General features: G+C 60.7%; 102 protein-coding genes, 5 tRNA genes and 4 pseudogenes. 47 read left to right on the top strand and 64 right to left on the bottom strand.

Annotation, left to right across the window (positions count from 1 at the left end; translation table 11 throughout):
- Window positions 1-355: 355 nt before the first annotated feature.
- Window positions 356-466 (top strand): annotated as a pseudogene (locus LU684_RS30605) (GGDEF domain-containing protein); the annotation flags it as partial.
- Between the two features lie 70 nt (window positions 467-536).
- On the opposite strand, the pseudogene LU684_RS16700 reads toward LU684_RS30605, so the two are convergent.
- The 10 genes and pseudogenes from LU684_RS16700 to thrS all read right to left on the bottom strand — a co-directional run.
- Window positions 537-716 (bottom strand): annotated as a pseudogene (locus LU684_RS16700) (DUF2514 family protein); the annotation flags it as partial.
- 361 nt (window positions 717-1,077) lie between these two features.
- Window positions 1,078-1,154, bottom strand: a tRNA-Pro gene (locus LU684_RS16695).
- A 116-nt stretch (window positions 1,155-1,270) separates the two neighbouring features.
- Entirely contained in the window at window positions 1,271-1,627 is a 357-nt protein-coding gene (locus tag LU684_RS16690; RefSeq protein ID WP_003250681.1) for a MerR family transcriptional regulator, read from the bottom strand.
- Entirely contained in the window at window positions 1,608-1,910 is a 303-nt protein-coding gene (gene ihfA / locus LU684_RS16685; RefSeq protein WP_003250679.1) for an integration host factor subunit alpha, read from the bottom strand. Before ihfA ends, LU684_RS16690 begins: the two co-directional genes overlap by 20 nt.
- Window positions 1,911-1,914: 4 nt before the next feature.
- Window positions 1,915-4,308 (bottom strand): phenylalanine--tRNA ligase subunit beta, encoded by a 2,394-nt coding sequence (gene pheT / locus LU684_RS16680; protein ID WP_232894831.1) that lies wholly within the window; start codon window positions 4,306-4,308, stop codon window positions 1,915-1,917.
- A gap of 31 nt (window positions 4,309-4,339) precedes the next feature.
- Complete coding sequence (gene pheS, locus LU684_RS16675) at window positions 4,340-5,356, bottom strand: phenylalanine--tRNA ligase subunit alpha (protein WP_016487883.1); 1,017 nt, start codon at window positions 5,354-5,356, stop codon at window positions 4,340-4,342.
- Window positions 5,357-5,465: 109 nt separating this feature from the next.
- Window positions 5,466-5,822, bottom strand: coding sequence for a 50S ribosomal protein L20 (gene rplT / locus LU684_RS16670; RefSeq protein WP_009394046.1), 357 nt, complete (start codon window positions 5,820-5,822; stop codon window positions 5,466-5,468).
- A 27-nt stretch (window positions 5,823-5,849) separates the two neighbouring features.
- On the bottom strand, window positions 5,850-6,044 hold the full coding sequence (rpmI, locus tag LU684_RS16665) for a 50S ribosomal protein L35 (RefSeq protein ID WP_003250667.1): 195 nt from the start codon (window positions 6,042-6,044) through the stop codon (window positions 5,850-5,852).
- Between the two features lie 60 nt (window positions 6,045-6,104).
- Complete coding sequence (gene infC / locus LU684_RS16660) at window positions 6,105-6,656, bottom strand: translation initiation factor IF-3 (RefSeq protein ID WP_016487884.1); 552 nt, start codon at window positions 6,654-6,656, stop codon at window positions 6,105-6,107.
- On the bottom strand, window positions 6,656-8,578 hold the full coding sequence (gene thrS, locus LU684_RS16655; RefSeq protein ID WP_016487885.1) for a threonine--tRNA ligase: 1,923 nt from the start codon (window positions 8,576-8,578) through the stop codon (window positions 6,656-6,658). The genes infC and thrS overlap by 1 nt, the downstream gene beginning before the upstream one ends.
- A gap of 337 nt (window positions 8,579-8,915) precedes the next feature.
- On the opposite strand from thrS, the gene LU684_RS16650 reads away from it, so the two are divergent.
- On the top strand, window positions 8,916-9,221 hold the full coding sequence (locus LU684_RS16650) for a hypothetical protein (protein ID WP_016487886.1): 306 nt from the start codon (window positions 8,916-8,918) through the stop codon (window positions 9,219-9,221).
- A 163-nt stretch (window positions 9,222-9,384) separates the two neighbouring features.
- On the top strand, window positions 9,385-9,597 hold the full coding sequence (locus tag LU684_RS16645; protein WP_012273095.1) for a cold-shock protein: 213 nt from the start codon (window positions 9,385-9,387) through the stop codon (window positions 9,595-9,597).
- A 188-nt stretch (window positions 9,598-9,785) separates the two neighbouring features.
- Here the strand turns inward: LU684_RS16645 and LU684_RS16640 are convergent, their stop codons facing one another.
- A complete protein-coding gene (locus LU684_RS16640; protein WP_016487887.1) occupies window positions 9,786-10,106 on the bottom strand; it encodes an I78 family peptidase inhibitor in 321 nt (106 codons plus the stop codon).
- 274 nt (window positions 10,107-10,380) lie between these two features.
- Between LU684_RS16640 and LU684_RS16635 the strand changes: the two genes are divergently transcribed.
- The gene (locus tag LU684_RS16635; protein ID WP_016487888.1) at window positions 10,381-10,593 is read left to right on the top strand and encodes a hypothetical protein; all 213 of its coding nucleotides are present in this window, start codon (window positions 10,381-10,383) and stop codon (window positions 10,591-10,593) included.
- On the opposite strand, the gene LU684_RS16630 is transcribed toward LU684_RS16635, so the two are convergent.
- The 7 genes from LU684_RS16630 to LU684_RS16600 form a co-directional block, all read right to left on the bottom strand.
- Window positions 10,565-11,566: a nucleoside hydrolase gene (locus LU684_RS16630; protein WP_016487889.1), complete on the bottom strand. Its 1,002-nt coding sequence runs from the start codon at window positions 11,564-11,566 to the stop codon at window positions 10,565-10,567. The two genes, LU684_RS16635 and LU684_RS16630, sit on opposite strands and share 29 nt — an antisense overlap.
- A 181-nt stretch (window positions 11,567-11,747) precedes the next feature.
- Window positions 11,748-12,146: a D-ribose pyranase gene (rbsD, locus tag LU684_RS16625; RefSeq protein WP_016487890.1), complete on the bottom strand. Its 399-nt coding sequence runs from the start codon at window positions 12,144-12,146 to the stop codon at window positions 11,748-11,750.
- Window positions 12,143-13,051 (bottom strand): ribokinase, encoded by a 909-nt coding sequence (gene rbsK, locus LU684_RS16620; RefSeq protein ID WP_095115555.1) that lies wholly within the window; start codon window positions 13,049-13,051, stop codon window positions 12,143-12,145. The genes rbsD and rbsK overlap by 4 nt, the downstream gene beginning before the upstream one ends.
- 15 nt (window positions 13,052-13,066) lie before the next feature.
- Window positions 13,067-14,089 carry a LacI family DNA-binding transcriptional regulator gene (locus LU684_RS16615; protein ID WP_016487892.1) on the bottom strand — a complete coding sequence of 341 codons (1,023 nt, stop codon included), beginning with the start codon at window positions 14,087-14,089 and terminating at the stop codon, window positions 13,067-13,069.
- Between the two features lie 4 nt (window positions 14,090-14,093).
- Window positions 14,094-15,089 carry an ABC transporter permease gene (locus LU684_RS16610; RefSeq protein WP_060517224.1) on the bottom strand — a complete coding sequence of 332 codons (996 nt, stop codon included), beginning with the start codon at window positions 15,087-15,089 and terminating at the stop codon, window positions 14,094-14,096.
- Window positions 15,086-16,639, bottom strand: a complete 1,554-nt coding sequence (locus LU684_RS16605) for a sugar ABC transporter ATP-binding protein (protein WP_016487894.1) — start codon at window positions 16,637-16,639, stop codon at window positions 15,086-15,088. The genes LU684_RS16610 and LU684_RS16605 overlap by 4 nt, the downstream gene beginning before the upstream one ends.
- A 20-nt stretch (window positions 16,640-16,659) precedes the next feature.
- Window positions 16,660-17,619, bottom strand: a complete 960-nt coding sequence (locus LU684_RS16600; RefSeq protein WP_197889422.1) for a sugar ABC transporter substrate-binding protein — start codon at window positions 17,617-17,619, stop codon at window positions 16,660-16,662.
- A gap of 398 nt (window positions 17,620-18,017) precedes the next feature.
- On the opposite strand from LU684_RS16600, the gene LU684_RS16595 reads away from it, so the two are divergent.
- On the top strand, window positions 18,018-19,106 hold the full coding sequence (locus LU684_RS16595) for an asparaginase (RefSeq protein ID WP_096426979.1): 1,089 nt from the start codon (window positions 18,018-18,020) through the stop codon (window positions 19,104-19,106).
- A gap of 150 nt (window positions 19,107-19,256) precedes the next feature.
- On the opposite strand, the gene LU684_RS16590 is transcribed toward LU684_RS16595, so the two are convergent.
- The gene (locus LU684_RS16590) at window positions 19,257-21,302 is read right to left on the bottom strand and encodes a TonB-dependent receptor family protein (protein ID WP_232894830.1); all 2,046 of its coding nucleotides are present in this window, start codon (window positions 21,300-21,302) and stop codon (window positions 19,257-19,259) included.
- A gap of 202 nt (window positions 21,303-21,504) precedes the next feature.
- Between LU684_RS16590 and LU684_RS16585 the strand changes: the two genes are divergently transcribed.
- Both LU684_RS16585 and LU684_RS16580 read left to right on the top strand, forming a co-directional pair.
- The gene (locus LU684_RS16585) at window positions 21,505-21,747 is read left to right on the top strand and encodes a DUF1654 domain-containing protein (protein ID WP_016487898.1); all 243 of its coding nucleotides are present in this window, start codon (window positions 21,505-21,507) and stop codon (window positions 21,745-21,747) included.
- 6 nt (window positions 21,748-21,753) lie between these two features.
- Complete coding sequence (locus tag LU684_RS16580; protein WP_016487899.1) at window positions 21,754-22,446, top strand: endonuclease; 693 nt, start codon at window positions 21,754-21,756, stop codon at window positions 22,444-22,446.
- A 3-nt stretch (window positions 22,447-22,449) separates the two neighbouring features.
- On the opposite strand, the gene LU684_RS16575 is transcribed toward LU684_RS16580, so the two are convergent.
- Window positions 22,450-22,875 (bottom strand): GTP diphosphokinase, encoded by a 426-nt coding sequence (locus tag LU684_RS16575; RefSeq protein WP_016487900.1) that lies wholly within the window; start codon window positions 22,873-22,875, stop codon window positions 22,450-22,452.
- Between the two features lie 191 nt (window positions 22,876-23,066).
- Entirely contained in the window at window positions 23,067-23,636 is a 570-nt protein-coding gene (locus tag LU684_RS16570; RefSeq protein ID WP_016487901.1) for an SPOR domain-containing protein, read from the bottom strand.
- A 330-nt stretch (window positions 23,637-23,966) separates the two neighbouring features.
- Between LU684_RS16570 and LU684_RS16565 the strand changes: the two genes are divergently transcribed.
- From LU684_RS16565 to LU684_RS16545, 5 genes are read left to right on the top strand one after another with little or no spacing between them, the layout of a single operon-like run.
- A complete protein-coding gene (locus tag LU684_RS16565; protein WP_016487902.1) occupies window positions 23,967-24,482 on the top strand; it encodes a TRAP transporter small permease in 516 nt (171 codons plus the stop codon).
- Window positions 24,482-25,765, top strand: coding sequence for a TRAP transporter large permease subunit (locus LU684_RS16560; protein WP_016487903.1), 1,284 nt, complete (start codon window positions 24,482-24,484; stop codon window positions 25,763-25,765). Before LU684_RS16565 ends, LU684_RS16560 begins: the two co-directional genes overlap by 1 nt.
- Window positions 25,766-25,794: 29 nt before the next feature.
- Window positions 25,795-26,790 (top strand): TRAP transporter substrate-binding protein, encoded by a 996-nt coding sequence (locus LU684_RS16555; protein ID WP_016487904.1) that lies wholly within the window; start codon window positions 25,795-25,797, stop codon window positions 26,788-26,790.
- Between the two features lie 51 nt (window positions 26,791-26,841).
- Window positions 26,842-27,645, top strand: coding sequence for a carbon-nitrogen hydrolase family protein (locus LU684_RS16550; RefSeq protein ID WP_016487905.1), 804 nt, complete (start codon window positions 26,842-26,844; stop codon window positions 27,643-27,645).
- 18 nt (window positions 27,646-27,663) lie between these two features.
- Window positions 27,664-28,464: an HpcH/HpaI aldolase family protein gene (locus LU684_RS16545; protein ID WP_023048475.1), complete on the top strand. Its 801-nt coding sequence runs from the start codon at window positions 27,664-27,666 to the stop codon at window positions 28,462-28,464.
- Between the two features lie 82 nt (window positions 28,465-28,546).
- On the opposite strand, the gene LU684_RS16540 is transcribed toward LU684_RS16545, so the two are convergent.
- The gene (locus tag LU684_RS16540) at window positions 28,547-29,446 is read right to left on the bottom strand and encodes a LysR family transcriptional regulator (RefSeq protein ID WP_016487907.1); all 900 of its coding nucleotides are present in this window, start codon (window positions 29,444-29,446) and stop codon (window positions 28,547-28,549) included.
- A gap of 112 nt (window positions 29,447-29,558) precedes the next feature.
- On the opposite strand from LU684_RS16540, the gene LU684_RS16535 reads away from it, so the two are divergent.
- Genes LU684_RS16535 through LU684_RS16520 form a run of 4 tightly spaced genes read left to right on the top strand, consistent with a single transcriptional unit; the run spans window position 29,559 to window position 33,234 of the window.
- Entirely contained in the window at window positions 29,559-30,230 is a 672-nt protein-coding gene (locus LU684_RS16535) for an RraA family protein (RefSeq protein ID WP_060517217.1), read from the top strand.
- Between the two features lie 49 nt (window positions 30,231-30,279).
- Window positions 30,280-31,329 carry a TRAP transporter substrate-binding protein gene (locus LU684_RS16530; RefSeq protein ID WP_082421998.1) on the top strand — a complete coding sequence of 350 codons (1,050 nt, stop codon included), beginning with the start codon at window positions 30,280-30,282 and terminating at the stop codon, window positions 31,327-31,329.
- A gap of 25 nt (window positions 31,330-31,354) precedes the next feature.
- Window positions 31,355-31,960 (top strand): TRAP transporter small permease subunit, encoded by a 606-nt coding sequence (locus LU684_RS16525; RefSeq protein ID WP_016487910.1) that lies wholly within the window; start codon window positions 31,355-31,357, stop codon window positions 31,958-31,960.
- On the top strand, window positions 31,954-33,234 hold the full coding sequence (locus tag LU684_RS16520; protein ID WP_016487911.1) for a TRAP transporter large permease: 1,281 nt from the start codon (window positions 31,954-31,956) through the stop codon (window positions 33,232-33,234). Before LU684_RS16525 ends, LU684_RS16520 begins: the two co-directional genes overlap by 7 nt.
- A gap of 49 nt (window positions 33,235-33,283) precedes the next feature.
- On the opposite strand, the gene LU684_RS16515 is transcribed toward LU684_RS16520, so the two are convergent.
- Together LU684_RS16515 and LU684_RS16510 are read right to left on the bottom strand one after the other, a co-directional pair.
- Window positions 33,284-33,360, bottom strand: a tRNA-Val gene (locus tag LU684_RS16515).
- 171 nt (window positions 33,361-33,531) lie between these two features.
- Window positions 33,532-33,608, bottom strand: a tRNA-Val gene (locus LU684_RS16510).
- Window positions 33,609-33,810: 202 nt separating this feature from the next.
- Here LU684_RS16510 and LU684_RS16505 point away from each other — a divergent pair.
- Window positions 33,811-35,094, top strand: a complete 1,284-nt coding sequence (locus tag LU684_RS16505; RefSeq protein ID WP_232894829.1) for an NAD(P)/FAD-dependent oxidoreductase — start codon at window positions 33,811-33,813, stop codon at window positions 35,092-35,094.
- 94 nt (window positions 35,095-35,188) lie between these two features.
- Here the strand turns inward: LU684_RS16505 and LU684_RS16500 are convergent, their stop codons facing one another.
- Complete coding sequence (locus LU684_RS16500; protein ID WP_060517213.1) at window positions 35,189-35,866, bottom strand: peptidase C39 family protein; 678 nt, start codon at window positions 35,864-35,866, stop codon at window positions 35,189-35,191.
- 222 nt (window positions 35,867-36,088) lie between these two features.
- Here LU684_RS16500 and LU684_RS16495 point away from each other — a divergent pair, with 222 nt between their 5' ends.
- Window positions 36,089-36,265 carry a hypothetical protein gene (locus LU684_RS16495; protein WP_016487917.1) on the top strand — a complete coding sequence of 59 codons (177 nt, stop codon included), beginning with the start codon at window positions 36,089-36,091 and terminating at the stop codon, window positions 36,263-36,265.
- Window positions 36,266-36,313: 48 nt separating this feature from the next.
- Here the strand turns inward: LU684_RS16495 and LU684_RS16490 are convergent, their stop codons facing one another.
- Both LU684_RS16490 and LU684_RS16485 read right to left on the bottom strand, forming a co-directional pair.
- A complete protein-coding gene (locus LU684_RS16490; RefSeq protein ID WP_016487918.1) occupies window positions 36,314-37,066 on the bottom strand; it encodes a TerC family protein in 753 nt (250 codons plus the stop codon).
- Between the two features lie 29 nt (window positions 37,067-37,095).
- Window positions 37,096-37,335 (bottom strand): hypothetical protein, encoded by a 240-nt coding sequence (locus tag LU684_RS16485; protein WP_024717747.1) that lies wholly within the window; start codon window positions 37,333-37,335, stop codon window positions 37,096-37,098.
- 131 nt (window positions 37,336-37,466) lie between these two features.
- Between LU684_RS16485 and nhaR the strand changes: the two genes are divergently transcribed.
- The 3 genes from nhaR (at window position 37,467) to LU684_RS16470 (ending at window position 40,488) form a co-directional block, all read left to right on the top strand.
- Complete coding sequence (gene nhaR / locus LU684_RS16480) at window positions 37,467-38,360, top strand: transcriptional activator NhaR (protein WP_060517211.1); 894 nt, start codon at window positions 37,467-37,469, stop codon at window positions 38,358-38,360.
- Between the two features lie 139 nt (window positions 38,361-38,499).
- Window positions 38,500-39,711: a serine/threonine transporter SstT gene (gene sstT / locus LU684_RS16475; protein ID WP_031312121.1), complete on the top strand. Its 1,212-nt coding sequence runs from the start codon at window positions 38,500-38,502 to the stop codon at window positions 39,709-39,711.
- 129 nt (window positions 39,712-39,840) lie between these two features.
- Complete coding sequence (locus tag LU684_RS16470; RefSeq protein WP_016487922.1) at window positions 39,841-40,488, top strand: YceH family protein; 648 nt, start codon at window positions 39,841-39,843, stop codon at window positions 40,486-40,488.
- Window positions 40,489-40,492: 4 nt separating this feature from the next.
- Here the strand turns inward: LU684_RS16470 and LU684_RS16465 are convergent, their stop codons facing one another.
- The 8 genes from LU684_RS16465 to LU684_RS16430 all read right to left on the bottom strand — a co-directional run bounded on the left by LU684_RS16465 (window position 40,493) and on the right by LU684_RS16430 (window position 47,951).
- Window positions 40,493-40,681, bottom strand: coding sequence for a hypothetical protein (locus LU684_RS16465; RefSeq protein WP_016487923.1), 189 nt, complete (start codon window positions 40,679-40,681; stop codon window positions 40,493-40,495).
- 155 nt (window positions 40,682-40,836) lie between these two features.
- Window positions 40,837-42,399 carry an alkyl hydroperoxide reductase subunit F gene (ahpF, locus tag LU684_RS16460; RefSeq protein WP_060517207.1) on the bottom strand — a complete coding sequence of 521 codons (1,563 nt, stop codon included), beginning with the start codon at window positions 42,397-42,399 and terminating at the stop codon, window positions 40,837-40,839.
- Window positions 42,400-42,525: 126 nt separating this feature from the next.
- Window positions 42,526-43,089, bottom strand: a complete 564-nt coding sequence (gene ahpC, locus LU684_RS16455; protein WP_004375926.1) for an alkyl hydroperoxide reductase subunit C — start codon at window positions 43,087-43,089, stop codon at window positions 42,526-42,528.
- Window positions 43,090-43,355: 266 nt separating this feature from the next.
- Window positions 43,356-44,711, bottom strand: coding sequence for a glutathione-disulfide reductase (gene gorA / locus LU684_RS16450; RefSeq protein ID WP_016487925.1), 1,356 nt, complete (start codon window positions 44,709-44,711; stop codon window positions 43,356-43,358).
- A gap of 99 nt (window positions 44,712-44,810) precedes the next feature.
- Entirely contained in the window at window positions 44,811-45,650 is an 840-nt protein-coding gene (galU, locus tag LU684_RS16445; RefSeq protein WP_016487927.1) for a UTP--glucose-1-phosphate uridylyltransferase GalU, read from the bottom strand.
- Window positions 45,651-45,949: 299 nt separating this feature from the next.
- Window positions 45,950-46,867, bottom strand: coding sequence for a c-type cytochrome (locus LU684_RS16440; RefSeq protein ID WP_016487928.1), 918 nt, complete (start codon window positions 46,865-46,867; stop codon window positions 45,950-45,952).
- Complete coding sequence (locus tag LU684_RS16435; protein WP_096426432.1) at window positions 46,864-47,514, bottom strand: c-type cytochrome; 651 nt, start codon at window positions 47,512-47,514, stop codon at window positions 46,864-46,866. Before LU684_RS16435 ends, LU684_RS16440 begins: the two co-directional genes overlap by 4 nt.
- 77 nt (window positions 47,515-47,591) lie before the next feature.
- A complete protein-coding gene (locus LU684_RS16430) occupies window positions 47,592-47,951 on the bottom strand; it encodes a hypothetical protein (protein WP_016487930.1) in 360 nt (119 codons plus the stop codon).
- Window positions 47,952-48,111: 160 nt separating this feature from the next.
- On the opposite strand from LU684_RS16430, the gene LU684_RS16425 reads away from it, so the two are divergent.
- The 8 genes from LU684_RS16425 (at window position 48,112) to csrA (ending at window position 53,942) form a co-directional block, all read left to right on the top strand.
- Window positions 48,112-48,414, top strand: a complete 303-nt coding sequence (locus LU684_RS16425; protein ID WP_016487931.1) for a DUF1883 domain-containing protein — start codon at window positions 48,112-48,114, stop codon at window positions 48,412-48,414.
- Between the two features lie 7 nt (window positions 48,415-48,421).
- Window positions 48,422-48,592 carry a hypothetical protein gene (locus LU684_RS16420; protein WP_095115567.1) on the top strand — a complete coding sequence of 57 codons (171 nt, stop codon included), beginning with the start codon at window positions 48,422-48,424 and terminating at the stop codon, window positions 48,590-48,592.
- A 23-nt stretch (window positions 48,593-48,615) separates the two neighbouring features.
- Complete coding sequence (locus tag LU684_RS16415; protein WP_016487933.1) at window positions 48,616-49,692, top strand: NAD(P)H-dependent flavin oxidoreductase; 1,077 nt, start codon at window positions 48,616-48,618, stop codon at window positions 49,690-49,692.
- A gap of 187 nt (window positions 49,693-49,879) precedes the next feature.
- A complete protein-coding gene (gene modA / locus LU684_RS16410) occupies window positions 49,880-50,638 on the top strand; it encodes a molybdate ABC transporter substrate-binding protein (protein ID WP_060517203.1) in 759 nt (252 codons plus the stop codon).
- Window positions 50,638-51,318: a molybdate ABC transporter permease subunit gene (gene modB, locus LU684_RS16405; RefSeq protein WP_016487935.1), complete on the top strand. Its 681-nt coding sequence runs from the start codon at window positions 50,638-50,640 to the stop codon at window positions 51,316-51,318. Before modA ends, modB begins: the two co-directional genes overlap by 1 nt.
- Window position 51,319: 1 nt before the next feature.
- On the top strand, window positions 51,320-52,411 hold the full coding sequence (gene modC, locus LU684_RS16400) for a molybdenum ABC transporter ATP-binding protein (protein WP_016487936.1): 1,092 nt from the start codon (window positions 51,320-51,322) through the stop codon (window positions 52,409-52,411).
- Window positions 52,412-52,468: 57 nt separating this feature from the next.
- Complete coding sequence (locus LU684_RS16395) at window positions 52,469-53,491, top strand: DNA topoisomerase IB (protein WP_095115569.1); 1,023 nt, start codon at window positions 52,469-52,471, stop codon at window positions 53,489-53,491.
- A gap of 253 nt (window positions 53,492-53,744) precedes the next feature.
- Entirely contained in the window at window positions 53,745-53,942 is a 198-nt protein-coding gene (gene csrA / locus LU684_RS16390) for a carbon storage regulator CsrA (RefSeq protein ID WP_012051904.1), read from the top strand.
- A 36-nt stretch (window positions 53,943-53,978) separates the two neighbouring features.
- Here csrA and LU684_RS16385 read toward each other — a convergent pair whose 3' ends face one another.
- The 4 genes from LU684_RS16385 to LU684_RS16370 form a co-directional block, all read right to left on the bottom strand.
- Window positions 53,979-54,332: a response regulator gene (locus LU684_RS16385; protein WP_016487938.1), complete on the bottom strand. Its 354-nt coding sequence runs from the start codon at window positions 54,330-54,332 to the stop codon at window positions 53,979-53,981.
- Window positions 54,333-54,344: 12 nt separating this feature from the next.
- Complete coding sequence (locus LU684_RS16380; RefSeq protein ID WP_016487939.1) at window positions 54,345-55,790, bottom strand: ATPase domain-containing protein; 1,446 nt, start codon at window positions 55,788-55,790, stop codon at window positions 54,345-54,347.
- Window positions 55,791-55,795: 5 nt separating this feature from the next.
- Window positions 55,796-56,956: a two-component system sensor histidine kinase NtrB gene (locus tag LU684_RS16375; protein ID WP_016487940.1), complete on the bottom strand. Its 1,161-nt coding sequence runs from the start codon at window positions 56,954-56,956 to the stop codon at window positions 55,796-55,798.
- 70 nt (window positions 56,957-57,026) lie between these two features.
- Window positions 57,027-57,302, bottom strand: a complete 276-nt coding sequence (locus LU684_RS16370; RefSeq protein ID WP_016487941.1) for a hypothetical protein — start codon at window positions 57,300-57,302, stop codon at window positions 57,027-57,029.
- A 198-nt stretch (window positions 57,303-57,500) separates the two neighbouring features.
- Here LU684_RS16370 and LU684_RS16365 point away from each other — a divergent pair.
- A tRNA-Leu gene (locus LU684_RS16365) sits at window positions 57,501-57,585 on the top strand.
- Window positions 57,586-57,689: 104 nt separating this feature from the next.
- Window positions 57,690-58,103 carry a DoxX family protein gene (locus tag LU684_RS16360; protein WP_232894828.1) on the top strand — a complete coding sequence of 138 codons (414 nt, stop codon included), beginning with the start codon at window positions 57,690-57,692 and terminating at the stop codon, window positions 58,101-58,103.
- 1 nt (window position 58,104) lies between these two features.
- Here LU684_RS16360 and LU684_RS16355 read toward each other — a convergent pair whose 3' ends face one another.
- Entirely contained in the window at window positions 58,105-58,302 is a 198-nt protein-coding gene (locus LU684_RS16355) for a hypothetical protein (protein WP_016487943.1), read from the bottom strand.
- 422 nt (window positions 58,303-58,724) lie between these two features.
- Here LU684_RS16355 and adhP point away from each other — a divergent pair, with 422 nt between their 5' ends.
- From adhP to LU684_RS16340, 3 genes are all read left to right on the top strand, one after another.
- Window positions 58,725-59,735: an alcohol dehydrogenase AdhP gene (gene adhP, locus LU684_RS16350; protein ID WP_016487944.1), complete on the top strand. Its 1,011-nt coding sequence runs from the start codon at window positions 58,725-58,727 to the stop codon at window positions 59,733-59,735.
- Between the two features lie 77 nt (window positions 59,736-59,812).
- Window positions 59,813-60,019 (top strand): DUF6434 domain-containing protein, encoded by a 207-nt coding sequence (locus LU684_RS16345; RefSeq protein WP_016487945.1) that lies wholly within the window; start codon window positions 59,813-59,815, stop codon window positions 60,017-60,019.
- Between the two features lie 532 nt (window positions 60,020-60,551).
- Complete coding sequence (locus tag LU684_RS16340) at window positions 60,552-60,806, top strand: hypothetical protein (RefSeq protein ID WP_232894827.1); 255 nt, start codon at window positions 60,552-60,554, stop codon at window positions 60,804-60,806.
- Window positions 60,807-60,912: 106 nt separating this feature from the next.
- On the opposite strand, the pseudogene LU684_RS16335 reads toward LU684_RS16340, so the two are convergent.
- From LU684_RS16335 to LU684_RS16320, 4 genes and pseudogenes are all read right to left on the bottom strand, one after another.
- Window positions 60,913-61,878 (bottom strand): annotated as a pseudogene (locus LU684_RS16335) (Y-family DNA polymerase); the annotation flags it as partial.
- Window positions 61,879-62,307: 429 nt separating this feature from the next.
- Entirely contained in the window at window positions 62,308-63,741 is a 1,434-nt protein-coding gene (locus LU684_RS16330) for a multidrug efflux transporter outer membrane subunit TOprJ1 (protein ID WP_003152694.1), read from the bottom strand.
- 4 nt (window positions 63,742-63,745) lie between these two features.
- Window positions 63,746-66,880 (bottom strand): multidrug efflux RND transporter permease subunit TMexD3, encoded by a 3,135-nt coding sequence (locus LU684_RS16325; protein ID WP_034065037.1) that lies wholly within the window; start codon window positions 66,878-66,880, stop codon window positions 63,746-63,748.
- Between the two features lie 15 nt (window positions 66,881-66,895).
- Entirely contained in the window at window positions 66,896-68,059 is a 1,164-nt protein-coding gene (locus LU684_RS16320; protein WP_034039546.1) for a multidrug efflux RND transporter periplasmic adaptor subunit TMexC3, read from the bottom strand.
- Between the two features lie 179 nt (window positions 68,060-68,238).
- Between LU684_RS16320 and LU684_RS16315 the strand changes: the two genes are divergently transcribed.
- On the top strand, window positions 68,239-68,796 hold the full coding sequence (locus tag LU684_RS16315) for a TetR/AcrR family transcriptional regulator (protein WP_003152690.1): 558 nt from the start codon (window positions 68,239-68,241) through the stop codon (window positions 68,794-68,796).
- Between the two features lie 439 nt (window positions 68,797-69,235).
- On the top strand, window positions 69,236-71,926 hold the full coding sequence (locus tag LU684_RS16310; RefSeq protein ID WP_232894826.1) for an AAA family ATPase: 2,691 nt from the start codon (window positions 69,236-69,238) through the stop codon (window positions 71,924-71,926).
- Window positions 71,927-71,993: 67 nt separating this feature from the next.
- Here LU684_RS16310 and LU684_RS16305 read toward each other — a convergent pair whose 3' ends face one another.
- The 6 genes and pseudogenes from LU684_RS16305 to LU684_RS16280 form a co-directional block, all read right to left on the bottom strand.
- Entirely contained in the window at window positions 71,994-72,458 is a 465-nt protein-coding gene (locus LU684_RS16305; RefSeq protein ID WP_023443007.1) for a hypothetical protein, read from the bottom strand.
- Window positions 72,439-74,478 carry a hypothetical protein gene (locus LU684_RS16300; protein ID WP_155684878.1) on the bottom strand — a complete coding sequence of 680 codons (2,040 nt, stop codon included), beginning with the start codon at window positions 74,476-74,478 and terminating at the stop codon, window positions 72,439-72,441. Before LU684_RS16300 ends, LU684_RS16305 begins: the two co-directional genes overlap by 20 nt.
- Window positions 74,475-76,205: a site-specific integrase gene (locus tag LU684_RS16295; protein ID WP_034039553.1), complete on the bottom strand. Its 1,731-nt coding sequence runs from the start codon at window positions 76,203-76,205 to the stop codon at window positions 74,475-74,477. Before LU684_RS16295 ends, LU684_RS16300 begins: the two co-directional genes overlap by 4 nt.
- Window positions 76,198-77,487 (bottom strand): site-specific integrase, encoded by a 1,290-nt coding sequence (locus LU684_RS16290; RefSeq protein WP_034039555.1) that lies wholly within the window; start codon window positions 77,485-77,487, stop codon window positions 76,198-76,200. The genes LU684_RS16295 and LU684_RS16290 overlap by 8 nt, the downstream gene beginning before the upstream one ends.
- 76 nt (window positions 77,488-77,563) lie before the next feature.
- A pseudogene (locus tag LU684_RS16285) lies at window positions 77,564-77,881 on the bottom strand (Y-family DNA polymerase); the annotation flags it as partial.
- Window positions 77,871-78,299: a LexA family protein gene (locus tag LU684_RS16280; RefSeq protein ID WP_016487949.1), complete on the bottom strand. Its 429-nt coding sequence runs from the start codon at window positions 78,297-78,299 to the stop codon at window positions 77,871-77,873. The pseudogene LU684_RS16285 and the gene LU684_RS16280, both read right to left, overlap by 11 nt.
- Window positions 78,300-78,401: 102 nt before the next feature.
- On the opposite strand from LU684_RS16280, the gene LU684_RS16275 reads away from it, so the two are divergent.
- The 3 genes from LU684_RS16275 to LU684_RS16265 all read left to right on the top strand — a co-directional run bounded on the left by LU684_RS16275 (window position 78,402) and on the right by LU684_RS16265 (window position 79,997).
- On the top strand, window positions 78,402-79,121 hold the full coding sequence (locus LU684_RS16275; protein WP_191086757.1) for an SOS response-associated peptidase: 720 nt from the start codon (window positions 78,402-78,404) through the stop codon (window positions 79,119-79,121).
- Window positions 79,122-79,149: 28 nt separating this feature from the next.
- Window positions 79,150-79,470: a hypothetical protein gene (locus LU684_RS16270; protein ID WP_016487951.1), complete on the top strand. Its 321-nt coding sequence runs from the start codon at window positions 79,150-79,152 to the stop codon at window positions 79,468-79,470.
- Window positions 79,471-79,634: 164 nt separating this feature from the next.
- Window positions 79,635-79,997 (top strand): YceK/YidQ family lipoprotein, encoded by a 363-nt coding sequence (locus LU684_RS16265; RefSeq protein ID WP_016487952.1) that lies wholly within the window; start codon window positions 79,635-79,637, stop codon window positions 79,995-79,997.
- A 138-nt stretch (window positions 79,998-80,135) separates the two neighbouring features.
- On the opposite strand, the gene LU684_RS16260 is transcribed toward LU684_RS16265, so the two are convergent.
- The 3 genes from LU684_RS16260 to LU684_RS16250 form a co-directional block, all read right to left on the bottom strand.
- On the bottom strand, window positions 80,136-80,375 hold the full coding sequence (locus LU684_RS16260) for a hypothetical protein (RefSeq protein WP_016487953.1): 240 nt from the start codon (window positions 80,373-80,375) through the stop codon (window positions 80,136-80,138).
- Between the two features lie 86 nt (window positions 80,376-80,461).
- The gene (locus tag LU684_RS16255) at window positions 80,462-80,791 is read right to left on the bottom strand and encodes a hypothetical protein (RefSeq protein WP_232894825.1); all 330 of its coding nucleotides are present in this window, start codon (window positions 80,789-80,791) and stop codon (window positions 80,462-80,464) included.
- A 92-nt stretch (window positions 80,792-80,883) separates the two neighbouring features.
- A complete protein-coding gene (locus tag LU684_RS16250) occupies window positions 80,884-81,192 on the bottom strand; it encodes a hypothetical protein (RefSeq protein WP_016487955.1) in 309 nt (102 codons plus the stop codon).
- A 326-nt stretch (window positions 81,193-81,518) separates the two neighbouring features.
- Here LU684_RS16250 and LU684_RS16245 point away from each other — a divergent pair, with 326 nt between their 5' ends.
- Entirely contained in the window at window positions 81,519-81,671 is a 153-nt protein-coding gene (locus LU684_RS16245; RefSeq protein WP_232894824.1) for a hypothetical protein, read from the top strand.
- A 48-nt stretch (window positions 81,672-81,719) separates the two neighbouring features.
- Here the strand turns inward: LU684_RS16245 and LU684_RS16240 are convergent.
- The 8 genes from LU684_RS16240 to LU684_RS16205 all read right to left on the bottom strand — a co-directional run bounded on the left by LU684_RS16240 (window position 81,720) and on the right by LU684_RS16205 (window position 89,204).
- Window positions 81,720-81,793, bottom strand: a tRNA-Cys gene (locus LU684_RS16240).
- A 154-nt stretch (window positions 81,794-81,947) separates the two neighbouring features.
- On the bottom strand, window positions 81,948-82,967 hold the full coding sequence (gene sohB / locus LU684_RS16235; protein ID WP_016487957.1) for a protease SohB: 1,020 nt from the start codon (window positions 82,965-82,967) through the stop codon (window positions 81,948-81,950).
- A gap of 645 nt (window positions 82,968-83,612) precedes the next feature.
- Complete coding sequence (locus LU684_RS16230) at window positions 83,613-84,086, bottom strand: Rha family transcriptional regulator (RefSeq protein ID WP_232894823.1); 474 nt, start codon at window positions 84,084-84,086, stop codon at window positions 83,613-83,615.
- A gap of 237 nt (window positions 84,087-84,323) precedes the next feature.
- Window positions 84,324-85,325: a hypothetical protein gene (locus LU684_RS16225; RefSeq protein ID WP_060482673.1), complete on the bottom strand. Its 1,002-nt coding sequence runs from the start codon at window positions 85,323-85,325 to the stop codon at window positions 84,324-84,326.
- A gap of 55 nt (window positions 85,326-85,380) precedes the next feature.
- A complete protein-coding gene (locus LU684_RS16220; protein WP_054903696.1) occupies window positions 85,381-85,782 on the bottom strand; it encodes a DUF6971 family protein in 402 nt (133 codons plus the stop codon).
- 765 nt (window positions 85,783-86,547) lie between these two features.
- Window positions 86,548-87,183, bottom strand: a complete 636-nt coding sequence (locus LU684_RS16215; protein WP_054903457.1) for a hypothetical protein — start codon at window positions 87,181-87,183, stop codon at window positions 86,548-86,550.
- Window positions 87,184-87,280: 97 nt separating this feature from the next.
- Entirely contained in the window at window positions 87,281-87,718 is a 438-nt protein-coding gene (locus LU684_RS16210; RefSeq protein ID WP_135192339.1) for a hypothetical protein, read from the bottom strand.
- Between the two features lie 205 nt (window positions 87,719-87,923).
- Entirely contained in the window at window positions 87,924-89,204 is a 1,281-nt protein-coding gene (locus LU684_RS16205; RefSeq protein WP_054903458.1) for a tyrosine-type recombinase/integrase, read from the bottom strand.
- 436 nt (window positions 89,205-89,640) lie between these two features.
- On the opposite strand from LU684_RS16205, the gene LU684_RS16200 reads away from it, so the two are divergent.
- The 4 genes from LU684_RS16200 (at window position 89,641) to LU684_RS16185 (ending at window position 92,814) form a co-directional block, all read left to right on the top strand.
- Window positions 89,641-90,351 (top strand): histidine phosphatase family protein, encoded by a 711-nt coding sequence (locus tag LU684_RS16200; RefSeq protein ID WP_232894822.1) that lies wholly within the window; start codon window positions 89,641-89,643, stop codon window positions 90,349-90,351.
- A 56-nt stretch (window positions 90,352-90,407) separates the two neighbouring features.
- Complete coding sequence (locus LU684_RS16195; RefSeq protein ID WP_016487959.1) at window positions 90,408-90,725, top strand: SCP2 sterol-binding domain-containing protein; 318 nt, start codon at window positions 90,408-90,410, stop codon at window positions 90,723-90,725.
- Between the two features lie 217 nt (window positions 90,726-90,942).
- On the top strand, window positions 90,943-92,010 hold the full coding sequence (locus LU684_RS16190; protein ID WP_016487960.1) for a phosphotransferase family protein: 1,068 nt from the start codon (window positions 90,943-90,945) through the stop codon (window positions 92,008-92,010).
- A 36-nt stretch (window positions 92,011-92,046) separates the two neighbouring features.
- Complete coding sequence (locus LU684_RS16185) at window positions 92,047-92,814, top strand: SDR family oxidoreductase (protein ID WP_016487961.1); 768 nt, start codon at window positions 92,047-92,049, stop codon at window positions 92,812-92,814.
- Here the strand turns inward: LU684_RS16185 and LU684_RS16180 are convergent, their stop codons facing one another.
- Window positions 92,815-93,636 (bottom strand): class I SAM-dependent methyltransferase, encoded by an 822-nt coding sequence (locus LU684_RS16180; RefSeq protein WP_232894821.1) that lies wholly within the window; start codon window positions 93,634-93,636, stop codon window positions 92,815-92,817. It abuts the gene before it with no gap.
- A gap of 167 nt (window positions 93,637-93,803) precedes the next feature.
- Window positions 93,804-94,154, bottom strand: coding sequence for a hypothetical protein (locus LU684_RS16175; protein WP_016487963.1), 351 nt, complete (start codon window positions 94,152-94,154; stop codon window positions 93,804-93,806).
- A gap of 116 nt (window positions 94,155-94,270) precedes the next feature.
- Here LU684_RS16175 and LU684_RS16170 point away from each other — a divergent pair, with 116 nt between their 5' ends.
- On the top strand, window positions 94,271-94,561 hold the full coding sequence (locus LU684_RS16170) for an RcnB family protein (RefSeq protein ID WP_016487964.1): 291 nt from the start codon (window positions 94,271-94,273) through the stop codon (window positions 94,559-94,561).
- 1 nt (window position 94,562) lies between these two features.
- On the opposite strand, the gene LU684_RS16165 is transcribed toward LU684_RS16170, so the two are convergent.
- Window positions 94,563-95,723, bottom strand: a complete 1,161-nt coding sequence (locus LU684_RS16165) for a GGDEF domain-containing protein (RefSeq protein WP_016487965.1) — start codon at window positions 95,721-95,723, stop codon at window positions 94,563-94,565.
- A 224-nt stretch (window positions 95,724-95,947) separates the two neighbouring features.
- On the opposite strand from LU684_RS16165, the gene LU684_RS16160 reads away from it, so the two are divergent.
- Both LU684_RS16160 and LU684_RS16155 read left to right on the top strand, forming a co-directional pair.
- Window positions 95,948-96,133, top strand: a complete 186-nt coding sequence (locus LU684_RS16160; RefSeq protein ID WP_016487966.1) for a hypothetical protein — start codon at window positions 95,948-95,950, stop codon at window positions 96,131-96,133.
- 73 nt (window positions 96,134-96,206) lie between these two features.
- A complete protein-coding gene (locus tag LU684_RS16155) occupies window positions 96,207-96,599 on the top strand; it encodes a glycine zipper domain-containing protein (protein ID WP_095115581.1) in 393 nt (130 codons plus the stop codon).
- Window positions 96,600-96,669: the final 70 nt, after the last annotated feature.

Genomic DNA, 96,669 nt, shown 5'->3' with positions numbered 1-96,669 from the left:
TTCGATGGTCAAGTGGGTGTAGTGAGTAGTCATGCAGCACCTTACCTCGGGTGTTGCACTTGGTCACTGAGACCGCCCTGCCAGGGGCGACAACCTCAACCGTTTGTTCAAGCCACCTGTAGGTCTGAGAAGTTTGTCGAGGTCTTGAGCGACCGATTGAGCCGCGCCGATCAACGCCAGGTATTACCCACTGGAAGATCCGGGATAGAGCCAACCTGTTTGCTATGCTTTCTACTTAGGCTGGCCTGAAGGCGCCGAGCGTGTGCGGCATTGGCCAAGATGCTTGAGAATTTTCTATCCGCTTTTGTGAAAAAACGAACCAAGGAGTGGAGTAACAGAAATGCCATCTTGTCCCCTACCCTCTGGTGAGCAGATTGATGATGCAATAAAGCTCGCTCACGGCGGTCTCTATGCGGCCAAACATGGGGGGCGTGACCAAGTTGTCTATGTGCCAGCGTTATCCTGAGGAAGTTAAGACTCGGTAACATGGAGCGATGATCCCCTATACGAGATCGCCTCATCTGGACAGGCGCTCGCTAAACGAACGTTCGATGGTCGAAAGGCGCAGTCGTTCGCGTCATGCAACTTGGGGCATGGGCTCGTGCCTCCTCCTGCGCTGTTACGCGCCGTTGTTCTTCCTGTCGGGCGTATCGATCACCAAGTACTTCAGCAAGGCATTCGCCACTTTCTCTCTCCGCAGAAGCCTCGGTAGCTTCCGCCCGTTCTACCGATTATCCACCCTGCTAGGGCCGTGCTCGTCGGGGCTATTCTTTTCCGAAAAGGAAGGCGTGAGCGACCGGAGCTTGGGATAAGACAGTATTGAGGTAGCGCCCTGAGCTTCGGCATTGAGCGGCGCTGGAACTCAGCGGGTCCCGGCGAGCCACGAGATTCACTGATGCCGCTTGGGTGAGGGAGCATTGATAGAGGCGGCAACCAAAGTTTCAGCGACGGACTCGCGTGGACCGACGCTGACAATTTTGAAGAGGAGGCAGGCGTAAAACCCTGAGAGGTCACGCAAAAATCACGCATATGAAAAAGGCCATCCCTTTCGGAAATGGCCTAAGTCATTGAAATATATGGTCGGGACGGAGTGATTCGAACACTCGACCCCTTGCACCCCATGCAAGTGCGCTACCGGGCTGCGCTACGCCCCGACTGGGCTTTGAAGCATGTCCTCAATGTTGCTGAGGACGTTGAAGAATGTACCCTAACCCTCTGATAAATGAAAGCTTTTTCTCAAAAAAATTTCCACTCATCAGAAAAGCCCAGCTCACTTCTTCAAAACCACCAACACATCCTCCAACTCAACAATCATCTGCCGAATCAGCTGCTTGTACTGGCTGGATTCATCCTTAGCCTCATCACTGGAGAGCCGTAACCGGGCCCCGCCAATGGTGAACCCCTGGTCATAAAGCAGCGCACGAATCTGTCGGATCATCAGCACATCCTGCCGCTGGTAATACCGCCGGTTCCCCCGCCGCTTCACAGGGTTAAGCTGGTCGAACTCCTGCTCCCAATACCGCAGCACGTGTGGCTTTACAGCACACAGCTCGCTGACTTCACCAATGGTGAAGTAGCGTTTGCCCGGTATGGGGGGCAGTTCGTCGTTATGGCTTGGTTCCAGCATAGGCCTCAACCCGGGCCTTCAACTTCTGCCCTGGACGAAAGGTGACGACGCGCCGTGCAGTGATCGGGATCTCTTCCCCTGTTTTAGGGTTGCGGCCCGGCCGCTGGCGTTTGTCGCGAAGGTCGAAGTTGCCGAAACCGGACAGCTTCACCTGCTCGTTCTCTTCAAGTGCGTGCCGAATTTCTTCGAAAAACAGCTCGACCAGCTCCTTGGCCTCACGCTTGTTAAGCCCCAGCTCCTCGTACAGCCTTTCGGCCATCTCAGCTTTCGTCAGAGCACCCATGCCGTTATTTCCTTAACGTGGTGTTCAACCTTTGTTCGAGCGAGGTGAGGATGTTTTGCAGGGTAGTGTTCACCTCATCGTCGTTAAGAGTGCGCGATGGATGCTGCCAGGTCAAGCCAACGGCAAGGCTTTTTCTATCAGGATCAATGCCTTTACCTTGGTAGACATCAAACAGCCTGAGGTCTGTGAGCCATTCGCCTGCATTGTCACGAATTAATTCAAGCACCGCGCTAGAAGCTACATCACGTCCTGCAATCAAAGCCAGGTCGCGACGGGTTTCCGGGAACTTGGACAGCTCGCTGAATTTCGGCAGGCGGCCTTCGACCACGTCGCCCAGCACCAGCTCGAACAGGAACACCGGGCGATCCAGGCCCAGGGCTTTGGCCAGCTCTGGGTGGATGGCGCCAAGGTAGCCGACCAGTTTGCCATCGCGCTCGATGGCGGCGGTCTGGCCTGGGTGCAGGGCTGGGTGTTTGCCGGCGCTGAAGGTGAAGTCGCTCAGGGCGCCGGAGTAGCCCAGCAGGGCTTCGACGTCGGCTTTTACGTCGAAGAAGTCGACGCCGTCGCGGCCGTTGGCCCAGCCTTCTGGCAGGCGGCTGCCGGTGATTACGCCGGCAATCATTGGCTGCTGTTGCAGGTCACCCAGTTGGCCGACGAAGCGCAGGCCGCTTTCGAACAGGCGCACGCGGTCTTGCTGGCGGTTCAGGTTGTGCTGCAGTGCCTTGACCAGGCCCGGCCACAGCGAGGCGCGCATGGCGGCCATGTCGCTGGAAATGGGGTTGGCCAGCAACAGCGGCTCTACGCCCGGGCTGAACAGTTCGAACAGTTTCGGGTCGATGAAGCTGTAGGTGATGGCTTCCTGGTAGCCGCGGGCAACCAGCAGGCGGCGCAGGGTTGGCAGGTCACCGCGGGTTTCCGGCTTGCCTTTTGGCGCCAGGCGGGCTTGCGGGTAGCGAACCGGCAAGTTGTTGTAGCCGTACAGGCGGGCCAGCTCTTCGATCAGGTCCACTTCCAGGCTGATGTCGAAGCGGTGGCTTGGGACGTTGACTGTCCACTGCGCTACACCTTCAGAGCTGCCACTCTTGGTCGTGGTCAGTTCCAGGGCGTTGAGCAGTTGCTCGACCTGGGCTGGGTCCATTTCCATGCCGAGCATCTGGGTGATGCGTTCGGCGCGCAGGGTAACCGGGGCCACTTGCGGCAGGTGCTGTTCGCTGACAGCTTCAACGACCGGGCCGGCTTCGCCGCCAACGATGTCCAGCAGCAGCTGGGTGGCGCGCTCGATAGCTTCGCGGGCCAGCTGCGAGTCGACGCCGCGCTCGTAGCGGTGCGAGGCATCGGTGTGCAGGCCGTAGGAACGGGCTTTACCGGCAACGGAAATCGGCTCGAAGAAGGCGCTTTCCAGGAACAGGTCGCGGGTTTTTTCGGTGTTCACACCGCTGTGCTCGCCACCCATGACGCCGGCGATGGCCAGGGCGCGGGTGTGGTCGGCGATTACCAGGGTGTCTGCGCGCAGGGCAACTTCCTGGCCGTCGAGCAGGACGAGTTTTTCGCCCTCTTCGGCCATGCGTACGCGGATGCCGCCGTTGATTTCTGCCAGGTCGAAGGCGTGCATCGGCTGGCCGAGTTCGAGCATCACGTAGTTGGTGATGTCGACGGCGGCGTCGATGCTGCGCACATCGCTGCGGCGCAGGCGTTCGACCATCCACAGTGGGGTCGGCTTGCTCAGGTCGACGTTACGGATAACGCGGCCCAGGTAGCGTGGGCAGGCAGCCGGGGCGCTGACCTCGACCGGGCGCACTTCGTCGTGGGCAGGCGCTACGGCAGGCACCACCGGGCGGGTGACCGGGGTGTCGTACAACGCGCTGACGTCGCGGGCCAGGCCGGCGATGGACAGGCAGTCACCGCGGTTGGGCGTCAGGCCGATCTCGATGCTGGCGTCGTCCAAGCTCAGGTAGGTGCGAATGTTTTCGCCAACCGGGGCATCAGCCGCCAACTCCAGCAGGCCGTCGTTCTCTTCGCTGATTTCCAGCTCGGCCGCCGAGCACAGCATGCCGAAGGACTCGACGCCGCGCAGCTTGGCCTTCTTGATCTTGAAGTCGCCAGACAGCTCGGCGCCGATCATGGCGAACGGCACCTTGATGCCTGGGCGGGCGTTAGGGGCGCCGCACACGACCTGGAAAGTTTCCTGGCCGTTGCTCACCTGGCACACGCGCAGCTTGTCGGCGTCCGGGTGTTGTTCGGTGGCGAGGATTTCGCCCACGACAATGCCGCTGAACTGGCCGGCAGCGGGGGTAACGCTGTCGACTTCGAGGCCGGCCATGGACAGGCGGGCGACCAGTTCGTCACGGGAGACTTGCGGGTTTACCCAACCGCGCAGCCACTGTTCACTGAATTTCATGCTGTTCTCCTAGAATGTGCGTCGATTGGGCCTAGCGGAATTGGGCAAGGAACCGCAGGTCGTTGTCGAAGAACAGACGCAAATCGTTGACGCCATAGCGCAGCATGGCCAGGCGCTCGGCGCCCATGCCGAAGGCGAAGCCCTGGAACTCTTCAGGGTCGATGCCGGACATGCGCAGCACGCTCGGGTGCACCATGCCGCAGCCCATCACTTCCAGCCAGCCGGTTTGCTTGCACACGCGGCAGCCGTTGCCGGAACACATCACGCACTGGATGTCGACTTCGGCGGACGGCTCGGTGAAGGGGAAGAACGACGGGCGGAAACGCACCGCCAGTTCTTTTTCGAAGAACACCCGCAGGAATTCTTCGATAGTGCCCTTGAGGTCGGCGAAGTTGATATCGCGATCGATCAGCAGGCCTTCGACCTGGTGGAACATCGGCGAGTGGGTGATATCCGAGTCACAGCGGTATACGCGGCCCGGGCACACAATGCGGATGGGCGGCTGGGTCGACTCCATGGTCCGCACCTGCACCGGCGAGGTGTGGGTGCGCAGCAGCATGTTGGCATTGAAGTAGAAGGTATCGTGCATCGCCCGCGCCGGGTGGTGGCCAGGGATGTTGAGCGCTTCGAAGTTGTGGTAGTCGTCTTCGACCTCTGGGCCTTCGGCAATGCCGTAGCCGATGTGGGTGAAGAACTGCTCGATGCGCTCGAGTGTACGGGTGATCGGGTGCAGGCCACCGGTGGCCTGGCCGCGGCCTGGCAGGGTGACGTCAATGCATTCGGCAGCCAGGCGAGCGCTGAGCTCGGCTTCTTCAAAGGCAGCCTTGCGGGCATTGAGCACAACGGTGACGCGCTCTTTGGCGTCGTTGATCAGCGCGCCGACTTTCGGCCGCTCTTCGGCTGGCAGGTTGCCCAGGGTCTTCATCACCTGGGTCAGTTCGCCCTTCTTGCCGAGATAATTAACCCGGATCTGTTCCAGGGCATTGATGTCTTCAGCGCGCTCCACGGCCTCTAGGGCTTGGGAGACCAGCGCATCCAGGTTTTCCATGTACAGACTCCAGATACGAAAATAGGGGAAGAGCTTTGAAGGCTCTTCCCCTATCGATGACGTTCAATGCCCGACGGCGCTAGCGCCGCCGGGTGATTGTCGCGGGTACTTAAGCCAGAACGGCTTTAGCTTTCTCGACAATCGCAGCAAACGCCGCTTTTTCGTTCACTGCCAGATCGGCCAGAACCTTACGGTCGATTTCGATCGAAGCCTTTTTCAGGCCAGCAATCAGACGGCTGTAGGACAGACCGTTATTGCGGGCACCGGCGTTGATACGAGCGATCCACAGTGCGCGGAACTGACGCTTCTTCTGGCGACGGTCGCGGTAGGCGTATTGGCCTGCCTTGATGACCGCTTGCTTGGCTACGCGGAATACGCGCGAGCGTGCACCGTAGTAACCTTTAGCCAGTTTCAGAATTTTCTTGTGACGCTTACGAGCGATGACGCCACGCTTAACACGAGCCATGAGTAACTTCCTCTATCTTAACCAGAATTAACGAACGCGCAGCATGCGCTCGACTTTTGCCACGTCAGACGGGTGCAGCAAGCTGGCACCGCGCAGTTGACGCTTACGCTTGGTCGACATTTTGGTCAGGATGTGGCTCTTGAAAGCGTGCTTGTGCTTGAAGCCCGAAGCTGTCTTCAGGAAGCGCTTCGCAGCACCGCTTTTGGTTTTCATTTTTGGCATGTTGGAACTCCGCATTCGATAAAATTACACATAATCATCAGGCCTGCCGTGCCCGGGAGATTACTTCTTTTTCTTGGGGGCGATGACCATCATAAGCTGGCGTCCTTCCATCTTCGGATGCTGCTCAACGGTGCCGTATTCAAGCAGGTCATTTTCAACCCGCTTCAACAGCTCCATGCCCAGCTCCTGGTGGGCCATCTCACGACCACGGAATCTCAGAGAGATCTTGGCCTTGTCCCCATCGGTAAGGAAACGTACCAGGTTGCGTAGTTTTACCTGGTAATCCCCATCCTCCGTCCCTGGACGAAACTTGATTTCTTTGATCTGGATCTGCTTCTGGTTTTTCTTGGCTTCGTTGGCCTGCTTCTTCTTCTCGAAGAGGTGCTTGCCGTAGTCCATGACCTTGCAGACGGGCGGTACCGCGTCTGCAGAGATTTCTACCAGGTCCAGCTTCGCTTCATCAGCGATACGCAGCGCTTCATCAATCGAGACGATGCCAACCTGCTCGCCGTCTGCGCCAATTAACCGAACCTCGCGGGCCGAGATATTCTCGTTGATCGGGGCCTTCGGTACAGCACGCTTATCGTTTCTCATTTCACGCTTAATAGTCATTACTCCGATTCTTGGCGACCACGCCGGGAAACCGCTTGTGTCAGAAGCTCAGCGAATTGGGCGACGGGCATGGAGCCCAGGTCTGCGCCTTCGCGAGTACGCACTGCAACGGTCTGCGTTTCGACTTCGCGATCCCCTATAACCAAAAGGTACGGGACCTTGAGCAAAGTATGCTCGCGGATTTTAAAGCCGATCTTCTCATTTCTCAAGTCCGACTTGGCACGGAAACCGCTACCGTTCAGAGATTTCTCAACCTCGAGGGCGAAATCGGCCTGTTTGTCGGTGATATTCATGATCACCGCCTGGGTCGGTGCCAGCCACGCCGGGAACACACCCGCGTAGTGCTCGATCAGCATGCCGATAAAGCGCTCGAACGAACCGAGGATGGCGCGGTGCAGCATGACCGGGCGAACACGGCTGTTATCTTCGGCGATATAGCTGGCATCCAGACGCTCTGGCAGGTTCGGGTCGTACTGCAGGGTACCACACTGCCAGTTACGGCCGAGGCAGTCGCGCAGGGTAAACTCGATTTTCGGGCCATAGAAAGCGCCCTCGCCTGGCTGGTATTCCCACTCCAGGCCCGATTCGTTCAGGGCGTCGGCCAGTGCCGATTCGGCACGGTCCCACAGCTCTTCGGAACCGACACGCTTGGCCGGACGCGTGGACAACTTCATGGCGATATCGCTGAAGCCGAAGTCTTTGTACACGTCCAGGGTCAGCTTGATGAAGTCGGCGGCTTCTTTCTTCACCTGGTCTTCGGTGCAGAAGATGTGCGCGTCGTCCTGCACGAAGCCACGCACGCGCATGATGCCGTGCAGGGCGCCGGACGGCTCGTTACGGTGGCAGGCACCAAACTCGGCCAGGCGCAGCGGCAGGTCGCGGTAGCTTTTCAGGCCCTGGTTGAACACCTGCACGTGGCACGGGCAGTTCATCGGTTTTACCGCGTAGTCACGGCTTTCCGACGACGTGGTGAACATGTTCTCGGCGTAGTTGGACCAATGCCCGGAACGCTCCCAGAGAATACGGTCAACAACCTGCGGGGTCTTGATTTCCAGGTAGCCGTTGGCGCGCTGAACCTGGCGCATGTACTGCTCAAGCACCTGGTATACAGTCCAGCCGTTGGCATGCCAGAACACCATGCCCGGGGCTTCTTCCTGCAGGTGGAACAGGTCGAGCTGCTTGCCGATCTTGCGATGGTCGCGTTTTTCGGCTTCTTCGATGCGCTGAACGTAGGCAGCCAGCTGCTTTTTGTCGGCCCAGGCGGTGCCGTACACGCGCTGCAGCTGCTCGTTCTTGGCATCACCGCGCCAGTAGGCTCCGGACAGCTTGGTCAGCTTGAATGCCTTGAGGAAGCGGGTGTTCGGCACGTGCGGGCCACGGCACATGTCGACATATTCTTCGTGATAATACAGGCCCATGGCCTGCTCATCCGGCATGTCCTCGACCAGGCGCAGCTTGTAGTCTTCGCCACGGGCCTTGAACACATCGATGACTTCGGCGCGCGGGGTCACTTTCTTGACCACGTCGTAGTCTTTCTCGATCAGCTCCATCATGCGCTTTTCGATGGCAGCCATGTCTTCAGGGGTGAAGGGGCGCTCGTAGGCGATGTCGTAATAGAAGCCTTCATCGATAACCGGGCCGATGACCATCTTGGCGGTCGGGTAGAGCTGCTTCACGGCGTGGCCGACCAAGTGGGCGCACGAGTGACGGATGATCTCCAGTCCCTCTTCATCTTTAGGGGTGATGATCTGCAGGGTGGCGTCGTGGCTGATCAGGTCGCACGCGTCGACCAGTTTGCCATCGACCTTGCCGGCGACCGTGGCCTTGGCCAGGCCGGCACCGATGGATGCGGCTACGTCGGCGACGGATACGGCGTGGTCAAACGAACGTTGACTGCCATCGGGAAGAGTAATAATGGGCATGGCGCCTCCTCTCCTAGTGGTGACCCCTACCAAAGGTCACGTGGGTTGGGATGAGCCAGTACAAGATCCGGCCTGCCTTCCTTCATAAGGAAGCCTGCCTCACAGTGGCAGAAGCCTTTCGGCTTGCAAGGGACGAACCAGAGTGACTGGAAAGAAAAAAGATAGCTGCAGCCGGCACAGCGCGACTACAAGCCGGGCATGCTAGCACGCGGGTTGCGCCCCAGGCAGAAATATTTGGAAATTGCACCGCAGCGGTGAACTATCGCGGAAAAATACGGCTCAGACTTTAGGAAGCAACCTACTCTTGATGAGACCTTGACCCAAGGAGTAACTGGTTATGCGAGTTCCGTCTCTTCTGGCCCTGGCGGCCGCCGGCGCCCTGCTGCTGCCCGTGGCAGCAAACGCTGGCAACTTCCCCGCCGGGAAGGAGGCCGCCTACACCGCCCAGTGCACGCAAGTGGCCGGCAGCCAGGGCGTTGACGCTGCCACCGCGAAAAAACACTGCGACTGCGGCGCACGAGCCATCAAAAAGAATTTCACCGACGCCGAGATTGCCGACCTTGACAGCAAGGATGGCGTTGACGCCAAGCTGATGCAGAAGGCCCAGACTGTGGTGCAACAGGCCTGCGCACCGAAGCGCTGAACCCTTAAAGCCGGTGACCGCCGGTAACTATTTTGCGTTAGATCAACATCTGGTGAAGGTAAAAGGCGCTAGTTCTGCAGAATTAGACTATGATGTCCTCTGTGCCAGACAGCTCAGGCGTCTAGGCACTTCGAAAAATTTCAAGTTTCTGGAGATTCATCCCATGTCCAATCGCCAAACCGGCACCGTCAAATGGTTCAATGATGAGAAAGGCTTCGGCTTCATCACCCCACAAGGCGGCGGCGACGACCTGTTCGTTCACTTCAAAGCCATCGAATCCGACGGCTTCAAGAGCCTGAAAGAAGGTCAGACTGTTTCCTTCGTCGCCGAGCGCGGTCAGAAGGGCATGCAGGCTGCTCAGGTTCGTCCGGAGTAATTCGGAAGCTGTGAAAAAACCCGCCCTTGTGGCGGGTTTTTTTATGGGCGCTGACCAGGCGGCACACGCTGCTCTTTGCTTCAGGCGGTGAAGCTAAAAACCTGGGGCCGCTTTGCGGCCCTTTCCGGCCGGTCCGGCGCCCCGGCAAGGCCGCTCCTACAGGGACCGCATGGGCCTTTGGAGCTGCATCAACCGCAGTTGACGCGGGTTACCTTGCCCTGCTCGTCCACGTTCAGGTTCAGGCGTTCGGAGCGGTACTCCAGGGTTACCACGTCGTGCGGCTTGAGAATGCGTGCCATCTGCGAGCCACTGGCCTTGCGTGCCTGCTCCAGCAGCTCGGCGCTGGCAGGCTTGCCAATGGCAAAATCGGCGCCACTGGCATCGCAGCGGCCGTCATTGGCTACAGGCGAAGCTGGCACAGCACCACCATCGGCGTTGCCACCAGTGCTGCAACCAGCCAGGACAGCAGCCACCGCCAGGGTTGCCAGGTAAGCACGGGTACGGAACATGAAGCCTCCTAAATAGGTCCGGGAACTGTCTGTTCCGACAGCTCCGCTGGGTATTCGTTGCAAAACCGGTCAAGTCTGCCTGAACTCTGGCAGCGAGGCGAAAAGCAATCGTGACCGGATTTTGCACAACCCACTGCGTTTGCCATATGCTTAGCGCGCACAGTCACTGGCGCAAAGCCATGATTTACTGCAAGAAGTGGAGCGCATCCCGCCTCCATCGAACACCAGGGTCAGGTGTTCACCCCTTCGTCCCGGGCCCCAGCGAGAGCTTTTCATGAGTACCCACAGCATCGATGCCGACATCAAGGTCAAATGGGCGGAGGGCCAGAGCGCGTACAGCCCTGGCACACCGGAAGAATTGCTGTTGATCGCCATCGACCTGTTGGTACGCGACAACGGTGCCGAGGCGGCCCGCAGCTTCATCGACCAGGTGTTCGAGCGCTACGCGCCGCACGCGGCTATTCCAATCGCGCCAGACGGGCGCTGAGCAGGTCAAACAGCCCCTGAGCATCGCCCTGCTCCACCCACAACACATTCGCCGGCTGCTTGAGCACGCCGTACCAGTCGGCAACCGTCTGGCCGAAAGTCGGGCCTTCGCGGCTGTCGATGCTCATGTGGATACGCCGGCCACTGAACAGCTCGGGCTTTAGCAGGTAGGCAATGACACTGGCGTCGTGCACCGGGCCGCCGGGCATGCCGTACAGGTCCATGTCGTGGGTGATGTAGGCATTCAGGATATCCACCACGCGCTTGCTGGCCTGGTTGTTCACGGTTGCCAGTTGTTTCAGGCGTGCGTCGCTGGTCAGCAGCTTGTGAGTGACGTCCAGCGGCAGGTAGGTGAGCTGCACACCGCTGGCCAGCACCACTTCGGCGGCATGCGGGTCGGCATAGAGGTTGAATTCCGCCACAGGGGTGATGTTGCCTCCGTTGAAATGGGCACCGCCCATGACCACCACCTCCTTGATGGCCTTGACGATGTCCGGGCGCTGGATCAGCGCCAAGGCCAGGTTGGTCTGCGGGCCGAGCATGGCCACGGTGATGCTGTGCGGTTTGGCTGTGCCGAGGGTGTCGATCAGGTATTGCACGGCATTGCCTTGGGCCAGAGGCGCTTTGGGCTCGTGCACCTGTACCCCGGTAAGGCCTTCTTCACCATGAACATCGGCGGCGTATATCGGCGCGCGCACCAGTGGGCGGCCGGCGCCGGCGTACACGGGGATGTCTTCGCGACCCGCCCATTCGCGGGCCAGGCGGGCGTTTCGCGAGGTTTTATCCAGGCGCACGTTGCCTGCCACGGTGGTGATGGCGCGGATATTGAGCTCGTCGGGCGAGGCCATGGCCAGAAACAGCGCGACCACGTCGTCGGCGCCAGGGTCGGTATCGATGATCAGGTCGATGGGGGCGGCCTGAAGGGTGGTGGCTGTGGCCATGAAGGCGAGTCCTTGTAGCAGGGGTTTGAGCATGGGGCACTCCTTGTTGCCAGAACACAGGACACAAACACACCGCAGCCCCCTGTAGGAGCGGCCTTGTGCCGCGATGGGGCGCGAAGCGGCCCCGGAAAGTTTTGCTGCGAAGCTGAAAATCTGGGGCCGCTTCGCGCCCCATCGCGGCACAAGGCCGCTCCTACAAAAAGCGCGGTGGCTGTCAGAAAGTGACGCCGGAGATGAGGGCGATGTTGCTGTAGGGCTGGCACTCACCGGTACGCACCACTGCACGGGCACTGCGCGACAACACCTTGAAATCCTCATGGCTCAGCCATTCGCGCTTGCCCAGCTTGCCCTTCAGCCGCTCGATTTCGATCAGCGCTGGCGGCACCACTTTCTGCATTTCTTCAGCCAGCACATGCCGCTCTACCTGCAGCTCGCTCAACACCGCCCGCAACACGCTGGCGAAATCCGGCAGACCGGGCGTGATGGCCAGGTCGATCAGTTCCACGCCTGGTGGCACCGGCAGCCCGGCATCGCCGATCACCAGGATATCGCCATGCCCCATGCCGGCAATGACCCGCGACAGGGCAACGTTCAGCAAGGGGGTTTTCTTCATGGTGTCAGCTCCGCCAGGTAAGGGATCGACGGCTGGGCGCCAGCACGGGTAACCGACAAGGCTGCGGCACGCTGGCCAAAGGCAATGGCTTCGCCCTCCTCCAGCCCCCGCACCAGCCCGGCAGCAAAGCCACCGATGAAAGTATCACCAGCAGCGGTGGTGTCCAGCGGCTGCACCACCGGCGCCGGGTAGTGCTGATGACCTTGGGCAGTCACCAGCAAGGCCCCTTGCGCGCCCAGGGTGATGATCACTTTACCCGCCCCCAGTTGCAGCAAGCGCTCGCCAGCACGCCGCGCACTGTCCTGGTCCGTAACAGCCACGCCGGTCAGGGCTTCGGCCTCGCTTTCGTTAGGTGTGAGGTAATCGATGCAGGCAAACCAGCCCGCCGGCAAGGGCCCGGTGGCCGGCGCCGGGTTCAGGATCACCTGCTTGCCCAGTTCACGGGCCCTGGCCAGGGTCCAGGCCACGGTGTCGGCCGGCACTTCCAGTTGGCAGATGACCACCTCGGCTGCCTGCAGCAGCGCATCGAAGCGCTGTACCGAGTGCGGCGTCAGCAGGCCGTTGCCGCCAGGAATGATGACAATGCAGTTCTGGCTGGCAGCATCCACGGTAATCAGTGCCACACCGCTGGATACCCCTGGGCACGTGCTGACGCCCTGGCAGTCGATGCCCTCGACATAAAGGGCCCGATGCAGTTGCCGGCCATAGTCATCGTCACCCACATTGCCGATCATTGCCACGCTACCGCCCAGCCGTGCCACCGCCACGGCCTGGTTGGCGCCCTTGCCGCCCGGCACGGTGAAAAAGCTATCGCCGGGGAGTGTTTCGCCGGCCCGGGGCAGGCGCTGGGCGCGAGCCACCAGGTCCATATTGAGGCTGCCGACCACCACAACCTTGGCATTCATGACATTTCCTTAGCGTTAGCGGTAATCGTTGAACAGGTCCGGGCGCGGCCCGGTGGACTCACGCAGTACGATGCGCGGCGCAACGATGCGTTGCTCCGCCGCACCTTGGCGCGGTGTGCCGATACGCGACAGCAGCAAAGAGGCGGCGCTCTCGCCCAGCTCGCGAATCGACTGGCCTACCGTGGTCAGCGGCGGGTACACATAGCGGCTGAGCTCGATGTCGTCGAAACCGATCACCGACAGCTCGCCCGGCACGCTGATATTGCGTTCGGCTGCCGCACGCAGCACGCCAAACCCGATCATGTCATTGCCGGCAAAAATCGCCGTGGGCCGTTTGCCCTCCAGTACCTGCGCCGCTGCCGCATGCCCACCCGGGCTGGTGAAGTCGCAGTGCAGCACACGGCTGCCCAGTACCGGCACGCCGGCTTCGGCCATGGCACGGCGGAAGCCGTTCAGGCGCAGCTGGGTAACCCCGGTTTCGGCGGGGCCGCCAATATAGGCGACGTCGCGGTGGCCAAGCTCTAGCAGATGCTGGGTAGCCAGGTAGGCGCCGTGCTCGTGGTCGATGCGCACCAGGTCGGCATCCACGCCTTCCAGCTCACGGTCGACGATCACCATGGGCGTGCGCACGCAGGCCAGGCTTTGCAGCAGGTCGCTGTCCTGGCCCACCGAGGCCACCACCAGGCCATCGATGCGCTTTTCCAGCAGCACGCGCAGGTAACTGCGCTGCTTCTGTGGGTTATCGTCGGAGTTGCACAAAATCACACAGTAGCCGTTGCGTTCGCAGGCATCTTCAATGCCCCGTGCCAGCTCGGCGAAGTACGGGTTGACGCTGTTGGGCACCAGCAGGCCGATGGTGGCTGTGCTGCGCGCCTTGAGTGAACGCGCCACCGCGCTGGGCACGTAGTCCAGCTCGATAATGGCGGCTTCAACCTTCTGCCGCACGTGTTCGCTGACCGGCCGGGTCTTGTTCAATACATGGGACACGGTGGTGTAGGAAATGCCCGCCAATGCCGCGACGTCTTTGATGGTTGCCATATAGTCAGTTCCGCCGGCCTGCACGCCGGCTGCGGTAAGTGTCGAGTACCACGGCGATGACGATGACCGCCCCGGTAATGATGCGTTTGGTCGGCTCGCTGGCGCCAATCTGCGCCAGCCCGGCGGCCAGCACGGAAATGATCAGTACGCCAAAGAAGGTGCTGATGACCGAGCCGCGCCCGCCCATCAGGCTGGTACCGCCAATCACCACGGCGGCGATCACCTGCAGCTCCAGGCCGGAGCCGGCGTTGGGGTCGGCTGCTTCCAGGCGCGATATCTGGAACAGCGCGGCCAGGCCTGCCAGCAGCCCCATCAGGGCGAATACCAGCACTTTGTACGGGCGTGGGTCGATGCCTGCCAGGCGTACGGCTTCTTCGTTGGTCCCAATGCCGATCAGGTAACGGCCGAACACCGTGCGGGTCAGCACCAGGTGGGCCAGCACAATCACCAGCAAGGCGATGATGAACGCTGGCGAAATACCAAAGGCAACCGGGTTGGAGAACCAGGCATAGGCATCGCCGATGTAGGCGGTGCGCGAGTCGGTGAACTGGTAGGCCAGGCCGCGGGCCATTTCCAGCACCCCGAGCGAGACGATGAACGACGGGATGCGCCAGGCCACGGTAACGCCGCCGGTGATGCTGCCGGCCAACGCGGCCACGGCCATGCCCAGCAGCGCCGAGGGCAGCACGCCCCAGCCCCAGCCGAGGATTGCCACACTCACTGCAGAAGCCGCCAACGCCAGCACCGAGCCCACCGACAGGTCAATGCCACCGATGATCAGCACGAAGGTCATGCCCACGGCCAGCACCATCAGGTCGGGGATCTGGTTGGCCAGGGTACTGAAGGTGTTATACGACCAGAAGTGGCTGCTAAGAAACGAAAACAGCACAATCATGGCCAGCAAGGCGGCGGCCAGGCCCAGGTAGGTGCCCAGGCCAAAGTACGTGCCACTGCGGCGCACAGGGGCGGCGCCTTGGCTATCGAGCGGGGTGGTTTTCATGCGTCCATCCTGGGGGCTGCACCGTGCAGCATTCCGTCACGTTTCTGATAGCCGGCAAAGGCGGCCGCAAGCAGCTGATCCTGGCTCCAATGGTCACGTTCGAAGGTGTCGATCAGGCGGCCGGCGGACAGCACCGCGATGCGGTCGCAGATCAACATCAGCTCGCGCAGGTCGCTGGACACCACCACCAGGGCCTTACCCTGGCGCGCCAGCTCGGCCAACAGGCCATAGATATCGAATTTGGCACCCACATCGATGCCACGGGTGGGCTCGTCGAACAGCAGCACCTGGCAGTCGCGTTCCAGCCAGCGGCCAATCACCACTTTCTGCTGATTGCCGCCAGACAGCTCGCCCACCACTTGTTGCGCGCCGGCACTGCGAATGCGCATGGCCTGGATCTGGCGTTCGGCCAAAGCCTGTTCCGCCTCGCCGTCGAGCACGCCGGCCCGCGATACCGCACCCAGGTTGCCCAAGGCGATGTTGGCGCTGATCGACTGCGTCAGCAGCAGGCCCTCGCCTTTGCGGTCTTCGGTGATCAGCGCGATACCAGCGCGCACCGCGGCTTTGGGCGAGTCGATACTTACCGGCTGCGGCGGCAGGCCCAGCGCGATGCTGCCGCTGTCGGCGCGATCGGCACCGTAGATCAGGCGCAACAGCTCGGTACGGCCGGCGCCGATCAGGCCGGATATGCCGAAGATCTCCCCTGCCCTCACCTCGAATGACACTTCGCGCACCTTGTCCGCACGGCTGAGCTTGTCGACCTTGAGCAGCGGCGCACCGATCTGCCGGCGGCCCAGGTCGATATGCTCGCCCAGCTCGCGGCCGACCATCAGGTTGACCAGCTCGGTGCTGCTGTAGCGTTGGATCGGCTCGTCGCACACCAGCTTGCCATCGCGCAGCACAACGATGCGTTGGGCCACGCGCTGCAACTCTTCGAGGCGATGCGAGATATACACGATGGCCACGCCCCGCGCGCGCAGGCGCTCGATCTGGGTGAACAGCAACTCCACCTCGCGCGCGGTGAGCATGGCGGTAGGTTCATCGAAGATCAGCACATGGCAGTCACCGATCAGGTTGCGGGCAATTTCGACCATCTGCTGATGGCCTATGCCCAGTTCGCCGACCGGGGTGTCCGGGTTGATGGCGTCAAGCCCGACCTGGGCCATGGCGGCCGTGGCCAGCTGGCGCAGGCGCTTTTGGCTGATCCAGCCAAAGCGGCTGGGCAGGTTGTCGAGAAACAGGTTTTCCGCCACGGTCAGCGTGGGCAGCAGGTTCAACTCCTGCATGACCATACGCACGCCAAGGCGCTCGGCCTCGCTGCGGCTGCCGGGCGCGTATGCCTGGCCGCGGTAGGTCATGTGCCCGGTGGTGGGCGCCTCCAGGCCGCTGATGAGCTTGGAAAGCGTACTCTTGCCCGCGCCGTTCTCGCCAGTCAGGGCCAGTACTTCGCCAGCCCGCAGGTTCAGGCTGACTTCGCCCAGCACCGGCTGGGCGTACGTCTTGCCCAGGCCGTTGGCGGCGAGCACCACTTCATTGGCCGATGCAGGCATGGCCGTGTCTCCTGGCAGCATCAGGGCTTCTTGGTGATGAGTTGGACCGGGGTCTGGATGACGTTGTCGGCATCCACATCCGGTTTCTCGCCCTTGACCATTTTCAGCGCAGCCTGGATGCCGTACACCGCCTGCTGGCTGGCGGCCTGGTCGAGGGTGGCCAGCACGCGACCATCGGCAAGCATCGGCTTGATGGCGTTGATGTTGTCGTAGCCCACCACTTGCACCTGGCCGGCCTTGCCGGCGGCGCGCACGGCCGATACGGCGCCCAGGGCCATACTGTCGTTGCCGGCCAGCAATGCTTTCAGGTCGGGGTATTCGTTAAGCATGGAGGCGGCGACGGCATTGCCTTTGTCGATTTCCCAATTGCCGCTTTGTACCGAGACGATTTTCATCTTTGCGGCGTCCATGGCGTCCTTGAAACCGGCGGTGCGCTGCTGGGCGTTGGTGGTGGTCGGGACCCCTTCGATGATGCCCACCTGGTCGCCTGCCTTGAGCTTCTGGCTGGCCAGGTAGTCGCCGACCAGGCGCGCGCCTTTGCGGTTGTCGGGGCCCACGAACGGCACGCTGATGCCTTTGCTCTTGAGCAGATCAGGGTCCAGGCGGTTGTCGATGTTGATCACCACCACACCCTGGTCCATGGCCTTCTTCACCGCCGACACCAGCGCCTTGGAATCAGCCGGGGCAATCACCAGCGCCTTGGCGCCGGCATTGACCATTTGTTCGACAATGCGAATCTGCTCGCCGGTGTCGGTCTCGTTCTTGATGCCGTTGGCAATCAGCTCAAATTCGTCGGCGTGACTTTTTTGGTAGTCCTTGGCGCCGTCTTCCATGGTGCGGAAAAATTCGTTGGCCAGTGACTTCATCACCAGAGCGACTTTGGGTTTGTCTTCGGCGTGAGCGGCAGACAGGGGCAGTGCGAGGGAAAGGGAGGAAACGACAGCGAGGGCCAGCAGACGACCGGGGAACGGCAGTTTCATGGACGATGACTCCGAATCTTGTTTTTTTATCGGATCGCAAACGTTTGCGTTGGCTAACTATGGAAACAAGACCGGCGTTTGTCAAATCCGTTTGGCTGTCGGAGGCAGATGCTGCTGGAGCCGATTATGCAGTTTTTTCCGGAAAACCGAACAGCCTTTCCTATGCTTGTTCGGAATTACGAATGGAACATTGTCTCTTGCAGGAACGTCCTTGTGTCGCGAAAGGGTCGCGTAGCGGCTCCGTTTTAGGTGCAACACCCCACATTGTCGGGGCTGCTACGCAGCCCGTCGCGACGCAAGGCCGCTCCTACAAGGGGCGCACGATGGCTTGGTACGAAATATGCCTTCCGCTCTGTGCGAAATAACAACAATCTCATTAGGAAGAGAGAACAATAATGATGAACGCCGCACTCAAAACCTTCGCCCCCAGCGCACTCGCCCTGCTGCTGATCCTGCCAGCCACCGCCTCTGCCAAAGAAGCCGAAACCCAGCAGAAACTGGCCAACGTCGTCATCCTCGCCACGGGCGGCACCATTGCCGGCGCCGGCGCCAGCGCGGCCAACAGCGCCACCTACCAGGCTGCCAAGCTGGGCATCGACAAGCTGATTGCCGGCGTGCCGGAACTGGCCGACATCGCCAACGTACGCGGCGAGCAGGTGATGCAGATCGCCTCTGAAAGCATCACCAACGAGGACTTGCTCAAGCTTGGCAAGCGGGTTGCCGAACTGGCCGAGAGCAAGGACGTCGACGGTATCGTCATTACCCACGGCACCGACACCCTCGAAGAAACCGCCTACTTCCTCAACCTGGTGGAAAAGACCGACAAGCCAATCGTGGTGGTCGGCTCGATGCGCCCGGGCACCGCCATGTCTGCCGACGGCATGCTCAACCTGTACAACGCCGTGGCCGTGGCCGGCGACAAGCAGTCGCGCGGCAAGGGCGTGCTGGTGACCATGAACGACGAGATCCAGTCTGGGCGTGACGTGAGCAAGTCGGTCAACATCAAGACCGAAGCCTTCAAGAGCGCCTGGGGCCCAATGGGCATGGTGGTAGAAGGCAAGTCCTACTGGTTCCGCCTGCCAGCCAAGCGCCACACGGTCAATTCCGAGTTCGACATCAAGCAGATCAGCAGCCTGCCACAGGTGGACATTGCCTATGGCTATGGCAACGTGACCGACACCGCTTACAAGGCACTGGCGCAGAACGGTGCCAAGGCGCTGATCCACGCCGGTACCGGCAACGGTTCGGTGTCGTCGCGGGTGGTGCCGGCGTTGCAGGAGCTGCGCAAGAACGGCGTGCAGATCATCCGTTCGTCGCACGTCAACCAGGGTGGCTTTGTGCTGCGCAATGCCGAACAGCCGGATGACAAGAACGACTGGGTGGTGGCCCACGACCTGAACCCGCAGAAGGCTCGTATTCTGGCGATGGTCGCCATGACCAAGACCCAGGACAGCAAAGAGCTGCAGCGGATCTTCTGGGAATACTGAGTACCTCGCGCCCCACTGTGGGAGCGGCCTTGCGTCGGGCAAGCCTGCTCCCACAAACCCCCTGCTAAGGCACCGAGTTAGCGTTTATTCCATGAGATCGGGTTCACCCCGCCATTCACCGCACTGCATGCTTCGTCAGGATGTTGCCAGCTACCTGAACCGGTACTCCAACCCCGCCCCCGCATACCACGACCGCCCGGGCGCTGCTTCGTAGTAACGCCCGTTGCCGTCGCCGACAATGACCGAGCCTACATACTGCCGGTCAAACAGGTTGTCCAGCCGCACCAGCTGGTGGAACGTCCAAGGCCCCACATGTTGCTCGAACCGGGTCCGCCAGTTGAATACCGCATACGCAGGTGCGGCCTTGGCGTTGTTGCTGTCGTCCACATACACCTTACTGCGGTACTGCCCTTCAACCCCCATGCTGAGGGACGACACTGGCTTCCAGACCAGCTCGCCATACAGGTTGTCCAGCGGCACACCTGGCAGGCGGTTGCCACTTTGGATGGTCTGGCTGATGTCGTCGGCATAGCGGGCATCAGTGCGGGTATACACCAAGGTGGTCTGCCACTGCTGACTCAAGTCACTTTGCAGGCTCGCCTCAAAGCCGCGTCGTACAGTACGCCCCGCATTGCGATAGCTGGTTCGACCATCCGTAGCGCTGGCGACGACGATTTCGTCATCGGTATGAATCTCGTACACCGCTGCATTCAGGCGCGTGCGCTCGCCAAGCCGGTACTTCACACCCAATTCGTACTGCATGCTGGTGGCGGGCTTGAGGCCGAAGTTGAAGCTTTCGAGCACACCCGGCGCATAGGCCATTTCGGCCTGCGTGGGGGTTTCGAAGCCTTTGCCGACGCTCACGTAACCGCGCAGATCAGGCGTGAACGCGTACATCACCGACAGCGATGGCGTGGCCTGCTGATACTTCTTCGAGCCGCTGGAGTCACCGTTGGCCAAGTAGTGGTCGTCGACACGCATTTCCATGGTGCTGTAGCGCAGCCCCAGCTCACTGGTCCAGTTGCCGATTTCCCAATGCGCCTGAAGGTAAGGGTCCAGGCTGGTAGCGGTGTCTTTCTCGTCGCGGCGCAACTCACCTTTAAGGCCCAGTTGGTCACCGCTGAAATTCTGATAACCGCGTCGGTCGTCCTTGCTCTGGTCGTAATCGGCGCCGACCGTGAAGGTTAGGTTGCCGGGCACATTCGCAACCGGCTGTATCCAGCGCAGGGTGCCGCCGTGGAACTCGCGGTCGAAGTCAACGACCCCGCCGCCACGCTGGCTGTTGGAGGCCACCGATTTGGGGATGGACAAATACTGCACCACGCTGCGTCGCCCCGCGTACAGGTTGAACTGCAGCGTGGCATCGCCAAAGTAGCGTTCGTAGTTCATGCCCAGTTGCTGGTGGTCGATGCTTTTGCGGGTGTTGTAGGTTTCGGCCACTGCTGCCGTGGAACGTGGGTCATGCTTGTAGGCATCCCAGGTCTGCCCCAGCGGGTCCTGCGTGTTGTTCTGCTCCAGGCTGCTGTAGATCAGCGCCATGCGCGAGTCGTCGTCGGGCTTGAAGTTGACCTTGGCGAAGGTCTGGTCACGGCGCGCGGCACTGTGGTCGCGATAGCCATCGGTATCCAGGCGCGAGGCATCCAGCACGAACCCTGCCGTGTCGTTCCCGCCCTCTGCCGACAGGTGATTCTTGTTGAAGCCGTCGCTGCCGAAGGTGGTTTCGGCACCCACGCGCGCAGGCCCCTGCCCGTCCCGGGTAAACATCTGGATCACACCACCGGCGTTGCTGCCATACAGTGTCGCTGCCGGGCCGCGCAGCACTTCAATACGGTCGGCCACATCCAGGTTCAGCGTGGCGGCCTGCCCTTGCCCGTCGGGCGTGCTGGCCGGTATGCCGTCGCTTAGCAGCTTGATGCCACGCACGCCGAAGGCCGAGCGTGCACCGTAGCCCCGCGACGAAATCTGCAGGTCTTGCGCATAGTTCTGACGGTTCTGCACCACCAGCCCAGGGACTTTGCTCAGCACTTCTGACAGGTTGACGCCAAGTTGGCCATCGGTGCCGTGGGACAGGTCAACGGTATCCACCGAAAACGGCAGGTCGAATGTGCTGGTGGGGGCATAGGCACCGGTGACCACCAGCGGTGCCATGACGACGACATCGGGTGAACTGGCCTTGGCACTGCCATTAACGCTCATCCCACCTGCAAACAGCAGGACCAGACTTGTAGATGAAGGAAAACGAGAAAGAAATCGATACATGCGCAGCTTCCGGAAATTGCCGGTATTACACCAGACCGGCAGCGCCAGCGCGAACGGTGGTTTTTTTCCTGACAAGCTGTTGCGAATTTACTTACGCTGAAATACTGTATGCACATACAGCAAAAATAAGGAATTTCCTGTGTCCAGCACCGCCTCCGCCACTCCGAGCAGCTATGAACAGCTGGGTGTACGCATCCAGAAGATCATCAACAGCCCCACCGCCCAGCGCAGCCGTGCGGCGCTGATCTTCCGCCTGGAACAGGAAAGCCCGGAGGACTGGGAAAGCTTGCTGGAGGAGATCGCAGAAAACGACAACGTGACCCTCGCCCACCGCGACGATGGCGGTGTGCAGATTTTCTGGACTGTGCCGAAGGAAGACTGACCGCGCATGAGAGTTTCGCTTTTCGCGGCAGCCTGCCTGTTACTGACCACGCCGCTTGTTCAAGCCGATGCCCCACGCACCTTCCAGGAGGCCAAGAAGGTCGCCTGGAAGCTCTATGCCCCGCAGTCGACCGAGTTTTATTGCGGGTGCAAATACAAGGGCAACAAGGTCGACCTGGCGTCCTGCGGCTATGCCCCACGCAAGAATGCCCAGCGCGCGTCGCGCATCGAGTGGGAACACATCGTGCCTGCCTGGCAAATTGGCCATCAGCGCCAATGCTGGCAGAGCGGCGGTCGCAAGCAGTGCGCGCAGCATGACGAAGTGTACAAACGCGCCGAAGCCGACCTGCACAACCTGGTGCCCAGCATCGGTGAGGTCAACGGCGACCGCAGCAACTTCAGTTTCGGCTGGTTGCCGGAACAACGCGGCCAGTACGGTAGCTGCCTGACCCAGGTCGACTTCAAGGCCAGGAAGGTGATGCCGCGCCCGTCGATTCGCGGCATGATCGCCCGCACCTACTTCTACATGAGCAAGCAGTACAACCTGCGCCTGTCCAAACAGGACCGCCAGTTGTTCGAGGCCTGGAACAAGACCTACCCGCCGCAGGTTTGGGAGCAGCAACGCAACCAACAGGTCGCCTGCGTGATGGGGCGGGGAAACGAGTTTGTCGGGCCAGTCAACCTCAAGGCGTGCGGTTGAGCCTCAGGCCAGTGCCTGGAGATAGGCGCTGGCTTCCCGGTAACGGGCCAGCCGCGCCAGGTCGGCGGGGCCAGGGCAAGGAATGCGTGAAAGGTCACTGTTATCGGCCAGGTCGGCCAGCTTGACGGTTCGCGCCAACGGGTCATCGCCCAGGCGTACCACGAAATCCTGGTACGGCTCGCCCTCACGGCGACTGAGTGCCAGCAAGGCGGCAAGGATTTTCAGGGTAAAACCCTCGCGGGCCAGGTCGGACACGGTCAGCGGGGTGTCCTCGATCACATCGTGAAGGACTGCGACAATACGTTGCTCGGGTGTGGACACCCGCATCATCACGCGTAGCGGGTGGAGAATATACGCCACCCCGCCCTTGTCGTATTGCCCTTCATGCGCCCTGGCGGCCACGGCAATGGCCCGCTCCAGTGTAGACATGAGGCCCCTCCCCCGTTCGGCATCTTCCACCCAAGCATAGCCAAACTTGTGTGAACAATGTCTAACACACGCCTCACAAAGCTGCACACACCCAGTTGGCGGGGCCTTATGACGGCAACAGTTGTGGGAGCGGGCATGCCCGCTCCCACAACTGCCGCGAAGGCTCCGGGCTCCCACCCACTGCTGCAGTTCTAGCGGGTTGCGCCATGCTGGATGACCACCGAATCGGTGCCCAGCTTGGCCATCACTTCGTCCTTGCGCGCTTGAGCTTCTTCACGGGTTGGGAACGGCCCCATCAGCACCACCGGCTTGCCGTTGCGGTATTCCACCGAAGACGGGATACCCTTCTCGATGAGCCGCGCGGTCATGTCGCTCAGCGCGCCCATGTTGGCACCCTGGATCACTTCCACGTCCCAGCCCTCGGGTGCCGGCTGGCCAGCCAGTGCATCGGCACGGCGCTGCAGATCGGCGCCGCCGCACACCTCGCGGATGCGCAGGTTGTTGCCGGTGTCGTCGACGATGATGTCGTACTGGCCGTCACGCTTGATCGCCACATAGCTGCGGTAGGCTTCGTACTGCCCGGCATCGTCCTTGCCGCGAACCTGGCCGCAGATGGTGCCCTGTGTGTCGATCCGCACGTTGCCGAACTTGGCGGTTTTGGGGTTATGCAGGTGTTCGGCCACCTGCTTGTGCACGCCTTCGACCTCGTTTTCACAGCCCGCCAGGGCAAGCACTGCCATTACCACAGCCAGTTTGCGCACGCGTGTACCTCCAGATTCGAAGGGGCGGATTCTAGCACGAGGGCCATGCGCAAGAACCGCGACCATACGTTACACCTTGCAACCAAGTCATAGGACAACAACCCGCTGCGTCTGCGCTGATCGCCATTTCTTATCCCGCTGATAAAAAACTTGAGGCAGCGCAAGCCGGGCGTTTCGTAGAAGAATCGGGGCAGTCATACGACGACGTATGTCGAATAATAATAAAGGTGAACCCATGTCCCGCTCATACATACAGGTGGATGCTCGCGTCCGCATGATCGCACCGGGCGCTTTTGGCGCTTCCTGGGCAGCTCTGCCTCAGGAGGCGCCATGAAAACCCTGGTCGATGGTTACTTCATCATCCTCAAGACGCTGGTGGTAGGTTGTCTGGTCGGCATCACCTGCCTGATCTTCACCAACGTCGTGCTGCGCTATGGCTTCAACTCAGGGTTGTTCTTCAGCGAAGAGATTTCCCGCCTGGCGTTTGTATGGCTGGTGTTTGCTGGCGCGCAGCTGATGCTGCACGAACACGGCCACATCGGCGTCGACATCGTCACCCGCCGCGTCTCGCCTGGCGTGGCCCGCTGGCTGCTGGCACTGACACAACTGCTGATGCTGTATGTGACCTGGCTGTTTCTCGACGGCAGCTGGAAGCAGACCCTGATCAACCTGCATGTCGGTGCTCCCTCCACGGGTATTTCCATGGCGCTGTTCTACGGCGCGGGCCTGGTCTTCTGCATCCTCAGCGCGCTGCTGATCTGCACCCAGCTGGTCAGGAACCTGACGGGCACCCTCCCGGCGCCCGCCCAGACCGAAACTTCGCTCAAAGATGGAGCAGTCGAATAATGGCCCTGTCTGTTTTCGTCGGCGTGCTGATGGCCGCCATCCTGATCGGCGCCCCCATCGCCTATGCCCTGATCCTTTGCGGCGTGGCGTTGATGTGGCTGCTGGGCCTGTTCGATGGCCAGATCATCGCGCAGAACATCATCAACTCGGCCGGCAGCTTCCCGCTGCTGGCAATTCCGCTGTTCATCATCGCTGGCGAGGTAATGAACAGCGGCGGCTTGTCCAAGCGCATCATCAAGCTGGCCATCACCCTGGTCGGCCATCTGCGCGGCGGGCTTGGCTACGTCACCATTTTTGCCGGCGTGCTGCTGTCGAGCCTGTCCGGTTCGGCCTTGGCCGACGCCGCCTCGCTGACCGCCCTGTTGCTGCCGATGATGGTCATCGCCGGCTACAACCGTAACCGCTCCGGGGGCCTGATCGCATCGGTGTCGGTGCTGGGTTCAATCATTCCACCCAGCATCGGTTTCGTTGTGCTTGGCGTGGCTTCGGGGCTGTCGATCACCAAGCTGTTCCTCGCCGGCATCGCCCCGGGGCTGATGATCGCCGCCGCACTGGTGGTGGCCTGGTGGCTGATGTCGCGGCGTAACAACGATGTGCAACTGAGCCCCAAGGCCAGCGGCAAGGAGCGCCTCAAGGCCCTGGTGGACAGCTTCTGGGCGCTGATGCTGCCGGTGATCATCGTCGTCGGCCTGCGTTTTGGCGTGGTCACCCCGACCGAGGCCGGTGCGGTGGCCAGTGTCTATGCCCTGCTGGTGTCGTCGCTGATCTACCGCGAGCTCAGCCTCAAGTCGCTCAACCAACTGCTGCTGCGCGCCGGCAAGACCACCGCTGCCGTGATGTTCCTGGTAGCTGCCGCTTCGATCCCGGCCTGGATGATTACCATCGCCGACATCCCCGGGCAAATCATCGACCTGATCCAGCCAGTGATGGACAACCCGCGGCTGCTGATCGTAGTGCTGATGCTGCTGATCCTGGTGATTTCCATGGTCATGGACCTCACCCCCACCATTTTGCTGCTCGCACCAATCCTGGTACCGGTGGTGACCGCTGCGAACATCGACCCAATCTATTTCGGCGTGCTGTTCATGATCAACTGCTCGATCGGCCTGATCACCCCGCCGGTGGGCACGGTGCTCAACGTGGTCTGCGGCATCGGTCGCATGCGTTACGAGGCACTGCTCAAAGGCACGTTCCCCTTCCTGATCGCGGAAATCATCGTGCTGTTCCTGCTGGTCATCTTCCCCGAACTGGTCACCGTTCCCGCCCAGTGGTTCGGGCATTGATCCCCCCTATAACAATAAAGGTACTGTCCATGAAGAAACTCGCCCTCATCGCCGCCCTGTTGCTGTCCAGCAGCTTGAGCATGGCCGCCGACTACAACGCCCGCGTCATCAAGTTCGCCGCCACCAGCCCCAAAGGCACGCCACCGGCCATCGGCATGGAACTGTTCGCCAAGAAGGTTCAGGAGCGCAGCGAAGGCAAGATCAAGGTGCGCACCTTCCCCAACGGTGTCCTGGGCGGCGACGTACAGGTGCTGTCTTCCTTGCAGGGTGGCGTGGTGGAAATGATGACCTGGAACGCCGGGCTGATGCTTAACCACATCACCGACTTCGGCATCCTCGACTTCCCGTTCCTGTACACCGACACCGCCAAGGTCGATGCCATGCTCGACGGCGAGGTAGGCAAGATGCTCACCGACCAGTTGCCAGCGAAAAATCTGGTAGGCCTGGCGTTCTGGGAGCTGGGCGAGCGCAACCTGACCAACAATGTGCGGCCGGTGCAAAAGCTTGAAGACATTGCCGGGCTGAAGATTCGCGCCCAGCAATCGCCGCTGTTCCTGGACGTGTGGGCGGCACTCGGTGCCAACCCGACGCCGCTGCCTTTCACCGAGGTGCACACGGCACTGGAGACCGGCACCGTGGACGGCCAGGAAAACCCGGCGGCGCTGATCCTCGCCTCACGCTTCAACGAGGTGCAGAAGTACCTGAGCCTGACCCGGCACAACTACAACCCACAGATTGTGCTGATCGGCAAGACGTTCTGGGACAGCCTCAACAAGGATGAGCAGCAACTGCTGACCGAGGTTGCCCAGGAAGTGCGGCTGGAACAACGGCGCATCTCCCGGGAGGCGGACAGCAAGGCCATCGCCGACCTGCAGGGCGCGGGCATGCAAGTCAACCAACTGCCGCCCGACGAGGTGGCGCGCATCCAGGCCAAGATTCGCCCCGTGGTCGACAAGTACGCCGCACAGATCAATCCCCAACTGGTCAGCAAGGTCTACCAGGCCATGGGCTACCAGCCACAGTGACGCCCTCGCGCCGCGCATTGCGGCGCCTTTCAACTGCCATCAAGGAACAGCATGAAAATCTCCGTAGCCCAGATTCACCCGGTGGCCGGCAACCCGGCCCTGACCGTCGACAAGGTTGCCACGCTGGCACGCCAGACCGCTGCAGAAGGCTCGCGGCTGATCGCCTTTGCCGAATGCCTGCTCACCGGCGGCGCGTTCGACAGCCGTGAAGACCTCGAGCGCGGCGCCATCAGCCTCGACGCCCTGGCGCCGCTGCTGGAGGTATCGGCGCAGACCGGCATCCTGATCGTGGTCGGCTTCTACGAGCGGCACGCCAGCTCGGTGTACAACACCGCCGCGCTGATCGGCGCGCAAGGCATCATCGGCCTGCACCGCAAGCGCCACTTGCCATTCATGATCGGCGACCGCTTCACCGACCGCCCCAGCGATTGGGCAACACCTGTGTTCGATACCGACATCGGCCGCATCGGCCTGGCCATCTGCTACGAAATCCGCTTCCCCGAAGTGGTACGCACCCTGGCCCTGGAAGGTGCCGACATCGTCGTACTGCCTGCTGCCTGGCCAGAACAGGCACGCATGCTGCCGGACATTTTCAGCACCGTGCGCGCCGCTGAAAACATGGTGTACTTCGTTGCTCCCAACCGCAACGACATGGACGAGGGCATGCAGTTCATCGGCACCAGCCATATCATCGAACCGTCCGGCAAGACCCTGGTGCGCGCCGGCCTGGAAGACGGCGTGTACACCGCCGAGATCGACCTGGCCAAGGCCCGCAACAAATCGCTGATCCGTGACCCGGGCATATTCGAAGTGCACCCGTTCCGCGACCGGCTGCCTGAAACCTACCGCATCTGACCCAAGGCGGCCTCGAACATGAACCAAAGCACTACACACACCTTGCTGAAGGCCCGCATGGCGCGCGGTGCCACGTTCGGCATGAACATCTACAGCACCGCCTGCATGGCCATCGAGGTGGCCGGCAACTGGGGCCTGGACTTCGTCTTCATTGACGCCGAGCACACCGCGCTGGGCGTGGACCGCGACATGGAAAAACTGCTGCTGGCCGCCAGCAGCGCTGCAATCCCCAGCCTGGTACGGGTGCGGGGCACGCTGGAGTGGGATATACGCAAGGCCCTGGAAATGGGCGCTGCCGGGGTGATCGTGCCGCAAGTGCACAACGCCGCGCAGATGCGCCAGATCATCCATTACAGCAAGTTCCCGCCCTTGGGACGCCGCGGTGGCGACAGCTCGGTGCGCTCGGCCGGGTTCGCCGGGCCAGGTTTCGACTGGGCGCGCTATACGCAGGCAGAAAACGACCGCAGCGTGATCGTGCCCATGGCCGAAAGCTATGAGTTTTTTGACAACATCGATGAGATTCTCGATGTGGAAGGGATCGATGCAGTGCACTTCGGGCCGGCGGACTACTCACTTTCACGCGGGCTACCGGTCGACTACCGCCTGGGCAACCCCGAGGTGCGGCAACGCCTGCAGGTGCTGATCGAAAAATGCCACGCCCGCTCGATCAAGGTGATGGTGCCGTGCTTTCCGGCCGACCGAGTCACCGCCGGGCGTTTGCTGGACATGGGCAGCGACATGCTGCTGATGGGCAGTGATCTGTCATGGCTCAACCAGGCCGGGCAACATATCGCTGCAGTAAAACAGGCGCTCACCTGACCGGCTGACACGCCACACAACCGGCGCCTGCAGGCACCGCGCAGTTTTCGGGCTGCTACGGTGCCTGCGGGCTCGGGACTAATCAATCTACCAGAAAGTTCTGCTTTACCAGTGTCGCCCGAATGATCGATACCAGTTCACCCAGTTGCATGTCTGGCCGTTCAGTCAAATAGGAAAGGCAGAACTTTGCCGCAGGAATCGCCGGGTCGCACGGTAATGTCTTCAGCATGTCCACCGCCAACATGTCGCGAATCAGTGGCACCGGCAATATGCCAATGGCATGCCCCGCCGATACCATCTTGGCAATAAACGCCAGCGAGTTGCTGGAATGAAAAGCGTGGCTCGCCGAGCCGCTTTCCTGCAACCAGCGGTCCACCACCGAATACAGTGTCGACGGCGCGCTGTGGGTAACGATCGAATACTGCCGCGCCTGCTGCGGCAGAAACGGCCCGTCGGCAATCTCCAGGTGCCGCGCCGCCACCCACTGAAACGTCATCCAGCCAAGGAACACATCGGTCACATCCTCGCGTGTGGCCGGGTTGGTCAGCAGGGCGATGTCCAGTTCGTGATCGTTCAGTTTGCGGTTGAGCGCGGCGCCCACATCGATGGTGATTTCCAGGGTGATTTCCGGGAAGTGCGCCTTGATTTCGCTTATCACCGCAGTCAGCCCGACCATCGCCGAGCACTCGTCTGCCCCCAGGCGCAGGCGCCGGTGTTGCTTCTGCTGGGCCGCGAACTGCTCCAGCTGCGTGCTGTTGTTCAGTACCAGTTCGGCATGGCGCAGCGCCGTGTGGCCGTCGGCGGTGAGGCTCATGCGCTGCTTGCTGCGGTCGAACAGCTTGACGCTGAGCAACGACTCCATTTCCTTGATGCGCGCCGACACCGCAGGTTGCGTCAGGTGAAGATGCCGTGAGGCCGCGTGCACACCGCCCAGGCGAGCGGTCCAGTAGAATGCCTCGATCTGCATCAGCGTGATACGCATGATAAAAACTGCTCCGGCTACTGCTTACGGATTTTTATTATCGACCGTTCAGGGCGCTTGTTAGGATGACCGAAACCCTTCGAAAAAGCATCCGGCATAACAACAACTCCCTATGTATATCATCGAAGCTCTACCTACCCCGGTTAACGCCCACGAACTTGAAATACTGATCAATGCCGAACCGGCAACTATCGGTCATTTCATTACCCACGGCATACCCCACCCAGACATCAAGGCACACTTGCAGAATGTACGCGCGGTGGGCACTGCCGTAACCGTACGCATGCCCGGCAATGACGGTGGCATTCTGCACTACGCCATGGGCTGCGCACGCCCCGGCGATTTCCTGATCGTGGACCGCTGCGGCGAGCGCATCACCGCCGCGCTGGGTGGGGCCATGGCCTACGCCGCCAAGCAGGCCGGGGTAGCCGGGATCATTGTCGACGGCTATGTCACCGACCTTGGCGAATTGCGCGAGCACGGCGTGCCGGTATGGTCGCGCGGTGCCAGTGCCATCACCACGCGAGTGATCGGCCACGAAGGCGAGTTCTGCACTGCCATCCAGTGCGGCGGGGTCATCGTGTACCCGGGCGACGCCGTGGTGGCAGACGAGAACGGCATCGTGTTCCTGCGCCCAGGCAGGGTGGTAGAACTGGCGCAACGGGCAATCGACTTCCAGCACAACGAAAAGCACACCCTCGCACGGCTGGCCAAGGGCGAGAAGTTTCCCGACATCGTCGGGTCGCGGTCGACCATCGAGGCGGCGACCCGCCCTCGCGGATAGCGTCACACCGCACCCGAAGTAGCCCCCGAACAACAACAAGAGGCCTACCGTGAAGCTCATCTCCCTGCTCATACCGCTGGCGCTTGGCGTGCTGATGGGCAGCCCGGCCGCCCAGGCGCAGGACTACCCGCAAATCCGTTTCAACGTGATCGGTGGTGGTAGCCACAACTACACGTTCCGCGCCGTTGAACAGCCGTTCTGGAACGGCTCCTTGCCCAGCGCCTCCCACGGCAAGGTCACCGCCCAGCTGCTGGGGCTGTCGGAGAGCGGCCTCAAGGGCCCGGAAATCATTCGCCTGATGCGCTTTGGCGCGGTTGACATTGGCATGGGCGTGTTCGCATTCGTCGCCGGTGACGATGCTACCTTCGAAGGCATCGACCTGCCGGGCATGGCCGCCGACATCGGCAGGGCCCGCCGCATCGCCGACGCCTACAAGCCGGTGCTGGAACAGCGTATGGCCGAGCGCCATGGCATAAAGCTGCTGGCCACCGTGCCGTACACTGCGCAGGTGTTTTTCTGCCGCGCGCCCGTGCAATCGCTGGCCGACCTCAAAGGCCGAAAAATCCGCACCCGCGGGCGCAACATGGCCGAGCTGGTCAAAGCGATTGGCGCTGCGCCGGTCACCCTGCCCTTTGCCGAAGTGGTGACCGCCATGCAGACCGGCGTCATCGACTGCGCCATTACCGGTATCGGCTCGGGTAACGCGGCCAAATGGTACGACGTGGCCGGGTACCTGTACGACCTGCCGGTGGACTGGTCGGTTGGCTTCTATGGTATCGGCCTCAAGCGCTGGCAACAGTTGCCGCCTGAGGTGCAGCAACTGCTGCAGGCGCAGTCGAAGGTGCTGGAAGATGCCCTTTGGCAGGAGACGGCCAGGGAAAACCGGTACGCCAAGGCATGCAATGTCGGCAGCCCTGACTGCCAGATCCACCATCTGGCGCACATGAGTGCGTCGGCACCCGACCCGCAAGAACAGCAGCGCGTGCGCCAAATGGCGCTGGAAATCGCCAACGACTGGGGCAGGCGTTGTGGCCCCAGTTGTGTCGAACAATGGAATGCCAGCGCAGGCCGCGCCATCGGCATGCGCCTGGCCCCATAAACCCTTTCCCTCGGAGCATACAGAGATGAAGACGGCCCGTTCCAGCCTGGCGGCCATCACCGCCATCGCCAAGGCCAGCACCTGGGTGGGTGGCTTTGCCCTGCTCGGCTGCGCCCTGCTGATTGGCATCGACCTGATCTTGCGCAAGACCGTGGGCATCTCCATGGGCGGCGCTGATGAAATTGCCGGCTATGTTCTGGCAGTCACCAGCGCCTGGGCGTTACCGGTCACTTTGCTCAAGCGTTCGCACATCCGCGTCGACATCCTCTACGCTCGCCTTGGCTTGAAACCACGGGTGGCGCTCGACCTGTTCGCCCTGGCTTGCATGGCCGCGCTGGCCAGCACCTTGGTCTTTCACGCCTGGCATGTATTGTGGGACTCCATCGAATACCGTTCAGTGTCCAACACCCCCTTGCAAGTACCGCAATGGATACCGCAATCCCTCTGGTTTGCCGGCTACCTGTTCTTCGCCCTGACCCTCCTCAACCTGGCGCTGGTGAGCCTGGGGCATTTATTGCGCGGGCGCTGGGGGGCAGTCAGTGCACTGATCGGTATCAACACGGTCGAGCAGGAAATCGAGCAAGCGCTACACCCCGCCGCCACCCCTCCCCAGGAGCACCCGCCATGCTGAGCATCACCTTGTTGCTGCTGCTGACCCTGTTGGCGCTGAGCGTGGCCGCGGCCGTCAGTGTCGGCTTGCTGGGGATGTCGCTGTCGCAGTTGTTCTCGACCCTGCCGCTGAGCAATGCCATGGGCGAAATCGCCTGGAACATCAGCGCCGAGTTCCTGCTGGTGGCCATCCCCCTCTACGTACTAATGGGTGAACTGCTGGTGTGTTCGGGAGTGGCCGGGCGCATGTACCAGGCGGTCGAGAAATGGCTATCCTGGCTGCCGGGCGGGCTGATGAACGCCAACATCGGCGCCAGCGCGCTGTTTGCCACCACCAGCGGCTCCAGCGTGGCAACCGCCGCTACCATTTCCACCCTGGCCATCGCAGAGCAGGAACGCAAAGGTTACAACGCACCGCTGTTCCTTGGCTCCATCGCCGCTGGCGGCACGCTGGGTATCCTGATTCCGCCATCGATCAACATGATCCTGTTCGCCCTGATTGCCAACGTGTCGGTGCCCAAGCTATACCTGGCCGCGACCATCCCCAGCATCATCCTCAGCCTGTTGTTCGTCGCACTGATCGTGCTGGCCTGCCTGGTGCGCCCACCATTGGGTGGGCGCATAGAACACACCCGCTGGGCAGAACGCCTGGCCTGCATCCCCGACCTGCTGCCGCCACTGGCCATCTTCGTTCTGGTGATCGGCTCGATCTACAGCGGCTTTGCAACGGCCAGCGAGTCGGCGGCACTTGGGGTACTCAGCGCCTTGGGCTTGGGCCTGTGGCGTCGGGCTTTCACCTGGCAAAGCCTGGGCCAGGCCTTCGAAGCCACGTTGCGCACCACCGGCATGATCATCTTCATCACCTTGTCGGCGTTCTTCCTCAACTTCGTGTTGGCGTCCATCGGGCTGACCGCCACCCTGGTCAGCTTCGTCACCGACCTGAACCTGCCACCCACGACCGCGCTGCTGGCGATCATCGTGTTCTATATCGTGCTCGGCTGTTTCATGGACACCCTGGCGATGCTCATCACCACGGCGCCGCTGATCGTGCCAATCGTCGTCAACCTGGGCTTTGACCCGCTGTGGTTCGGGGTGGTGCTGATCGTGCTGTGCGAGATGGGCCAGATCACCCCGCCGTTCGGCATGAACCTTTTCGTGGTGCAGAGCATCCGTGGTCGCGGCAACTTCATGGACGTGGTGTACGGCGCCCTGCCGTTCTGCCTGGCTTTGCTCGCGCTGATCGGTTTGCTGATTGCCTTCCCACAACTGGCGCTGTGGCTGCCAAAGGCGTTCTAGCGGCAGAATGCAAAAAGGGCGATCATCTCTGATCGCCCTTTTTGGGATTTGGTAGGCACAATTGGACTCGAACCAACGACCCCCACCATGTCAAGGTGGTGCTCTAACCAACTGAGCTATGTGCCTGTCGTGTGGTGCGCATATTAGTGATCCGATGCGTACCTGTAAAGCTTTTTTTTGAGAAAAATCAAAAACTTTCGAATGTGAGCACTGGGTGCCCTTACCGCAGTTTGCGGTACCCACAGCAATGGCTAATGAAAAAAGGGGTGACCCTTTCGGATCACCCCTTCTTCGATTTGGTAGGCACAATTGGACTCGAACCAACGACCCCCACCATGTCAAGGTGGTGCTCTAACCAACTGAGCTATGTGCCTGTCGTGTGGTGCGCATTTTACGCATTCCAAAAACCCTGTCAACACTTTTTTTTGCGCTAACCTACTGAATCTTAACCCCTTTATATAAAGGCTGCTGGCGGGTCCCCCGTAAAGGATTTTCACCAGACGACTAGCGGGTGTTTATTATTATTGATAGCATCGGTACATTCGTTAAAAATATAAAACACGAGGTTCCTGCAGCATGGCTAACACCCCCTACCCCCAGTCCTACTACGCCGCCTCGGCCAACCCGGTGCCGCCACGTCCGGCGCTGCAGGGTGAGGTGGAAACCGATGTGTGCATCATCGGTGCCGGCTACACCGGCCTGTCCAGCGCCCTGTTCCTGCTGGAGAACGGCTTCAAGGTGAGCATCGTCGAAGCGGCCAAGGTCGGTTACGGCGCATCGGGCCGCAACGGCGGCCAGATCGTCAACAGCTACAGCCGCGACATTGACGTCATCGAACGCACCGTCGGCCCCAAGCAGGCACAACTGCTGGGCCACATGGCCTTCGAAGGCGGGCGCATCATTCGTGAGCGCGTGGCCAAATACAACATCCAGTGCGACCTGAAAGACGGTGGCGTGTTCGCCGCCCTCACCAGCAAGCAGATGGGCCACCTGGAGTCGCAAAAGCGCCTGTGGGAACGCTTCGGCCACAACCAGCTCGAGCTGATGGACCAGAAGCGCATCCGTGAAGTGGTTGCGTGCGACAGCTATATCGGTGGCATGCTCGACATGAGCGGCGGCCATATCCACCCGCTGAACCTGGCCTTGGGCGAAGCAGCTGCGGTCGAGTCGCTGGGGGGCATCATCTATGAGCAAACCCCGGCCGTGCGTATCGAGCGCGGTGCCAACCCAGTGGTGCACACCCCGCAAGGCAAAGTGCGCGCCAAGTTCATCATCGTCGCCGGCAACGCCTACCTGGGCAACCTGGTGCCGGAACTGGCCGCCAAGTCCATGCCATGCGGTACCCAGGTGATCACCACCGAACCCCTGGGCGAAGAACTGGCGCGCACCCTGCTGCCGCAGGATTACTGCGTCGAGGACTGCAACTACCTGCTCGACTACTACCGCCTGACCAGCGACAAGCGCCTGATCTTCGGCGGTGGCGTGGTGTACGGCGCACGTGACCCGGCCAACATCGAGGCGATCATCCGTCCGAAAATGCTCAAGGCCTTCCCGCAGCTGAAAAACGTGAAGATCGACTACGCCTGGACCGGCAACTTCCTGCTGACCCTGTCGCGCCTGCCCCAGGTTGGCCGGATCGGCGACAACATCTATTACTCGCAGGGTTGCTCGGGCCACGGCGTGACCTACACCCACCTGGCGGGCAAAGTGCTGGCCGAGGCCTTGCGCGGCCAGGCTGAGCGTTTCGACGCCTTCGCCGGCCTGCCGCACTACCCGTTCCCGGGTGGCCAGATGCTGCGCGTGCCGTTCAGCGCCATTGGCGCCTGGTACTACAGCCTGCGCGATCGCCTGGGCTTCTGATGTAAGCCGGCCTGGCGCTATCGCCGGCAAGCCAGCTCCCACAGGTACCGCACAGGCGTCGAACCCAGTGCGCTACCTGTGGGAGCTGGCACCGCTATTTGTTCAGGCTGCTGATGGCCTGCTTCGCCGCAATTTCCTGCCCCGCCCGTGCCAGCTCATCCGCAGCCTGCAACCAGCGCTGGCGATCCACCTGGGCCGGCAGTTGCCGCGGTGGCTGCACCAGCACCGCCCAACTCCCCTGCTTTGCCCACGCCGAGGCAAAGTCATCAAACGCCATCACCTGCCGCCGGTGCATGCCCGAGCGCAGCAGCACACGCTGCTTGTAGCGGTCATAGCCGATCAGCACCGCATAACGTGGCTCACCCCACCAGGCCGAACCCTCTTCGTAACGCAGCAGCACCGGGTTGCCCGCCGCCACCTGGGTCAATAGCGCGTCCAGTTGCTTGTCCAGTGGGTATACCACCATGCCGTAGTCCCGTGCCACGCGAGGGATAGCCGTGTCCAGCGCATCTGCGCCTTGGGGCAGGTTCAGCGGCTTGTCCAGCAAACCAGGCGTAATCGGCGCGCCCTGTTGCGACAGCACCGCTGCCAGCGCCATGGCACCGCTGTGGTTGGCGTTGCCACGGTAGAACGGCACGCTGCTGATCTCGACCCGCTGCGCCAGGCCTTTGAGATTGGCGGGCGGTGCGCTGGCACAGCCAGCCAGGGTGGCTGCCATCAGACAGACGGCCAGCAGCCGCCGGGGGGCAGTTTTGACGGAATGTTGCTGCATGGACACTCGCTTGTTCCAACGCCAGGCAGGCAGCGCCCGGCTCTGGCACCGATCATAGGTCCGACAGCGGCGCGGGTATAGTCCGACAGCGGCTTGGAGCGAATCGGACTCAGGGATAGACCTTTGTTCGATGGAACGTCACAGGCGAAGGGCTAGACTAAAGCAGTGTCTGGAAGGCAAGCGCTGGCTGACCGAGCGCTGCCCTTGGAGAGGGAGGCACAGATGAGCCTGACTATGGCAATCCTCATGCTGGTGGGCATGTGGCTGAGCGTTGCAGCCGCCATGCTGTGGGGTGTGCTGCGTATCGTGCGGCGCCATTCCCACCACCACCGGCCACCGCTGGTACCTGCCAAGCCGCAACCTGTGCGACGGCCACGACGGCCAGCCGGGGTGCACTAAGATTTCAGAACCCGCGAACGGGGCGCAATGCGCCCCGTCTTTTTTTCATCAACCTTCAGCAGCCTCACGCTTCAAGCGCGCCCGGCGAGCCAGAATGTTGAGGATCTCGATCGCGGTCGAGAACGCCATGGCCGCATACACATACCCCTTCGGCACATGAGCGCCAAAGCCTTCGGCGATCAGTGTCATGCCGATCATGATCAGGAAGCCCAAGGCCAGCATGACCACGGTCGGGTTGTCATTGATGAAGTTGGCCAGCGGGTCAGCGGCCACCATCATCACGATGACTGCCGTGATCACGGCAATGATCATGATCGGCAAGTGCTCGGTCATGCCCACAGCGGTGATGATGCTGTCGACCGAGAAGACGATGTCCAGCAGCAGGATCTGGAAGATTGCCGCAGCAAAGCCCAGAGTTACAGTCGAACCGACCTTGGCTTCTTCCTTGGCACCGTGCGGGTCAACGCTTTCGTGAATTTCCTTGGTCGCCTTCCACAGCAGGAACAGGCCACCGGCAATCAGGATCATGTCCTTCCACGAGAAGGCGTTACCGAACACTTCGACCACAGGGTCGGTGAGCTGTACGATCCAGGCCACCGTGCTGAGCAAGGCCAGGCGCATGACCAAGGCCATGCTGATCCCGATCCGCCGTGCCTTGGAGCGGTACTCCACCGGCAGTTTATTGGTCAGGATGGAGATGAAGATCAGGTTGTCGATGCCCAGCACAACTTCCATGGCCACCAATGTAGCCAGGGCAACCCAGGCAGTAGGGCTAGCGGCGAGTTCCAGCAAGTATTCCATTGTTCAAATCCTGCAGCGGCGGTTTAGGGTCAGATTTCCTGGGTGTCTTTTTTCTTGTCGGCATCTTCAGGCTGTTGCGCTTCGCCGCCGATAGCCTCGTTCAACGCCTGCTGGGCGGCCTTGTTGGTGTCGTCAATGGCCTGCTTGGCCGACTGCGCGGCCTGGTCGAGCATCTGCTGGGCGGATTTCTCGGCTTGGTCGCAGCCTGCCAGGGTGAACAGGGCCAACGCCAGCACCAATGGGGTACCGATGGATTTGAATTGCAGCATGGTGTCCTCGCTTGAAATATCCCGGCGGCGCATGGCGCCTGATGCGGTGCATTCTAGAGATGCCGACAGTTCAGGAAAATTCGTATTTTCATGGCGTATACTTCGGGTTTTACGAATCGGGACGACCGACGGTGCTCAACTATCGCCAGCTGCATTACTTCTGGGCCGTGGCCAAGACGGGCAGCATCACCCGCGCCAGCGAACAGCTGAACCTCACACCACAGACCATCAGCGGGCAAATCAGCCTGTTCGAGCAAACCTACGGCCTGGAACTGTTCCAGCGCGTCGGCCGCCAACTGGAGCTGACCGAGACCGGCCGCCAGGCGCTGGTGTACGCAGAACAGATGTTCCAGATTGGCGGCGAACTGGAGGCCATGCTGCGCGCCGGCCCGCAGGAGCAGATCCTGTTCCGTGTGGGGGTGGCCGATGTGGTGCCCAAATCCATCGTCTACCGCCTGCTGGCACCGACCATGGAGCTGGATGAGGTGCTGCGCATCAACTGCCGCGAAGACAAACTTGAGCGGTTGCTGGCAGACCTGGCCATCCAGCGCCTGGACCTGGTGATTTCCGACAGCCCCATGCCCAGCAATCTGGACATCAAGGGCTACAGCCAGAAGCTGGGCGAGTGCGGGCTGAGCTTTTTCGCCACGCCGGCACTGGCACAACGCCTGAACGGCCCCTTCCCCGCCTGCCTGCAGGATGCTCCGCTGCTGGTGCCCGGGCAGGAAACCGTGGTGCGCAGCCGTTTGCTGCGGTGGCTGGGCGAGCAACAGCTGCAGCCCCGCATCGTGGGCGAGTTCGATGACAGTGCCCTGATGCAGGCGTTCGGCCAGTCGGGCAGCGGCATTTTCGTCGCCCCCAGCGTGATCGCCGACGAGGTGTGCCGCCAATATGGTGTGGCGCTGATCGGCCAGACCGAGGCCGTGCACGAATCGTTCTATGCCATTTCGGTAGAGCGCAAGGTCAAGCACCCGGGGATTGTCGCGATTACCGAGGGGGCGCGGCGGGAATTGTTTCATTGGTGATCGTGGTGGCGTCTTCGTCCGTGAAACCGCTTCCACCGGTACTGCACACGTCTCGGTACACGGCGAAGACGCCAGAACAGCCGTACACGTGGTCTATGGTAAAGTCTCGCCCTTTCCAGATTCCGAGATGCCGCTGCACATGACCCCTGTCTTCCGCCTCCTCAACCGCACCAGCCTGGTGACACAGATCGTCATCGGCCTGCTCGCGGGCATCGCCGTTGCCCTGCTCGCGCCTGCCATCGCCCGCGACCTGGCCTTCCTGGGCAAGGTGTTCGTCAGCGCCCTCAAGGCCGTGGCGCCCGTGTTGGTGTTCATCCTGGTCATGGCCTCGATCGCCAACCACCGTCACGGCCAGGAAACCCATATCCGGCCGATCCTCTGGCTGTACCTGCTAGGTACCTTCGCCGCAGCGGTCGTAGCCGTGGTCGCCAGCATGCTGTTCCCCTCCGACCTGGTGCTGAGCAGCGGTGAGGCAACGTTGAGCGCCCCGGGTGGCATCTCCGAGGTGATGCAGAACTTGCTGCTGAGCGCGGTCGACAACCCGATCAATGCCCTGCTCAACGCCAACTTCATCGGCGTGCTGACCTGGGCTATCGGCCTGGGCGTGGCCCTGCGCCATGCGGGTGAAACCACCCGCACCGTGGTCGAAGACCTGTCCAATGGCGTGACCCTTATCGTGCGCGTGGTTATTCGCTTCGCCCCGCTGGGCATCTTTGGCCTGGTCAGCTCCACCCTCGCCCAGTCGGGCCTGCAGGCCCTGCTCGGCTACCTGCACTTGCTGGCTGTGCTGATCGGCTGCATGCTGTTCGTGGCGCTGGTGATGAACCCGCTGATCGTGTTCTGGAAAATCCGCCGCAACCCCTACCCGTTGACCCTGCTGTGCCTGCGCGAAAGCGGCATTACCGCGTTCTTCACTCGCAGCTCGGCGGCCAACATCCCGGTCAACCTGGCACTGTCAGAGCGCCTTGGCCTGCATGAAGACACCTACTCGGTGTCGATCCCGCTGGGCGCAACCATCAACATGGCCGGTGCGGCAATCACCATTACCGTACTGACCCTGGCCGCGGTGCATACCCTGGGTATCCCGGTGGACCTGCCAACGGCCGTGCTGCTCAGCGTGGTGGCGGCGGTGTGCGCCTGTGGCGCCTCGGGTGTGGCCGGGGGCTCGCTGCTGCTGATTCCACTGGCGTGCAGCCTGTTTGGCATCCCCAGCGAAATTGCCATGCAGGTAGTGGCGGTGGGCTTCATTATCGGCGTGCTGCAGGATTCGGCCGAGACAGCGCTGAATTCGTCGACCGATGTGCTGTTCACAGCGGCGGCGTGCCAAGCCGAAGAGGGGCGTAGCGCCTGAGCAGACCAAAGGGCCGCTTTGCGGCCCATCGAAGGCAAGCCTGCGCCTGCTAGCGATGATGCCAGTGATTGCTTAAGCCAGGCGCATTACCTAGGCTAGTGGCCTTTCCCCAGCAATTGAGACAGGGCCATGTCAGAACAAGAAACCGCCGATGAAGGCCGCTTCAGCAGCGTTGAGATCCGTATTCTCGGTTCGCTGATCGAGAAGCAGGCCACCAGCCCGGAAAGCTACCCGCTGACCCTTAATGCCCTGGTCCTGGCCTGCAACCAGAAGACCAGCCGCGAGCCGGTGATGAACCTTACCCAAGGCCAGGTTGGGCAGGCCCTTCGCACACTCGAAGGGCAAGGGATGACCCGCCTGCAGATGGGCAGCCGTGCCGACCGCTGGGAACAACGGGTGGACAAGGCCCTGGAGCTGGTGCCGGCACAGCTGATTTTGATGGGCCTGATGTTCCTGCGCGGCCCGCAAACCCTCAACGAACTGCTCACCCGCAGCAACCGCCTGCACGACTTTGACGACACCGAGCAGATCCAGCACCAGCTGGAGCGCCTGATCTCGCGCGGCCTGGCCTTGCACCTGCCACGCCAGGCCGGCCAGCGTGAAGACCGCTACACCCATGCATTGGGCGACCCGGCAGAGATCGAGACCATCCTCGCTGCACGTCAACACGAAGGTGGCGCGCGCAGCAGTGGCGGCAGCGTTTCGGAAGACCGCATCGAAGCACTCGAGGCCCGCATCGCGGCGCTGGAAGCGCGGCTGGCCGAGCTGGAAGGCTAAGCCGTCACGGCTCGCGTTCGGGGAAGTTGCGGCAGCTCTTGCGTTCGGCCAGCTCCCGGTCACTGGGGCGCTGGTCGACAAACACGGCGCGGCCGTCGGCGTAGATTTCCAGGTAGCCCCAGTGCAGGTCCTGTTCTTGCTGGCCGGGCTTTGGGGGTACTAGCCACCAGGGTTCGCGGCTGATCAGGGTCATAGGCGTGATTCCTGAGGGGATCTGCACTAATCATAGACACCCTCAGCCTTCGAAGGCCCTACCGCCGGCAAACCAGCTCCCCCAGGTGCACCACAGTTTCGAATGCTGTGATCACCTGTGGGAGCTGGCTTGCCGGCGATAGGGCCAGCGTAGGCTTATGCCGGTGCCGAAGTACGAATCAGGTGGTCGAAGGCTGCCAGCGAAGCCTTGGCCCCTTCACCCACTGCAATCACGATCTGCTTGTACGGCACGGTGGTCACGTCACCTGCGGCAAACACACCTGGGATGCTGGTCTGGCCCTTGGCATCGACGATGATCTCGCCGCGCGGCGACAGCTCGACGGTGCCTTTCAGCCAATCGGTATTCGGCAGCAGGCCGATCTGCACGAAGATGCCTTCCAGCGCCACCTCGTGCTGCTGATCGGTCGTGCGGTCCTTGTAGCGCAGGCCGGTCACTTTCTCACCATTGCCCAGCACTTCGGTGGTCAGCGCGCTGGTGATCACTTTCACGTTCGGCAGGCTGTGCAGCTTGCGTTGCAATACCGCATCGGCACGCAGTTGGCTGTCGAACTCGATCAGCGTCACCTGGGCAACGATACCGGCCAGGTCGATGGCCGCTTCCACGCCTGAGTTACCGCCGCCAATCACCGCCACGCGCTTGCCTTTGAACAGCGGGCCGTCACAGTGCGGGCAGTAGGCCACGCCGCGACCGCGGTATTCCTGCTCGCCCGGCACGTTCATTTCGCGCCAGCGGGCGCCCGTGGCCAGGATCACGGTCTTGGCCTTGAGCGAGGCGCCGCCGGCCAGGCGTACTTCATGCAGGCCGCCATCGGTGGCCGGAATCAGCGCCTCGCCGCGCTGCAGGTTCATGATGTCCACATCGTATTGCTTGACGTGTTCTTCCAATGCAGTGGCAAGCTTCGGCCCTTCGGTTTCCTGCACCGAGATGAAGTTCTCGATGGCCAGCGTATCGAGCACCTGGCCACCGAAACGCTCGGCGGCGATACCGGTGCGGATGCCTTTGCGTGCGGCGTAGATGGCCGCTGCAGCCCCGGCTGGGCCACCCCCGACCACCAGCACGTCAAAGGCATCCTTGGCGTTGATCTTTTCGGCCTGGCGAGCGCCGGCATTGGTGTCGATCTTGCCTAGGATTTCTTCCAGCCCCATGCGGCCCTGGCCGAACACTTCGCCGTTCAGGTACACGCTGGGCACCGCCATGATCTTGCGCGCTTCCACTTCATCCTGGAACAGCGCACCATCAATGGCCACGTGGCGCACATTGGGGTTGAGCACCGCCATCAGGTTAAGTGCCTGAACCACGTCCGGGCAGTTCTGGCACGACAGCGAGAAGTAGGTTTCGAAGGTGAACTCGCCTTCCAGCGCCTGGATCTGCTCGATCACCTCGGCACTGGCCTTGGACGGGTGGCCGCCCACTTGCAGCAGCGCCAGCACCAGCGAGGTGAATTCGTGGCCCATGGGTATACCGGCGAAGCGCAGGCTGATATCGCTACCCGGGCGGTTCAGCGAGAACGACGGGCGACGGGCATCGGTACCGTCTGCGCTGAAGGTAATGAGGTTCGACAAACCGGCAATTTCCACCAGCAGGTCGTGCAATTCGCGGGACTTCGCGCCGTCGTCGAGGGAGGCTACGATCTCGATCGGCTGGGTGACCCGCTCCAGGTAGGTTTTCAGTTGCGATTTAAGCGTGGCGTCCAACATACGGGCGATTCCTTTTTTTCAAAACTCGGATACAAAAACGCCCAGGCGATATCGCCCGGGCGTTTGACGGGGCGGTAGGTATTTCAGCTTTGGCGGCTGCTTACCGCCCGCGTTATGGGCATGACCTTAGATCTTGCCTACCAGGTCCAGCGATGGCGCCAGAGTGGCTTCGCCTTCTTTCCACTTGGCCGGGCACACTTCGCCTGGGTGGGCGGCAACGTACTGGGCAGCCTTCACTTTACGCAGCAGTTCGGCAGCATCGCGGCCTACACCGCCGTCGTTCAGTTCGACGATCTTGATCTGGCCTTCCGGGTTGATCACGAAGGTACCGCGATCCGCCAGGCCGGCTTCTTCGATCAGCACGTCGAAGTTGCGCGAAATGACGTGGGTCGGGTCACCGATCAGCGGGTATTGGATCTTGCCGATGGTGTCCGAGGTGTCGTGCCAGGCTTTGTGGGTGAAGTGGGTGTCGGTGGACACGCCGTAGATTTCCACACCCAGTTTCTGGAACTCGGCGTAGTTGTCGGCAAGGTCACCCAGCTCGGTCGGGCAGACGAAGGTGAAGTCAGCCGGGTAGAAGAACACGACAGACCACTTGCCTTTCAGGTCGGCTTCGCTGACCTGGACGAACTCGCCCTTGTGGTAGGCGGTGGCGTTGAACGGTTTGACTTGGCTGTTGATGATTGGCATGAGAGACGCTCCTTCATGGGGTTGGAATCAGTTGATGGATAGAATCCTAACTAATCATCCCGCTGAAGGCTCATTGGCAAAGCTCATGCTTGTGATTGGTTTTGGCTATAACCGGGGTTAATTAATAGAAGGGAATGGGCTGAGCAAAGGATTGCGCTGCATTCATTGGCCCCATCGCCGGCAAGCCAGCTCCCACAGGTACCGCGCAGGCCCATGGACTTGCAATACCTGTGGGAGCTGGCTTGCCGGCGATGAGGCCAGTGGCATTAACGAGTGACTGTACGCATGGTCACGAACTCTTCGGCCGCCGTCGGGTGCACGCCGATGGTTTCGTCGAATTGCTGCTTGGTCGCACCGGCCTTCAGGGCAATGCCCAGGCCCTGGATGATCTCGCCAGCGTCAGGGCCAACCATGTGGCAACCCAGCACCTTGTCAGTCTCGGCATCCACCACCAACTTCATCAGGGTCTTTTCCTGAATGTCGGTCAGGGTCAGCTTCATGGCGCGGAAACGGCTTTCGAACACCTGCACCTTGTGCCCGGCCTCCAGCGCCTGCTCCTCGGTCAGGCCAACAGTACCGATAGGCGGCTGGCTGAACACCGCCGTCGGGATGTTCTGGTAGTCCACCGGGCGGTACTGCTCCGGCTTGAACAGGCGCCGCGCCACGGCCATGCCTTCGGCCAGGGCCACCGGGGTAAGCTGCACACGGCCGATCACATCGCCAATGGCCAGGATCGAAGGCGCAGTCGTCTGGTACTGCTCGTCGACACGAATGTAACCACGCGCATCCAGCTCGACACCGGTGTTTTCCAGGCCCAGGTTGTCCAGCATCGGGCGCCGCCCTGTAGCGTAGAACACACAGTCTGCAACCAGCTCGCGGCCGTCCTTCAGGGTGGCCTTGAGGCTGCCATCTTCAAGCTTGTCGATACGCTGGATGTCGGCATTGAATTGCAGATCGAGGCCACGCTTTTCCAGCTCTTCCTTCAGGTGCGTGCGCACCGAGCCATCGAAGCCGCGCAGGAACAGGTCGCCACGGTACAGCAGCGTGGTGTCGGCCCCCAGGCCCTGGAAGATACCGGCGAACTCGACGGCAATGTAGCCACCGCCGACCACCAGCACCCGCCTTGGCAGCGCCTTGAGGTAGAACGCTTCGTTGGAGGTGATCGCCAGTTCCTTGCCCGGGATGTCCGGGATCTGCGGCCAGCCACCGGTAGCGATAAGGATGTGCTCGGCGGTGTAGCGCTGGCCTTCCACCTCCACTTCATTGGCACCGGTCAGGCGTGCATGGCCCTGCAGCAGGGTGACGCCGCTGTTGACCAGCAGGTTGCGGTAGATGCCGTTGAGGCGCTCGATCTCGCGGTTCTTGTTGGCAATCAGGGTGCCCCAGTCGAAATGCCCTTCTTCCAGGGTCCAGCCGTAACCCGCGGCCTGCTCCAGTTCGTCCGCGACATGCGCGCCGTACACCAGCAGTTTTTTCGGCACGCAGCCGACGTTGACGCAGGTGCCACCCAGGTAGCGGCTTTCGGCCACTGCCACTTTTGCGCCGAAGCTCGCCGCAAAGCGCGCTGCGCGCACACCGCCAGACCCGGCACCAATCACGAACAGATCAAAATCGTAGGCCATGTATTCACTCTCCTAGGCAGGCGCACAGCATAACGCCGTTGGCCACTGCAAACAAAAAAGCCACCCTGAAGGGTGGCTCTCTATGACCTGCGGGGCTTATCAGTAAGCCTTGCCAGCCTTGTAGAAGTTCTCGAAGCAGAAGTTGGTCGCCTCGATGTAGCCTTCGGCACCACCGCAGTCGAAACGCTTGCCCTTGAACTTGTAGGCGATCACGTTACCTTCTGCCGCTTGCTTCATCAGCGCGTCGGTGATCTGGATCTCGCCACCCTTGCCCGGCTCGGTCTGCTCGATCTTCTCGAAGATATCCGGGGTCAGGATGTAGCGGCCGATGATGGCCAGGTTCGATGGCGCATCTTCAGGCTTGGGCTTCTCGACCATCGAGTCCACACGGAAGATACCGTCACGGATTTCCTCGCCGGCAATGACGCCATACTTGTTGGTTTCCTGCGGATCGACTTCCTGGATCGCGACGATCGAGCAGCGGTATTGCTTGAACAGCTTGACCATCTGCGCCAGCACACCGTCACCGTCAAGGTTGACGCACAGGTCGTCCGCCAGCACCACTGCAAACGGCTCGTCGCCAATCAGCGGGCGGCCGGTGAGGATCGCGTGGCCCAGGCCTTTCATTTCGGTCTGACGGGTGTAGGAGAACGAGCACTCGTCGAGCAGGCGACGGATGCCCACCAGGTATTTTTCCTTGTCGGTGCCCTTGATCTGGTTTTCCAGCTCGTAGCTGATGTCGAAGTGGTCTTCCAGGGCGCGCTTGCCGCGGCCGGTCACGATGGAGATTTCGTTCAGACCAGCATCCAATGCTTCTTCAACGCCATACTGGATCAGTGGCTTGTTGACCACCGGCAACATTTCCTTGGGCATGGCTTTGGTTGCGGGCAGGAAGCGAGTGCCGTAGCCGGCCGCCGGGAACAAGCATTTTTTGATCATATACGTCCTTAACAAAGGCTAGGCCTGTGGAATTCGCCGCAGTCTAATCAGGCGGCACTCACCTTACAATGCCCCCCGATAGCGACCGATGCCATCATAGAGATAACCCAGTGTAGATAGTTCCGGGGGATCGTAAATAATAACGTCACACATGACGGGCGGATGACAGCAAAACAAGGGTGCCTGTACCGGCCCTTTCGCGGGCAAACCCGCTCCCACAGGTACCGCATCAGGCCTGAGCTCTGCACAGATTTTGTGGGAGCGGGTTCACCCGCGAAGAGGCCGGCACAGGTGCTGCATCAGCTACCGGTGCCCTGCCCGATCAGCACCCCATCTACCTTCTGACCATACAGGTTCACGCCGTCATTGGCATGGAACTTCACCCGCGTCTTCTCGATGGAGCCCTCGACCAACCGCGGGTCCTGCGGCCGTTCGTGGCGGTTGATCCACGCCGCCACGTCCCAGGCCTGCTGATCGCTGAGGCTGCCCGGCTTGCCCAGCGGCATGTTGGACTTGATGAACGACGCCGCTGTGTTGATACGGTGCATACCGGCGCCCCAGTTGTAGGACTCCTTGCCCCACAACGGCGGCATCACGTACTCACCGGCCACCTTCTGCCCTTCACCGTTGTCGCCATGGCAGATCGCGCATTGCTCGCGGTACACCTGCTGGCCACGTTTGAAGTCATAGCCGCCCTGGGGCTGCGGCACTTCCGGGTAACCCCGCCCGGCAATTTCCACCCCCGTTGGCGCCTTGGTCGAAAGCCAGTAGGCATAGGTCGCCAATGCCGTCATTTGCGGGCTGTCAGCGGCAGGTGGCTTGCCATTCATGCTGAACTGGAAGCACCCCTGGATCCGCTCGGCGTAGGTATTCACCTTGTCGTTTTTCTTGCGGTATGCGGGGTACATCGGATAAGCGCCCCACATCGGCGCCGAATGCGCCAGCCGCCCCTGGTCGAGGTGGCAGTTACTGCAGTTCATGCCGTTGCCCACGGCCTCGGGCATCAGCCGGCGTGTATCGACGAACAGGGCATGGCCCTCGCGCACCATCTTGCCAAAGGCGTTGTCGGGCAACGCGTTTTCAGCGGGCGGCACGAACTGCGGCGCAGCCTGCAGGCCAGGCACGTTCAACTGCGACTGATCTTCCATGGCGATCGGCACGGCCGCCTGGGCGCTGCCCATGGCCAACAGCAACAGCGTTGGAATCATCGGTTTCATGGCTTGACCTCCTGGCTGACGGCGCGGGCGAAGAACTCGGCAACAGCCTTGATCTCCTCATCGGTCATGGCCTTGGCCACGCCAACCATCAGCTGGTTGGGGTCATTGCTGCGGCTGCCGTCACGCCAGGCATTGAGCTGGGCCACCAGGTAACTGGCAGGCTGGCCGGCCAAAGGCGGAAAGTGTTCGCCAACGCCACCGCCGCCAGGACCATGGCACTGCACACACCCCGGGATCTGACGACTCCAGTCGCCGTAAAGGGCCATTCGGGTGGTAGGGTCAACGGCGATTTGCTGGCGCCACAACTTGCTGGCGGGGTCGGCCGGCAGGCTGGCCAGATAGGCACTCACCGCCTCGATTTCATCCTCGGTCAAGGCCTTGGCCAATGGCTCCATCACCGGCTGCTTGCGGCTGCCGCTGCGCCAATCGTGCAATTGCTTGCTGAGGTAACCGGCCGGTAACCCGGCCAGACGTGGAAAGCCGGCAGCGGCGATACCTTTGCCGTCCGGGCCATGGCACCCGAGGCACGCCATGGCGGCGGGGTTGGCCCCACCCTGGGTGAAGATTTTCTGGCCCTCCACGGCATGTGCCATGGGCCAGGCCAGGACCAGCAAGCCGCCGACCAGGGCGCGTCTGAACGGTGTCATCACGAATCTCCTTTTCTTTTGTTATATGTTTAGGCTTAAAACATATAAGCAAAGACAGGAAGGTCCGTTGCCTCAGATCAATGTCCGGAGATGCACTGGGTGGCCGCCGTGCGCACATCGCCCAGGCGCAGGGGGAAGTTGTTCAGCCGCTCATGCAGCTTGATGCTGCTGCCGCCGCCACGCTTGTCGATGTCCACCAGCGCCGCAGGGCCTGCCCCGGAGCTGATTTTCTGCGGCACGATCAGGCGCAGGCCGTCGCCACGTGGCTCCTCTACCAACGGATCGCGCGTATCAGCCAGCTTTAGCTTGATGCAGTCGGCATATTCACGCGGGGTCTTGCCGGAAATCACATCCAGCGTCTCGTGGGATTGCTCCAGTTCCGAAACACTCACACAACCGCCCAGAGCCAAAGACACCACCGCCACCATCCACTTCATTTAGAGCACCTCAGCCTTCAAGAATCCAGTTCGACCACAACCAGGTCGTTTTGCTCCCTGCATTGGCAGATTTAGCGGGGCCTGACCATCGAGCGCGCCAGTGTAGCGACACATCGTGGTATCTTTTGCCTTTACAGATCCAACCCTTGCGGAGCATCACATGAAATTCGTCCACCAGCGCGAGCACCTCAACGAGGACGACATCGTCGTCATCGAATGCTCCCAGCGCTGCAATATCCGCCTGATGAACGACGCCAACTTCCGCAGCTTCAAGAACGGCGGCCGTCACACCTACCACGGCGGTCAGTTTGTCGACTTCCCGGCCAAAATTACGGTACCCAGCACCGGTTTCTGGAACATCACCATCGACACCGTGACCACCCGCCCGATCTCGGTGACGCGCAAGCCAACCTTGAGCCACAAGATCAAGATCATCCGTCGCTCTTCGTCGAAACTCAGATAAGACTGCCATGACCCAGAACATCAAATACGTCATCAAATACAAGCTCGACGGCGAGCGCCGCTGGGATTTCGCCGTCATGCCCGACGCCTCGCAGGAGCAGGCCCTCGATGCCCTGCGCAAGATCCACGGCGACGACGCCGACAAGATCAGCGACATTCAGGTGAGCAAGGCACTGTAAGGCTGCGCGCCAAGGAGAACTGCATGAGCAACTGGCCCGACCGTCGTATCCTCGATCTGCTGGGCATCGAGTTGCCCATTCTGCAGGCGCCCATGGCCGGTGCCAGCGGTTCGGCCATGGCCATTGCCGTGGCCGACGCCGGGGGGCTTGGCGCCCTGCCCTGCGCCATGCTCACAGGCGAACAGGTGCGTGGCGAGATCGCAGCCTTTCGAAAGGCTTGCCCGGGCCGCCCGCTGAACCTGAACTTCTTCTGCCATCAGCCGCCAGCGCCCGATGCCGAGCGTGATGCACGCTGGAAGCAGGCGCTTGAGCCTTATTACAGCGAAACGGGTGCCGATTTCACGGCCCCCACGCCAGTGTCCAACCGTGCGCCGTTCGACGAACAAAGCTGCCAGCTGATCGAGCAACTGCGCCCGGAGGTGGTGAGCTTCCACTTCGGCCTGCCCCAGGCTGACCTGCTGCATCGAGTGAAGGCCAGTGGTGCCAAGGTCCTGTCCAGCGCGACGACGGTGGAAGAAGCAGTCTGGCTGGAACGCAATGGCTGTGACGCGATCATCGCCATGGGTTATGAAGCCGGTGGCCATCGGGGCATGTTCCTCAGCAACGACATTACCAGCCAGATCGGCACCTTTGCCCTGGTGCCGCAGGTGGTGGACGCGGTCAGCGTGCCGGTGATCGCCGCAGGCGGTATCGGTGACCACCGCGGCCTGGTGGCGGCACTGGCCTTGGGCGCTTCGGCAGTGCAGATCGGCACGGCTTACCTGTTCTGCCCCGAGGCCAAGGTTTCGCCGGCGCACCGCCAGGCGCTGGACAGCGCGCCCGCCAGCGACACGGCGTTGACCAACCTGTTTACCGGCCGACCGGCGCGTGGCATCAACAACCGCATCATGCGCGAGCTAGGGCCGATGAGCGACCTGGCACCGCGCTTCCCGCTGGCGGGTGGGGCACTGATGCCTTTGCGGGCGATCACCGATCCGCAGGGTAACAGTGACTTCAGCAACCTCTGGGCAGGGCAGGCTCTGAGGTTGGGTAGGCACATGCCTGCGGGGGAGCTGACCCGGGAGATTGCCGAAAAGGCACTGGCCTTGGTTAATCGTTAGGCATCTTCATATACAGGCTCGGCCTCTTCGCAGCACAAGGCTGCTCCTAAAAAGGTGCGGCGCCTGTAGGAGCAGCCTTGTGCTGCGAAGAGGCCGAGCCTGCAAATGCATCACCCAGCCCCTTCCCGGCAAATGGCCTATCGCTATATAGTTCAGGACATAACGATAACCCCAAGGAGCTGTCTTGATGCGTATCCGCCCCTCCCACCTGGCCGCCACCGCCCTGGCCACCCTGTTCGCCTTCAACACTGCCTGGGCCGACGAAGTCCAGGTCGCGGTCGCAGCCAACTTCACTGCCCCCATCCAGGCCATCGCCAAGGACTTCGAAAAAGACACTGGCCACAAACTGGTCGCGGCCTACGGCGCCACTGGGCAGTTCTACGCACAGATCAAGAACGGCGCACCGTTCGAAGTGTTCCTCGCCGCTGACGACAGCACCCCGAAGAAGCTTGAAGAAGAAAAGGAAATTGTCCCCGGGTCGCGCTTCACCTACGCCATCGGCACCCTGGCCCTGTGGTCGGCGAAAGAAGGCTACGTGGACGCCAAGGGTGACGTGCTGAAGAAGAACGACTACAAACACCTGTCCATCGCCAACCCGAAAGCGGCACCTTACGGCCTGGCCGCCACCCAGGTGCTGGACAAGCTGGAGCTCACCGAAGCCACCAAGGGCAAGATTGTCGAAGGCCAGAACATCACCCAGGCCTTCCAGTTCGTCTCCACCGGCAATGCCGAGCTGGGCTTCGTTGCGCTGTCGCAGATCTACAAGGACGGCAAGGTAACCAACGGCTCGGCCTGGATCGTACCGGCCAACCTGCACGACCCGATCCGCCAGGACGCCGTGATCCTTAACAAAGGCAAGGACAATGCTGCCGCCAAGGCGCTGGTCGAATACCTGAAAGGTCCGAAAGCCGCAGCGGTGATCAAGTCCTACGGCTATGAACGCTGATGCCCCTGGACGCCAGTGACCTGGGTGCCATCTGGCTGACCGTCAAGCTGGCCAGCCTGACCACGCTGATCCTGCTGGTCATCGGCACCCCCATCGCCTGGTGGCTGGCGCGCACGCGCTCATGGCTACGCGGCCCGGTGGGTGCGGTAGTGGCACTGCCGCTGGTACTGCCTCCGACGGTGATCGGCTTTTACCTGCTGATCGCCCTGGGGCCACACGGCTGGCTAGGCCAGGCTACCCAGGCACTGGGCCTGGGCAGCGTGGTGTTCAGCTTCACAGGCTTGGTGATCGGTTCGACGGTGTACTCCATGCCGTTCGTCGTGCAGCCGCTGCAGAATGCCTTTGGCGCCATCGGCCAGCGACCGCTGGAAGTCGCCGCTACCCTGCGCGCCAGCCCATGGGACACCTTCGTTCATGTGGTGCTGCCGCTCGCCCGCCCCGGCTTCGTCACGGCCAGCATCCTCGGCTTCGCCCATACCGTGGGCGAATTTGGCGTGGTGCTGATGATCGGCGGCAACATTCCCGACAAGACCCGAGTGGTGTCGGTGCAAATCTTCGATCACGTCGAGGCCATGGAGTATTCGCAAGCCCACTGGCTGGCCGGTGCCATGCTGGTGTTCTCTTTCCTGGTGCTGCTCTTGCTGTACGCCGGACGCCGCGGCAAAGCTGGCTGGAGCTGACATGACCGCATCGATAGTGGCGCGCCTGAACCTGGCGCGCGACGACTTCACCCTGGACGTTGACCTGCACCTGCCCGGGCGCGGCATCAGCGCGCTGTTCGGCCACTCGGGCTCCGGCAAGACCAGCTGCCTTCGCTGCCTGGCCGGCCTGGAACGGGCCGCCAGTGCCTACATCGAGGTTAATGGCGAAGTCTGGGAAGACAGCGCCCGCGGCTACTTCCAGGCGCCGCACCTGCGCCCGGTGGGCTACGTGTTCCAGGAGGCCAGCCTGTTCCCGCACCTGTCGGTACGCGGTAACCTGGAATTCGGCTGGCGCCGGGTAGCGGCTGCTGAACGCAAGGTCAGCCTCGACCAGGCTTGCCAGCTATTGGGTATCGGCCACTTGCTGGAGCGCCGCCCGGCAACCTTGTCTGGCGGCGAGGCGCAGCGGGTGGGCATTGCCCGCGCCTTGCTCAGCAGCCCACGGCTGTTGTTGATGGATGAACCGCTGGCGGCGCTGGACGGGCCTCGCAAGCGCGAGATCCTGCCCTACCTGGAGCGCCTGCACGACGAACTGGACATCCCGTTGGTGTACGTCAGCCATGCCCAGGATGAAGTGGCGCGACTGGCCGACCATCTGGTCTTGCTTGAACAAGGCAGGGCGGTCGCCAGCGGCCCGATCGGCGAAACCCTGGCCCGCCTGGACCTGTCGCTGGCCCAGGGCGACGATGCTGGCGTGGTGTTCGAGGGCATGGTGGTGGGCCACGATCCGCACTACGACCTGCTCGACTTGCGCCTGCCCGGCAGTAGCGGGCCGCTGCTGCGCATCGCCCACCCGGCGCATACGATGGGCAGCACGCTGCGGGTCAAGGTGCAGGCCCGGGACGTAAGCCTGGCACTGGCGGCAGACAGTACGTCAAGCATCCTCAACCGCCTGCCAGTGCGTGTGCGTGATAGCCGCCCGGCGGACAACCCGGCGCATGTGCTGGTCAGCCTGGATGCCGGTGGCAATGCCCTGCTTGCGCGCATCACCCGCTTCTCGGCAGACCAGCTCGGCTTGCACCCGGGCCAGGTACTGTTCGCCCAGATCAAGTCGGTGGCCCTTTTAGGCTGAGCATCCTGCGCTCAGGTGTTGTCCATTGATCAGTGACCCGATCAAGGCCCGCACCCTATGCTCGACTGCCCCCTGCCGCGCACGCTGCATTACGTTGACGACAGCCAGCCGGGCCTGACCCGGCGACGCTGGCGTGACCGTTTCATTTACCTGGATCCGGATGGCCAACGGGTACGCGACAGCGAAACCCTTGCGCGCATCGCCGCCCTGGTAATCCCCCCGGCCTATACCGATGTGTGGATCTGCACCGACCCGCAGGGCCACCTGCAGGCAACCGGCCGTGATGCCCGTGGCCGCAAGCAGTACCGTTATCACGCGCAGTGGCGCGAACTGCGCGACCAGCACAAGTACGGGCGCATGCTGGCCTTCGCCAAAGCGCTGCCCAAGCTGCGCGCGCAACTGGAGGCCCACTTGGCTCGCCCAGGGCTGGACCGGGAAAAAGTCATGGCGCTGGTGGTGAGCCTGCTGGACCACACCCTGATCCGCATCGGCAACCAGCGCTACCTGCGCGATAACCAGTCGTACGGCCTGACCACCCTGCGCAACCGCCACGTACAAGTGAAAGGCGGCACCATCCGCTTCCAGTTTCGCGGCAAGCGCGGCGTCGAACACAATGTCACCCTCAACGACCGGCGCCTGGCCAGCCTGCTCAAACGCTGCATGGAGTTACCTGGGCAAGCGCTGTTCCAGTACCTGGATGAAGACGGCCAGCGCCACAGCGTAGGCTCGGGTGAGGTGAACCAGTTTCTGCAGCAACTGACCGGCGCGGACTTTACCGCCAAGGATTACCGCACCTGGGCCGGCAGCAGCCTGGCGCTGGACTTACTTAAACCGCTGGCCTGGGAGCCGGAAAGCGAAGCCAAACGCCAGGTCGCGGCGATAGTCCGTCAGGTCGCAACGCGCTTGGGTAATACGCCGGCAGTCTGCAGGCGCTGCTATATCCACCCGGCAGTACTGGAGCACTATGCACTGGGGCGTTTGGCCAGTTTGCCAAAAAACCGTGTACGCAAAGGCCTGGACCCCGAAGAAGTGGCATTATTGCTGTTTCTTCAGGCGCTTGAGGAACAGGATGACCATTAAGCCTGTCTATCTAGCCCATGATACGAAGAAATTTCCCATTAGCGTCCAAGCCCCCTATCCTTGCCATCGAGCACCTTGGCCGACAAACCGTTGACGGTTTGCACCGGCCCCTGCAAGTGAAGACACGCAACAGAATTTGTCTGTCTGGGAATTCTTATCCGCCGAAAGCGTCTTTAATGAGAAGGAAGAGGGACAAGCTCCCACCGCTGCGGCAAATAGGCCGGCGGACTCTTACATTACCAAGGAGAACTACATGCTGATACTCACCCGTAAGGTTGGCGAAAGCATCGTCATCAACGATGACATCAAAGTCACCATTCTGGGCGTCAAAGGGATGCAGGTGAGGATCGGTATCGATGCACCGAAAGATGTTCAGGTCCATCGCGAAGAGATCTTCAAGCGTATTCAGGCTGGCAGCCCGGCCCCGGAGAAACACGAAGACTCACACTGAGCCCCCAGGGAACATGGCTGCGCTTGATCGCCAGGCTCAGGTGCCCAACAACTGGCGCACCTTGGCGATCATCTCGTCCATGTCGAAAGGCTTGTCGAATATGGCGGCGAACAGGGCCGGGCATCCTTGGCTGGCCTGTGCGCCGCTCATCAGAATGACCGGCAATTCGCACAGCAATGGGTCTTGGCGCATGGCACGAACCAGCTCCTCACCATTGAGCAGCGGCATCATGTAGTCGGTGATCACCAGCTCAACACGCTTTTCCTTCAAGGCCTCCAGTGCCTTGCAGCCGTTGCTCGCCTTTTCTACCAGATAGCCTTCGTCCTCCAGGGCAAAACCAAGGATATCGGCAATCAGGTATTCGTCATCGACGATCAGGATGGTGTTCATCGGTTTGCTCCGTCACCCGCTCCCCTGCGGCACGGGCGTTCCCGAGAGCACACCACTGGCGCCTTCGAACGCCTTGCGCAAGCTAATGCCCTGCGGCCCGATCAACAGTTCGTGCAAGGCCGGGTCATGGTGACTGTCACGCACCTTGAGGATCGACAGCATGCGCCGTAGTTGAGAATCCAGCTCGACGAAGCGCATCAGCATCAGGTTGTCGACAATGCTCGACAGGTCCGGGGCCGGCGCGCTGATTTCCGCGCCGAAGATGTCGCGCATTTCCCAAGTCAACATCACGCTCACATCACGCGCACGCAGCTCGCCGGCGATGGCGCGGAAAAACCCATTGAGCCGCGCCGGATCGACGGCCAGGCGACTGAATGCCCCAAGGCTGTCAATCAGCACGCGCTTGCTGCCCTGCGCCTCGACACGTTCGAGCAGGCGCGCGCCGATCTGGTCTAGCAGGCCCTCGGTAGTCGGCTGCCAACACAACTGCAGGCTACCGTCCTGCTCCATCGCTGCAAAGTCATAACCCAGCGACGCAGCCTTGTTGCGCAGGCGTTCGGGCGTTTCATAAAAGCCGAAATGCAGCCCCGGCGCCTGCACGGTGCTGGCGCCAAGAAAGGCTAGCCCCAATGATGTCTTGCCAATACCAGAGGGCCCGATCAACAGGCTGACCGAACCCATCGCCAGGCCGCCTTCGAGCATCTCATCCAGGGATGACACACCACTGCTGATGCGCGCCGGGGTGGCGCTGCCCATCTGGCTCGGGTGGCTGAACAACGCTTCCAGGCGCGGATAGACCTGCATGCCGCTTTCATTGATAAGGCATTCATGGCGCCCCGACAACGCCGCACTGCCGCGGGTCTTGCGCAACTGGATATGGCGCACGGCGCGGCTGCCCACCAGTTGCTCACCCAACTCGATTACCCCGTCGACCATGGTGTGCTCCGGGCTGCCCTCGTCCAGCCGCGCACTGGTGAGCAGCAGGACGGTGCAGCCGGCAAAGGCCGCATGGCCCTGCAGCTCGGAGACGAATTTCTTGGTGTCCAGCGTGGTTTCGGCACGCACCCGGGCATTAAGCACACCGTCGACAATCAGCAGGCTGGCCTGCTGCCGGGCGATTTCCTGGCGCAGCAGCCGCACCACAGCATCCAGACCTTCCTGCTCAAGGGTATCGAAGGCACTGACAAACTGTATCTGATCGCCAACCAGCGTCGGGTCAAAAAAGTCCAGGGTGGACAGGTACTGGAACAGCCGCTCATGCGACTCGCTCAACAAGGTAGCGACCAGCACGCGGCCGCCCGAGCGCACGTGCCCGTAGGCCAGCTGATTGGCCAGGATAGTCTTGCCGGCACCCGGCGGGCCTTGAATGATGTAGGAGGCTCCGGCTACCAGCCCCCCCTTGAGCAGCGCATCGAGCCCTTCGATACCTGTCACCAACCGCCTGAGTGCCTGCGCCATGATGCTTACCTGTCGAGTGGGCTGTTGGTCTTGTCCTGATACGTTGGCAAGTAAAGCTGCATGAAAGTTCCATGGCCGGGCTCACTGTCGACGTGGATAGCGCCACCGCTCTGCCTGGCAAAGCCATATACCTGGCTAAGGCCCAGGCCAGTACCCTTGCCGAACGCCTTGGTCGTGAAGAATGGCTCGAAGATGCGCGGCAGAATTTCTGGTGCAATCCCTCCACCACTGTCTTCCACCACGAAGCGCACAAAGCTGCCGTGCAGCCCTCCCACCTCGCCAGCCAGCTCAACCACATCGACTGTCAGACCTATCCGGCCCTCCTCTGCGATAGCATCGCGGGCGTTGAACAGCAGGTTCAGCAGCACCATCTGCAACTGCCCGGCATCCACTTCAATCAACGGCAAGTCCGCTTCCAACTGCACCTGTAGCTCTATCGAGCTGGGCAGTGCGTGCTCCAACAGGCCGCGGGTAGTAGCGACCAGGTCTGCCGGTGCGACACGCGCTACATCGAGCTGACGGTGGCGAGCAAAGCTGAGCAGCTGCTGGGTCAGTTCAGTGCCCCGCTGCCCGGCGACGAGAATGTGCTGCAACATGCGCTCGATGCGCGCCGGGTCTTTGCTGGCGAGCGCCAGTCGCGCGGAACTGATGATGATGGTGAGCATGTTGTTGAAATCATGCGCCAGCCCCCCGGTCAGCTGGCCGAGGGCTTCCAGCTTCTGCGCCTGGAACAACTGGGCGCGCACTGCATCCAGTTGCATCGCCGACTCGCGGCGGTCGGTGATGTCCCGCGTGACCTTGGCCAGGCCGATGATCTGCCCTTGGTCATCGCGGATCACATCCAGCGCCGCCAGGGCCCAGAACTGTGTGCCATCCTTGCGCACGCGCCAGCCCTCATCCTGCGCCACTCCTTCCTCCAGCGCCTGGCGCAGCAAGCGCTCAGGGCGGCCGTCGGCGCAGTCCTGGGGGGTGAAAAACAGCGAGAAATGCTGGCCGATCACTTCATCGGCGCGGTAGCCTTTGATCCGTTGCGCCCCGGCATTCCACGACACCACATGGCCAGACGTATTCAGCATGTAGATGGCGTAATCCACCACAGACTGAACCAGCTGCTCATAGCGGTGTTCAGGCATGACGGGGTTGTCGAGGCAGTCAGCTGAAACCATGAAGACTCCACTGGCACAGCGCAAGGGACATAAACGTTAGCCGAGGGTGCCCGCCAGCGGCTAGCGATGGTCAGCGTTCAGGCTCGACCAGCACGGGGCTGATGCGCCGTGGCATCGCCACCCTCAACAGCCACAGGCCAACCAGCATGATAACCCCTCCGCCCACCAAAGCCATCCACCGCTGCGGCTGTGGGTGCTCAGCATCGAAACCGAGCATCAACAGGTAGCCACCCAGGCTTATCAGGCTGAGGAACAGAAACGCGCCCAACACCATCACCTGGGCAAATAGCAGCCGCCAGAACAGCCGTGGGCGCGCCACTTGCGTGCAAGGGTCAGACCGAGTCATCGCGGCATACTCTTGGATCCAATAAAGGCGGCAACAGTGGCGTAATGACACCAAGGTGTCAATTGCCCGGTGGTCCAACCCTTCTGTTGATCATAGGTGCTGCAGTTGACTCAAATATAACAATGGGTTATAAAGCGCGCTTGATTGCAAAGCCCTTCTGCCTAGAAGTGGGCTGGTCGTCACGACCCTTTCAAGCGTGCGAGTGTGGTGGAATTGGTATACACAGCAGACTTAAAATCTGTCGGCGTGAGCCTTGCGGGTTCGAGTCCCGCCACTCGCACCAAACTTCCTCGAAAAGGCGCCCTTGGGGCGCCTTTTTGCTGCCTGCCAGCAATCCTTGGCACAGCTGCTAAAGTGGAGCGTGTCCTCTTCCACTGGAACGCCGCCATGCGCTACTCGCTGCTCGATGGCCAACGCGACATCATTATCCTGATTGCCCGCGTACTGCTGATGATTTTGTTGGTCTTGTCTGGCTGGGCCAAGCTGACCGGCTTTGATGGCACGGTTGGCTACATGACGTCGCTCGGCGCCCCTGCCCCCATGCTGGCGGCAGCGATTGCCGTGCTCATGGAGTTCGTCGTCGGCATCCTGCTCATCCTGGGCTTTTACACCCGCCCGCTGGCATTTCTATTCGCACTGTTCGTGCTGGGTACGGCACTGCTGGGCCACCCGTTCTGGAACATGGTCGACCCCGAACGCAGCGCCAACATGACCCAGTTCCTGAAAAACCTTGCCATCATGGGTGGCTTGCTGTTGCTGGCAGTGAGCGGCCCTGGGCGTTTCTCGGTGGACGGGCGCTGAGTCAGTCGTCTTCGCAGTCATCGAACCAGGCTGGGTGATCACGCTCTTCATCATCAAGGTCATCCAGCGTTTCCTCATCTTCTTCCACTTCATCCTCGGCGCCTTGGGCATCCGCCTCGGGCTCCATGTCTTCGTAGAGAAATTCATGGTCAAGCAAGTGATCATGCTCGGGTTCGTGCAGGTCGTCTTGGTCGTGCATGCTGGCTCCTGGGGTGATGGCAGGCCTGTATAGGCTGATCAGGTGCCAAGGTCAATGTGTTCCGCTTAATCCTGGGTTAACCGGCCGGGTGCAGCCTGCAGGCTCTCCCTTCAAACGTCTTTTGCCCGCCTTTCATGGCGGGCTTTTTTATGGCCCAGGGAACATGACAGCCTCATGACCTGAGCTTCACGAAATACTCACAACCAGACCGGCACACTGACCCTGCTCCGTACGTTCTTGAAGCCCGCCGCATCATTGCCGCGGGCTTTTCTTTTTGCGACGTGTTCATGAAGCATACGCAGGGCCGCTGCTACACCTGCTAATCCAGCCGCGCATGACCTGTAGCAGTTTTGCCCGGCCCGCCAAGGGCTATGCTAACCCGGCGATAACCCAAGCTCACTCAGATAGACACGGAGGCTCTTATGAAAGCTGCTGTCGTTGCACCAGGCCGTCGCGTGGACATAGTAGAGAAAGCCCTGCGCCCCCTCGAACACGGCGAAGCGCTGCTGAAGATGCAATGCTGCGGTGTGTGCCACACCGACCTGCACGTAAAGAATGGCGACTTCGGTGACAAGACCGGCGTCGTGCTGGGCCATGAAGGTATCGGCGTGGTCCAGGCAGTCGGGCCGGGGGTTACCTCGCTCAAACCGGGCGACCGTGCCAGTGTTGCCTGGTTCTATCAGGGTTGCGGGCATTGCGAGTACTGCAACAGCGGCAACGAAACCCTGTGCCGCGAGGTGAAGAACTCCGGGTACACCGTGGACGGCGGCATGGCAGAGGCCTGCATCGTCAACGCCGATTACTCGGTCAAAGTACCCGACGGCCTCGATTCCGCTGCCGCCAGCAGCATTACCTGCGCTGGCGTCACGACCTACAAGGCGGTGAAAATCTCCAACATCCGCCCCGGCCAGTGGATCGCCATCTACGGCCTCGGCGGGCTGGGCAACCTGGCCCTGCAATACGCCAAGAACGTCTTCAACGCGAAAGTGATCGCCATCGACGTCAATGAACAGCAACTGCGCTTCGCCAGCGAAATGGGCGCAGATTTGGTGGTCAACCCGCTCAACGAAGACGCCGCGAAGGTTATCCAGGCCAAGACCGGTGGCGCCCACGCTGCCGTAGTGACTGCCGTCGCCAAAGGCGCATTCAACTCGGCCGTCGATGCCTTGCGCGCTGGCGGGCGACTGGTTGCTGTCGGGCTTCCGTCGGAGTCCATGGACCTGAACATTCCCCGCCTGGTGCTGGATGGAATTGAAGTAGTGGGCTCATTGGTCGGTACACGCCAGGACCTGCAGGAAGCCTTCCAGTTTGCCGCAGAAGGCAAAGTCGTGCCCAAGGTGACGCTGCGACCGATCGAAGATATCAACCAGATCTTTGACGAGATGCTGGAGGGCACGATCAAAGGCCGCATGGTGATCCAGTTCGAAGACTGACTATTTTCACACGCCGACAAGGCCTGTAGATTTTTGGTCTACGGGCTTTGTGCCTTTTCGCAGTCAAGGAGCAGACCATGAGCGTCGACTGGCACGCCGGGCCGATTACCCGCACCACCGCGCTAGACAAGCATTACCGCAACACGCACAAAGTGCGTCAGTTTCTGCTCAGTGAGTGCGGCCCGTCATTCCGGTTCGACCGCTCCTTTATGGCATGGATCAAAACCGGGGCACCATCGACGATGGGCGAAGTCGCGGACGAATGGCAGCGACTCCATCGATGACAACCGGCACCTGCCCCCTGCAACCCGGACTGCGCGCCAGCCGCGTCTTTCAGCATTTTGTCCAACGATTCAACCATGCTGGAATAATCCATTTCCTGACTCCGTCAATAATGGAATTGGCTTCGGTACAACCCTAGCTTCAGAACATTTCAATCTTTGATGAGGAAGCCGAAGAAGGATGCCTCTCATGCTGAAGACCAGCGTTTCAGAGCAGAGGTTCAAGATAAGTGCCTGGGAGAGGGCACGCAGGACGCCATCCTTGAGGGGTTATGCGCTTCGATTCCAGTGAAAAGCAACGGCCAGCACAGTGAATGCCAGCACGGCCTCAGCTACCAGAAACACGCCGTAAAAGTCTTCCGAAAACATGTCAGTCATTCCGCAGATAAGCGTTGAGAGAGGGGGGGCGCCACGCATCTAACGTAACGGCCAACCTCAGAGCGATTACCCCTCTCAGAAGTTCACTGCTTTTCGCGGCTCGTCGCCCTTACCCCACCGATGTAACCCAATACACAGAAAGCGATAGCGCTTGCGCATGATATGGGCACTGGCTGCGCGTAAAGGCTCGAAACCGTCACTCAAAAAAATGAATTCGGTAGCTGCCTATTCGGTCAAGAATAATGAACGCAGTAAATCTGACGAGGTGACAGCAATGACTATCCAAGCAGAGACACTCGCTCAACTGACCGAGGCGCTTAAGCAGCACGGCATGAACCTGGTATCAGAGGTTGCATTTACCAGAGCGCCTTACAGATACAACCACCGCTGGATCTGCATCGTAGAGCAATGACCTTTATGGCCGGCGGCTTGGAGCGAGACTCCTCCGCCGGTCCCCCTCTTCTGTACACCACACGCCTATGGAAGGGGAAGCAGACGGGGCCAAGCCGATGACAGGTTCAACATTTGACCGTCCACAGCTGATCAATCCGCGTGGTATAGGATTGGCTCATCATCTCTCTCCTCATGCCCCAGTCCGGTGTTGCCGGCACGCTGGCGGCTCGCATTGTCCCTCGCCCCCAGCGCTGGTTGATGTCATCCATCATCTGCATCAATCGGTGACATGCCACCGATTGCCTGGGCGCAAACAAGTCCCCTGAAAATTCATCTGGTTGCCGCAGGTCCATCAGCAGCACCTCTGCCTTGCTGTAGCGAAACCCTGGCCTGAAGACCTGCCCGACCGCGTCGGTAGCCAGTCGGGTCATCAGCAGCGTGTCGCAGGTTGGGTATGGCAGCTCCACCAGCGCGCCTTGTGCGTGGTGCGCCTCATCCGGGTTGAACATGCCGGTGCGAATGCTCACACGCATGCGCTTGCACACTGAGCCCTGAACCCGGAGCTTCTCCGCTGCTCGGCCAACGTAAGTGGCCACTGCCTGCTGGATGGGCGCAAGCTCTGTCAGCCGCTTGCCGAACATCCGGCTACAGCAGATTTCCTGTTTAGGGGGTTCGGCCTCGTCCAGCTCCAGGCACGGCGTGCCCGCCAGCTCGCGGGCAGTCTTCTCCACGATCACACTGAATGTCTGCCGAAGCGTGCGGGCGTCAGCCTTGGCCAGGTCCATCGCCGTATGAATGCCCATTGCCTCGAGGTGGGCGGTCATTCGCCGGCCAATGCCCCACACCTCCTTCACGTCGGTGTTGCGCAGCACCCAATCGCGCTTGAACGGATCGGTAATGTCGACCACCCCGCCCGTCTGCGCATGCAGGCGCTTCGCCGTATGATTGGCCAGCTTGGCGAGCGTCTTTGTGCCAGCGATGCCGACCCCCACGGGGATACTGGTGCACTGGAAGATCCTGGCCCGCAGTTTGCGTCCGAACTGGGTCAGGTTTTCCTGAATACCCGACAGATCGGCGAAGCATTCATCGATGTAAAGGAAAGAAGAACAGCCATGGACATGACTTCAGCTCAGACATTCCGCTACTCAATCTCTGATGTCGGATGTCCATAGAAAGAACCTCTTTTCCAGGAAATTGGGGCTTGAAGTCCATACCTGCGCAATTGCACCCATTTGACCAGTCAATTGCATTGGTACTGACCACCGCGTGCATCCGACTTGGCCAGTGGGCAGCAGAGACGCAACAGGCAGAAACCGGCCAGAAGCAGTCAGTCAATCATGCGTTACAGTGATTTTTTGCAGCTCTTTATAGAGCCGTTAGCTGCTGCCACCAATAATCCATAGGCCTGCCAGTCGTCAGACAGTCTTATTCTCGATCAGACGATTGCCCCGTCGATGACCAGTAGCTCACCGGTGATGGAGCCAGAGTCCGGTCTTCGGATGCAGGACTCCTGGCTTTGCTCACTCAGCGCCGATCCCGGCCATCGGTTCAGTTTGGCCCCAGCCACCGCCCAGAGACCTGAACAGGTCAACCAGCGCAATCTGCCGTTCCGTGCTGATTTGAATTAGTGTGGTCTGGTTGCTAAAGGTGCTGCGCTGGGCGTCAAGATAACGCAGGTAGTCGTCCACGCCGCCCTCGTAACGCGCCTTAGCCAGGGCCATCGCAGCCTCGCTGGAACCGGCCAGAGCCTGGCGGGCAGCCTCCTCGCGGCGCAGGGTGTCGGTGGCGGCCAGGGCATCGGCCACTTCGCGGAAGGCGGTCTGGATGGTGCCTTCGTAGTCGGCCACCGCCGCGTCCTGGCGCACTTCGGCGAGGTCCAGGTTGGCGCGGTTGCGGCCACCGGCGAAGATCGGCAGCGACAGCGTCGGGGCAAAGCTCCAGGCCCGCGAGCCGCCATCGAACAATCCGGACAACTCGGCACTGGAGCTGCCCACCGAACCGGTCAGGCTGATCCGGGGAAAGAACGCGGCGCGAGCTGCACCGATATCGGCATTGCGCGCCTTGAGGCGGTGCTCGCTGGCGAGAATGTCCGGGCGCCGTTCGATCAGTTCCGAGCTGGTGCCGGGGGCGATGTCCTGCAGCACCATCAGGTCGTCGCGGGGCGTCGCGGGCAGCAGGCGAGCGGCATCTGGCGTGCCGAGCAACAGGACCAGGGCGTTGTCCGCCTGGCGTAACTGGCGTTCGGTGCTCTCGCGCTCGGCCCTAGCCTGTTCGGCAAGGCCGACCGCTTCCTGGTAATCCAGGGCGGTGGCGGCCCCCGCTGCACGGCGCTGGCTGACCAGCTCCAGCGAGGCCATGCGGCTGTCCAGGGTTTGTTCGACCAGGGCCATGCGGCGTAGCGCACCATCGCGGGTCAGGTAGGCCTGGATGACCTCGGCAACCAGGCTGATCTGCGTGGCACGGGTCGCCTCCTCGGTCGCCAGGTAGGTCTCCAGCGCGGCCTCGGAGAGGTTGCGCACGCGGCCGAACAGGTCGACTTCGTACTCCGCGAGGCCGAGGCCGACCTGATAGTTGCTGGTCACTTCCGAGCGCCCGGTCTGCGACAGATCGGCAGGCAGGCGCTGGCGGTTGCCGCTGGCATTGGCGTTGATCGAAGGCAGGCGATCAGCACGCTGGATGCGGTACTGGGCACGCGCAGCTTCGATATCCAGCAGCGCCTGGCGCAGGCTGCGGTTGTTGCTCAGCGCCGTATCCACCGCGCGGCGCAAGTCGGCATCGACGATGAAGGTCTGCCAGTCCAGCGCCTGGGCACGGGCGCCCTCCGCGTCGGCGGCTTGCCAGTGCGACGCGACCGGTGCCTGCGGGCGCTCGTAGGTCGGGGCCAGCGAACACCCCGCCAGGGCGGCGATGGCCAGGGGCAGCAGAGCGCGACGGAGCATGAAGTGAGAGGTCATCGCATTACTCCGCTTTATGCAGGGGATGGTTGTCGGTTTGCTGAGGTTTGGTGCGCAGCAGCGACAGCACCCAGACGAAGAAGATCGGCACGAAGATCACCCCGAGCATGGTCGCGCTGAGCATCCCGCCCAGCACCCCGGTGCCCAGTGCGCGCTGGCTCGCAGCGCCGGCGCCAGTGGCGATGGCCAGCGGCACCACGCCGAGCATGAACGCCATGGAGGTCATGATGATCGGGCGGAAACGCAGGCGCGCGGCTTCGACAGCGGCATCGCGCAGCGAGTAGCCGTCTTCCCACAGGTCCTTGGCGAACTCGACGATGAGAATGGCGTTCTTCGCCGCCAGGCCGATCACGGTGATCAGGCCGACCTTGAAGTACACGTCGTTGGGCAGGCCGATGGCAGTCACCGCCAGTACCGCGCCGAGTGCGCCGACCGGCACGATCAGCATCACCGTCAGCGGGATCGCCCAGCTCTCGTAGAGCGCCACCAGCAGCAGGAACACCACGGTGATGGCCAGCGCGAACAGCATCGTCGCCTGGCCGCTGGCGACCCGCTCCTGATACGAAAGCCCGGTCCACTCGTAGCCGATACCTTCGGGCAGCTCGGCAGCGATGCGCTCCAGTTCGAGCATCGCCTCGCCAGTGCTCACGCCGGGCGCGGCGTCACCGGCAATGCGGATCGACGGGTAACCGTTGTAACGCGCGACCTGCACCGGGCCTTCCTCCCAGCTCGTGGTGACGAAAGCACTCAGCGGTACCAGGCTGCCGCTGTCGTTGGGCACATGCAGGCGCAGGACGCTTTCCGGCGTCATGCGCTCGGCCTGTTCGGCCTGTACCACCACGCGCTGCTGGCGGCCGGCGTTGGCGAAGTCGTTGATCACCGACGAGCCGAACGCAGTGGACAGCGCGCTGCTGATCGCTTCGAAGCTGACACCCAGCGTGCGGGCCTGCTCACGGTCGATCACCAGGCGCAGCTGCGGCGCCTCGGCCAGACCTTCCATCATGGCGTAGAGGAACTTCGGATTGCCGTTGACCTTGCCCAGCACTTCATCGCGCGCTGCCAACAGGGCATCGCGGCCGAGACCGGCGCGGTCCTGCAGGCGCAGGGCGAAGCCACCGGAGTTACCAAGGCCTTCAATCGGCGGTGGTGGTACCGACATGATTGCGCCGTCATCGAGGTTGGCGAAGTGCTCGTTGACCGCAACCGACTCGGCTTCCGGCGACTGCGAAGAATCACGCTCAGACCAGTCCTTGAGCAGCGGGAAGGCAATGGCCGCGTTCTCGCCCATGCCGGAGAAGCTGAAGCCAAGCACCAGGAAGGTCGTCTGCACGGCCTCGCGGGCCATCAGAAATGACTCCAGCTCTCCACCAGCGGCCGAGGTACGCTCACGGGTGGCGCCGGGCGGCAGCTGGATGTCGACGATCATGTAACCCTGGTCTTCCACCGGCACGAAGGATTCCGGCAGGCGCATGTAGAGAAAGCCCATCAGCACCACCACGCCCAGGTAGATGAACATCACCCTCCCGGCTCGCGGCACCAGCTTGTCGTTGAGCTTCGTGTAGCGGCTGGTCAGGCTGGTGAACTTGCGGTTGAACCAGCCGAAGAAGCCAGTCTTCTCGTGATGGCCTACAGGAATCGGCTTGAGCAGCGTGGCGCACAGCGCCGGGGTGAAGGTCAGCGCGAGAAAGCCCGAGAACAGAATCGACACCGCCAGCGACAGCGAGAACTGCTGGTAGATCACCCCCACCGAACCCGCCATGAAGGCCAGCGGCAGGAACACCGCCGACAGAACCAGGGTGATACCGATGATCGCCCCGGACACCTGCCCCATCGCCTTGATGGTCGCCGGCACCGGCGCCAGGCCTTCCTCGGCCATGATCCGCTCGACGTTCTCCACCACCACGATGGCGTCGTCCACCAAGATGCCGATGGCCAGCACCATGCCGAACATGGTCATCATGTTCACCGAGAAGCCCAGCAGGTACATGAAGGTCAGGGTACCAAGCAGACACACCGGCACGACGATGGACGGGATCAGGGTGTAGCGCACGTTCTGCAGGAACAGGAACATCACCAGGAACACCAGCACCATGGCCTCGATGAGGGTCATGATGACCTTGTCGATGGCCACGTCGACGAAGCGCGAGGTGTCGTACGGCACGGAGAACTCGACGTTGTCCGGGAAGTTGGCCGACAGCTCGGTCAGACGCTGCTTGACCGCCTCGGCGGTCTGGATCGCGTTGGCACCGGGCGACAGCTGCACGGCGGCGGCAACGGCGGGCTTGCCGTCCTGGCGCGAGCCGAAGTTGTAGTCCTGGCTGCCGACCTCGATGCGTGCCACGTCGCCCAGGGTCAGGCGCGAGCCGTCCTGGTTGGCACGCAGCACGATGGCGGCGAATTCCTGCGGGTTGTCCAGGGTGCCCTTGACCGCCAGGGTCGCCGTCAGCTCCTGCTCGCTGGAACCCGGCGTGCTGCCGAAGGCACCGGCCGGCACCTGCACGTTCTGCGCGCGGATGGCGTTGTTCACGTCATCAATGGACAGGCCGTAGCCAACCAGCTTCTGCGGATCGATCCACACGCGCATGGCCGCCTCGGAGGCGAAGAACTGCAGTTTGCCGACACCGGGTACCCGGCGGATTTCGTTGTTGATACTGCGCGCCGCGTAGTCGGCCAGCGCCGTGACATCGGAGTCCTTGTCGCCATCGGTGTAGCTCAGCGCATAGATCAGCAGGAAGCCGGCGGTGGCCTGCTCGGTCTGGATGCCGAGGGTCAGCACGGCCTGCGGCATGCGCGCCTCGGCCTTCTTCAGACGGTTCTGCACGTCGACCTGGGCCAGTTCGGGGTCGGTCCCCGGCTGGAAGGTGACGGTGATCTCGGCTATGCCGTTGGCGTTGCTGGTGGACTCGAAGTACAGCAGGTTCTTGGCGCCGTTGAGTTCTTCCTCGATGACGCTGGTCACCGAGTCGGTCAGCACCTGCGCCGAGGCGCCGGGATAGGTGGCGGTCACGGTAATCTGCGGCGGCGCCACGTTGGGGTACTGTGCCACCGGCAGGAACGGAATGACCAGCAGGCCACCTAGCGAGATGAACAGGGCGACTACCCAGGCAAAATTGGGGCGTCGGATGAAAAACAGGGGCATGAATGGTTCTCCGGCTTACTGGGCCTGGGACTGTGGAGCTTTTTCGGCGGCGCCTTGCTCGCGTGGGATGACCTTGGCGCCCGGACGGATAGCCGCCAGCGAGCTGGTGATCACCTTGTCGCCGGCCTGCAGGCCCTCGCTGATCTGCCAGCGCGAGCCTTGCATGGCGCCAGTAGTGACCTGGCGCACCTCGACGGTATCGCCCTCGCCCAGCAGCATCACGCTGGCCTGGCCGTCAGCCGAACGCTGCACGGCACGTTGCGGCACCAGGATGGCGTTCTGGTTGAGCCCCTGCGGCGTGCGCACACGCACGTACATACCCGGCAGCAACACGCCCTCGGGGTTGTCGAACTGCCCTCGCAGGGCGATTTGCCCGGTGCTGCGATCCACCGAGATATCAGTGAACAGCAGCGTGCCCTTGCTCTCGATATCGGTACCATCGACGCGCAGCGACAACGGCTGGTCGCTAGCGCCGGCAACCTTGCCCTCGGCGATGGCCGCGCGCAGGCGCAGGGCGTCGGCAGCCGGCTGGGTGAAGTCGGCGTACACCGGATCAAGTTGCTGGATACGCGCTAGCAGAGTCGCCTCACCCTGGCCTACCAGCGCCCCTTCGGTGACCTGGGCTCGGCCGATGCGTCCGGCAATGGGTGCGCGAACCTCGGCATAGCCCAGGTCCAGGCGGGCGGTTTCGACATTGGCCTGGGCCGATCGCTTGTCGGCCTGGGCACTCTGCAGAGCGGCCTTGGCGTTGTCGAAATCCTGCTGGCTGACGGCGTTGATCTTCACCAGCGGCTCGTATCGGCGAACCATCGCCTGGGCCTGGAACAACTGCGCCTCGGCGCGGGCCAGTTCACCCTGCGCCCGCGACAGGGCCGCTTTGAACGGCGCAGGGTCGATCTGGAACAGCACGTCGCCGGCCTTCACGTCGGCCCCTTCCTCAAAGGTGCGCTTGAGCACGATCCCCGCCACCCGCGCGCGCACCTCGGCGACACGCACCGGCTCGATGCGTCCTGGTAGCTCGGCAACCACGGTGAAGGGCTCGGTCTGCACGCTGAGCACATCGACTTCACGCGCCGGCGCCTCCTCCCCTTGCTCTTCGGGCTTGTCGCAGCCAACCAGGGTCACGGCGACCAAACAGGAGATCACGGAAAAAGTGATCCACTCGCGAAATTTGTTCATATCTCACCCAAGCACGAAGCCAGTACGTAGTCGAAGCCGCGCATAATGCACACCAAAATCAAATGAGTCAATATTGACTCATTTGATTTTGATGTGAACAAAGCTAGTATCCTCTTTGAGAAAAATGAGTGTTCTAGGCAAAATACCCGCATCTGCCTGCGATAGATAAAGAGTGACCGATGGATTTAACTGCTGCCGATGAGAAATTGCTGAAGGCCCTGGCGATCGCCATCGTTGACCACCCGCGAGCCACGTTCAAAGAAATAGCCCAGGCAGCGGGAGTCAGCAAGGCGACGCTAAACAGGTTTTGCGGCACCCGCGACAACCTGATCGAGATGCTTCTGGATCATGGTTCGGTGGTTATTTATCGGGTCATTGCCGATGCCGATCTTGAGTCGGCGCCCTTGGACGCATTGCATCGCCTGATCGAAGGCCATTTGACTCACAGGGAGTTGTTGGTTTTCCTCTCATTTCAGTGGCGCCCGGACACGTTTGATTTAGATGCAGGCGGCTGCCGATGGCTGCCTTACTCAGAAACGCTGGACGAGTTCTTTCTACGCGGGCAAAAACTGGGCGTATTCCGTATCGATATCGGTGCCCCGGCGCTTACCGAAATCTTCTCCTCCTTGATCTTCGGCCTGGTAGACGCCGAGCGCCGCGGCCGTATCGCACGCGCAGGTATGGCGGCGTTGATCGAGCAATTCTTCCTGAACGGGGCTTGCAACTACCAAACTTAACGGAAAGCAACGCTCAGTTTTTTTCCAACGGGTTGGCGGTGTCCGTTTTTGGCCGTTCTCTGACGGTCGTGACAGTGACACGCCCTGGTCAAGTTGAACGCAATCCGTGGTCAACGCCAACCCAAATTGGTGGTCAAGAGGAGTGCAATTTCGCACATACCTGAGGACTGCTCACCACATCGCTTGCGTCGGTAGTAGCTTCCGCACTTTCCCCGTCTCTCACCGCTAAACAGCGCTTTCCGGTAGCGGACTTTAGAGCGGCTTGATACTGGCCAGCATGCAGAAATTCTGCCCGTGTAGCGTCACGACCGGACAAGCCACTAGGGTGGCGGTCAGGAAGGCAGGCAAACGGAACACGGCGAAGCACCTCGAAGGCGCTGGCCACTTGCCATCCAACTGGGCGCGGCCTTTAATCGGCGGATCTGGAAAGGAGACGGATATGCCATTGTTGGACGAGATTATTGGGTGGGCCGGCGGACTCAGACCCTGGCAGCAGGAAGCACTGCGCCGGATATTTGCCCGGGCCGAACTAACCCAAGATGACATCGAGACCATTCTGCGAATGGTTCGCGAGCAAGAACGGGAAGACGCAACCACGGGGGGAGCACGGCCATTCACGCTGGACGACGTACCAGGCGCCGGAAGTGGCGCAACCGTGCGGTTGGTGGGTGTCTCGGGGCTAGACCAGGTAAACGGCTTCCCGTCCGGTCGTGCCTTTGACCTCGCACCGGAGGGCATGACCATTTTCTTTGGTCATAACGGCGCCGGCAAATCCGGCTACGCCCGCGTCTTCAAGAATGCCTGCAACGCTCGGCATCGGGTGGAGGTCCTGCCCGACGCTTTTGGGGCGGCAACCCCAGCTAGACTGCCATCAGCAGATTTCGCCATTTTGGTGGATGGCACTCCGGAAACCGCACGTTGGGTCCAGAACGGGCCGGCCCATTTGCATTTGAGTTCGGTCTCGGTCTACGACGCGGCCTGTGCCAATGACTACATCGACGCGGAAGGGACCCCTGCATTTCAGCCCTACGGACTCACTCATCTGACGCGCCTGGTCCTACTTCAGCGTGATTTACAGGCACGGATTGGGACCGAACGCAATGCCTTGGCTCTGGATACCCGGCAATTCGAACCGCTGAAGGGTGACACCGAAGTCGGCCGCTACATCGCCAAATTAGGTGGGGACTCGGACCGCGCCGTGCTTGCTCGATTAGGGACGGTCGGTGACGATGAACTCCGGCGACTGGAGTTTCTGAAGCGGACATTACTGGAAAGCGATCCTGTGCCGCAGGCGCTGGCCTTGGAACGTTTGGCGACACGCTTGGACCAGGCGCAGCGTCGAGCCGAGGAAGTCCAGCGCTGGGTGAATGATCGTGCCATAGCACGGGCAAAGGAACTGATTACAACGGAAAAAACCGCGCATCTCGCCATGCAACTGGCGCAAGCGCGTCTTCAGGATCGAGACACACTGAACGCCATGGAGTTGCCGGTAACGTCCTCACCCACCGCCACGCTGCTGGAAGGCACAGGAGCTGAACTCTGGCAAACGATGTACCGAGCCGCTGAGGCTTTCTCTCAGCAGACGGCATACCCTGAACATCCCTTCCCGCACCTGGAACCGGACGCTTACTGCGTACTCTGCCAGCAACCTTATTCAACGGATGCCTCGGAGCGCATGCGGCGTTTCGCGGCATTTGTCGCCGACAGCGCCACGGCGGATGCGCAAGCCGCCACGCTTGCGCGCATGAACGCTCTAGGGAAGGTGCAGGCTGTCGATCTAAACGTTCTGGATGTGCCAACACGGGCTGACGTGGAGGAGCGACTGCCCGACCTACACGCTGCCATCACCGCAGCGGCATCGGTCTGGACCGCCCGGCATACTTGGGTTAGCCAAGCCCTGCAAACTGGAAACTGGTCCCCCGAGTCAGAACCGCTTCCTATCGAAGCAAACCTCGATAGTCTCTTCGCCGCCAAAGCTGCTTCGCTCCGAGTCGACGCCAATACCCTGCGGACCTCTGCCGATCCCGCTGTACGCTTGGCGCTGACCCAAGAACTGGCAGAGCTAGAAGCCCGACAACGCCTCGCCAACCAGCTTGGCGCGGTGGAGCGCTTTGTTCAGGACAGTCAGGTCCATGCCACATTGAGCCGCTGCCATGCCGCCCTCAACCCAGCGGCAGTGTCACGCAAACTGACGTCCCTGGCGGCGACGCATGTGACCGAGGCTCTGGCCGCTTCCATGAATGCTGAGTTGAAAGCCCTGGGCTATAAGCGACGGGTGCAACCCGACCTGAGCGGGCGCACAGAGCTGGGGGTGACCAAGGTCACGCTGCGCCTGCAGGAAATCACGGCGAAAGCCTCCAAGGTGCTGTCAGAGGGCGAGCAGCGCGCGTTGGGGATGGCTATGTTCCTCGCCGAGCTCGAATCCCTGCCACATACTTCGACCGTTATTTTCGACGATCCGTCTACGTCGCTGGATCACGTATATCGTCGGGCCATAGCTCGGCGTTTGGTAGCGCTGGCTGAGACCCGCCAAGTGCTGGTGTTCACCCATGATGCGGTGTTCCTGACCGAGCTCGCGATGGCGCTTCAGCGCGCTGATCGCTCGGCCAGCTACAAGACCATCGGTTGGGACGAGTCGCCGGGACTAGTGAGCGAGGGGCTGACGTGGACGACGATGGACACCAAGGCCCGCCTGGCCGATCTCGAAAGTCGTGCGAAAGCGCTGAACGTTCCGGTCGGCAGCGACCCGGATGATGAGCTTGAGCGGCAAATCGCATCGGGATACTCAAGCCTCCGAGGCACTGTCGAGCGCGCCATACGCGAGGTTTTTTTGAACAATACCGTCCAGCCGTTCAGCGATGTGGTGAGCGTAGAAGCATTTGGTGCTGTCATTGGCCACCCCGCAGAGGAGTGGGAGCAGTTGCTGGCAGTGTATGCGCGGGCCTGCGAAGCTACCGAGGCCCACGACACCCCAGGCGAGCGCCAACTACCGCTTCCCGCGCGTGAGGAGTTGCTCGGCGATATCGCCCAGGTCCTGGAATTAATCAAAAACGCGACTAAACGCCGAACTGCCTACGAGAATCTACGCCGGGAGCGGACCGCGCAACGCAAGAAGCTCTTCGGCGGCTAGCCCGACGTTTCATGCCGGGCTGGTCGGGCATGGCTGTGTTTCTTTCGAATATTGCGAGCTCTCCGTTTCAAAGTTTTTTGTGGCCTCGCGGATCAAGAGGAAGCACATTGGAGGCCGGCAGTTGGCGCTCCAAGTCCGCAATACGGTCGTACAGCTCAAGAATGGTGGCGTCGGCCTCACTGAGTAGGCTGGCTAGGTGGTCACGCTGCTGCGTGATTTCCTCGATCCGTTCTCGAAGTCCACGATTTTTTCTGCGGGCTAATAAGCTGACTTGGCGCACTGATGGCGGACGTTGCTCAGCGTGTCCTTCCACGTACTTTTGGATCTCAGCGATCAGTAGGGGGAAACGAGCTTTTTTCAGTGCAGAGGGGTCGCTGCCGGCCTCCTTGGCAACGTTGTTCTGACTTACGGGCGTCCCCTTCGGCAGTCGTTCGGGCTTGTTGCTCTTCAGCCGCTCGAACGCTGCGCGATACTGCTCGCCGGCACTCATTCGCTTAGCCGGGTCAGCGGATTCATGTTTGCCGGATGACATGGCGATAATTCTCCACACTACGTTTCTGGGCTTCCAACGAAGTCCTTAGCGGACTGTCTACCTCGGCAGCGGCCAGGCGCTCATCCAATACCGCCTCCAACACTTCGACTTCGTCGAGTTGCTCGGGGTCATAGAGAACGTCCGCACATGGTTTGGTTTCTCCGGGGGAGTCGCCCCCTCCGCAGCGAGCGATATTGTCGATGCCCCCATAGGGACAGGGGGTACGGCTCGTGCAGATGCCCAGCAAAATCGGTCGATGAGTGACCGTCCCCTTCTTAGCCAGATTGATCGCTTTCTTAGCATCAGAGGCTGAGATTAGGCGGACAATCTCAGATTTTCGCTTCTCGCCGTGGGGGCTGACGAATCGGTTGCTCGTCAGCTGTTGCAGCTGCCTACCCAAAGTTTCGTACATGGTGCGGACGTAGTAGGTATGGGCCTTCTCTTCCAGCCGTACCCTGGAATGGTTTTGCCCGTAGTAGAGACTCATCGCTCTGGCGACGTGCTTTAGCTGAAACTGCAATGAAGCGTCGCTGACCAGCCCGGATGCCTGCATATTCACTGCGCCGGTTCGTCGGAGTTGATGCCAGGCCAACGGCCAGATTTTGCCGACCGCAAACTCGTCGGTCAGCGTCGGCGTCACCAACCGAGCCAATTCGAAATCTTCCGGCGTAATGCGCAATTGCTCACGGTCGAACAGCTTGTCGAACCACTGAAGCACATGGGCATAGCTCGGAATCGATGGCCGAATCGTGCGGTTGATCTTGGTGAACTTCGTTCCCCACGGTTCAAGGCAATAATCAAGCAGATAGCGCTTGGCCGGATCATCCGGCACCGAGGCCTCGCCGGGGGGAGAGTCGCATTCTGCGCGGAGGTCTGCGACCACACGCATGGCTTCAACTGCCACCTGAGCTGACGGGGACGTCACCCAAAGTGCCTCAGAATCCGACATCGTCTTGGTCGTTCGTCCGCACAATACATGGATGTCGCCAAACTGCGGATCACGTTCTATGTGCAAGCAATCGGCGCGCAGGTTCCAAGCCTCTTCGACTCGCATGAGGCTGAAGTTCAGCAGATAGCACAGTCCAGATCGACTCACGAGGTTGAGGTAGCGACTCAGAGTTTGAATGCGAATTTCGTCGTCGCTCACTCCCAGCCAGCGACGAAATAGTTCCACCATGCCAAACCGATGCGCGGTGTCGATGAATGGGCCGTAGTACTGCCGCCCAGTCCACTTTCCGTTTGATCCATCCGACGGCCACTGAAACGGATAGAACGATTGTGGCCTGCGTTGTCCTTGGAGACTGGCAGAGTTGTGCCGATAGGCAGCCAGACAGAAGCGGAAGCACTCCTCGACTTGGCCTCGATGCGCCAAAAAGTCATCCAGGCATTCGCGCAAGCGTGTGATTTGATAGTGCCAAATGCGGGGCGGGATATAGGGGGTCTGGAGCTTCTGGTGGTCGGGCATGGCCGCTGCGAGGCGTGCCAACCCTGCGCGATCCAACAAGGTGAACCCCAGCGCATCCCGCCGCTCGTACAGTTCGTGCAGCAATGCCAAGAACTCACCGGACCGGGAAGCCTGGAGCACCTCCGGGAGACGGTCGGCAACGCGCGGAAAATGACTCAGTTCGGATGCGAGAATGCCTTCTTGAGTGCACAAGACGAACAGCCGACGCATCTGGTCGAAGCGCGTTTTCAGGCCTCGGTATCCACGGGCTCCATTGGGGCCGTATAGCCACCAGCCGATTACGGTCCGCAATAAATCGGCGTTCGCAGGATCGATCGCGGCGACATATTTCTTATCTGGGCCATCGCCGAAATTGAGAGTGAGCCGTTTTCCCGCCCATGGGTCGAGCCGCCAAATGGCATCGCCCCAACGGCTCACCACCTGGCCAGCGGCATCTATGATGACCGGCCAATCACGCTGCGGTGGCCAGCACGGCGGACGGTAGTTCGGCGCATCAGGAATCGCTAGGGGCGAGTCGATGCCGAGGCCAAGTTCGGAAAGAATATTTTTCGTCATGCTGATCTTTGTCGCAGTTCTGCCAATCGGATGAAGCCATCCCAGGCCGGGTGGTAGTCACCTTCACTTATGCGCGCTCTGGCTTCTTCGACCCAAAGCCTGCGGACCTCGCTACTTTCTTCGAAGAAGCGCAGTTTGGCCGTCAGCCGATCGATCACCAGCAGGGCCGGATGCTCTGTCGTCAGGTGCTTACCCGAACTGGATGGGCGGTAGCGTGCCAGTTCAAGCGATTTGAGGTGGCGCAAGCTACCGAGAGACCACACATGATCCTCACTTTCGATATCCCGGTGCTGGGTACAGAACAGGCAACCGGCAGCATTGATGCAGTCGGGTCGCGGACCATTCTTCGGCATCGTGCCCACTGGTTCAGGTGTGGCCGATACACATCTACCAGGAGCAGGAGGTGAAAGGGACGGATCGGTTTGCTGATGGAAGCGCGTAATTTCCACCATAGCGATCTGCGGATGGGGGTCGGCATATACGCGTATCAGCGTTTGCACCGTATGCTGGGCCAACTCCGCAACCTGTTGGGGATTCTGGGACTCCCGAAGCAACCAGTTGATGCGCGTCCCGCGCAGTTTTCGCGGTCTCACTATCGGTATGCCAAGCTCGCGGCAGATGCGCGTAACGTTCGTGAACTGCGTCGCCTCTTCTAGGATTCGTCCCCCGCTACGTATAAGCGGAAAGAGCAAACCATCCGGCTCATTGGGAAACCATTCGGAACGCCATTCGAGATAGCGCTCGAACCACTCTCGATAACTGGCAAAGATCTCGAATAGCACTTCTCCTTCCCGTCGATTTTTGTAGGTACGTACCTGGTAGCCGTCTATGTGGCTGGTGTAATGAAACTGCTCAACCCGCAGGGTATGTGCTTGCTGGAGGTTCAGACCGGTCTGGGCGATGAACATCAGCAATTCACTCTCGATCCGTAAATTGACGATGGGGAAACGGGTCCGCAGTGTCCGATCTGCATCGTGGGCGGCACGCGCCGCCAGGGATGCTTCGATTTGCGCTTGGTTTTGCGGCCTGGTACGGCGGGCCGCTACTTTCTCGGGGCTCTGCAATCCCGACCATAGTTCCAGCACTTGGCCGGTGCGTAACGAAATACAAACTGGGAGGGGGGCCATTGTCCCCCTCCAGGTCAATGCCTCGCATACGTCAGCTAGAAGGTGTCCGAATGCGAAGGTGTTTTGCAGATTCTGCTTGTCCGCTTTGCTCGTATGTACCTTGCCTTTGCCGCGCGGCTTGCGAATACGTGTGCTCTTGCTCAGGCTTGCTTGGCGGTCCAATGCTCGGTCCAGCATCGTCGCCGTGAGCCTGGTGAGATCGTACAGGGACCCATCGCTGAAATTGCGTTCGACTCGATGACGCTGGAGCAAGTGATCGGTCCAACGAATGAACGTGTCGGCCGCCGTCTCGAGACTGAGATTCACGTTTTCTGAATCGATCCAGGCAAAGAATCGGCGCAATGCACTGATCTTGTTCTGCACCGAGAAGCGACTTCCGCCACCAGCAAGGTCGTCAGTCATGTGCTCATGCAGCTGCGTCACCAGCTCGAAACGTTCCGGCAAGGGACTGCCGAGTTCGCCCTGCGCGATCTGGCGGCCCACATGCTTCACCTTTGCTGCTGCACCTCCGCGAAACAGCAGCGGCCGGAGGTCCCAGGGCGTTTCAGTGGCCCCATACTCAAGCATCGGGAAAGTGAGGTCGAATTCGGAACTATCCATCGTGCCGCGCCCCAGCGCCGATCCCGCTAAATGCCGCCATGAAGCTATTTGAGAGGGCTTGTTTGATCGGCAGTGCCTGTACGAATCGGATGTATTTGAAGGTGGTGGCTTCAGAGTTAGGCCCATGGAGCAACGCGTCGCTGACCGTCGCAATTACAATAGCGACATCGGCACAAGCCGATAGCGCCAGACGTGCCAATTCGGTACCGAAGGTGCAGCGCGACTGATGGAAGCGGAATTTACGGAGCACCTGTAGTTCTGCTTTGACGCCCCGTTTTCGAAACTCGGACATCTCAACATTCACAGCAGATGACTGATCGGTGCCGCGCCTGCCATAGGCGTTACCAAAGCGGGTCAAGAACAGCAAATCACGATTCTCGGGCGAGGCTTTCGCCTCTCGTTCCATCCTCCGCCAGCCTTTGGCATATTCCAGCAATTCATCACGCAACGCTTCGGGTATCCAGACCTGGCCAGTCACACCGAATTTCGTGTGCACTGGCGGAGCTGCGCCTGGACCAACTGCAAGGCGTAGAAGCCCTTCAGCGGAAGGGTCGGGGGCGGCGCGCTCCAGAGACTGAATCTTGAGATCACAGATGCTGCCGAGCCGCATCCCGGTAAAAAATCCAAGGGCCAACATGAGGTAGAGCTCGGGCGTGGCGTTCTCTGCGGCGAAATCCAGAATTGCATCGCGATCGGTCTCCGAGACTGGCAACAGCCCATCTTCAAGCGTTTGGCCTGGGCGCTTACGGTTCGGGATGCTGAGGTCGGTGGTGGTTCCGCTGATCGTTCGCTCGAACCCCACCCGGTCGAAGTATTTAACGACGTAGGGTTTTTCCCGCCACAGCTGGACGTGTGGAGAAAGAAGCTCCCTATGCCTTACCCACCGATAGAACATGATGCAATTGCGCATGTACTCAGACGCCGTGGATGGGCCGATCTGGCCGGCATCGCGCATCTTGATCAACGCCCCTCGGTATAGCACCAGGCAGCGGTCAGCTTTGCGAGCGGGAAACTCGAACCACTGCAAATCACGAGATTCAAGAAATTTAGCGTAATTGAGAAGGCCATTCATGTTACTGGCAACGGTCTTAAGAGAAGCGTCACCAGTCGTTGCTCGCTCCACTGCCCACAGGTTTGCCTCCCTCCAAGGTGCATAGTCTGCCCAAAAGATTTGGGGCAAGCCCTCAATGGATGGCCGGCTGCTACTGGGGGAGTATGCGACGGCGTTCTCTCTGCGCACGAGGTAATGGGGCACGAAATGAATGCGCTCTAGCGTCGCCATTCAACGCCCCTGGGACGCTTAACAATGTCCATAGATAGAACTCAATAGCTTAGGCGTCCGCACTATACAACTTACTCTTATCGATGCTGTAGACCTCAGTGTCAGGCACCATCGATTCGATCAGGGACATGACACGCTCGCTCATGTCGCCGTACAGCGCGTAATTACTGCTGAAGGCCATGATGCCGTGCCGACGCAGCTTGTCCCTCGCCTGGAAGTACGGTTCACCCATCTTCACGTATGGCTTGGCGTCGTATGACCTGGCGATCACGCAGCCATCGTTGTTGCTCAGCACCACGATAGGGGTCTTGGTCAGATCCGGCCGAAATACCCGCTCGCAGCTCGCGTAAAACGAGTTGCAATCGATCAGTGCAAATACCGGGTCACTGCGCATGATCGCGAACGCTGTATCGAACCACGCCCCAGATGACGAGCTCGTCGCCTTCCATGACATAGCGTGGCGGATAGGCGGGGTTTTCTGACTTCAGGATCACCACGCCGTCGCGACGGTAAAGGCGCTTGCAGACCGGTTCACTATTGACGGCGGCAATCACCACATCGCCGTGCCCGGCTTCACGGCCGCGGTCTACGATGACGATGTCACCTGAATAGATCCCCGCCCCTTGCATGCTGTCCCCCTCCACTTTCACCAGATACACATGGGGTGCACGGAGGTCGAATAACTCATCGAGGGAAATATGGCCTTCCAGATGGTCTGCAGCAGGCGACGGGAAGCCGGCCGGAACGTGGAATGAATAGAGCGGTAGTGGTTCGGTGCCGCCAGCTGGCGCACCCAATAACGTGATGGTCATGATGAAAGGCCCAGTACAGACTGTATGTATATACAGTAAATCTGGCATCAGGTGCATGGTCAATCCTGGCCAGCGAAATTTCTGACGGGCGAGAGGTGGAAAATGTGCGGACGGTATTCGATGTACGAGTCGATGGACCACTACCTGCGCCAGCTATCGCTGGATCTGGTGGTAATCAATGGCTACGACCACGCGTCCATCAGTCGCTACAACGTGGCGCCGTCGACCCGGGTGGAGGTGATACGTCAGATAGAAGGCGCGCTCAGCGTGGATCGGGTCAAGTGGGGATGGTCGCCATTCTGGGCAAAGGGAAAAAGGCCCGACCCGATCAATGCTCGGGCGGAAACGGTGGTAACGGGGAAATTTTTCAAAGGCCTGTGGCCAGGTGGCAGAGCGCTGGCGCCGGCAAACGGATGGTTCGAGTGGGTAGCCGACCCCGCGGACCCGAAGCGCAAGCAGCCTTACTACATCACAAGCGCTGATGGAGGGCCGCTCTACTTCGCAGCGCTCGCTGAAGTGCACCAGGGCATGGAGCCCAATGAGAGCGATGGCTTTGTCATCATAACCGCAGCGGCGGACCAGGGGCTCATCGACATACATGACAGAAAGCCTTTGGTACTCAAACCGGAGACCGCCAAAGAATGGCTGGACCCGGCAACATCTCCGGCGCGCGCGGCAGCGATTGTTACAGCGGGTTGCAGGCCGGCTGAGGATTTTCGTTGGTATCCGGTAGGCAAGGCGGTGGGCAATGTCAGGAATGAGGGGGAATCGTTGATTGCGGCAATAGACGGCGAAAACCATCAGGGTCAGCTAGAGTTTTGACAAGGTGAAACACCGCGAGAGAACGATCATGCTAAAACAAGAAGCAGACGACGTGATTGAGCGTATCCGTGACGATCTGAAAAGGCACGGAGTGCTGATCGGCTACGATCCAGAATTTACCAGTGCTGAGTTCGGATGCGACCTGGATTACCATGTTGCTCAGGTTAGAGAAGACCCGAACAATCATGTATTGCGTATCGCGATACATGACGAAGGCTTGTGGGCCCAGCTCCGGCAGGGGGCGGTGTATCGCGGTATTGTCAGTGATTGCCAAGGGAAGCTCTTCGGCATACCTATTCTGATAGAGCCCAGAACCGATGCGTCCTACACCATTCAATACAAGCTCTAGGCGTCACCAAGGTTGTCTGGCGCAAGCCTGTGCCCCCTGCAGAGTGAGCTGTGCGATTCGGTGAAGCAGGGGGCAATCGCTACCGCGAGTCTTGGCCAAACCCGCACGACGCGGGGGCATTCATTAATGCGCTATTATCCGGCCATCACCAAGGAGATGGTCTGATGAAACAGCTGTGGACGGGATTGGCGCTGCTCATGATGCTTGGCGGTTGTGGGACGGTACGCACCGTTTCCAGTGAATCAAAGGCCATGGGCGACCTGGCTGAATGGAATTCTTATTGCCCCGCTATCCCCCGGATGTATAGCGGGGTCGCCTACCAGTTTTGCAACTTGACTGGACCTGAAAGAACGGGAGTACATTCAGACCCCTATCAAATTCTGGTAGATATGGCTGCGTCGGGCGTGGCTGATACGCTGGTTCTGCCCTACACCAGCTATCAGCAATACAAGCTCGGCAATATGGTGATACCAAGCTTCAGCCCACAGATGAGTCAGCCATCGGATCAGCCTGGGCCGTCGAACTGATAGTGATCTCGGGGCTGTAATCGCTCAGGGCCTGCGCGACGCAGGCGCGGCTAGCTGGGGTACAGGCGGGTTGTGCAGCATGTACCGCGCTGCGCCACCCGATCACCGACCTCGGCGAACGCGCCTGCCAGGCCAAACTCAACTTTTCTGACTTTCCACGTACTGTTCCGCCATAACCTTCCCTTCGAGAATGGCTTCTGTCGAAGAGGAGAATGGGCGGCTCACACGCAGGGTTCGCGCCGTTGCACCTGGCTTCCCTACTTCAACCAACATCCCGGTTGGAAATTCAACGCTCGACTCCCACAGCACGTAAATCGATGCCTGGTAACCGAGATAGGAATGCACGTAAAGGTCATGACTGGTGGACTGAAGGCTCATCACTTTCTCCAACTGGGCGCCTTGATGCGCGTCTGATAGAGATACGACTGATGCGATCTGAGGAGCGTTCCGTTTTCCCGGCATCGTTATCTGTGAAGACGCGAACCTCTGCGGGGAAGGGGTTCAGGCCCTGGTGCTTTTGGCGCTGGAAACGCCTGTGCGACCCAGCCGTGAGCACGCTCGATCGCCCAAGCAATCGCTACAGACGGTTTTTGGCCACAGCAGTCTGGGTGAAACTCTTCAAGCAAGAGCACGCCTTTTTCTCCATAGATACCCAAGAAAAGTTGAGTAGCGTTTTCAGGCGAGAGCCGCGCCTGGATGTTGATTAAAGTGCCGCAGGCCAGGCGCTCATCGTAGTTCCGAAAATACATCTCAGGATTGGCCCACTCCCAGTAGACTTTGCCGCGATTGCGCATGGAAAGGACCTTGAGCTCAAATTCTTGACTGGTGGGACAGCATACACAGCTGTTCCACCGAATCCACTGCAGAAGCTCTGCGTTACATTTTTTTACAACTGCTTTTCGGTTGAACCGGTGATGGCGCCCATTGCCACCCCTTCAATCGCCACGCGGCGAGCCAGGCCCACGCCCCATGCCAGCGCCCTGGTCATCGACTCGCCAGGCCGAGAGTTGAATGCCTCTTCGTACAACGCCATCCCTGACCAAGCATAAACCCCCAAGAAAATCTGCGTCCCGCCAGGTCGGCAACGCCTCACCTGAACGTCAATGCGAGTGCCGTCACTCAGTGTTTCTTCATGACTTTGGTGGTGCAACGCCGGGTCAGCCCAAGCCCAGTACACGTGGCCCCTCATTCGCATATAGCTCTCCATCATCGCCGGTGGGTGGTTGATGTAACCAGGACTGGCAGACCCCTTCATTTGTAATTAGGCCTATCCAACTAGCTTGACCACCGACCGCGAACAAAAGCTCATTTTTTTCCGCTGCCCCCACCAGCAGCAGCACCGCTCTAATGGTTCAGGATTTCATGCCAACGCGATCTGAAATCGATATTGCCAGGGTTCCGGTTGCGGATGCCGCAGGCGTGTTTACAGATTTATAAGGCGATCACTGGGGCTGGCCAAGTCATCGACGACGCTACGGGACAATCCAGAACTGCGGCATCTGGATTAAGCGCGGCCACTGGATGAACAGCGCCAAGGTCGCGCGGATCTCAGAGGTCGAGCCTTTCGACGCGCTCGCGGGATTGATGGAGATGTTCAGCGGGGGGGGGCAGTCCCGGATCAATCACCGCGCAGCGCAGCGGGCACAGGATCCGGAAACGGTGCGGCTTTTTTAGGCGCAAATAAAAACCCCGCAGACGTTAATCTGCGGGGCTTTCGAATGGTGGAGGCCGAGGTCGGAATCGAACCGGCGTAGACGGATTTGCAATCCGGAGCATAACCACTTTGCTACTCGGCCTCAAAGGTCGGATCTAGCTGCTTGCGCTTTGCTATCTCCTTGAAACGCTGAACCTTTTTCAAAGTTTGCTGCGTTTCGATGGGCGCCATTATGTCTTCATTCTTTTAACCTTGCAACCCCCTGAACGAAAAAAAATTTCAACGGGTTCAAGGTGTTAGCGCAGGCGGCCGAGTTTACTCCACAAGCCCACCACTGTGTTCTCCACCGCACCACTCGCCGCCATGCCGATTCGCTCTTGCAGGCTCTTGCGTTCGGCATAGTGCAGGTGGAACAGGTTGGCGTTGCGCGCGCGGGCGCTAAGGTACTCGTCGCTGGTCTGCAGTTCGTCCACCAGCTGGCGGTTGAGTGCTGCCACGCCGAGCCAGACTTCGCCTGTGGCCACTTCGTCAATGTGCAGTTGCGGGCGATAGCGGGCAACAAAGTCCTTGAACAACTGGTGGGTAACGTCCAGGTCTTCCTGGAACTTCTCCCGGCCCTTGTCAGTGTTCTCGCCAAACACGGTCAGGGTGCGCTTGTACTCGCCGGCGGTCAGCACTTCGAAGTCGATATCGTGTTTTTTCAGCAGGCGGTTGACGTTGGGCAGCTGCGCCACCACCCCGATCGAACCCAGTACGGCAAATGGCGCACTGATGATTTTCTCCCCGATACAGGCCATCATGTAACCACCGCTGGCGGCCACTTTGTCGATGCATACGGTCAGCGGTATGCCCGCTTGACGAATGCGCGCCAGTTGCGACGCCGCCAAGCCGTAGCTGTGTACCAGGCCACCACCGCTTTCCAGGCGTAGCACCACTTCGTCACGCGGGGTGGCGAGGGTTAGCAGCGCGGTGATTTCGTTGCGCAGGCTTTCGGTGGCAGAGGCTTTGATATCGCCATCGAAGTCCAGCACGAAAACCCGGCCCTTTTCCTCGGCCTTGCCTTTCTTCTGCTGTTTTTCCGCCTTGGCCTGCTGCTTGCGCAAAGCCTTGAGCTGAGCCTTGTCGAGCAGGCCGGACTCCAGGCGCTCGCGCAGGTCCTTGTAGAATTCGTTCAGGCGGGTGACCTGCAGTTGCCCACCCGGTTTGCGCCGCCCCTTGCTGCGCAACCCGGCGATAGCCGACAGCACCACGAGGATGGCGATGACCAGGGTGGCGGTTTTGGCGAGAAAGCTTGCGTATTCGGCAAGAAACTCCACAGTAGTCCTCAATGCCCGGAATTAAAGGGCTACGCTACCATGGCTTGTGACACTTTGGTACGGTCTTGTGACATTCCGAAGCACTTGAGGCAGGCTCAGCGGCGCACCTTTCGGGCTTTCTTCTGGGTCCTTATCACCTGCCCGTGAGGGGTCCCTATCGCGCCTACGGGCACCCATGCGAGGGCCTACGGGGGAACCTGCGCGGGAATGATTGAATAGGTGACCTTTCAGATTTTTCTGTCGGATTCTCAAGGGGGCCTATGCGACCACAACCAGAACCCCAGTTGAACGGCCAGACAGACCCAGTAGAGGGCCTGTAGGTGGTCCATGGGGTTCTCCTTGAAGGGTTAGAGTGACTTGTGAAAGCGAACGTCTGTGAGTTCGTGTTGCAGGGCTACCTCAAGGAGGCGCTCATAGGTATGCGGCCACCTCCCTTGAGATTGGTCATTAGAAGCGCCTGATTGAAGCAAGGCATAGCATAGCGCCGCATGTGGTGTCAGAGACTCGACAGGCACCTTAGTGACTACCCGTTTGCCCTTGTAGGTGTAGCACAGTGTGACACTCATCGCGGGACCTTTTTGTGGGCAACTTAGCTATTGAGCATAGCCCGTCACGCTTCGTTTGAGGAAGTATCAATCAACGACCTCAGCGGGCCTTGAGACGCCTTGCAGCGGCCTTGATGTCCCTCATTGCGATTCGATAGTTGTCCTTCTCTCGTTCGAGCAGGTGAACCACAGCAGCCTGTATCGACACACGTTCAAACCCTGAGCCTTCCAGTTCAAGCCAGCGCTTGACGATCATGTTGGACAGCTTGAAGGAATACCGGGAGAGCAGCGTAAAGGTCAGCTCTTTGTCGAGAACGGTCAGCGGTAATAACTTGCTTTGACTGGACTGGTAGCTGGCCTCGACCCATTGAGGTGCCCCCAGATTTGGGGTCTCCCTTTCCAGCTCGTTGAGCATCTTTCGGATGTCTCTGAGTACATGGTCATGGCGCTTACCGGTGATCTCAGCGATCTCCAAGGACGACATACCGGGTAAGCCGTTGAGAGTCGTTGAGGATACCGCTCCGGCCTTGGAGATGTTCTCGAAGATGGTCGCTGTATTGGTGGTCATGGTCATAGTCTGTTTTCCTCTTGTTTGCTCCCTCAAGTTCGCTCCCACCGGCAGCCGAAAGACCTGACCAAGGTTTCTGCCGGTGGCATGAAGGAACAAACAGAAAGACTTTCGGTTAGATAGATGCCCAGCGACGGGCGATGATGCGGATAGGTGAAGCTGTGCCCCTGCCGGTCCCTCTTTAGGTCCGGCCTTACGGGGCTATCAGGGTTTCCCTTAGATCAGCTCAGGGTTTCCCTTAGATCAGCTCAGGGCAATGCGAGTGACCAGCGGGAACGGCACTTGAACGGTCTGAAGACGATCCTCGGTCAGAGCTACCTTGACCATGCCATTGGCGATGATGTCCACCACAGCCACGATCTCAAGGTCCCAGCCTTGGGCGTTTGGGTTGCGAGTCGCTTCAATCTTCCAGATGCTACCGTCTTGGCGCTCACGGTAGCTCAGCGAGGTGAAAAGCTTGGGCAACATGAAGACGCCGTGGTCAGTGCCTGTATACGGCTGTACGCCTGCGCCAATGAGGTCCTCGATAGAGTCCTGACCAGCACGTTGAGCAGCACGCTCAAGAACAGCCACCAGTGACACGGGCAGCAGGATCACGAAGTCGCTCAGCGAGGTCCCTACAGTCTGGTTAACGTGGGTCGTGAGGATGTCGATGAGGTCCTCAGCGATCTCAGCAGGCTTACCCGTTGGTTTGGCCTCAGAGACGCTCTCAGTGCTTGGGGCAGTCGCCAAGATGGCAGCGACCTTACCGGCTGCGCTGTGCTCAATGTCACGAAGCATCTTGTCAGCGGTTTGCTCCATAGACTGGACGGTGAAGCCTGCCATCAGGTTGTGGTCAAAGATCGTAGCTCGGTGGCTGATGACCAATGCCTTGTCGGTCGCCTCGGTGAAGATCACAGAACCGGCCAGGACCTCGCCCTTCTCGACGGTCTGGTTATCCCAGTTCTTACGAGGGTCGAAGGTGACAGAGCGGTCGGCCATGGTGATGATTTGTTGCCCAGTGGCCTCAGAGCCAGCCGGACGGAACTCGCAAGGGGTTGCCTCCATGGCAGCCTCTCGCCACTCATCGCCGTTCAAATAGTCCTCAGCGGCTTCCACAAGGGCTTCCACATAGACGGACACATCGGTGGCCGCTTGGGTCTCTGGACGGACATCGGCAGTGTTGAATCGAATCGACCCTGTGTGCTCATCGACAATGGCAGTGGAGTAGGTCGAGGGTTTGGTGTACTGGAATGGCTTAGTCATGGTTGTTGTCTCCTGAATAGATGAATGAAGTGGTTGTGTGTCGAGGGAAGTGCTGTTACCAGCCACCGCTATTGCTACGACGAGCAGCCAGAATTTTCTGACCATGCTCACGAATGGCAGCGTTTCGGGCTTCCCGATCAGCCTTCGCTTGGGCGATCTCTCGGGGCGTATGCTCACGGCACCGCTCAGCATGGGCATTGGCCTCAGCCTGTTTACGGGCCTTCTCTTGGGCGTCCTCGTACTGATGCTGGCGGTACTCTCGGGCAACTACAGGAATCGCTTGGAGCGACAGACCGGCCTCATCGAACGCCTTAACGATCTCGAATTGCTGGCCCTTAACGGTCCCGCATTGGGCGACCAGCATGGGCAGCATGATGTTCTCGACGTACTCACGGTTCAGGGTCTGGCCCGACACGGTGACTTCGTTCTTCAGGACTTTCGTGATAGTGATTTTCATGGTTTGGGTTCTCCTGTGAGGTGACCCATTCGCTCAGCCTTGGTGCCATAGACGCGCACGACAAGACGGCAAGGAGTGAGCCGCGTGGGCACCTTCCAAGGCTGACGAATGAGTTCTTGATTTGAGTGGTGTTGATGACGGATCAGGACATGGCGGGCCTGAAGGGCATCGGTATTGCGAAGGGTTCAACCGTGGCAACGGCTGTGCAGCAATGGCAGAGAGAAATTATTTTGTTGTTGGTCTTCCTGTCTTACCCATAGTGAGGGTTTTTAACGACAGTCTTGACGGACATCTTTAAGTTGTGAGTGAGATTCCCTCAGAGCCACTCAATGGAATCCTCAAGTGAGTCGAGGCGATGGCTTGAAGACACAACCCTTGTTCAAGTAGTTGATTCAAACGGTCGAGAGTCTTTTGGGGGCACTTAGCGAGGACCCGTTGGGCCACACCGTCCATATCGAAGGTGACCTGTCCAGCCTTGTAGGTCCTGAAGTTGGAGCGATGGTCACTAAGGGCACGACGCAACTCGATGAGCTGGGTTCGAGCTGGTCGAGGGAATACAGTAGACAAGACTGACATATCTTGTTCGGTGAGGCGTGAGTTAGCTGGGCAGACAATGCTGGTCATGTTGGAAGGTCTCCTTTGAGGTGTTCTTAAAGATGCCCTTTGAGATGAGGGGAGTTGTAATTAACAACCCCTCTCCCTCTGGGTCTGGTCGATGCTTTGACCTGAAGATGGTCGTTGAGATTTTCTTTATATTATCCGGCGTTAAGTCGCTAAGCCCCGGAATAGAGCCTCTGCGCCTACCTCAGCCACAATCTCAGCCTTGATGTCTGGGTGTCTCTCGACATACGAAGCGATCCCATGGGCAGCGTGTCGAGCAGCCTTGGCGATTCGCTGGGCGGTCCTCAAGGAATACTCATTGGTCTTACAGGCGTCCGCTGTGATCTCCGAAAGGAACAACGCACCGATGACCGCTCGTGCCTTGACGTTGATCTTTCCGTTGGTGACTCCGGCACTGGTGATGATTGACCCGGTAATGATGTCGTCTACCCATGGCAGCGGATCGGGAATCGCAAGGAGGTGCATGTAGGCTGCGACAGGGTTAGCGAAGGTGGCCTTTGGGCGTCCACGGCCTCGCTTGGGTTCATCGCTTGGGGTCTCTTGGGGTTGCCCTTGGGTGCCGTTGGTCAGGCCCTTGGCGGCTTTCTGTTGGTCCTCAGAGAGGGACTCATCGGCACGACGCTCAGCGGCCCATGCCTGATACTGGGCTTCGAGGTTTGCGGGTCGTACCATGTCCTTGCGGCGGATGACCTCGCCAGTGATTGGGTCAATGTGAAGGATGGTGCCGGTTTCGTGATCGACGTGGCGGTGTAATGGTCCGGGTTGGGTGAGCAGGGTCATGATAGTGGTCCTCATATGGCCGCTGCGAACGTGCAGCCATAGTGAGGGTTTTTACGACACCTACTTACGAAACAGCTTTAAGCTCAAGCCTTGCGCTTCAGCTCTTTTTTAAGCGAGTCACACAATTAACCCAAGAATTATTAAACACCTTGGTATACTCCGCCACTGCAACATCTTGATCTGGACTGTACTCAAACGATGGTGGCTGACCTTGCTGAATGTTGGCGTTTCTAATTAGATTCCTGAGGTAGGCATGATAATGCGGATTAGCTTGCATCGCGTTAGCTGTTTCAATTGACGTGCACTCACATACTGAAGACGGGCTAATCCTCAAATGATTTAATGCATCACTTTTCGCAGAGTCGTTCTGTATAGTGATAAAGCAGAAGTTAGAGCTTGTCTTTTTAGTTAGCCCATACAACTCATCTTCAACCTGCCCCCCCAACGCCACCACAGGGAGCACCAGGATTGCCGCACAAACTATTTCCCTTGCATTCATTGATCGACCTACAATTCTTAAGTTTTCTTTCAACATGGGCGCGAAGCATCTTAAGAAAAACCTTTTGAGGCGCTTTCACTTCCCTGTACAAGCAGCTTACCTATTAGTCTGGCTTGATGGCAATTTGATTTTAACGGATATCTAAACGGAACGCCTCCACAAGCACTTCAAGGAGAGCCGCTTAGGAGCCCTCTGTAATCCGGCATTTAGGTCTTTGTGGTGCTCCCTGAGACGCGCCCCGTTATCGAATCATCCCCAGCGCCTCGACCATAAGGCCCCTCGAAGCAGCCGCATTGCCCCCGTAGACATCGAATGCAAGTGACCCAGAGCTGTGCCCCAAGATGGCCTGGACGATCCCCACAGACACGCCAGCGGCCTTCAGATCGGACGCCATAGAGTGCCTCAACGAGTGGAACGACAGCCCTCCCCCGGTCTTAGTGCCCAGCAGGTCTCGGATCATCTGATTGGTGAGTTGATCGAAGCCACTCTTGGACTGAGTGAACAACCGCCCTTGGGTCTGCGAGAGTTTCTCAAGGTGGTCCTCTGGGATTCCCAGCAGTGGCACTGTGCGACGACTGAATGAGTTCTTGAGGGTCTTCCCGTCCTTGTCGTTGATGTCCATGACCCAGTGACCGCCATCCTCATAGATGTCACTGCCGGTGAGCTGGTGAATCTCTCCAATGCGTGCCCCGGTGGCAACCCCAAGGGCAATGACAGATGCTTTCCAGTCGTTCCCAAGGTTGCCCATTGCCCAGTCATGGAGAGCCTTTAGGTGGTCCCCAGTGAAGGCTGTGCGGTCGCTATCCGCCCCTTTGGTGATAGTCAGCTTCTTGGAGTAGTCACGCTCAATGAGACCCGTAGCCACAGCCCAGCCAATGACAGTGGAGGCATGGGTCATGACCTTGTTAACAGAGGATGGCTTACGACCATCAGCCAAGAGAGCATCACGAAGGCCCACAAAGGTTGCCCTTGTGTGCTTGGACATATCGGTGTCCCTGAGGTGCGCAACGATGGTGCTGGTGCTGCTCTTCCAGTTCTTCAAGGTATTGGCCGACTTGTCCCCGCCACGCTCAGCCTTGAAGGCTTCGTAGAGGGACTGGAATGTGGTCGTAGAGCTGTCCGTGGAGAGCGACTTACAGATAGGGACAGGGACAGGCACAGGCTCACGACTATCGACATCTCCTACTTGATTAACACTGCCTATAGGTCCCTTCAGGTCCCCATTGAGCAGCTCGACCAGCTCTCTCAGGTCTCCGCTGTGCCGCCCTTGAGCAGCCTCCAGAACCCTCTGAGCCATCAGAACGGCCTGCGCTTGGGCTAACCTCATGGGCATCGTCTCGGCTATCTGAGCGAGGTTCTCGGAGACCTCAGACAGGACCAGCCCATAGGCTTCGCCTTGTGGGTTGCCCAAGGCTTCCTCAGCGATGTCCCGAAGGTTATCCCGTAGTTCCCCCCAAGATGCCTCTGGGTTGTCGAGGTGGAACGCTTTGAGGGTCTGAAGCAGGTGCTTGGCAGTTGTCATGGCAGCAGGTCGATTGGTGGTCTTGAGCGAGATCGTGCAGGAGGTGTGGCAGCCCTTGAGGCGAACTCGAAGGTGATAGCGCCCAGAGGCTCTACGGTAGACGTAGGGCACTGCGATTTGTGACACGTTGGGACGATTTGTGACACTGGATTCAGCGGTAAGGATGGACATTTTGGGTGGAAGCCCCGTGCTGCTTGGCTTTACCCGAGATCAAGGACAGTTGGCAAGAAACTCCACGTTGACTCCTTAAATACCTGCGCCAAGGCGGCGCGTTAACTGTTGCAAGCATACCGCTGCGCCAAAGGTGCTGCCAGCCGGTGTAAACGCTGGCAACACCTTTCAAACAACCTTTTCAAACGCTTGTATGTTTTTTCGTTGACAGCCCGTGTGCTGCATCCTAACCTCGCAGCAACCTCCAAACAGGCCGGAACCTTTCGTGGGCAACCTCTACCTGATCCGACATGGCCAAGCCTCTTTCGGTGCTGATGACTACGACGTCCTCTCGCCCGTGGGCGTGCGCCAGAGCCACGCGCTGGGTGAGCACCTGGCCCAGTTGGGTGTACGGCTGGACCGTTGCGTGGCAGGCGACCTGCGCCGCCAGCAGGATACCGCGCGCCTGGCCCTGCAGGCCTTGCATGCCAGCGGCTGCCCGGTGCCGGCTGTTGAGACCGACGCGGCGTTCAATGAGTTCGATGCCGATGGCGTCATCCGCGCCCTGTTGCCTGGGCTGCTGCCAGAAGAGCCCGATGCCCTGCATATACTGCGCAATGCTGCGCAGCATCGCAGCGAATTCCAGCGCCTGTTCGCATTGATGGTGCAGCGCTGGCACGCGGGCGAACAGGCGGACGATGGCCTGGAAAGCTGGCAGGCTTTCACTCGTCGTGTACAAGGTGGCCTGGAGCGCGTGCTCGATACCGCCGGCAGCGGTGACAATGTCGCCATCTTCACTTCGGGCGGCACCATTGCTGCCCTGCTGCACCTGGTTACCCGTATTACCCCCAGCCAGGCGTTCGCGCTGAACTGGCAAATCATCAACACGTCGCTCAGCCAGCTGAAGTTCCGCGGCCGCGACGTGGCACTGGCCTCCTTCAACAGCCAGGCCCATGTGCAGCTGTTGAAGGTACCGGAGCTTGTCACCTATCGATGAGCCCGGCTTGTTGTGTCCCTGCGGGGACGTGTAAATAACTCTATAAGGAATGCGCCATGACCTCCGTAGCTGATGCCGTCAAAAAGATGCAAGAGAAGTTCAACCCATCCGCTGCCGCCGGCCTGGACCTGGTGTTCGGCTTCAACATCACCGACGAAGGCAAGCAATACGCGCTGATCGTCAAAGACGGCACCTGCGACCTGCAGGAAGGCGAAAACCCGGACGCCAACTGCACCCTGGTGATGGACAGCGAAACCCTGAAGGGCATCGTCAGCGGTGAAACCGATGGCATGCAGGCCTTCATGGGCGGCAAGCTGCGCGTTGAAGGCGACATGATGCTGTCGATGAAGCTCAGCGAGCTGTTCCCGTCCTGAGGGCTGGGTACACCGGATGATCGGAAGACCGAAGCCTTGGCGGCTTCGGTTTTTTTTTGCCTGCCCCAAAGCCTGCGCTGGCACGTTGGTCGTTGACATAAGGGCAGTTGATCAACCAGCAACACCCTCACCTATATGGCACCTGGCACGCTTGTTCCAGCGCCGGCACGCCATTAGATTAGCCAATAGTCCTTGGGATCGAAAATAAGGAAAACGCATGACGCTCACCGACCAGTCCACCCAGGTACGCCCCGGCGAAGAACTCGACGCGGCCGTCATCGACCCTTACCTCAAGGCCAACATCCCCGACCTGGACGGCCTGCCGCGCATCAGCCAGTTTCCAGGAGGGGCCTCCAACCTCACCTACCTGGTCAGCTACCCGGGCCGGGACTTTGTGCTGCGCCGCCCGCCATTCGGGCAAAAGGCCAAGTCGGCCCACGACATGGGCCGCGAGTTCCGCATACTCAACCAGTTGAACAGCGGCTTCCCCTTCTGCCCCAAGGCGTATGTGCACTGCACCGACAGCAGCCTGATTGGCGGTGAGTTCTACGTCATGGAACGGGTCAAGGGCATCATCCTGCGCTCGGACATCCCTGCCGGGCTGAACCTTGACGCCAGCCGCACCGAGGCCCTGTGCAAAAGCTTTATCGACCGCCTGGTCGAGTTGCACCAGGTGGACTACAACGCCTGTGGCCTGGCCGACCTGGGCAAGCCGGAAGGCTATGTACAGCGCCAGATCGAGGGCTGGACCAGCCGCTACCAAAAAGCCCTGACCCCGGATGCCCCGCGCTGGGAAAAGGTGACCACCTGGTTGCACGAAAAAATGCCTGCCGACCACCCGAAGCCCGCCATCGTGCACAACGATTACCGCTTCGACAACGTCATCCTCGACGCCGACAACCCTATGCGCATCATCGGTGTGCTGGACTGGGAAATGGCCACCCTGGGCGACCCGCTGATGGACCTGGGCAACAGCCTGGCCTACTGGATCGAAGCCGACGACCCGGCGCCGGTGCAACTGATGCGCCGCCAGCCGAGCAACGCGCCGGGCATGCTCACCCGCCGCCAGTTCGTGGATTACTACGCAGCACGCGCAGGCATCACGCTGGACAACTTCGATTACTACTATTGCTATGGCCTGTTCCGCCTGGCCGGCATCGTCCAGCAGATCTACTACCGCTACTACCACGGCCAGACCCAGGACAAGCGTTTCGCCCAGTTCATCCACATGAACCGCTTGCTCGAGCAGATGACCTTGCAGGTCATTGCCAGGTCCAGCCTCTGAGCAACGCCCACGACGACGGATAACAAGGAAAACAGCATGTCCAAGACCCACCTGTTCGACCTCGACGGCAAGATTGCCTTCGTTTCCGGCGCCAGCCGCGGCATTGGCGAAGCCATCGCCCACCTGTTGGCCCAGCAAGGTGCACATGTGATCGTTTCCAGCCGCAAGCTCGACGGTTGCCAGCAGGTGGCCGAGGCGATCATCGCGGCGGGTGGCAAGGCGACGGCGGTGGCCTGCCACATTGGAGAGCTGGAACAGATCCAGCAGGTGTTCGCCGGCATCCGCGAACAATTCGGGCGCCTGGACATCCTGGTCAACAACGCCGCCACCAACCCGCAGTTCTGCAACGTGCTGGACACCGATCCGCATGCCTTCCAGAAGACCGTGGACGTGAACATCCGCGGTTACTTCTTCATGTCGGTAGAAGCCGGCAAGCTGATGCGCGAGCATGGCGGTGGCAGCATCATCAACGTGGCATCCATCAACGGTGTGTCCCCCGGCCACTTCCAGGGCATCTATTCGGTGACCAAGGCGGCAGTCATCAACATGACCAAGGTCTTCGCCAAGGAGTGCGCCCAGTTCGGCATTCGCTGCAACGCCCTGCTGCCGGGCCTGACCGACACCAAGTTTGCCTCTGCACTGGTGAAAAACGATGCCATCCTGAACGCCGCACTGCAGCAGATCCCACTCAAGCGCGTAGCCGACCCCAAGGAAATGGCCGGCGCGGTGTTGTACCTGGCCAGCGATGCGTCCAGCTACACCACTGGCACGGCACTCAACGTCGACGGCGGGTTCCTTTCCTGATCAGGCCTTGACCGCCACCAAGCTGTAGCTCAGGGGCAGGCGTGCAGGCTGCTCGCGCAAGCGATACTCGCCATCGCTGCCCTTGACCATCTGCCCCGGTAGGGCCTCCCAAGGGATGCTCTGGTGCTCGACCAGCACCGTCAGTTGCAGCCCATGCGCCAGCAAGGCAGTAACCACTTCACCCAAGCCGTGGTTCCATTCGTGGGTTTCAGTGTGGGCAAGGCGCTCTTCAGTCTCGACATAGGTCTGGTCGTTGTGCCACACCGTCGGGGCTTCGTGCTCGAAGTACGGGTATTCGAGCTGCAGGCGGTCCTGGTGGTCTTCATTGACGGCCATCAGCATCGGGTGCCCATCGCGCAGGAATAACCGCCCGCCCGGTTTCAGCAGCGCCGCGACCGCACGCGCCCACGGCTCGATGCGGGCTAACCAGCACAGCGCGCCGATACCGGTGTAGACCAGGTCGAACGTGCCTGCCGGCAGTACCGTGTCGGCGGCATAGACGTCAGACTCGACATACTCGATGGCCACCGCACAACGCTCGGCCAGTACCCGTGCCTCGGCCAGCGAAGCCGCGGAATAGTCCAGGCCGCAGACCTTGGCGCCAAGGCGCGCCAGCGATAGGGTGTCGGTGCCAATGTGGCACTGCAGGTGGACGGTCCTCAGCCCATTGATGTCGCCGAGCAAAGGCAAATCGAAGCGCACGGTTTCGGACAGGTGCCCAGGGCGCTGGACGAGAGTCTCGACTTCGTAGTCCTTCGAGGCAGCGTGCAGCGGGGCGCGTTCGTCCCAACTGCTGCGGTTGAGTTGCAGTGAACGGTCCATGGTGCCTTCCTTGAGTGGTAACGGTTCATGCTAGCCGCCACCTGCCCCTCTAAGACACCACTGCCTTGCTAAAAATTGTAAAGCCCGCAAAGCACCCACTGAGCAATAACTGGACTGCACTGGCCGCCCCTACAGGCCGGCGATGAAGCCAATACAGGCTGCGGCCTTTACAAACAGGTCGCCGCCGCTGCCCGGCGCTGCAGCGCCACGCCGTCGTTTTTCTGTGCGTAGTAATCCACCCGAGCCCCGCCTGCCTGTGGATAGACATCCACAAACGCCTCTGCCTCACGGGTATACACGGTGAACCCGCCCTGCTTGCGCGGTTGCAGGTAGCCACTGGCATCATCGCCGAACACCTTCTCTTCCTGCCAGCTGAACTGGATACACTGCGCCACCAGCTCCGGCGCCTTGCTTGAATCGAGCTGCGCAGTCGGCTTGCCGCCGCGGGCCGTCTCCATGGTCGCAGAAGCACAACCGACCAGCATCAGCGCCGCGGCCATCGGCAAAATCGCACGCATGTTCCATCCTCAGGGTATCGAAAAAGATGCGACTCTAGCACTCGCGGGCATTGCGAGTGAATTGTCACGCACATGCCGCTGTCGCAGATAAGGTACGCCGCCATAAGGAGCACCACATGAAGCTTCACTATCTGCTACTTGCCGCCCTGCCCTGCCTGCCCCTGGCCGTCAGCGCCGCGCCCTCCAGCGAAGAAAGCATCACCGCCCCGGAAACCCACAACCGCACGCTTGAAGTGGGCGACAAGGCACCGGACCAGTACAAACGTGACGAGCAGGCCATCAAGGACTGGAAAGCCAAAGGCCTGCCCGCCCCCGAGAAAGAAAGCCATTGGGTACGCATGGGCGAGCACTACGTGCTGGTGCAGATCACCAACGGTGTAGTACTGGCGATCCAGCCGGCGTCCTGATTCAACCCGCCTGGATCAATGCCGCCATGTGCACCGTGTTGCGCCCGGCGGCCTTGGCCTGGTACAGCGCGGCATCCGCCTGGGCCAGCAGGTTGGCGGTGCTATCTTTGGGACCTGGTACGCCACACCACAGGCCCACGCTGAAGCGCAGTTCGATCTGGTCATCGGCAAAACGGGCCGGGCTGCGCGCAATAGCCTCGCGCAGGCCTTGCAGCGCAGCCATCGCCCCGCTGCGGTCAGTGCCCGGCAACAACAGCAGGAATTCCTCACCACCATAACGGCCCAGGCTGTCACCCTGACGCAGCCGCTGCTGCAACTGGCGCACGCAATGGCACAGCACTTCGTCGCCAGCCAGGTGCCCATACAGGTCGTTGATGCGTTTGAAATGGTCGATGTCGATCATTGCCACGGCCAGGCTGGCCTGTTGCTGGCGAGCACGGTCCAGTTCCACCGCAAACCGGTCCAGGATCGCCCTGCGGTTGAATGTGCCGGTCAGCACATCGTGCAGGGCCAGGTGCTGCAAGCGGGACTCGCTACGCTCCTTGGCCATCAGCACCAGCCCGATCGAATACATCATTACCGTCGCCGTGCCGATTGCCACGGAAATGCTCTGCTTGAGGTTGCTGGTGTCATAACGCATTTCCACTGCCGTGCCATTGGCCACCGCCACCACACGCATACCCAGGCCGACCAGGCTGATCAGCGCACCGATCTGCAGCAGCAGGTGGGCCCTGCCCGGCCGTTCGGCATGGCGCCACGCCCAGTAAAGGATCATCGAGCACTGCAGCATCAATACCAGCGTCGCCAGCAGCATGCGCGGCTCCAGCGTATCGAGCAGCAGCACCAGCCCCCCCAGCATGCAGGCAGGAATGACGAAGATGACACGCCAGGGCACCACCTGCTCACGCACCCGGAACAAGCTGGCGGTGTAGAACGCCAGGGCCAGCGACAGCAAGCTGTTGCCCAGACCATAGCTGACCCACAGCGGGGCCTGGGCATAGACGGTGTAGCAGACATAAGCCAGGGCATGCACCAGCAGCCCGCAACCCGTTAGCAGCAGGTTGTCACGGCGGTTGCTACGCCCCACCAGCAACAGGCAGAAAGCCAGAATGGTTGCGACCAAGGCAACGGCGGCAAACAACGTGGGGGTGTGGGCGATCATCGTGATTCACCGAGTGGCAGATTGCCGTCTTCGCTGCGGCTTACCCCACAGTCTAGAGGGCCATGGCGCACTCGACCATGACCGAATGGGACAGAACAACAGCCTGCAAGCACGCCGCCCATCACTGGCGCGACAAATTTTTGCCTGCCCGGGAAACCAAATGGATCATTCCCAGTCTCAGCAAGTGCCCCGTAAACCTTTGCGGATCAAGGACCTATATCGTGATGACCCGCCTTGCAAGCCTTTCGCTGATTGCTGCAGTCCTGCTGACCGCAGGCTGTCACAGCCATCGCTACCATGATGACGACGATGGCTGGCGTGACCGCGACCGTGGCCATCGCCACCACCATCGGCATGACCGCGATGACGATGACAATCGTCAGTACCGCGGTGACCGCGACTACCGCTGAAGCGTCTTTGCACCCCTGACCTGCCGCCCGTTGCGCGGCACCTTAACCTGATGATTCCTTTGAGGTTCGTATCATGCGTCTGACTCTGCCTTCCCTAGCCCTCGGCCTGCTGCTGTGCCAGGGCGCTTTCGCCGGCGACGGTACTGCCGCCATTGGCGGTGGCCTGGGTGGTGTGCTGGGTAACGTTGTTGGTCAACAACTCGGCGGCAAGGCCGGCGCGGCCATCGGTGCTGGCGTGGGCGGCGCAGCCGGCAGCGCGGTAGGTGCACGCAAGGGCAATCGTACCGAAGCCGCCATCGGCGGTGGCCTGGGCTCGGCTGGCGGCTCGCTGCTAGGCGGCGCGGTGGGCGGCAAGACCGGCTCCACGGTCGGTGCTGGCCTGGGCGGCGCAGCCGGTGGGGCCCTCGGCAACCACCTGGGTGACGACAACCGCGGCAACAAAAAGCACCGCCGTCACCGTCACTGATTACCTGACTCAAGGGCCGTATAGCGGCCCTTTTTGTTGCAGCACATCAACACCCCCTTCATCACGAACT

Origin of the sequence: Pseudomonas sp. NMI542_15 (assembly GCF_021283425.1) — a bacterium.
GTDB classification, from domain to species: Bacteria; Pseudomonadota; Gammaproteobacteria; order Pseudomonadales; family Pseudomonadaceae; genus Aquipseudomonas; species Aquipseudomonas fortuita.
Note: the sequence above shows the minus strand (reverse complement) of the source record. Positions and strands in the feature narration are given on the sequence as shown.

Excerpts from the sequence above, each read along its gene's own strand:
- LU684_RS16690 (WP_003250681.1), bottom strand. The coding sequence starts at position 1,627 with ATGCTGGAACCAAGCCATAACGACGAACTGCCCCCCATACCGGGCAAA.
- ihfA (WP_003250679.1), bottom strand. The coding sequence starts at position 1,910 with ATGGGTGCTCTGACGAAAGCTGAGATGGCCGAAAGGCTGTACGAGGAG.
- pheT (WP_232894831.1), bottom strand. The coding sequence starts at position 4,308 with ATGAAATTCAGTGAACAGTGGCTGCGCGGTTGGGTAAACCCGCAAGTC.
- pheS (WP_016487883.1), bottom strand. The coding sequence starts at position 5,356 with ATGGAAAACCTGGATGCGCTGGTCTCCCAAGCCCTAGAGGCCGTGGAG.
- rplT (WP_009394046.1), bottom strand. The coding sequence starts at position 5,822 with ATGGCTCGTGTTAAGCGTGGCGTCATCGCTCGTAAGCGTCACAAGAAA.
- rpmI (WP_003250667.1), bottom strand. The coding sequence starts at position 6,044 with ATGCCAAAAATGAAAACCAAAAGCGGTGCTGCGAAGCGCTTCCTGAAG.
- infC (WP_016487884.1), bottom strand. The coding sequence starts at position 6,656 with ATGACTATTAAGCGTGAAATGAGAAACGATAAGCGTGCTGTACCGAAG.
- thrS (WP_016487885.1), bottom strand. The coding sequence starts at position 8,578 with ATGCCCATTATTACTCTTCCCGATGGCAGTCAACGTTCGTTTGACCAC.
- LU684_RS16650 (WP_016487886.1), top strand. The coding sequence starts at position 8,916 with ATGCGAGTTCCGTCTCTTCTGGCCCTGGCGGCCGCCGGCGCCCTGCTG.
- LU684_RS16645 (WP_012273095.1), top strand. The coding sequence starts at position 9,385 with ATGTCCAATCGCCAAACCGGCACCGTCAAATGGTTCAATGATGAGAAA.
- LU684_RS16640 (WP_016487887.1), bottom strand. The coding sequence starts at position 10,106 with ATGTTCCGTACCCGTGCTTACCTGGCAACCCTGGCGGTGGCTGCTGTC.
- LU684_RS16635 (WP_016487888.1), top strand. The coding sequence starts at position 10,381 with ATGAGTACCCACAGCATCGATGCCGACATCAAGGTCAAATGGGCGGAG.
- LU684_RS16630 (WP_016487889.1), bottom strand. The coding sequence starts at position 11,566 with ATGCTCAAACCCCTGCTACAAGGACTCGCCTTCATGGCCACAGCCACC.
- rbsD (WP_016487890.1), bottom strand. The coding sequence starts at position 12,146 with ATGAAGAAAACCCCCTTGCTGAACGTTGCCCTGTCGCGGGTCATTGCC.
- rbsK (WP_095115555.1), bottom strand. The coding sequence starts at position 13,051 with ATGAATGCCAAGGTTGTGGTGGTCGGCAGCCTCAATATGGACCTGGTG.
- LU684_RS16615 (WP_016487892.1), bottom strand. The coding sequence starts at position 14,089 with ATGGCAACCATCAAAGACGTCGCGGCATTGGCGGGCATTTCCTACACC.
- LU684_RS16610 (WP_060517224.1), bottom strand. The coding sequence starts at position 15,089 with ATGAAAACCACCCCGCTCGATAGCCAAGGCGCCGCCCCTGTGCGCCGC.
- LU684_RS16605 (WP_016487894.1), bottom strand. The coding sequence starts at position 16,639 with ATGCCTGCATCGGCCAATGAAGTGGTGCTCGCCGCCAACGGCCTGGGC.
- LU684_RS16600 (WP_197889422.1), bottom strand. The coding sequence starts at position 17,619 with ATGAAACTGCCGTTCCCCGGTCGTCTGCTGGCCCTCGCTGTCGTTTCC.
- LU684_RS16595 (WP_096426979.1), top strand. The coding sequence starts at position 18,018 with ATGAACGCCGCACTCAAAACCTTCGCCCCCAGCGCACTCGCCCTGCTG.
- LU684_RS16590 (WP_232894830.1), bottom strand. The coding sequence starts at position 21,302 with ATGAGCGTTAATGGCAGTGCCAAGGCCAGTTCACCCGATGTCGTCGTC.
- LU684_RS16580 (WP_016487899.1), top strand. The coding sequence starts at position 21,754 with ATGAGAGTTTCGCTTTTCGCGGCAGCCTGCCTGTTACTGACCACGCCG.
- LU684_RS16575 (WP_016487900.1), bottom strand. The coding sequence starts at position 22,875 with ATGTCTACACTGGAGCGGGCCATTGCCGTGGCCGCCAGGGCGCATGAA.
- LU684_RS16565 (WP_016487902.1), top strand. The coding sequence starts at position 23,967 with ATGAAAACCCTGGTCGATGGTTACTTCATCATCCTCAAGACGCTGGTG.
- LU684_RS16560 (WP_016487903.1), top strand. The coding sequence starts at position 24,482 with ATGGCCCTGTCTGTTTTCGTCGGCGTGCTGATGGCCGCCATCCTGATC.
- LU684_RS16555 (WP_016487904.1), top strand. The coding sequence starts at position 25,795 with ATGAAGAAACTCGCCCTCATCGCCGCCCTGTTGCTGTCCAGCAGCTTG.
- LU684_RS16550 (WP_016487905.1), top strand. The coding sequence starts at position 26,842 with ATGAAAATCTCCGTAGCCCAGATTCACCCGGTGGCCGGCAACCCGGCC.
- LU684_RS16545 (WP_023048475.1), top strand. The coding sequence starts at position 27,664 with ATGAACCAAAGCACTACACACACCTTGCTGAAGGCCCGCATGGCGCGC.
- LU684_RS16540 (WP_016487907.1), bottom strand. The coding sequence starts at position 29,446 with ATGCGTATCACGCTGATGCAGATCGAGGCATTCTACTGGACCGCTCGC.
- LU684_RS16535 (WP_060517217.1), top strand. The coding sequence starts at position 29,559 with ATGTATATCATCGAAGCTCTACCTACCCCGGTTAACGCCCACGAACTT.
- LU684_RS16525 (WP_016487910.1), top strand. The coding sequence starts at position 31,355 with ATGAAGACGGCCCGTTCCAGCCTGGCGGCCATCACCGCCATCGCCAAG.
- LU684_RS16520 (WP_016487911.1), top strand. The coding sequence starts at position 31,954 with ATGCTGAGCATCACCTTGTTGCTGCTGCTGACCCTGTTGGCGCTGAGC.
- LU684_RS16505 (WP_232894829.1), top strand. The coding sequence starts at position 33,811 with ATGGCTAACACCCCCTACCCCCAGTCCTACTACGCCGCCTCGGCCAAC.
- LU684_RS16500 (WP_060517213.1), bottom strand. The coding sequence starts at position 35,866 with ATGCAGCAACATTCCGTCAAAACTGCCCCCCGGCGGCTGCTGGCCGTC.
- LU684_RS16495 (WP_016487917.1), top strand. The coding sequence starts at position 36,089 with ATGAGCCTGACTATGGCAATCCTCATGCTGGTGGGCATGTGGCTGAGC.
- LU684_RS16490 (WP_016487918.1), bottom strand. The coding sequence starts at position 37,066 with ATGGAATACTTGCTGGAACTCGCCGCTAGCCCTACTGCCTGGGTTGCC.
- LU684_RS16485 (WP_024717747.1), bottom strand. The coding sequence starts at position 37,335 with ATGCTGCAATTCAAATCCATCGGTACCCCATTGGTGCTGGCGTTGGCC.
- sstT (WP_031312121.1), top strand. The coding sequence starts at position 38,500 with ATGACCCCTGTCTTCCGCCTCCTCAACCGCACCAGCCTGGTGACACAG.
- LU684_RS16470 (WP_016487922.1), top strand. The coding sequence starts at position 39,841 with ATGTCAGAACAAGAAACCGCCGATGAAGGCCGCTTCAGCAGCGTTGAG.
- LU684_RS16465 (WP_016487923.1), bottom strand. The coding sequence starts at position 40,681 with ATGACCCTGATCAGCCGCGAACCCTGGTGGCTAGTACCCCCAAAGCCC.
- ahpF (WP_060517207.1), bottom strand. The coding sequence starts at position 42,399 with ATGTTGGACGCCACGCTTAAATCGCAACTGAAAACCTACCTGGAGCGG.
- ahpC (WP_004375926.1), bottom strand. The coding sequence starts at position 43,089 with ATGCCAATCATCAACAGCCAAGTCAAACCGTTCAACGCCACCGCCTAC.
- gorA (WP_016487925.1), bottom strand. The coding sequence starts at position 44,711 with ATGGCCTACGATTTTGATCTGTTCGTGATTGGTGCCGGGTCTGGCGGT.
- galU (WP_016487927.1), bottom strand. The coding sequence starts at position 45,650 with ATGATCAAAAAATGCTTGTTCCCGGCGGCCGGCTACGGCACTCGCTTC.
- LU684_RS16440 (WP_016487928.1), bottom strand. The coding sequence starts at position 46,867 with ATGAAACCGATGATTCCAACGCTGTTGCTGTTGGCCATGGGCAGCGCC.
- LU684_RS16435 (WP_096426432.1), bottom strand. The coding sequence starts at position 47,514 with ATGACACCGTTCAGACGCGCCCTGGTCGGCGGCTTGCTGGTCCTGGCC.
- LU684_RS16430 (WP_016487930.1), bottom strand. The coding sequence starts at position 47,951 with ATGAAGTGGATGGTGGCGGTGGTGTCTTTGGCTCTGGGCGGTTGTGTG.
- LU684_RS16425 (WP_016487931.1), top strand. The coding sequence starts at position 48,112 with ATGAAATTCGTCCACCAGCGCGAGCACCTCAACGAGGACGACATCGTC.
- LU684_RS16420 (WP_095115567.1), top strand. The coding sequence starts at position 48,422 with ATGACCCAGAACATCAAATACGTCATCAAATACAAGCTCGACGGCGAG.
- LU684_RS16415 (WP_016487933.1), top strand. The coding sequence starts at position 48,616 with ATGAGCAACTGGCCCGACCGTCGTATCCTCGATCTGCTGGGCATCGAG.
- modA (WP_060517203.1), top strand. The coding sequence starts at position 49,880 with ATGCGTATCCGCCCCTCCCACCTGGCCGCCACCGCCCTGGCCACCCTG.
- modB (WP_016487935.1), top strand. The coding sequence starts at position 50,638 with ATGCCCCTGGACGCCAGTGACCTGGGTGCCATCTGGCTGACCGTCAAG.
- modC (WP_016487936.1), top strand. The coding sequence starts at position 51,320 with ATGACCGCATCGATAGTGGCGCGCCTGAACCTGGCGCGCGACGACTTC.
- LU684_RS16395 (WP_095115569.1), top strand. The coding sequence starts at position 52,469 with ATGCTCGACTGCCCCCTGCCGCGCACGCTGCATTACGTTGACGACAGC.
- csrA (WP_012051904.1), top strand. The coding sequence starts at position 53,745 with ATGCTGATACTCACCCGTAAGGTTGGCGAAAGCATCGTCATCAACGAT.
- LU684_RS16385 (WP_016487938.1), bottom strand. The coding sequence starts at position 54,332 with ATGAACACCATCCTGATCGTCGATGACGAATACCTGATTGCCGATATC.
- LU684_RS16380 (WP_016487939.1), bottom strand. The coding sequence starts at position 55,790 with ATGGCGCAGGCACTCAGGCGGTTGGTGACAGGTATCGAAGGGCTCGAT.
- LU684_RS16375 (WP_016487940.1), bottom strand. The coding sequence starts at position 56,956 with ATGGTTTCAGCTGACTGCCTCGACAACCCCGTCATGCCTGAACACCGC.
- LU684_RS16370 (WP_016487941.1), bottom strand. The coding sequence starts at position 57,302 with ATGACTCGGTCTGACCCTTGCACGCAAGTGGCGCGCCCACGGCTGTTC.
- LU684_RS16360 (WP_232894828.1), top strand. The coding sequence starts at position 57,690 with ATGCGCTACTCGCTGCTCGATGGCCAACGCGACATCATTATCCTGATT.
- LU684_RS16355 (WP_016487943.1), bottom strand. The coding sequence starts at position 58,302 with ATGCACGACCAAGACGACCTGCACGAACCCGAGCATGATCACTTGCTT.
- adhP (WP_016487944.1), top strand. The coding sequence starts at position 58,725 with ATGAAAGCTGCTGTCGTTGCACCAGGCCGTCGCGTGGACATAGTAGAG.
- LU684_RS16345 (WP_016487945.1), top strand. The coding sequence starts at position 59,813 with ATGAGCGTCGACTGGCACGCCGGGCCGATTACCCGCACCACCGCGCTA.
- LU684_RS16340 (WP_232894827.1), top strand. The coding sequence starts at position 60,552 with ATGATATGGGCACTGGCTGCGCGTAAAGGCTCGAAACCGTCACTCAAA.
- LU684_RS16330 (WP_003152694.1), bottom strand. The coding sequence starts at position 63,741 with ATGACCTCTCACTTCATGCTCCGTCGCGCTCTGCTGCCCCTGGCCATC.
- LU684_RS16325 (WP_034065037.1), bottom strand. The coding sequence starts at position 66,880 with ATGCCCCTGTTTTTCATCCGACGCCCCAATTTTGCCTGGGTAGTCGCC.
- LU684_RS16320 (WP_034039546.1), bottom strand. The coding sequence starts at position 68,059 with ATGAACAAATTTCGCGAGTGGATCACTTTTTCCGTGATCTCCTGTTTG.
- LU684_RS16315 (WP_003152690.1), top strand. The coding sequence starts at position 68,239 with ATGGATTTAACTGCTGCCGATGAGAAATTGCTGAAGGCCCTGGCGATC.
- LU684_RS16310 (WP_232894826.1), top strand. The coding sequence starts at position 69,236 with ATGCCATTGTTGGACGAGATTATTGGGTGGGCCGGCGGACTCAGACCC.
- LU684_RS16305 (WP_023443007.1), bottom strand. The coding sequence starts at position 72,458 with ATGTCATCCGGCAAACATGAATCCGCTGACCCGGCTAAGCGAATGAGT.
- LU684_RS16300 (WP_155684878.1), bottom strand. The coding sequence starts at position 74,478 with ATGACGAAAAATATTCTTTCCGAACTTGGCCTCGGCATCGACTCGCCC.
- LU684_RS16295 (WP_034039553.1), bottom strand. The coding sequence starts at position 76,205 with ATGGATAGTTCCGAATTCGACCTCACTTTCCCGATGCTTGAGTATGGG.
- LU684_RS16290 (WP_034039555.1), bottom strand. The coding sequence starts at position 77,487 with ATGGCGACGCTAGAGCGCATTCATTTCGTGCCCCATTACCTCGTGCGC.
- LU684_RS16280 (WP_016487949.1), bottom strand. The coding sequence starts at position 78,299 with ATGACCATCACGTTATTGGGTGCGCCAGCTGGCGGCACCGAACCACTA.
- LU684_RS16275 (WP_191086757.1), top strand. The coding sequence starts at position 78,402 with ATGTGCGGACGGTATTCGATGTACGAGTCGATGGACCACTACCTGCGC.
- LU684_RS16270 (WP_016487951.1), top strand. The coding sequence starts at position 79,150 with ATGCTAAAACAAGAAGCAGACGACGTGATTGAGCGTATCCGTGACGAT.
- LU684_RS16265 (WP_016487952.1), top strand. The coding sequence starts at position 79,635 with ATGAAACAGCTGTGGACGGGATTGGCGCTGCTCATGATGCTTGGCGGT.
- LU684_RS16260 (WP_016487953.1), bottom strand. The coding sequence starts at position 80,375 with ATGAGCCTTCAGTCCACCAGTCATGACCTTTACGTGCATTCCTATCTC.
- LU684_RS16255 (WP_232894825.1), bottom strand. The coding sequence starts at position 80,791 with ATGCGCAATCGCGGCAAAGTCTACTGGGAGTGGGCCAATCCTGAGATG.
- LU684_RS16250 (WP_016487955.1), bottom strand. The coding sequence starts at position 81,192 with ATGCGAATGAGGGGCCACGTGTACTGGGCTTGGGCTGACCCGGCGTTG.
- LU684_RS16245 (WP_232894824.1), top strand. The coding sequence starts at position 81,519 with ATGAACAGCGCCAAGGTCGCGCGGATCTCAGAGGTCGAGCCTTTCGAC.
- LU684_RS16230 (WP_232894823.1), bottom strand. The coding sequence starts at position 84,086 with ATGACCATGACCACCAATACAGCGACCATCTTCGAGAACATCTCCAAG.
- LU684_RS16225 (WP_060482673.1), bottom strand. The coding sequence starts at position 85,325 with ATGACTAAGCCATTCCAGTACACCAAACCCTCGACCTACTCCACTGCC.
- LU684_RS16220 (WP_054903696.1), bottom strand. The coding sequence starts at position 85,782 with ATGAAAATCACTATCACGAAAGTCCTGAAGAACGAAGTCACCGTGTCG.
- LU684_RS16215 (WP_054903457.1), bottom strand. The coding sequence starts at position 87,183 with ATGACCCTGCTCACCCAACCCGGACCATTACACCGCCACGTCGATCAC.
- LU684_RS16210 (WP_135192339.1), bottom strand. The coding sequence starts at position 87,718 with ATGTTGAAAGAAAACTTAAGAATTGTAGGTCGATCAATGAATGCAAGG.
- LU684_RS16205 (WP_054903458.1), bottom strand. The coding sequence starts at position 89,204 with ATGACAACTGCCAAGCACCTGCTTCAGACCCTCAAAGCGTTCCACCTC.
- LU684_RS16195 (WP_016487959.1), top strand. The coding sequence starts at position 90,408 with ATGACCTCCGTAGCTGATGCCGTCAAAAAGATGCAAGAGAAGTTCAAC.
- LU684_RS16190 (WP_016487960.1), top strand. The coding sequence starts at position 90,943 with ATGACGCTCACCGACCAGTCCACCCAGGTACGCCCCGGCGAAGAACTC.
- LU684_RS16185 (WP_016487961.1), top strand. The coding sequence starts at position 92,047 with ATGTCCAAGACCCACCTGTTCGACCTCGACGGCAAGATTGCCTTCGTT.
- LU684_RS16180 (WP_232894821.1), bottom strand. The coding sequence starts at position 93,636 with ATGGACCGTTCACTGCAACTCAACCGCAGCAGTTGGGACGAACGCGCC.
- LU684_RS16175 (WP_016487963.1), bottom strand. The coding sequence starts at position 94,154 with ATGCGTGCGATTTTGCCGATGGCCGCGGCGCTGATGCTGGTCGGTTGT.
- LU684_RS16170 (WP_016487964.1), top strand. The coding sequence starts at position 94,271 with ATGAAGCTTCACTATCTGCTACTTGCCGCCCTGCCCTGCCTGCCCCTG.
- LU684_RS16165 (WP_016487965.1), bottom strand. The coding sequence starts at position 95,723 with ATGATCGCCCACACCCCCACGTTGTTTGCCGCCGTTGCCTTGGTCGCA.
- LU684_RS16160 (WP_016487966.1), top strand. The coding sequence starts at position 95,948 with ATGACCCGCCTTGCAAGCCTTTCGCTGATTGCTGCAGTCCTGCTGACC.
- LU684_RS16155 (WP_095115581.1), top strand. The coding sequence starts at position 96,207 with ATGCGTCTGACTCTGCCTTCCCTAGCCCTCGGCCTGCTGCTGTGCCAG.